Below are 115,343 nucleotides of genomic sequence, written 5' to 3' on the forward strand. Positions count from 1 at the left end.
AGAGACTTACAAGTGTTCGGAACTTATCTCCCAACTACTCGGAATAGGAGAAGACGGGCTCATCAGTTTCGAAGATTTCAACAAGCGTATTCTAAAAGAAGATCAGGGATACGCAACTTTTCCGTCTTTTGACAAAGTACAACAGACTGTAGAAGAAATATACTTGTTTGATACTCCCAAAGGTCATGTATGGATTCGTAGCAAGGCATGCTTCCAGGAAACAGACGAAAATGGTAACACCAAAGTATATGGAATTGCCGAAACCCAAGAGGGAATTCATATAGCATCTGCACACCAGGCTCTACAAAATAGCGAGCGGATCCTTCATAATATATATAAGAATCTTCCGGTAGGCATCGAATTATATGATAAGGACGGTCAAATGGTCGACCTGAATAAAAAAGATATGGAAATGTTCCGTATTTCCAATAAAGAAGATATTTTGGGAGTCAACATTTTCGAGAATCCTATATTGCCGGAAGAGATAAAACAGAAAATAAAAGACAATGAGAACGCAGATTTTACATTCCGGTACGACTTTTCCAAAATCAACAAATATTATCAGCCTAACAGTACAACCGGTTTCATTGACTTAACAACCAAAGTCACCACTCTATACGATCACAATCACGAACCTATCAACTACCTCTTAATTAATGTAGACAAGACCGAAGATACAATTGCTTATAATAAGATTCAGGAATTCGAGAGTTTTTTCGACCTGGTAGGAGATTATGCCAAAGTAGGTTACGCGCACTTCGATGCTTTGAGTCGGGATGGGTATGCTTTGAGAAGCTGGTACAGGAATGTAGGTGAAGAAGAGGGTACCCCATTGCCGGAAATCATCGGCATTCATTCCCATTTCCATCCAGAAGATCGGGCTGTGATGATCGACTTCCTGGATAAAGTGATAAAAGGAGAAAGTTCCAAGCTATCCCGCGATGTCCGGATTCGCAGAGCAGATGGAAATTACACTTGGACACGGGTTAACGTATTAGTAAGGAATTACCAGCCCCAGGACAATATCATCGAAATGCTGTGTATCAACTTTGATATTACCGAACTGAAAGAGACAGAGCGGATGCTGATTGGCGCCAAAGAGAAAGCTGAAGAAGCCGACCGGCTAAAATCTGCTTTTCTTGCGAATATGAGTCATGAGATACGTACCCCGCTCAATGCGATAGTAGGCTTTTCCAGTTTGCTTGAGGAAGCGGAGGATGCAGAAGAAAAACATCTGTATGCAACGATTATTGAAGAAAACAACAAGCTCTTGTTACAACTGATCTCGGATATTCTTGACTTGTCAAAGATTGAGGCAGGGACTTTCGACATTATCCCGGAACAAGTGGATGCACAACAACTTTGCAACGAACTGCTACAATCTATGCAGGTAAGGGCTACAGAGCAAGTAGAGATTCTCTTAGCACCGGAACTGCCCGAGCTTACTTTTACCAGCGACAAAAACAGGTTGTATCAGGTATTGCTGAATTTTGTAACGAATGCTCTGAAATTTACTTCCGAGGGCAGTATTGTTATTGATTACCGAATCAACGGAAATGAAGTCAGATTCTCGGTTCAAGATACGGGAATGGGCATCGAACCGGAAAAGCAGGAAGCTATCTTTACCCGATTCGTGAAATTGAATAATTTTATTGCCGGCACAGGGCTGGGACTCCCTATCTGTCAAAGTATCGTCACACAGTTAGGCGGCAAAATCGGAGTGGAATCAGAACCGGGGAAAGGTTCTTGTTTCTGGTTTACGCATCCGATTAACTAAAATCTAAATTCAAAATAAATATCAGAAAACAATGTTTACCGGTTTCTCTTTAAGAAAATACGATCTGTTATAGTGTTGGGAAGTTCCGATTCATAATGTGTCACCATAATCATCGTCTTATCTTTGCGTCGGCAGAAAGCCTCAATCACTTTCTTTACCCGTCGACGATTATAAGTATCCAAGCCATGAAGCGGTTCATCCAGAATCAGCAGTTCCGGGTCTTTGACGAAAGCTCTTGCCAACAAGGACAAACGTTGTTCTCCACTGGATAGTTGCAGGAATGGTTTATCTTTCAAATCTGCAATGCCAAATATATCCATCCACCACTCACAGATAGCCATCTGTTCCGGTTGAGGACGTTTATACAGACCGATACTGTCATGCAAACCACTGGCTACAATCTCAATAGCGGGCAGATTTTTAAGATAAGCACGGTGCATCTCCGGACTTACGTAACCAATATGTTTCTTGATTTCCCAAATACTTTCTCCCGTCCCTCTTTTCCGTCCGAAGAGACTGATGTCACAGGCATACGATTGCGGATTGTCTGCACAGACAAGGCTCAACAGAGTCGATTTCCCAGCACCGTTCTCACCACTCAACGCCCACTTCTCACCACGACGGACTGTCCAGTCCAGTTCTTTCAGAATAGTTCGGTCGCCATAACGGATACTGACCTTATTAAGTTTTACTACTTCCTCCGAATCGTAATTGTTGCCATCAGATGGCAAATCTATAATCCGTTGCTGCAAATCATCCAAAGAGGTAACCACATCTCTACTGCAGAAAGCTTCCAGATAGGCTTCACGTTCCATTTTAGGAAAGACCTCCATTTTGTCCACAGGAATGACATGAGTGATGAATGAAGGTATATCATCGAGCATGGAAAGTACCAGAATGATCTGTACGGAAGACATTTTTGTCAGACGTTCGAGCAAAGAAAACAACAGTTCACGTGTAGGAGCATCCAGTCCGATAAACGGATTATCCATAATCAACACTCGGGGAGCAGTCAACAGGGTTTTGGTTAGCTGGAATTTACGTAATTCACCGCTGGAAAGGAGAATGATTTTCTTGTCGAGCAACGGTTCGATACGGAAGAGTTCAAACAGTTCGCGTTGTAGTTGCTCGTCTTTGATTTCTCCCAACATCTCACGAACATCGGGAGCTTCATCCTGATCGTGAGCATTCCAACGCTGCTGGTAGTAGTAATTGGCATCGGCAGCTCCGTAGGTATCACGGAAAGCAATGTATTTCACATTATCATAAAGAGTCTGGGTGGCAGAGGGGGAAAAATCATATTGTACGGTTCCTTCACGCAATGGATATTTTCCGATCAGGGTATCTACAAAAAGACTTTTACCGCCACCATTGGGACCTACAATAGCTATGTGTTCATTCGCTCCGATAGTTGCCGTGATGGGTTTGGCTAAACGCACAAGCGGGTTGCGTGCTACGCCCCCCGCCATGCAGAATGTATTTTGGTTCATATTCTTTTATTCTGTTTTATTATTGCCCGCAAAGGTAACAATTTTATCATAAAAGACGCCAAATTGCAAACATATTCTTATTCGTTCCGTAGAAGGAATATCTTTATTTACTTACTAAACCCATAAGGTGGACATTCAAAATTGGTAATATCCAATTTGTATTCCATCATATCTTTCAACTCGTGTATGGGACGTTCCAATTCGTAAGGTATCGATTGTCTGCTGAATTGCTGGAAGTAAAGCAAACAAGCATCCCGCCACCAGACAGCATCCCGTGCCTGAATCTTCAGGCGGTGTTGCACATCACGAAAACGTTCGGAATCAATATACGGTTCCATCCTGTCCCACACTTTTTGAAAGTTTCTCACTTCGTTTACACCACGATCATACGCGTAGCACAGTTCTGCCCAAAGTGTACGTCCGCTCTTCATCTGATGATTCCAAGGGACATGGTGAAACCAAAGGAGCAGATTCTCCGGACAAGTATTCACATTGTCCAGTTGCTCGCATAATGGAGAATGGTATTGTCCGGTAGCATTACTTCCTGTACTGCTGCGGTCGAAACCTATTCCCATGTTGTCGGCACGGTGGTAATAAGGAGGCAGCCAATCCGGGCGAGCATCGGGAATATCACACCAGGGTTCCGGTCCGTAATGATGTCCCCATGCAAAGATATGATGCAAGCCGAGAGGCATCATGTAGTCTACTACTGCTTCTCTCGATTTCTGAAGCACTTGGGAGTTGAGAAGGGAGAGTTGAGCGTCGATCTGCTCTTTTTGAATGACTTCTCCTGCCGGAGTATCGGTTTGCGCACCGGTAACGGGAAGAAAAGTCTGTTTCAACCATTCTTCTCCTATCTGTTCGGAAGAGAGCGAATGTTTCCATGCCAATCGTCCGAAAGCATACCAGTTGGCTTGAGCAAAAGGATGTCCACACCAATTAGTATCATCACCGATGTTTGCCACTCCGGAAATAGCCGTGAGCGGATGAAAGAATAAAGAACCATCTGTCACACGGGCAACGGTAGAGCCTTTGCCTTGCAGATAAGTATCACTGTCTAAACACTCTTTCCACATAGGAGCAAGGAATGCAAGATGATTGGAAAAACCAAGATACTCTTGTGTGATTTGAAATTCGGGCATAACTGCCGTCTTTTTCATGGCTCCGAACAGCGGGCTGAATGGTTCACGGGGTTGGAAATCTATCGGACCGTTCTTGATCTGCACAATAACATTATCCCGAAATTTATCATCCAAAGGTTCAAATTCAAGATAGGCTTGTTTGGCACGGTCGCTGTCGGTAGGAGAATAAACGAAAGCGCGCCACATCACAATGCCATGATAGGACCTCAACACATCGGCAAGCATATTGGCTCCTTCGGCATGAGTCCGTCCGTAGTCACACGGACCGGGCTGCCCTTCGGAATTCGCTTTCACCAGAAAACCTCCGAAATCGGGAATCAGAGAATAAATCTCTTTGGCTTTCTGCTTCCACCAGTTTATCACTTCTTTATTCAACGGATCGGAAGTGGATAAACCGCCTAAAGCTGCGGGAGAAGAGAAATTGATAGAAAGATATATTTTCAAGCCATAAGGGCGGAAAACGTCGGCCAAGACTTTGACTTTCTGCAAATAATCATTAGATAGTATCTTAGGACTTGCATTGACATTGTTTATTACAGTGGCATTAATGCCGATAGAAGCATTGGCACGAGCGTAGGCTTCATAACGGGGGGAGACAACAGACGGAAGTTCGTCCCATTTCCAAAGTGAATGTCCGGCATATCCGCGTTCGATTGTACCATCCAAGTTATCCCAATGATTCAGGATACGAATTCGATAATCAGGTCGTTCGGAGATATTGAGGGATTGCAAAGCTGATTCCGGTAGTTGTCCGGTAGCTTGCAGACGGAGTAAATGATACGTTCCATAAAGTACTCCTTGTTCACCGGAAGAAGCTATCGTTATTTGATTGCCACCTTTGGAGGTCTGAATCGTATATCCCTCATTTCCAAGTGCACGAAGTTCTTTATTGTTCCGGACCTCCAAAGTAACCGGGATTCCTCCCTGCCAGAAGTTCTGTAATTCGGAAACCGCAATACGTAATGTAGGTGATTGTTTCTTGCTGGTAATTTCCGCTTTCGCTCCCGATGCATAACGAAGCCACAAGGCACTTCCATCTTCTGCCCAAATAGAAGAAAAGCAAAAAAACAAAGTGAATGTCAATGCAAATATATTTCTCATAGTACAAAGTATGTTATCACAATTAATTTACAGTATGATAGCATAAGTAAATTAAGCATTCATAGTTAATAATAACCGCCTCTACCTGAAAAATCCCTATTACCTAATATTCTGGTAAAAGTAGGTATGTTTTTCAAATAGAAGCGGTTGTTTTAATGTATCCTATTATTCATCTTTTCCCTCGATAGTAATGATTCGCCCGTCTGCATCATACTGAAGTTCACAGACTTTCAAGCTACGGAGCCAAGTCTTTCCCTCTGATGGTACACAATCGTGATGAAACAGATACCACTTACCTTTAAACTCTACAATAGCATGGTGAGTAGTCCATCCTACCACCGGAGTCAGAATGACTCCCTGATAAGTAAACGGACCATAAGGGTTATCACCTGTTGCATAGCAGAGCAAATGAGTGTCTCCCGTAGAATAGGAAAAATAGTATTTACCATTATATTTATGCATCCACGAAGCTTCGAAGAAACGGCGTTCCGTATCCCCTGCTGTCAATGGCTTACCGTCTTCATCCAGAATTACCACTGCACGGGGTTCTTCGGCAAACTCCATCATGTCTTCACTCAAACGAGCAACACGCGACGGGATTGCCTCCTCCTCTCCTTCCGGCAAAATGGCAGATTCCAAGGCTTTATTATTACGGTAACGTTGAAGTTGTCCACCCCACAATCCACCGAAATATATATAATAGTTACCATCTCCGTCATCCCATACAGCCGGATCGATGCTGTAACTTCCTTTCATCGGATTAGCTTCCGGTATAAAAGGACCATAAGGTTTATCACTCACAGCTACCCCGATACGAAATATATCATTCTGATCTTTCAATGGAAAATACATATAGTACTTACCATCTTTACAAACCACATCACAATCCCATAGTTGACGGCCCGCCCAAGGAATATCCTCTGTGGAAAGCACCACTCCATGATCTTTTATTTCACCGTTCATCACATCATCCATAGAATACACGTGATAATCTTTCATATTGAAATGATCGCCATTATCATTTTCAGCAATACCACTTTCCCAATCGTGCGAGGGATAAATATACAGTTTGCCATCAAATACATGTACGGCAGGGTCAGCCATATAATCACCGGGAACTAAATATCTTTTTTCTGTTTTCATGCTTTTTCGGTTTTTCTGTTAGAAACTTATTTTGTTTTTTCAGCCTCTTTGATAATCAGGTCGACTACCGGCTTCGGCTGATAATTGCGATCAAAAAGTAACGGATAATCCGTGCGGCCTCTCATCGGCCAGTCATTACGCCAAGAGTTCTGATCGGCTACTCCCCAAAGAGTAACCCTGGTGATAAGGTTATGATGTTTCAGGAACAGACGGAAAAAGTCATTCATTCTTTCAGTCCATGCTTTCGATACCTCTTCCGGTAATCCATCCGGATAAGGATTCATCTCTTTCTTATATTCAAAGGAAGCGGAAACTTCTGCACCTACATTGGGATTCGGTGATGGTATCACCGTCAAATCCAGTTCTGTTATCATTATCTTCACTCCTGTTCCGGCAAAGGCCAGCATACTCTTCTCAAATTCACTGATTTTCGGGTAGTCCATGCCGATGTGTCCTTGCATACCTATGGCATCAATACGGATTCCACGTTTTTTCAAATCGTTCACCATTTTCACGACGGCTTCTCTTCTCCCCGGTTGGGCCATTGAGTAGTCATTGTAGTAAAGTTCGGCATCCGGATCGGCCTCGTGTGCATATTGGAAAGCCAATGGGATATATTCTTCCCCCAGAATCTCATAAAACTTTGTCTTGCGATATGCTCCATTATCTTCAATCGCTTCATTTACTACATCCCAGCCTTTGATACGGCCTTTATAGCGTTTCACGATGGTAGTGATATGGTCTTTCATCCGTTTCTTCAGGACTTCCGGAGAAACATTATTCCCGTCCTTATCTACGCAAAACCAAGGAGCCAATTGTGAATGCCAAATCAGGCAGTGACCAATGATAGCCATTTGATTGCTCTCACCAAAACTGACAAATTCATCTGCCTGCGCAAAATTATACTTATTTTCTTTCGGATGAATGACAGAAGACTTCATGCAGTTTTCCGCCACGATGGAATTAAAATTCTTCTTTACAATTTCAACAGCTGCGACATCCTTACCGGAACTTTGATGTGTGTTCACTGACACGCCAATCAAAAACTTGTTTTTCAAAGCCTTTTTCAGCGAATTTCCATCTTTCGCAAAAACTTCTCCATAAGAAAAAGAAAACATCACTGTCAATAACAACAGAATTATTCGTTTGAGTTTCATACGTTATATTTTTGAGTAATAAACATTCTACTATCTTATCTATTCGCCTTTTTTACAGCGCGATTCTATCTCCTCATTTATATTGTCAATCACATTATCTTCCAATTCATATTTAGAAATAATGAACATAGCGACCAAAAGCAACAACGCCGGAATAACGGCTACGAGCCACAGTATTCCCTGTTCGGCAAAAGGTGATTGTGACACTTCATTTGTCTGGTCGAATCCGACAAAAGCCATAACAAGTCCCGGTACAACTCCTCCAAGAGCCATTCCCGCTTTATAGAAAATACCAGTCAAAGCATTGACTATACCCGAAATACGTTTACCATGAGTATATTCGCCATACGAAATTACTTCGGGAACCAAAGCCCACATATACCCTGTCGCAATAATGACTCCCGTCGATTTTATGAACTGCGCCACAAAGACCAACCATATCTGCGTTTTGAGTACCGGAACCACAGAAATAATATACAGCAATGCCATACCCAATATAGCGACTGAAAGGAATACATAAAACATTTGCTTTTTTCCAATGGCACGTTTAATGGCAGGTACCATCGGCATGAAAATGAATGCGGGTATCGAGCCCAAGGCCATGAAATAAGGTAACATCTCCGGTGCACGTACATTATAAATCATATAATATGAACCGGCAGAATTACCAATCGCCATCATTGCAAAAGCAGTAATGAAAAAGAACGCCAAAATACGCAAAGGTTTATTTCTACAAAATTCTACCCATAAGTCGGACACTTTTACTTTAGATGTCTCCTCCTGATCCATAACCACACGCTCCTTCGTCTGGCTAAAGCAGAACATCAATAACGCCAATCCGATAACAGCATAAATAGTCATCGTAATAAACCATGCGTTAGCAGATGCAGTAGTATTGATTTTACCATCGGGAGACAACACCTTCACCAGTATCGGAATACCGTATGCCACAGCCAAACCACCCAAATTGGCAAGAAACATACGCACTGACGTCAACACCGTGATTTCATTCGTATCGCGGGTAAGTGACGCATTCAGTGCTCCATAAGGCACATTAATCAATGTATAACACATGGATAATCCAACGTAAGTGAAATAGGCATAGAACAGTGAACCCGAAAAGCCGTTCCAAAAACAAAGAATAGCAAAACCAGTCAGCGGAATTCCTCCCCAAATAAGATATGAACGGTATTTACCTAGTTTAGGATTGTGTTTATCGACGAAAGCACCCACCAGAGGATCCCAAAGGACATCCACTATCCTGACAATAAGAAACATCACGGCTGCCACTTCCGGCTTAAGTCCATATACATTGGTATAAAAAATCAGCAGATACATACATACGGTCTGGTAAATAAGGTTTTGCGCCAAATCACCGGAACCGAATCCTATACGTTGAAGCCAAGAGAGTTTATAGAAACCTTTCGCTTCATTGGTCTTTATTGTATTCTCCATAAAATAGATAAATTGGTCATTTTCTGTTTTTCGTATTCATTTCTATCAAGATAGCTGCTGCCACTCGTTGCCCTAGCGTCTTTTTATCCAATGGATGAATATCATTCCATTCTCCTAAATCACTATTTTTAATCAGAGTAACATTTTTATTTGTATCGGCTACTTCCGCCTGCGCTTTCCGGAATTCCGCCCAGGCAGTGCGTCCTCCTTTATCTGTGGGTGAAAGGAAATCCGCCAGCTCAATGATATAGAAAGGCATATCCGACTTATTCCATCGTTGTCTCCAATCGCTAATCATAGCTGTCAACAAGTCTTTATACTCATTTCTGCGTGAGACATTCGATTCTCCCTGATACCAGATGACACCAGATACCGTATAGTTCAGCAAAGGAGCAATCATGGCATTATACAGTCCTGTGGGTTTATAATGAAAAGCCGTTTGTCCCGGAGCAGCGGGCATAGGAGCACCGAGACGATATTTCCAACTTCCCTCCAGATTGATCTCCGATTCTCCTTTTTCCGGCTGACCTTTTCCAAAAAGGATTTTATAGGGCTTCTCCTTTACAAATTGAGGACGACCGCCATAACTGAAAAGGCGTATGGTTATTGTATTTTTTCCGGCTTTCAGCAATCCGGCAGGAATGGTATAGATACGGGGAGGATATTGATAAGAGACACTCCCCACAAATGTGCCATTTACATAGACGGAATCCGCATCTACGATACATCCCAAGCGAAGAGTCGCTTTTTCTCCTGCCTGTTGGGCAGACACCTGAAAGTCTTTACGGAACCAGTGGGAACCATTGATGGTATTCAGTCCGTTTGTTGCCCAGCCGGAAGCAAACAAATCTGTTTCTTTCCAATTGCTATCATCATAATCGGCAGCATACCAAGGGGTAGCCTCATGCATTCCTTTGTCTCCCTGATACAATGCCACATTCCAGGCACGACTTTTCTTTCTCTCCTCCTTTTTCATTGATTCCACCAAATCGTCCGATTCATAGATACGCTTTTCATTCAAATAAAATGGAAAAGGCTTCAAACCTTCCTCACTGATCCACGCTTCTATCGGTGAACCTCCGACACTGGAATTTATGATTCCTACCGGAACCTTTGTCTTTTGATAGACATCTTTAGCGAAGAAATAGGCCAAAGCAGAGAAAGGCATCACATTTTCAGGAGTCATCGCTTGCCAGGAAATTCCCGGAATATCTGCCTGCGGAGCATGAAAATTATAGAGCAGAGGTGTTTTTATATAGCGTACCATCGGATAGTTACTGTCCGTAGATATTTCATCGCGAAAACGATCTGTAACCCGCGAAACAGGCAATTCCATATTCGACTGTCCCGAACATACCCAAACATCACCAATAAGAACATCCTTTAATTCGATATCATTAATGGTCATAGTATAAGGTCCGCCAGCTTTCAATACAGGTAAAGTCACTTTCCAGTTACCGTGTGCATCGGCAACAGTCTTATATTTCTTTTTCAGGAAAGTTATATCAACGGTTTCATCAGGATCAGCCGTTCCCCAGATATTGACAGGTTCCCCACGCTGAAGTACCATTCCGTCGGAAACAAGAGTCGGAAGTTTAACCTTTGCTCCGCCCAACAAGGCGAAGCAAAGGAACACAACTACTAACCCTACCTTATAAAACCAATACTTATTCATTCTGTCTTTTCTTTTATATGTCTTTATTTCATGATAATTTAGCAAGAGAAGAAATCCATCGGGATTCCACTTTGCAAACTTAGGAAGTTTCTTCCCACTTACCCAGAAATTCTGATTCAAATCATTACTCGCTTGTTACATCATCGTTTACGTATGTTACAAAAACTTGTTGCAATGTTACATTCAAGCTGAAACCACCGATAAACAAGAGGAAAGGGAAAGTTTTAGAACGAGCGGATTACAGTAGTTATTGTTATTCATTTGATCCACTCCAAGATAATAACAACTACTGTAACCCTCACTCTCCCCTTCTTTAATCGTTATAAAATCATTTATTCCAAATCTCCGGTAAAGTCTCCGCTGACATCTTTACCAGCCAAACCATCGGCCACTCCCTTATAAGCATGTTTACGTGCATAATTAGCATCCCAAAGGTTCGGAGCGTCATTCGGTATCCAATTCACATGTTCTTTTTCATTGTCCGATACTCCCCAGATGGTAATACCATATTGTTTATCCACCGGAATATACTTCTTGTACATATCAATAACATACTGATACATTTCTGCCTGTTGTGCCAGATTTTCAGTAGTAGGCGACGAGGTGTTAACCTTAATATCCAACTCGGATACTTTAATCAACTTGCCGGTAGCACCCAGTTTCTGGAACATTTGAGCAATATTGTCTTTATTGGAATCAATAGCAATATGCATTTGTGTACCAATGCCATCCACTGTGGCCCCTTTGCTTTCGATGTATTCCACATATTTAATCAGACCGTCACACTTATTGAGGTTATATTCCAGATTATAATCATTGATGAATAGTTTATCATCCGGATTTCCATACTGACGGGCAAGTTTGAAAGCTTCTACTGCATAGTCTTTCGGAGTCAGGAAATAATCTTGCCAGTAGAATTCATCAGAAGCCAGATCAGTTTTGCCTTTACCAGTCTTAATGTCTGATGTTTTTCCGTCATCCATTGGTTCATTGACTACGTCCCATGCATGAACATAAGGTTTGCAATGGGTAACCATCTTTGAAATCCAGTCTTCCATAGCATCTCTGATAATCTCGGCTTTTTCTTCGTCGGTCTTCTCAATGATAGTAGGACCGGAAGCACGAGTGACAGCACGTGTCTCCACCACTTTCTCCGACAATACGATATTATCTATATAATAATCACCCGCACTAACTCCGAAATTGATACAGAATCGATTCATATCCTCTTTAGACACTGTAAATTCTTTCTTAAATTCTGTCCAAGTCGTACTCACATTTCCATCTACATAGCATTCACCTGCATAACTCGTTGAGTTCTGAATTTGAATTTGGAAAGTAGTTGAGACACTTGCTTTAATCATAGCAGAGAACTCATAGGTCTTGCCAGCTTCCAAAGGAGTATCAAAGCCATATCCGGCCTGTGCCTTATATGCATTGCCCGCCCCTCCGTCAACAGAACTAGTCAGCTTCATCGAGTATGAACTTCCATATCCTTCACCTTCTTCCGAAATCGTGGCCTTTCCACTACTCCAAGCTCCCCAAGGAGTAATAGCTTTGCTTTCAAAATCTCCGTTAGAAATCAGATTAACCACAGTAGGCTCCGCATCTTTGTCTGTCACAACAATATTATCTACATAATAAGTCACATCCGGCAAATAACCAAATTCAAATGCAATCTGAAATGTAGTACTAACAAAATCATTCACTGTGATCTTCACCTGCTGCCATTGAGACGTTGTCTCAAAAGCTTCCGTCCAACTGCCACCTGTAGCATACCAGTCTTTATATGGATAATTATTTCCTAACCCAGCGAAAGTCAACCGGGCTTTACCAGCTTTATCCGAACGGACAAAAAATGAAATTTCATAATTATGCCCACTTACTGCTGAAATGTCAGGAGTATATAATTGCACAGAATGAGCAGCCGTTACAGAAGATCCTACTGTAAATTTCAATGCTTTGGAAGTAGTTGTCAGTCCTTCCCCTTCCACAATGGACATCGCATCACTTCCATTTTTACGATTCCAGCCATCAAAGGTTCCATCTTCAATGCCTGACAGATCCAACAAATTACTGCCCGCCGGTCCCGGAATAACTTCCGGTGCAATCAGACTATTCAGATAACTCGCATTCTGATTAGTGTGCCAAATCAGACAGTGTCCATAAATGCTTATACCCGCTTCTGTAGTCTTTGTAAACAATTGATCTACCTTATCAAATTTCAAATTCCCTTTAGAATCGACCATAGGACCGTGCTTCATGGCATATCCTATCGTCAGATCATTAAAGTTCTCATTCACAATGATAGTCGTTGTCTCGTCACCAAGATATTCATCCATCCCCACTCCGATACCCAACTTAAAGTTGGGATCGGATAAATATTCTTTCAACGGCTTGTAACGGGAAATCTTTTCAGCCAACTGTAAAGGCAGTTCGGAAGAAGTAACCGCTCCATGTGTAGGGTCTTTATACCACTCCATCTTATTATCGTCACACGATGTCAATATCAGCACCGACAAGGCAACAAACGGAAGCATATTTCTGTATTTCATAATCTTTTCAATTTAAAGTCATTATTATTCTGCATCCTCTTCTTCGTCCGGGAAATCGGAATATTCCGGCTTCGTCAAAGGTACGACACGCCAGTTATCAATATAAATCTTCACGGAAGTTGCTTTGGATAGAAACTCTGTTTCTTTATCCGAGCTCGCACCTGTGATCTTATCCAATGTAATATCAGAGTTCTCAAAATAGAAACCGAAGTTGGCATAAGAAGCAGATGCACGGGTAGCGGCCACATCGGCAAAAGTGGTCCAAGCTCCGCTGGATGCTTTCGATTTGTAGAATTCACTGAACGGAACAGTTACAGTCTGCCAACCGGTTGTCTGGAAAGGAACGATCTTTCCGTCTACAAGCCACGGTACGTAATTATAACAGTCTCTCTCCCATTCTCCACCGTTGAATCCGTTCTGACCACAAATCTTCAGGAATCCGGATTCAGACCAAGGTTCGGGCACATAAATTTCAAACTGAATAGCACATTCGGCAACAGGAGTTTCAGCAGGGACACCCAGCGTCAACCAGTCAGGATCAGTGCCATTACCAGCTGTCCAAACTTCAGCACAACGATTCTTCGCTGCTGCCACCGGCAACTGTCTTTCTAATGGCAAACGACAGTAAGCACCTTGCGACACATTACCTTCACCAATCGAAGCTGATTCCAGTTCGGTTGTTTGAATCATACTTTCAGAATCGCCCCATGCTCCTTGTGCACCCACTCCATCGAAGTTCAACAACAAGCCTTTCTTATAATTGAAATAGGCAGGAGAATAAGCACCACCATTCGAACCTTCTACGAAAATAGAACCGCCCTCTTCAGAAACTCCGGCAGGCATATCCACCATAAAATATTCACCGTCAAGATCAGAAATAATACCTTCTGTCACCACCACATTTCCGGGGAAAACGACTTTTGCTATTTCCGTCAATCCACTTCCATAAACAATGATAGGTTCACCTACATTCGGCATACAGTTGGAGATTTTCGTTATAGACGGTGCAGCAGCACGAATCTGGAAATCATAAACGTATTCACCGCCATCTTTTACCAAACGAATTGTATTACGTACATTCTCGTCTGCTTCTGTAGTCGGAACTTTACTGTTCACACTAACCAGAAAAGATTTATTCGAAACAAATACCGGATTAAAATAACAGTTATATCCATTAATATACACTTTCTTCAATCCGTTGAATCCTTCACCTTCAATTCGGATCAGTTGTCCCAAACGGGCAAAATCAACCAAACGGTCAGGAACATTCGACTTCGCGTCTTCCAGATAGATCCCTGTTATGTTCATCACAGAACTTCCGCCATTATCGTCATCGTCGTCGCACGAAACAAATGAACAAGAGCAGATGAGCAGACTCACCAATAAGCCAAATGCTTTCATACTATTTTTATATATCAAGCTTTTCATTCGTATTCTCGTTTTTAGTTAAACAAATCGGTTATTCTGTCTTCCTTAAATGCATAAGGCATAGGATCCGCTTTCAACAAAGGATTTTGCACAGTCTCCGATTCCGGATAAGGAAGAAGGAATATACTGGAATCGACGTCACCTATGGCACGCTTCGTTTCATCCGAATCCTCGTCTCTCTTCAAAGTCTGTGTATCCGCATCCCATACTACAGGAATAGCAGTACCCCTATCCTGTCCGGTGATATAATTGAGTACTTCCTGTTGTTTATAATAAGCTCTACGTACCAAGTCATACCAATACTGTCCTTCCAGACAAAGTTCCAGTCTACGCTCACGACGAATATCTTCGTAAGTAATCGAATTTTGGGGTTCCAAACCGGCACGCTTGCGCACTTTGTTAAAGTATTCCATTGCATCGGCATCATCTGTTGAAGGATTATTTCCCAATATAGCTTCTGCATAAATCAGATATACTTCTGCCAGACGCAACATGTAAGTATTGATAGGAGTACTTCCGGAAGTGATCTTCGCATTATCTTTGCTAGAACCACAAACATATTTCTTACAATAAATTCCGGAAACAGTACCCGATGCTTTCTTCTCACAAGTATATCCTCCGTTTGCTTTCTGTATTTCAGGATAATGATCGCCATAAGCCATCCAAGTCGGCTGACGCCGTTTATCTCCTTTTTCATACTCCCAAATCACGTCCGGTTGTGCAAAAACATAACCGCCCCATGCACGGTCATTACCGGTAATAGCCGACTCACAAGCAAAATAATCCTGTATCGTATTACATTCCCCATACGTACCATTACTAACCCATTGTAAAGCAAACAGTGTTTCCGAGTTGTTATTTTTATCAATCATAAACAAATCGGCATAATCAGTCATCAGTTCAAAATTTCTGTTTTCTATCACTTTTAAAGCCGCTTTCTTTGCCAAATCCAGATAGTCCTGATTACGGGTCGCACTATTAGGGTTACTACTATAACCGGCATACGTCAGATAAACACGCGACAACATGCCAAAGGCACTGTATTTATTGACACGTCCGGCAGCAGAAGAAACCTCCGGCAAATATTTTGCCGCAAATTCCAAGTCACGCATCGCAAATTCATAGACATCACTTACCGGGCTAGTATTGACAATTGGATTAGCCACCAGTTCATCCGTATCCTCATTTATAATAACATTTCCCCATAACATCGCCAGATAGGAATAAGCAACTCCACGCATGAACCGTGCTTCAGCAATATATGGGTTCTTCACTTCTTCGCTATTGGATGAGTTACCTTTGATCCCGTTAATAATCTTATTAGTTTGCTGTACTATATTGTATAATGAGCCCCAAGCCGAAACTAACGGCCCCGTCAATCCGGTTTCGGTCAAATCGGCAAAAGGATAGATATAATTAGAGGTTGTCGCACAAAGGTTGAATCCGCGTCCATCACCCAGTCCATAATAGAACTTATCGTTAAAGTCGAACCACACCTTATTATACAAAGGAGCTGTTGCTGCCCGGAAATCATCTTCCGTTTGATAAAAGTTATCTCCTGCGATATTGGAGTTATCTTCAGAATCGAGGAAGTCACTGCATCCTGCAAACGCCAAAGCTACAGCCAACATGAAAGAGTATATATATTTACTTGTTTTCATATTTAGTCACTTTAAATGATTAAAAGGTTAAATTCAGACCGAATGTATAAATTCGCGGAGAAGGATAACGATAGTTATCAAAGCCTGTAAGCAAAGCGTCCTGATTGGCAGAACCTATTTCCGGGTCCATCCCTTTGTATTTTGTGAATGTATATACATTCTGCAGGTTACAATAAAGTTTCAGATTCTGAATACCAATCGGTGCCAACCATTTACGCGGGAACGTATAGCCGAAAGAGATAGACTGAATACGCAGGAAAGAACCATCTTCCACAAAGCGGTCACTGAAACGATAATTGGAATCATCTGTCCCTTTGGCAATAGCCATACGGCAAGCATAAGGGTCACCGCCTACAATCTGTATATTCCGATAATCATCCGGACCATTCGGATCAATCAAAGCCAGTTGTGCATAATCCAACGCCGATTTCAGGATATTATTATTGCCCCGTGGATTTTCAAGTTCACGACGCCCCCAGTTTACAACTTCATTTCCCACCGATCCGGTCAGGTTAATGCTCAAGTCGAAGCCTTTATAAGAGAAAGAGTTACCGAAGCCGAAAGTAAAGTCCGGTTCAGGATTACCGATATAAGTACGGTCCTGTTCATTGATAACACCGTCTTTGTTTACATCTTCAAAAATATAATCACCAATCCAGATACTATTCTTGGAAATCGACATACCTTCAGGCAATGCTACCGGCTTAATTGCTCCGGAAGCATCTTTATAGTAAAAGTCAGTAGCCTTTTCAAAGCGGCCAATCACTTTATAACCATAAAACTGTCCGATAGGGTTTCCTACTGATGTACGTGTCAGTACGGTTATTGTTTCGCCTGTCTGATTACTCTTATCTATCAGGCTGGTTGCCGTATCCAGCGATTTTACTTTATTACGGTTCATAGAGAATACCACGTTACTTCTCCATTGAAATCCGCCTTTATCAATATTCACTGTATTTAAAGTCAACTCAAGTCCTTTATTCTCCAAAGAACCCACATTCTTCCAGGGTGCGGAAGTAGAGCCCTGACCTGAAGTTCCCACGTAAGCAGGAAGAGGCACTTGCAACAACAAATCATTTGTTTTCTTATAATAAATATCGGCTATCAATTCAATCCTGTTCTGGAAAAGATTAATATCAAGTCCCAGATTACTTGAATAAGTAGACTCCCATTTCAATTCGGGATTCGGAGTATTGCCAGCCAGCAATCCTGTTCCCCAAACGGTAGCAACAGATGAATAAATGGCTTTATATGCATTATTAGGCACATTCTGATTACCTACAACACCCCATCCTAAACGCAATTTCAGATTATTAATAATATTGTTGTCTTTCAAAAAAGATTCATTGGAAACCTTCCAAGCCAAAGCAGCCGACGGGAACCATCCCCAACGATTATCTTTGTAGAATTTGGAAGAACCGTCGCGACGAAGAGTAAATGTCAACAGATATTTGTCATCGTATGAATAGAACAGACGGCCGAAATAAGATAAAATCGAACTTTCTCCACTATTACCATTATTCTTGGCTGTTGCGGCATCTCCCAATGTCAGGTCGGTTGCGGCATTGGACAAATATCCCATACGGCTTCCCATCAGATATTCCCATTTGCTCTCCTGCATTTCCTGACCAATCATTGCATTCACATTGTGCACTCCAAAAGTTTTCATGTAATTCACGATATTTCTCCAACTCCAGAACTTATTATATGATTTGGAGAAAGTCCCCTGACGGTCCGTATTTTCAATCGCACCAAAAGTATATGAGGGATCAAATTTATAAGTATTAGTTACCCCATAATCGAAAGACAATTCCGTTTTAAACGTCAGTCCGTCAATGATAGTAGCTTCAGCATAGGTGTTTGCCCGAATACCCATTTTCTCATTGCGGTTATCCTTAATCATGGCAAGACCCACCGGATTCGTTTGTACCCATTCGTCCGTATCCGGTCCGTCAAATGTGCCTTCAGCATTACGAACAGCCACACTCGGACTCTGCAATAAAGCAGTTCTAATCAACGACTCGTCAGATACAGTCAATTTCTGACGGGAATTACTAAACGCAAAGTTAATACCCATTTTTAAATAGCTCTTCACCTGGGCATCAAAACTACCTCGTAAGTTCAGACGCCTGAACCCTGAACCAACAGCAATACCATCCTGATTGAGGTAACCTGCTCCCAATGCATAGTTACTTTTATCAGTACCTCCGGTCACAGAAAGATTATGACTGGTCATCATAGCTTTAGAGAACATCTCATCCTGCCAGTCTGTACCCTCACCTAGTAAATCCGGACGAACAAAGTTATTATCCTTGTTCACTATTCCCCAATCATTTCCCGAATAGTCTTTTCCTGAACGAACATTCTTATGCTCCGCATATTCACGCAGATTCAGCATATCCAGTTTTTTAGGCATTTCCTGCCATCCTATATATCCGTCATAAGTTATTTGCGCCTCACCCTTCTGTCCACGTTTGGTAGTAATCATAATCACACCGTTTGCAGCTCGCGCACCATAAATAGCAGTGGCGGAAGCATCCTTTAATACGTCCATAGAGACGATGTCCGAAGGATTGATAGATGCCAGTGCATTATCACTTCCCGAACCTGTGGAACCGTCGATGATAACACCGTCAATGACAAAGATAGGTTCATTGGAGGCATTCAAAGAGTTGATACCACGAATACGGATGGAAGAACTACCACCGGGCATACCGCTATTAGCCTGTACCTGCACACCAGCAGCACGTCCTTGCAGTACCTGGTCAACGGAAGTCACTACAGATTTCTTAATGGCTTCATCGTTGACCGATACAACAGAACCGGTCAGGTCACTACGTTTCATCTGACCATATCCAACTACAACTACTTCGTCTAATACTTTTGCATCTTCTTTGAGGGTAATATCAAACTGCTTTTTCCCGGCTACAGGAATCGTTTGTGTCTGATATCCGATAAAAGAAATCTTCAAGCTACCTTTGGCTGATACATTCAACTTAAAATTACCATCCAAATCGGTAACTATACCATTGGTAGTGCCAGCTTCTACTACACTGGCTCCGATAATCGGTTCGCCCGATGCATCTTTGACCACTCCCGTCACGGAAACAGTCTGTGCCAATACCCATACAGGGAAGAGGCAGAAAAGAATGATAAGACCTAACGGTCGAAAATAATGATTTGTGCTTTCCATAAAATCATTTTTTTAATTAATAATGATAGTGGTTAATCCAAGTTATAGGTTTTTCTCTTCTTATTTATAATAAGGAATAGAGTAAGGAATTCATGTTTCCATAAGCAGTTATTATTTTAAGGTGTCCGACAATTCATTTTTTTGGTTAATGCAAATTTATGGATAATATATCAAGCATAGGTGGAGATTTTGTTTCAAGCAATTGACAGGCGGTTACATACACTTGCATGTACGTTACAAGCTATTGCACACCCGTTACATACCCCTCCCAGAAGCATCCCTAAAGGGTTTGCACGTAACATCAGTAAAAGGAAAAGTAACAAAGCTAATGCTATTTTAATTTAATATAGTATCTTTGTCTATATAAAAAGCACCAATAAACCCTGCTTATATTAATGAGTATGAAAGCACAAATCCTATTCCTTTTTTCCATATACTGTTTCCTGATAGGAAGCACTCCTGTTATGAAAGCACAGACCGGCAAATTCTATTCAACAGACAAAGAACTTTCCAACAGTCTGATCAATGCCGTATATCAGGACCGGAAAGGATTTATCTGGATAGCTACCGAAAACGGACTTAATAAATTCGACGGGACACGTTTCTCGATCTATCGACATAATGCTACGGATAGCACCAGTTTGAAAAACAACTATGTACGGACATTATTCGAAGACAGTCGCGGTAATTTCTGGATCGGATGCATCAATGGCTTACAGCGATATGACCGCGCCACAGACAACTTTCACGAATTATTCATCTCTCGGAAAGACGGACGAAAGAATCCTCATATCACTTCCATTATTGAACGCCGGAACGGAGATCTTTGGATAGCAACTTCCGGACAAGGCGCCATATCCCTAAAAAAGAACAGCAATCCCGCCTCCTTCCATATCGAAACCGAACTGACAGACCGGATAGGTAGTAACTACCTGAATGTCATTTTCGAAGATTCCCGGCAAAATTTATGGATTGCTACAGAAGAAAAAGGACTTTACCGTTATTCTCCGGAAAGTAAAGAGCTTAAAAGCTATAAAGCACCTTATCATATAGCAGGTGATGACGTTTCTGCCATTTGTGAGGATGCACACGGACAAATTTTCGTAGGAACCTTGACAAAAGGTCTTTTCAGACTATCATCCCGACAGGAAGGAAACTTCGAACCTGTCCTCTACCAAAACCGGATGAATTTGAATATCCGGACTCTCATCATTGATACCCGTGGAAAACTTATCATAGGAACAGACGGTGAAGGAGTAAAAGAATATCAGCCTCAACAAGATATTATTGTGGACAGTGAGATTAATGCGGGTCCCTTTGACTTCTCCAAATCCAAGGTTCACTCGTTAATCGAAGATAAAGATCACAATTTATGGCTGGGCATTTTTCAGAAAGGTTTGATACTAGTGCCCGGCATTTCAAATAAGTTCGACTACTACGGCTACAAATCAATACACAACAACACCATTGGTTCCAGCTGTGTTATGGCTATTCATACAGATGAACAAGCTACAATCTGGATAGGTACGGATAACGACGGATTATATGCCATAAACGATCAGGGAAAACAATTACGCCATTACACCCATCAGGCAGGTAATCCCCAATCTGTCCCCGGCACTATCCTATGTCTCTATGAAGATTCCAATCAGGAACTTTGGCTAGGATCTTACTTCGATGGTCTGGCACGGATGAACAAACAAACCGGAACATGTCAAGATGCCACCTCGCTTTTACAAGGAAATCTTAACGCAGGCAAGCCCAAAGTTTCCTGCATCATTGAAGACAAAAACAAGAATCTCTGGGTGGGTACTTATGGTTCGGGCTTATACAAAATCAATTTACCAACTCAACATGTCACCTATTACGAATCTACCCGCAACGAAAACGATGACTGGAGTATCAACCGTCTTCCGAACGATTGGATCAGCTACCTACTGGAAGATAAAGAGGGAATGATATGGATCGGCACTTATAGAGGTCTGGCCGTACTCAATCCTCAAACGGACAATTTTATCAATTATAAAAAGCAAAACAATCTCCTCCCCGGGTATGTCGTTTACAGTTTATTGGAAAGTAGTAATGGAGAGATCTGGGCTGGTACTTCCGAAGGATTGGTCTGCCTGAATAAAGACAGACTAACACCTGTACTTTTCACTACTGCCGATGGACTCCCCAGTGATATTATTTGCGGCCTGGCTGAAGACGAGAAAAAAAATATATGGATCAGTACCCATCAGGGAATCTCCAAACTGAATCCTCCGGAAAAGAAGTTTATCAACTATTATGCAGGCGACGGTCTGCAAGGAAATGAGTTTACACGCACTGCTGTATTTAAAGATAAACGCGGCAAGATATTTTTTGGAGGTACCAATGGAGTAACAGCTTTCTACCCCCAGGATATCACCGAAATCAAAAAAGAAATGAATGTATTGATTACCGGCTTTCACGTTGCTAACCGCCCTGTGAAAAAAGGGGATAAATCCGGCAACAATGTCATCACTGATACTGCTGTCATGGATACCGAGCAATTTACACTGGCATATAATGAAAATACATTCAGCATTGATTTTTCTGTTTTGGAATTCAGCAATCCCGACCGGATTAGTTATCAATATAAGATAAAAGAATTAGGCGATGAATGGATCAGTACGCAACCGGGAACAAACCGGGTGACTTATAGCAGTCTGAAACCGGGGAAATACACTTTCTCCGTACAGGCACGCGACCATAATAATTTCTCTAATATCCGCACAGTTACTATTGCCATCACTCCACCCTGGTACCAGACCTGGTGGGCAAAAGTAATCTGGGGATGCCTCGGAGCATTACTAATTTATGCTCTTACCATGTATATTCTGTCACGTATCCGCCACCGGCAAGAAGTGATGCGACAAAAACACATGGAACAGATTAACGAAGCCAAATTACAATTCTTCATTAATATCTCACATGAAATACGTACCCCGATGACTCTTATCATCAGCCCGTTAGAGAAACTGTTAGCCGAACATTCCGAGAAACAACCGGTTTATCTCATGATTTACCGGAATGCCCAACGTATTCTACGTCTGATCAATCAACTGATGGACATACGAAAACTGGACAAAGGACAAATGCATCTGAAATTCCGGGAAACAGATATCGTAGGATTTATCAATGACTTGATGCAAACATTCAATTATCAAGCGCAAAAAAAGAACATCACATTTACTTTCGAAAAAGAACTGGAAGGTGCTGATTCTCTGAAAGTATGGATTGATCTAAATAACTTTGACAAAGTATTGATGAATGTCCTTTCCAATGCTTTCAAATATACACATGAGGGAGGAAATATCGAAGTGTTATTGAAAACCGGTCACAACGATGCCTACCGGGGTGCTTTGAAAGATTATTTCGAGATAGATATCACCGATAACGGGATCGGTATTGACAAAAACAAAATAGAACAAATATTCGAGCGTTTCTATCAGATTGACAACGACATGACACAATCTAATTTCGGTACAGGAATCGGACTGCATCTTTCACGGTCGTTAGTGGAACTGCACCACGGCATCATCAAAGCAGAAAACCGCGAAGACGGACAAGGAACCCGTTTCGTCATCCGCCTGCCGTTAGGTAGTAATCACTTGAAAGCAGAGGAACTGGAAAATCCTGAAGAAACCGGAAGCGAACCAACAATCTCCCAACTTCCCAAAGATTCCATCTATGAAACGGAAGAAGAAAACAAAACTAACGAGTACAGGAAACCCAAAGCAAAAACACGTTATCGCGTCTTAATCGTAGAAGATGATGAAGAAATACGTCGCTACATACGTAGCGAACTGGATAGTGATTTCCGTATCTACGAATGTACAAATGGACGGGAAGGACTGGAAACCATTTTGAAGGAGAAACCCGATCTCGTCATCAGTGATGTTATGATGCCCGAAATGGATGGAATCACTCTCTGCCGGAAAATAAAACAGAATATCAATATCAATCATATACCTATTATATTATTAACCGCCAAATCGAAAGCCGAAGACCAAATCGAAGGACTTGAAATTGGAGCAGATGCTTATATCGTAAAACCATTCAACACTGAATTATTACGAACTACTATCAGTAATCTGATAGCCAATCGGGAAAGACTGCGCGGCAAACTGGTAGGTGAACAACAAGTAGAAGAAAAAATAACAAAGATAGAAATGAAGTCCAATGATGAGATCTTGATGAGTAAAGTAATGAAAACCATCAATGACCATCTTGCCGACCCTACCCTTAATGTAGAGATGCTAGCAGCCAACGTTGGAATGAGCCGCGTACATATGCACCGCAAATTAAAGGAGTTGACTAATCAGTCAGCACGAGATTTCATTCGTTCTATCAGACTGAAACAAGCTGCCAATCTGCTACGTGAGAAGAATCTAAGCGTTTCGGAAGTTGCATACGCTACAGGCTTCTCCAACCTCTCTCATTTTTCCAATACATTCAGAGACTTTTACGGAATTTCACCGAGTGAATATAAAGAACAACAGATGTAACAAACAGAATTAGACTTGTTACAAACAAGAATCTAAATTAGAAAGAAAGCCGTTATTGATATGACAAATAATGACTAAAGCTACTTATACATAATCAATGCAGACTGTCCGGGAATAATTACTTCCGGTCCGATCTGCGTACCTAATCCACGCACATCTATCACGCCATCTTTGCATACCACTGTATATTTACCAACAGGCACTTCCAAACGCGCAGGAGTCATACGGGAATTAAAAGCCACGATAATATCTTCCCAATTATCTCCATTCGCATGATCCTTCAGGCGGAATGCAATCAGGTTTTGTCCTTCCACCGGAAGAAACTCCAGATGCTTCCGAACCCTTTCCGCATCTCCCATACGGAAAGCGGGATGGGACTTACGCAGATCTATGAGTCGCTTATAATACATGAAAACATCTCCGTTCGTCGTTTTACGTCGCCAATCGATAGCATTGACTGCATCCGGACTCTTATAACTATTATCCACCCCTTGTTTATCGCGCATCACTTCTTCTCCCGCATAGATAAAAGGAATACCTTGCGAAGTGAAGACTACCGTTTGCGCGAGCTTATCAAGCCGGACCAGTTGCTCGGGAGTAGCTCCCGGCATACTTGCTTTCAAGCGATCAACAAGGCACAAACCGTCATGGCAGGAAACGTAGCTAATCATCTGGGTAGGTTGCTCCGCCCACGGTTTCTGACTGTAATTAACAGAATCACACCGTACTTGCGGATGCTCAATAGCACCCACAATACCGAATTTAACACTCATTTCTGCTCCCGGAACTCCGGTAAGGAAAGCCCCTTTCTCCTTTTTCCATACAGGTCCGCAAAGCCCGTCACGCAATTCATCCGAGAATACGGCAATTCCCGGCATGTGGGAAACATTCTCTTTCATTGCCAACGAATCTGCCGGATATTGGGGAGTGTCGGCTGCCCAACCTTCTCCATAAATACAGATGTTAGGATCAACCTTGTTCACTGCTTTTCGGATTTCATTCATGGTCTCAATATCATGTACTCCCATCAAATCAAAACGGAAACCGTCAATATGATATTCTTTTATCCAGTAAAGAACGGACTCTATCATGAACTTGCGCATCATAGGGCGTTCACTTGCCGTCTCATTACCACATCCGGAACCATTTGCCAATGTCCCGTCTTCTTTCTGACGATAAAAATAACCGGGAACAGTACGTTCAAAGTTACTTTCAACGGTATTAAAAGTATGATTGTAAACCATATCCATTATCACCCGGATACCAGCTCTATGTAATGCTTGTACCATCTGTTTAAACTCTTTCACACGAGTGGCAGGTTGATAAGGATCAGTTGAATAAGAGCCATCCGGCACATTATAATTCGCCGGATCATATCCCCAGTTATAGTGGTTTTCTTCCAGTTTTGTTTCATCGATAGAAGCATAGTCAGAGGAAGGAAGAAGATGTACGTGTGTCACTCCCAGTTCTATCAAGTGATCGATACCGGTCAGTAACTTATCCGAATTCATGGTCCCGTGTTCAGTCAATGCGAGGTATTTACCTTTATTCTTAATTCCCGAAGTAGAATCAACCGAGAAGTCACGATGATGCATTTCATAGATAATCATATCAGCAGGAGATTTCAGAGAAGGACGTCTGTCACTCTCCCATCCCTCGGGATTTGTAGTCTTCCAGTCAATAATGGCAGCACGTTTCCCGTTCACTCCGACAGCATGGGCATTGATTCCCGGCGTGTCTCCCTGCCATTTATCATTGATTTTTACATTGAAGGCATAGAATTTGCCAAGCAGGTTCTCATCTACTGAAGTTGTCCAGGTTCCATCTTCTGTGGGCTCCATCTTTACTGTTTCATAAGCATGTCCGCCTTCACCGGCATCATATAGCATCAGGCGTACTTCTTCTGCAGTTGGTGACCAAAGATAAAATCTGGTTGCCAACGGCGTATATTCCATTTCCGTAAGACTTCCCGTACGAACCGGATACAGCTCAAAAGAAGCATATTCCTTTTTCGCAGGGGAGCAGCTCATTACTGTTGTCACTGTAGTCACCCCTAATATTGCTAAATAATTACTTCCCATCTTCATTTAAACCTCCCCTAGATATTTCCTTTATATCTATCCCTATAATCAGTCGCTTTACTTCACCTTATCCGGATTCTTCGCTATAAAATCCTTCCAGCTATTATAACCTTTTTCCATGGTCGGCCGCCCCATTTGCAGGAAATGACAATAGGCTGCCGCCAATCCGTCTGTTGCATCCATAAAAGTAGGCATATCCTCTTTGGGAAAGCGCAACATCCGCTGCAACATATCCGCTACCTGTTCTTTTGATGCCTGCCCGTTTCCGGTGATAGCCATCTTTATCTTCAAAGGAGCATATTCCGTAATCGGAATATCCCGGCTCAACGCCACTGCCATCGCTACCCCCTGTGCACGGCCCAACTTCAACATCGATTGTACATTTTTACCGAAGAAAGGCGCTTCAATAGCCAGCTCATCAGGCAGATAACTTTCAATAATACTCAATACCCGTTCATGAATATGGCGAAGTTTCAGATAGTGGTTGGCAAATTTACGCAAGTCAATAATCCCCATCGCAATCATTTCAGGCTTGGTTCCTTTCACTCTTAGAACACCGTATCCCATGATTGTCGTACCGGGGTCAATCCCCAGGATTATCTTTTCTTTTACCGGTTGAATCACTCTATCACCTCCATCAGGGTCGGAAACCCGATCACTTTATCTTTAAATATTTTTGCCAGTTCGTCATTCAAACGTACTCCCTGTTCCAAATGCCAACGATGCAGTAACCCACTGCTTTCCACCTCCCATTGCAAAGAATACGCACTTCCTTCTTCCCGATGACTTAATATCCGGCAAATGCGGGGTGCCTTCAACGTACCGTGTTTCTGTACTTCAGGGATATAACTTTCTTTTATCCAAATCATGAAATTGTCGTGAACATCCTCGTCCACTTGAAAAGTTGTATTATAAATCAGCATATCTTAATTTCATACTATTATTTACCGCAAACATAGCAATTATTTCAGAATAATGCATTATATTTGCGGCAACAAAAAAGATTCGTTTACAAACGTTATCATATAAGACAAAAAAGGGGCGTTAGCTCATCTGGCTAGAGCGTAACACTGGCAGTGTTAAGGTGATCGGTTCGAGTCCGATACGCTCCACAAACATCGCAGAAGGGTTCTAAAACAGAACTCTTTTTTCTTTTTTTATAACTATTCCATCCCTCTATTCCCTTCAAAAGAAAAACTCATAGAAAAAAACGCCTAAATCTCCCATGTTTCCGGCCTTACAGCTGCATTTCCGACTGAACATCTACACTTTCAAAAAGATATCGAATACCTACAAATAGGTATTTCAATGACGTTTTATCATAAAAACATAAACAAGAAGTATTATATCTTAAGATTTTTATGTTATTTTGCATTGCATAATTCTATTATAAAAATGAATCATTTAACGGATAAAGAATTAGTAAGTCTATTCAGTACGGATAAAGAGAGGGCCTTCAACCTTTTCTTTCAGCGTTACTATATCCGTTTATGTATGTATGCAGTACAGATTACGGATGACTTTTCCGAATCCGAAGATATCGTTCAAAGTTTTTTTATTTCATTTTGGGAAAAGAAGCTCTATAAAACCATTACTGACAATCTGAAAGGATATGCCTATCTCTGTATTCGCAATGCATCACTGAAATTCATTGAAAAACGAGAAAAGATAGACTCCAGCGATATTCTTCTCAACGAAGAAGAATACCTATATATATGTGAAAGCCTTGAAGAGAATGAACGTGAACAAAAAGAAAAGGAGTTGGAAAAAGCTTTAGCAGCATTGCCCGAACAAGAAAAGAAAGCACTCTATGGTGTCGTTATTGAAAACAAAAGCTATAAAGCAGTAGCCAGTGAACTGCATATCAGCGTCAATACATTAAAGACTTATCTTGCCAGAGCGATGAAGAAACTGCGTAAAAACGAGAAATTACTTCTAGTATCTTTATTTTTGATAAACCTATCATAAATCTTCCAAGAAAAAAAGTCTCTCGTTTTTGACACCCATTTTACACAATTCCGGATCATATAATAAAACGAGAGAAAAGATGAATCAAGAAGATCATAATAAAACGGAGAAAAATCTGATTACTTTGCTCAACTGGTACCGGTTGAAACGGGTAAATGAATTTGCGGCACAATGCGATGAAGCACAAGCATGGGAATCAATCCAGCAACGCATCCGCCACCGTAAACGGATACGAATGTACACCTATTGGAGCAGCACTGCCGCTGCCTGCCTGTTAATAGCAGCTTTCAGTTTTTACACACTCACAGAATATGACCAATCTCTATTTGCACACAGAGGGGAACAGAAAGCAACCCTGTTTGTAAATAACGGAGAATCTTACGACCTGCTGTCGCAAGATAAATCCATATTTAATGCAAACGGCATGCAAGTTGCTCAAAATACAGAAAAAGAATTAAGATACGACACTCAAACGAGTATACAAAAGAATGCAGGAAAGCATATTTTAAATGTACCCAGAGGAGGAGAATATAAACTCGTGCTTTCAGACGGTACACGTGTACACGCCAATGCCGAAAGCCGCCTTACTTATCCCGTTTCTTTTACCGGTAATAAAAGAGAAGTCTACCTCACAGGAGAAGCTCTCTTTGAAGTTGCCAAAGACACGCTCCATCCTTTCATTGTACATACCCCGTACGGTATAGTAGAAGTAGTAGGAACACGGTTTAATGTCAATACTTACGAGAAGAATCAAACTACCGTAACCCTGGAAGAAGGAGCCGTAAAAGTATACTGCGAGGAAAAGAAAGGGACAGAACAAAAATCTCTTTCACCCGGTGAACAAGCTGTCATACAATCAAAAACAATTAATACACAAACAGTTCAGGTACAGGAATATACTTCCTGGGCAAACGGTATATACGAATATACCGATACGTCACTGGAAACTATTGTGCAACAACTTTCGCGCTGGTATAACGTCAACATGACCTTTACCGACCCGCAATTGCGTGAACGAAAGTTTGCAGGAGTCATCTTCCGCGACCAACCATTACAAAAAGCAGTAGATATATTATCCAAAGTTTCTAATGTACACTTCAGACAGAAGGGAAATGTTATTGAGATAACAGAGAACCGTCCCCAATATTAAACAGGAAAAAGCGTTGTTCAAATATGAAAAAATATCTTTTAATCCGGATGATGCAAACAGTAGCCATTATCCTGTTTGCCGCCAATGTATCGGCACAAAACCAAAATGTGGTCATATCAGTACGGAATATCCCGGTACGTACCGCACTGACCCAGATTCGGCAAGCTGCTAATGTACATTTTGTCTATGAAGAGAAGAATATTAATAGCCAACAGACTGTAACACTCAATTATCCGCAAGGGACATCATTGAGCACTTTACTCAACAACCTTTGCAAGCAAATAGGACTGACGTACGAAATCAATGAATCCGTTATTCTACTCTATCCTGCTCAAAAGCAAACCACCACTCATGACATCCATATCCTGTTATTGGAAAGGGGAAACAAACAGCCGCTACCAATGGCAACCTGCGTTCTCAATCCGCTAGGAGCTTATGCCGCAACCGACATGGAGGGAAAGGCAGTACTAAAAAACGTCCCCACAGGAAAATACATATTAAATATTTCGTATGTAGGCTTCGAGACTGTGCAACGGGAAATCAACGTTGAACAAAACCTGGATCTGACGATCCGCATGGCTCCCACTTCGTTAGCTTTGAAAGAGGTAGTAGTGGTAGCAAAACAAAATGCGGCCGGAGAATCTACCAGCTCCATTATAGGCAGACAAGCGATAGACCATTTACAGGCTATGAGCCTTGATGATGTGATGCAACTCATACCGGGGCACTTAATGAAAAATACAGATCTGACATCCCGTTCCAATGTACAGCTCCGTACTCTTGTTAACAATAACACCAATGCCTTCGGTTCGAGTATCATAATGGACGGAGTTCCCATGTCCAACAATGGTACACTATCGCAAGGAGGATTTTCAAGTACCGCATTTGTCGGAACAGACTTACGCCAAATTAGTGCGGACGATATTGAATCCGTAGAAATAATCCGTGGTATTCCTTCTGCCGAATACGGTGATTTAACCTCCGGACTTGTAGTTGTTCATTCCAAAATCGGACAAACTCCCTGGCAGATCAAGGGAAAGATAAATCCCGGAACAATGAATTACTCGCTCGGTAAAGGATTGCGTTTAAACAAAGATGCCGGTATCCTGAATTTCAATCTCGACTATGCACAAGCATGGGGAGATCCACGCCAGAAAACAAAGTCATTCGACCGTTACACCTTTAGCTTGGGATACAGCAAAGATTTTTCACGTATCTGGCATACAGACACAAAGGTACGTTACATGATGGGCAAAGACTGGAATGGAAAAGACCCGGATGCCATCGACGACGGCACTTTTCAAAAGAATCGCAACCAGCTGTTCTCATTAAGCCATAATGGCAAACTATCAATTAATAAACCATTCTCACGTACTGTTAATTACACATTAGGTGTCAGCTATACTCAAACAGAGATGGAAAAGAGCGCCATTGTTGCCAATTCGTCCGGGTTGCTACCGATACTTACTGCCACAGAAACAGGGTATTATAATGTGCCTTTCGAGCAAAGCTCCTATCAGGCAAGCGGAGGTTCCCTTAGCCGTCCCGGAAATGTATATGCCAAAGTCAGCAACACGTTCTTCGTAAAATCAAAGAAAACATATCAGAACTTCAAAATGGGAGTGGAATACCACTACGACTGGAATAATGCCCGCGGATATTATAATGATGACGACCGTTACCCATTGCAACCCAACAGTAACGGACGTCCCCGTCCTTTCTCCGATATTCCGAGCATCCATCAGATGGCCGCTTACATAGAAGATAACTTCCGTTGGGATATATCAGAAAACAGATTTCTGAAAATACAGTTAGGCGGACGTTTCACCACTTTACAGCCGTGGGCGGATGAAGCAACCTTTTCTTTCTCTCCTCGTGTAAATGCTTCATTCTCCGTCAACAAATGGCTGAATATCCGTGGAGGATTCGGACTCAACTCAAAAACTCCCGGTTTGGATTATCTCTATCCCGACAAAAAGTACATCGACCGTGTAGCTGCCAACTATATGCCTCAAGACGACAAAGTCGGACAAATATTAATGTACCACACCCAAGTGTACAACGTGCAACGAACTAAAGGATTGAAGAATGCGACCAATCGCAAATGGGAGGCAGGGTTCGACATAAAGTTATCGGACAAGCATAAATTAAGCCTCATCGGTTATCATGATAAAACCGCTAACGGATTCGGATCGGCCACAGAATATTTTACGTATACAGCCAACTATTATTCTGCGGAAAAAGGACTGATTATCACTCCTGGACAAGCCACAAAAATAGATTGGGATAATCCAGAACGCACGGACCTTGTACTCAGTACGACCGGTAAAATAGGAAACACGAATGTCTCTATCAATAAAGGGATAGAAATGGACTTTGACTTCGGCGAGATTCCGGCACTGCACACTTCATTCTATCTGTCAGGAGCATATATGGAATCCAAGACTTACTCTACAGACATCAACAGTAGCAATCCTACCGATCTACCTACTGAATATCAGGTAACCAATACCATTCCATTCAAAATTGTATATCCATCCGGGCTAAACTATAGCACTTACCGCCGCTTTACGAACACTCTGCGGATTGTGACCAATATCCCGGCACTGCGTATGGTAGCTTCGTTCTCAACACAAGCCATCTGGTACAATTATTCCAAGAGCAACAATCCTCCGATGGACCCTATCGGATGGATAGACACAGACCTCTCTTATCATGAAATAACAGCAGATATGCTGGCAGATGAGAACTACAAAATAAAAGGAGTATCATTGAAAAGCCAACGCAAGAATCCTAAAGACAATGTGCCAAGCAAAGCCCCTATTACATGGTTAATGGCGGGACGCCTCACCAAGGAGCTGGGCAATATAGGCGGCATTTCATTCTATGCCAACAACATACTCTTTTACGAACCTTTTCTCAAAAACTCTACCTCCAACACGCTAGTACAGCGTAATACAGGTAATTTCAGTTTTGGTGTCGAATTATTCTTTAATTTATAAATCACAATATGAATAGAACAATTTCTTTTATTACAAAAATGATGTTTGCGGCTGTCACAGTTATCATGGCTGCATGTTCCTCTGACGACAATGCCACACAAGCATTGACCGTACAAGTGAAAGTATCCATGCCCGAAGGATTCAAGTCCGACATTCTATATACAGGGCACACTGTTACAATGGGTAAATACACCGCCATTACAAACGAAAAAGGTATAGCCACTTTCGAAGGAGTGATTCCCGATTTGTATGACATCTCTACTTCCTGCGAAATCACTGCAGAAGAATATGAAGAAATGACAGGCAACGATCCGCAAAATGAAAATTATGTGATTTCCGGCAGTCTATTGAAATATACTGTCGGCTCGTCAACAACCATCGAACTTCAAACAAGTATTTCTGCCAAACAATCAATTGTTATCAGCAAAGTTTACTATGCAGGAACCAAAGACAACAATAATAAAAATTATCTGGCAGGAAAGTACATTGAGTTCTTTAATAACTCGGACCAAACTGTTGATATAGCCGGACTTTATTTCGGACTGGTAGAGTCGGAAAGTACTCCTGCATATACGCTTGGCTCCACACCGGAATATATTTACCTAAAGCAGATTTACCGTTTCCCATCTAATGGAGTCACAGAAGTTGCACCGGGAGCCTCGATAATCGTTGCCAATAGTGCCATTGACCATACAGGAAATAATGAAGTAGATTTATCCAAAGCCGACTTTGAAGCTAAAGATACGCAAGGGAAAACAACCAACAATCCTGCAACCCCGGCTGTAGAACTGATATATACAACATTTCCCACAATCAGTAATATGAATCTGGTACAAGGTGGTCCCTGTTCTGTTGTATTATTCAGTACGGATGAAGATGTAACCTCATGGGAAACTGTATACGTTGACGGTAAAGATAAAGGAAGCAAGTTTGTCAAAACCCCTGTAAAATACATAATGGATGGTGTAGAATGTTTGAAAAACAAAAGTACGGGAGTAGATAAAAATTCCAAACGTCTTTACAACTACATTGATGCAGGCTATCAATACACGGAGGCTACCACCGGATATACCGGAGAAGTAGTCTACCGCAAAACAGCCAAGACAGAAAACGGGCGCACCATTCTTGCTGATACCAATAACAGCAGTAATGATTTTGCCGTATCAGCTGAAATTAAACCGAGGGAATACAAATAATAGAAAACAAAAGAGACTGTGCCCCAAGAACATATAACCTTCCGGTACAGTCTCTCTTCAACTACTTCACGAAATAATTAAACCAATTCAGAAATGATGATGAACCATCGATATATACTCTTTACCGGTCTGATGGTAACTGCACTGTGCATACATGCCCAAGATATCGAATTACAGACAAAAGAAAAATACGAGTACGCCGATGCTACCCAGTTATGGAGACGTACCCTGAATCCTGCCGGGCTCTCTTTGGATACGCTGACCAACCGGGGAATCAGTTATTTCGAATTCTCTCATCAGCAAGGTACACACTATCGGGTTCAGGACGGTGATGAGCAAAACAAATTATTGTTCACTTCGGAACGATACCAAAAAATTGGAAAATATCTCTACGGATACGGGCGTTTTACCTTTGACATGGGACGGCAATTCAACCGTTCATGGAGCGACGTATTGCGTAGCCACCACTCCAATCCTTACTTTTCAGGAAGCTCCATCAAAGGAAAGTACGACTTCCAGAATTTCGACCTCTCGGCAGCATTAGCCACTCTGCCTATCAAAAACTTCACTTTCGGCGCACGGCTGGATTATAAAGTAGGAGATCTTTCCCGACTGAAAGACCCCCGTTCACGCACCAATCTGGCAGACTATCAACTGACTCCTGCCGTCACCTACACGTGGAACAAACACTCGCTGGGTCTTAGCGGTTATTACCATCGCAGAAAAGAAAAAATCCCCAACATCACCACCGTACAAACCGATCCGAACCTCAAATACTACACCTTCACCGGAATGGAAAATGCTGATGGTACCACTGGTGGTTACTCCGGTTTTGAACGTGAATTCGTCAACCATGAATTTGGCGGTGAATTGTCTTATCAATATAAAAACGAACGGATTCAAACACTTACCACCCTTTCATACGCCAAAGGCAACGAAGACGTATGGGGAGACATCAAATATTCACCGGGAAAATATCACACCACCACCTACAACCTGCTTTCTATGAACCGGATCAAATCCGGACGCACAGAACACATCATCGACATTTCCATTAACTATCAGACAGGAAAAGCCGACGAATACCGCCAGGAAAAAATAATAGAAAAAGATCCGGTAACAGGTATCGAATCCTCCTACTGGAACACACTTCTCACGTATGACGAACGTTACACTGTCGATTTACTCAATGCCAATCTGCACTACCGCCTGTTGTGGAGTAATCATCACACCGGAGAAACCACAGCCTACGCAGGTGCACGCGCCTATTTCCAATCGGTAGAAGATCAATACAATCTTCCGTCTTCATCACTTACAGTCCGCCAGGCAACTATCTGCATGGAAGGCGGATATTCATTCCTGCGCAAAAACAACCGTTCATTATGGATAGAAGCAGAAGCCGGATATCACATTTCGCTATCATCGGACCTGTCACTCAACGATCCGTCCACAGAATACGCCCAAAGTGTGCTTTTACCCGACATGACCTATTATGGAGCATCGTATGCGCACGGAAAACTGCAAATACAATATCAAATGCCTGTAACTATAAAGAAACACACCAACGTGTGGTTCGTCAAAGCCACAGGAGCATATCTGAAGACCGACAAGAAAACCGATTCCAAAATGTTCGGAATAAGTCTCGGATTGTACCATTAACCTTCCTCACCCCACAAAAACCAACCTGATAATTTACACCAATCATGATGAGAATTGCCAATAACAAACTTCGGTTGCTACTCCTGCTGCTCTTTCCCACCCTCCTTTGGGGTAACTCTGCCCCCATGTTTCACATCCGGCAAAACACCAAAGGATGTTTTGTAGAAATACCCAAACGGTTGATAAACCGGGATTTTCTGTTAGCAGCCCGTGTGATGACCGTCAGTTCTCCCAATAATAAAGTTAAACTTTATGCAGGCCAGCGACTTTATGATCCGGTATGGATACGTTTGAAATATGACAAAGAACAGTTATATCTGTTACGTCCCGACTCCAAGAACTTATGCGAGGACACAACTCATCTCTCGTATCCAGCCTATGCGCGCAATGCTATCACTCCCATAGCGGAATCCTGGAAAATAGAACAGGAGACAGACAGCTCGATTGTTGTAAACTGGAGCAAATTTCTTAGTGAGCCCATAGAAGGTGTAGACCCTTTTGGAGGGAAAACGTCACCAGGACGCTCCCTGCCCCAACTCAATAAAATACTTCAGGTAGACGTCCACGAAAAGAACCTGGAAGTCAGCGTACAGTATGGTTTTGAAGGAACCACCCAACCTTTCCTCACTACCATACGGAAATCGCTGTTACTACTGCCTGAGCAACCTATGCAACCACGTATACACGATGCCCGGGTAGGATATGACAATATCCCTAAACGGAAATTCTACTTCGATACTCCCTCAATCGCAGCGGAAAACTACATCACCCGCTTCCGGATTGTCCCCTCTCCTAAAGATGTACGCAGTTATTTGCAAGGCAAACAAGTGAAGCCTCAACAACCCATCGTTTTTTATATAGACGATGCCTTCCCTCCTCTTTGGAAAAAAGCCATACGCAAAGGAATACTGGATTGGAACAAAGCATTCGAAGAAATTGGCTTTAAAGAAGTTATGCAAGCAAAGACATACGCCGAAGCCGGACCGGAGTTCGATCCGAACGATATACGTTTCAACTGTTTCCGATATGTAGTCAGCGATTTCCCGAACGCAATGGGGAAACACTGGGTAGACCCGCGTTCAGGAGAAATTCTGCAAGCAGATGTGTTGTTTCACAGTAATGTCATAGCCTTGCTACGCAAATGGTATTTCCTGCAAACATCAGCCTACCATCCTGCGGCACGCACGAAAACACTACCGGATGACATAACGGCACAATTAATCCGTTACGCCGCCGCCCATGAGATAGGTCACTGCCTCGGACTGGAACATAATTTCAAAGCCTCGTATGCCTATAATACAGAAGACCTGCGTCGTCCGGAATTTACAGAACGTTACGGCACCACCCCGTCCATCATGGATTATGCCCGGTTCAATTATGTCGCCCAACCGGGAGACGGCGTCCGTTACGTATTACCTCCCCTGTTGGGAGTGTACGACCGATACGCCATCCGTATCGGATACGCCTATCTCTCCCGCGAGAACACCCGAACTGTAGCCGGATGGATAGATGAAAAACAAAACGACCCCATGTATCATTGCGGACGCATGGCACCGAGCACCATCCCCACTGATCCTACCGTTCAAACCTCCGATCTCGGCAACGACCCTGTCGCATCGGCAACCTACGGAATCCGCAACCTTCAACAAATATTGACGCAATTGCCGGAATGGAACAAAAAACGTCTGACAGATAACCCGTTTGAGGAGATGCCCGCCACCTATACCGATTTGCAGCAAGCCTATTTCGACCATCTGGAACGTGTGATTCCTTTTATTGGTTTCTCCGATGAAGTATCCGGAAAAGCTGTCGAATTTCTTTGGAAAGAACTGCTTGGCGGATACAACTTCCTACGGACGGATGCCGTATGCAAATATGCCGGCAACCCAACCGAAGCCATCATAAAAGCACAAAAGACAATTATTGAAAAGATGTTTGGCAGAATCATTGCCGAACGAATCTCTTCGAACGAAACACCAGCAGGATTTACCTACGCCCATTATCTGGAAGTCTCTGCCAACTATCTTTTTACGGACAAGACACCGGACATATTCACACGACATTTGCAGGAAAGCTATCTCCAGACCTTGCAATCATTGCTAACAGAAGCACGTACCTCCTCTTTCAGTGTACTCTTCTCCCCGACGGTCAGCGAGCATCTTACCCGCATCCGCGAACAGTTAACAACTAATCCTTCTACCTGGAATAATTATTTAAAAAACAAAATACAATGAAGCTAACTACCATTATTTCCGCCTTCTACCTCCTCTGCCTGTTGTGCATACAACCCGTGCATGCCGATGGAGGCTTCTGGCTACCTACTCAAATACAAGGAAAAGTACATCAGGCAATGAAAAAACAGGGATTGCGTCTTAGTGAAAAAGACATTTACGACATCAACCAGTCGTGCTTGTCGAATGCTATCCTTTCATTAAGTTATGACAACAGTACATTTTCTCCCTCTGCCAGTGCCTCTTTCATCTCCGGTGAAGGACTGGTATTGACCAATTTCCACTGTGTCGCACGTTATCTCGAACATATCTCCGATGCAAACCACGATTACGTGAAGCATGGCTGCTGGGCTACCCAACGCAGCGAAGAGACTTATCTTCCGAATTTACAGGTCAATCAATTAATCACTATCAAAGACGTAACGACGGAAATCACACAAGATACCGGGAATCTTACCGATCAGGCACTTACCCAAAAGATCAACGAGAACGGGAATAAAATTGTCAAATCCCAAGCCAAAGGTCGCGGTGTAGAAGGAAAAATCTACTCCTTATTTGGTGGCAGACAATACATCCTGGCTGTCTTCCGCAGCTTCAAGGATGTGCGTATCGTAGCCGCTCCCCCCATCTCGATAGGGAAATTCGGAGGCGACACAGACAACTGGCAATGGCCCCGTTACTCCGCCGATTTCGCCATCTTGCGCGTTTATGCCAACGATAAAAACCAACCGGCAGCCTACAACAAGCAGAACCGCCCCTATCAACCCGACGCTCATTTGTCTATCTCTACCAAAGGAGTGAAACCCGATGATTTTGTGATGGTTGCCGGATATCCTGCACAAACAAGGCAATATGTCCCTTCATTCGCCCTTGAGAAAATTGTATTCAAAGACACGCAAGCAGAAGCAGATATTGCCAAAATCAAGCTCGACTTCTACACACAACGTAAAGAAACGGCTGCCGACTCGCTTTATTCCTACTATAACATTAAGGCCGGAAGCGCTGCTAATGTCTATCTAAAATCAATTGGTGAGATCAGTGGTGTGAAAGAATCCGGCATCATTGCCCGGAAACAGCAGGAGGAACAGGCGATGACAGAATGGATTCTGTCTGATGACACCCGTACGCAACGCTACGGGGCAACATTGCTCGATGATATGAAAGCAAACTACCAGCGTCTTACCCAACTGAACTTCACAGACCAGATGTTTCGCGAAGTCGCACTTTACGGTGCCAACGTCATCCCTTTTGCCGGAAAATTTGAAAAACTGGTGCAAATGGAACAAAGAAAAAGCAAGAATGTAAAGACTGCCATGAAAGGAGAAATCCGCAAACTGAAACCGCTTACCGTAGCATTCTATCGTGATTTCAGACCTGAAGACGACAAATATATCATGAAAAAGATGTTGGCTTATTATCTGGATCACGTAGATTCTATTTTCTACTCCACAGCATTGAAAAAGGTAGAAAAGCATTACCCTCAACATCTTTCTGCCTATATAGACAGCCTGTACGATCATTCCCCCCTGCGTAATCAAGAAAGTATGCTCGCACTTCTGGACAGTGTACCGACACAAGGAACAGCTGCACTGTCACAAGATGGGCTGTATCAGTTGTCACTCGGTTTCTATCTGGTGTATGTAGAAAAAATAAACCGTTTGAAACAAGCGTATCAGAATAAAAACATGAAACTCTACTCTTTGTATCTGCAAGCATACGCTGAAAAGAACAAGGGGACACAAATTGCATTTGACGCCAACCGCACCCTGCGTTATTCTACGGGAAAAGTAAAGGCAGCCGTTCCCAGCGAAGGAGTCATCTATACTCCATTTACAACTGTTGACGGAATGCTCAGCCGCCATCGCCTTTATGCCGGAAACAAGGACTTCAATCTGCCGGCACGTTTCGTCAAACTCATCGAACACCGCCAACCCAGTAACTACTTTAGCCAGAAAGTGACACCCACCTGTTGTTTCCTGACAGATGCACATACCACTTCTGGTAGTTCGGGCAGTCCGGTATTGAATGCCAAAGGAGAAGTGGTGGGTATCAACTTCGACCGTATCTGGCAGGGACTTAGTTCCGACTACGAAACTGCAGGCAATGAGAAAAGCCGTAACATCGCAGTAGATATCCGCTATGTATTATGGACTTTGGAGCAATACTCACATTCCCAATACATATTAAACGAATTGGACATTCACTAACTTAGTAAATTCTATATAAAAATGTTATCTCCCAAAACACTAAAATACTTACGTTTAACGCACCGTTATGTATCTTTCATTTGTGCAGGCATCCTGTTTGTCTATCTCCTTTCCGGCTTCCTGCTCAACCACCGGAAAGAATTTACATTCATGAATCAGAAAAAGGAACGTACGGTGGACTATATATTCCAGCTCCCTGCCAATAAAGACGATTTTACAGAAGCCGATGCACGAAAGATTATCTCCGATCTCTCATGCAATCCCGACCTGTATAACCGTTTCAGCCTCAGTAAAAACAAACTAACCATCTTTGGCAAAGAACAATTGGTAATCAAGTTGGATGCAACCAGCCAGCAAGCATTTATTAAAGAAATGCATCGTCCCGCTTTCCTAACCGCATTGAATAAGCTACATCGCAATCCGGGTTCTTTATGGACAATAACCTCAGATGCATTCCTCTTACTCATGTTTATTTTGCTCATCACCGGGTTACTGATCGTTCCCGGGAAAAAGGGATTGTGGGGTATCGGCGGAATTCTAACGATAATAGGAATTTTAATACCTATATTGATTTACTGGATGATAGCATAATTTCTTATTTTTATTCATCCGTATGCATCTTTCCGTACTATCTTTCCGTATCGCAGAAAACAAAAAAGGACCTTTATTCAAGGTCCTTTTTAATCACTTCGTCCATTTCTTTTATACGTTTCTCACGGTTTTTAATAGGACCGTCTTTCTTGTCATTCTTGAATACGTCATCGGCACGGTCGGCAACCTCGCCGCTCCATTCTTCAAACTGGTCCTTAGCCGGACGACCATTCGGCTCGATATTTTCCTCGGCTATCGAATCATGCCTGTTAATCATATCATCCATAAGTTTTCGTTTTAAAAGTTTATGGCTATAAGACAATACAAACGAAGAAAAGTTTTCTATTTTAATGATTTTTGAAGAAATCAGCCATGTTATTATACTATCAAAGAAACACTCCAGCCCAATCTGTGTCATTCATCCAGATACCTATATAAATTGCAGTTGCCGGCAACGTCCAGTACATTCAGCTCTTTCAAGCGTTTTTCCACTTTCTTTTGTGAAACCAGCCCGAAATTCCGTAACATATCACGCAACTTCCTAAACCCATATTGAGAAGTGATTTGTAGCAGTTCCCGAAGTGTTTTTATATCAGCTTCAGAAATGATCCGCTGCGACCGAATATCGAATTTCAATTCTGTGATAGGAGTATCAAGTAAAGCCTTTGCCGCTTTTATATCTTCGGGAATAAAAATTTCCGGATTCGTTTCTTCCGCCTCTCTCATGAACATATCATTATCAAAGCCATTTTGGCGGGATTTCATTTCATACGCCCGTACTGTTGCTCTAAGGCGGATATTTTCTTCCTTATAAGTCCTAAGGAATCCCGCTTGAGATTTTATTTCCTGTACAAGTCCCTCAAATGCTTTCTGCGCTTGACGATATTTCATGCGTTTCCGGACACTAAAATCCTTAATATTTCCTTGTAAAACGGTATAAAGAAATAGTTGCCGTCTTTCATCATTCCTTATCATTCCGGCAAGCTCCTTTATTATTAACCGGATCAATGGGGTCAACTCTTTCAGTGATTGAAGTAGAAAAAATTCCTCTTCATTTTCCTTCATCTTCTCATCCATCCGGCGTTTGTGTTCTTCTTCGGAAAGACTGAACCGGATATTTCGTTCAAGACAATCCGTCAGACTGTTTTCATCAAGCATTAGATAATCGCCGACTTCTGAATAAATAATCTCTTGCCTTTTACACCAAGTAATAATACGTCTGGTAGATACCTGATACTTGGTTGCCGCTTCTTCAATACCAATCCATTGTTTTGTTGTCATACCTCGTTTTATTTTTAGATGTATGCGTCGCAACCAGATATAAAAAAAGGTGCGAACGATACATGTATTTCCTAGTAGAGGTAGTCGCATACCCATAGATGAAAAATACAGTATGCCCGCACCAGAACTTATATATCGATAGGGATATAAGCTTGGCACGGACATTTGATTTATCATCTATTCGAAAATGCGACTTTCCTACTAATAAATTAAATGTCCTATAAATACAAGTCCGGCTGTCAAAGGTCCGGTCCTTGATTGCAAATATACTTCTTTTTTCTGAAAAGAAAGATAATAAATGACAAGCTTTTTAGTTACAATAGAATTTTATATAAGACAAATAAGTAAACAACTACATGGGGGAATAGTTTCATCGGTGAGAAACAAAAGTTCCATCAGCGTGAAACTATAGTTTCATCAGTAAGAAACTAATAGTTCCAAGCAAGAGAAACTAAAGTTTCAAGGCGATGAAAACTTTAGTTTCGCACCGATGAACAAATAGTTTCAAGCCTTGAAACTATCGGTTACAAGGCAGATCCCACCCCATAAGCACAGGGGTAATAAATAAAATAGCTTATCTGCCTGTGGTTAATACTATTCAGGCAATGAAACTTCATCTGTGATTTTTACTTGATTTGGGTATGCATCTCTACCATACCGTCTTTGCAGTGCGTTTATCTCTTCTTAGCTTTGCAGTGACAGCATTATTGCCGTCACAGTGCTGTCACCATGCTGCTGTCACGCCATTAACTTTTCATAATCAAACAGTTAAGCTACAATCTGTGACAGATGACAGCAAATTTATTTTTTTTATTTATTAGAGAGAGTATAAGTTCAACTTATAAATGCAATATTTCTTTTTTATTAATCGGACTTTAGATGCAAAGTTGCTTATTTATTCCGATAGAGTTGCGGACGGAAAGGAACATAAAGAGTGTAATTACTATCCGCCGGCTTTCCTCCCACCAATGCAGGTGACCATTTCGGCATTCCTTTGACAATGCGGAGAGCCTCCTCTGCAAATTCCGGATGAGTGGAACGTAGAATATGAGGACGAAGGATAACCCCTTCTTTATCAATAGTAAACTCACATAAAGCATAACCCGAAACATTCTTCTCCAAAAGCCCTGACGGATAAACCATTTCACTGGCAATATATTCTTCCGGAGTCATCGCAGAGAAATGAGCAGGTTCCTCCACCTGTCTTCCGGAAAGTGTCTTTGAACGGGGACCCACCGGATAAATTCCGATATACATCGGCCGCTTATAAGCATCCGGCTCTTCCTTGGTGCGCTGTTGCAATGCTTTTAATAAAGCAGCAGCCTCCACTGCCAACGTCTGTTCAGAAATATTTTCCCCTCGGGATAACATATAAGCCGACTGACAAACCAACACGAGACGTTCCATCAACGTTCCCTTTTCCGGCGACCATTTACGTCCCATCTGCTCTTTACCTTTAGCATCCGTAGAAGAGAAAAAATAAACAATTCCATCCAAACCAGCCGTAGAACCGTCCAAATCCTGTACCTGCTCTGTCACCAAACGAAAGATAGCCCCTAAAGACTGATATAAGGAAGCACTAATGGCAACCGATTTAGTATCCACCGTCACCGTCCCCTTCTCTGCCTGCCAATAAGTACGCGATAATGTGTTCGAAACCAGCATATAACGTCCGTTCCTCTTCTCTACCGACATTGCATACTCCGGCGAAAAGGAAGGGATAGCCGCAAAACGCGCATAAGGCTGTTTCTGGAAGCCCGTATTAAGTAAAGAAAACACACTACGATAATATTCGCCTAACTCGCCTGTATAAGTGGAAAAAGGTTTCACCGGCTCCAAATAGTCAATCTGGGCCGCAAGGCGAAAAGAAAAGGTTAAAAGCAGAAGACAGAAAACAATCTTTTTCATAAGTTGCCGGATTTTCGGTACATATCGGCAACAAAGATACAAATTATTTCGATGGTTCGTGATAAAATTATATCTTTGCACGGTTTTTACTAAGAAACTGAATAACAATACATCGAAAATATGATAGCTAAGATTGAACAACTTCTGAAAGAGGTGGAAGCCTTACACGCCTCCAATGCCGAAGAACTCGAAGCTCTCCGCATCAAATACCTAAGTAAGAAGGGAGCCATTAACGACTTAATGGCAGATTTCCGTAATGTAGCTGCCGAACAGAAAAAAGAAGTCGGCATGAGACTGAATGAACTGAAAACAAAAGCGCAGGACAAAATCAACGCGCTGAAAGAAATGTTTGAAAGTCAGGACAACGATTGTGACGGACTGGATTTGACGCGTTCGGCTTATCCTGTAGAACTCGGTACACGCCACCCGCTCACCATTGTAAAGAACGAAATCATTGATATCTTTGCCCGTCTGGGATTCAGCATTGCCGAAGGTCCGGAAATTGAAGATGACTGGCACGTGTTCTCGGCACTGAACTTTGCCGAAGACCATCCGGCACGCGATATGCAGGACACTTTCTTTATCGAAGCTCACCCGGACGTAGTATTGCGTACACATACTTCTTCTGTACAGACTCGTGTGATGGAAACTTCACAGCCTCCTATCCGCATCATCTGTCCGGGACGTGTATATCGTAACGAAGCTATCAGCTATCGCGCACACTGTTTCTTCCATCAGGTAGAAGCGCTGTATGTAGATAAAAACGTATCATTCACCGACTTGAAGCAGGTATTGCTGCTCTTCGCCAAAGAAATGTTCGGTGCTGATACAAAGATCCGTCTGCGTCCGTCTTACTTCCCGTTTACCGAACCAAGTGCGGAAATGGATATCAGCTGTAATATCTGCGGCGGTAAAGGATGTCCGTTCTGTAAACACACCGGCTGGGTAGAAATCCTCGGTTGCGGTATGGTAGACCCGAACGTACTTGAATCAAATGGTATAGACAGCAAAATATACAGCGGTTATGCCCTCGGTATGGGTATCGAGCGTATCACAAACCTGAAATATCAGGTGAAAGACCTCCGTATGTTCTCTGAAAACGATACACGCTTCCTAAAAGAATTCGAAGCGGCATATTAATAATGTGCTAAATTTACCAGTATGCCAATGTTCCCAATGAAACCGTCGGACGGTGATCGGGACATTGGCATATTCATCAACAGACCAATCAGGCCAACGGCGTTGGTTTCCAATCAATGCGAATCGGTCGATTGAACGATCATTCATTATGGCAAAGGATAGACTCATTACTTCCAGTTATTGTTTCATCTTGGCAGCCAACTTCCTGCTATACTTCGGTTTCTGGTTGCTGATTCCTGTTTTGCCGTTCTATTTATCCGAATTCTTCCAGGCTGGAAATTCCACTATCGGCATTGTCCTCTCCTGCTACACGGTGGCAGCTCTCTGTATCCGTCCATTTTCCGGCTATCTGCTCGACACGTTTGCCCGGAAACCTCTTTATCTGTTTGCTTACTTCATCTTTATGATGATGTTCGGCGGATATTTAATTGCCGGTTCCCTTACCTTATTTATTATATTCCGAATCATTCACGGCGTCTCTTTCGGAATGGTCACAGTAGGCGGAAACACGGTAGTAATAGATATTATGCCATCTTCCCGGCGAGGGGAAGGCTTAGGTTATTACGGACTTACCAACAATACAGCCATGTCCATCGGACCGATGTTCGGACTGTTTCTGCATGATGCGGGAGTTTCTTTTGCTACGATATTCTGTTATGCATTCGGTTCCTGTATTTTAGGTTTTCTATGCGCAAGTCTGGTTAAAACGCCCTACAAGCCTCCTGTGAAACGAGAGCCGATCTCGCTCGACCGCTTTATCCTGATGAAAGGACTGCCTGCCGGACTTAGTCTGCTATTACTTTCCATCCCTTACGGAATGACTACCAACTATGTCGCCATGTACGCCCGCCAAATAGGATTGAACACACAAACCGGATTCTTCTTCACCTTTATGGCAATCGGTATGGCCATCTCGCGTATCTTTTCAGGAAAACTGGTGGATCGCGGAAAAATAACGCAAGTAATAGCTGCCGGATTATACCTGGTTGTTTTCAGCTTCTTCCTGCTTTCAACTTGTGTATATCTGATTCAATGGAATGATACAGCCTGTACCCTGCTGTTTTTTGGCATCGCATTATTAATGGGTGTCGGGTTTGGAATTATGTTTCCGGCATTTAACACGCTGTTTGTCAACCTCGCCCCCAACAGTCAGCGGGGAACAGCGACTTCCACCTACCTCACTTCCTGGGATGTAGGAATCGGTATCGGTATGCTGACGGGAGGATATATCGCAGAAATAAGTACATTTGATAAGGCCTATCTTTTCGGAGCCTGCCTGACGGTAGTTTCCGCCCTCTATTTCAGACTAAAAGTGACGCCTCATTACCATAAAAACAAGCTACGATGAGAAAGAAAGAACGTTATGAGAAAGTAATCGCCTGGTTTCAGGACAACATACCTGTAGCCGAAACCGAACTGCATTACAACAATCCGTATGAGTTGCTGATCGCTGTTATTCTTTCTGCACAATGTACGGACAAACGGGTGAATATCATCACTCCTCCTTTGTATAAAGATTTTCCGACTCCGGAAGCATTGGCTGCCACTACGCCGGAAGTGATTTTCGAATATATACGAAGCGTGTCTTATCCCAACAACAAAGCCAAACATCTGGTCGGTATGGCAAAGATGCTGGTGAATGACTTCAATAGCGAGGTGCCGGATAATTTGGAAGATCTGATAAAGTTGCCCGGCGTAGGAAGAAAGACTGCCAATGTGATCCAGTCGGTTGTATTCAAAAAAGCGGCAATGGCGGTAGATACACACGTGTTCCGTGTCAGCCACCGTATCGGACTGGTGCCCGACAGTTGCACCACCCCGTTCAGCGTGGAAAAAGAACTGGTGAAGAATATTCCGGAAAAGCTCATACCGATTGCCCATCACTGGCTCATCCTGCACGGCCGTTACGTTTGTCAGGCACGTACTCCCAAATGTGACACCTGTGGTTTGCAAATGATGTGCAAATATTTCTGTAACACCTATAAAGTTACAAAAGAGGAACCAAAAGCCAAGAATAAATAACGATTTAATAGCAAGGAACCGAAATAAATAGTAACTTTGCGGTCGTTCTAAAAGAAGAATTTTAAAAACACTTTTAAATAAAAATAGAGTATTATGCAGACAATTGACAAATTCAATTTTGCCGGTAAAAAGGCATTTGTTCGCGTGGACTTCAATGTACCCCTGGACGAAAACTTCAACATTACAGATGACACTCGTATGCGTGCAGCTCTTCCTACTTTGAAGAAGATTCTGGCAGACGGCGGAAGCATCATCATTGGCTCTCACCTGGGCCGTCCGAAAGGCGTTGCCGATAAATTCTCTTTGAAACATATCATCAAGCATCTGTCTGAATTGCTGGGCGTTGAGGTTCAGTTCGCTAACGACTGCATGGGCGAAGAAGCTGCTGTAAAAGCTGCTGCTCTGCAACCGGGAGAAGTGCTGTTGCTCGAAAACCTTCGTTTCTACGCTGAAGAAGAAGGCAAACCTAGAGGTTTGGCAGAAGATGCAACTGACGAAGAAAAAGCTGCTGCTAAGAAAGCAGTAAAAGAAAGCCAGAAAGAATTTACCAAGAAATTGGCTTCTTACGCTGACTGCTACGTAAACGACGCATTCGGTACTGCTCACCGTGCACACGCTTCTACAGCATTGATCGCTAAATATTTCGATGTAAACAACAAGATGTTCGGTTACTTGATGGAAAAAGAAGTGAAAGCTGTTGATAAAGTATTGAACGATATCAAACGTCCGTTCACTGCTATCATGGGCGGTTCTAAAGTTTCTTCTAAAATCGAAATCATCGAAAACCTGTTGAGCAAGGTAGACAACCTTATCATCGCCGGTGGTATGACTTATACATTTACTAAAGCAATGGGGGGTAAAATCGGTATCTCTATCTGTGAGGACGACAAACTTGACCTGGCTTTGGATTTGATGAAGAAAGCAAAAGAAAAAGGTGTAAACCTGGTATTGGCTGTTGACGCTAAGATTGCTGACGCATTCTCTAACGATGCAAATACTAAATTCTGTGCTGTTGACGAAATTCCTGACGGATGGGAAGGTCTTGATATCGGTCCTAAGACTGAAGAAATCTTCGCTAACGTTATCAAAGAATCTAAGACTATTCTTTGGAACGGTCCTACAGGCGTATTCGAATTCGACAACTTCACTCACGGCTCACGTGCAGTAGGTGAAGCAATCGTTGAAGCAACTAAGAACGGCGCATTCTCACTTGTTGGTGGTGGCGACTCTGTAGCTTGTGTTAACAAGTTTGGTTTGGCTAGCGGTGTATCTTATGTTTCAACTGGTGGTGGCGCATTGCTCGAAGCAATCGAAGGAAAAGTTCTTCCGGGTATCGCTGCTATTCAAGAATAAGATAATTGTTAAATTCACATAGTTAATTATTAGAAGGGCAGTTCTTTGTGAAAAGAGTTGCCCTTATTTATAAAAACAGAATTCCTCTTATTTATAAAAACGAGGTATGAAAAGACCGATACTATTCTTTTGGTTCATCCTTTTCTTCCTTTACTCTTGTCAGAGAAAGAAAGGAGAGAGCTCTTTTTTACCTCTACCCGAACTGCAACCACTTACCCTGGGCATGATGCCTACACTGGACGGACTTCCTTTTCATATAGCCAAAACGCAAGGCATTTACGACTCATTAGGACTGGATTTGACCATTCTTTCATTCAACTCTGCCAACGACCGGGACGCGGCTTTCCAAACCCGGAAAATGGATGGCATGATTACTGACTATCCCAGTGCGGTAGCATTACAAGCTATTCATCATACTGATTTAGGATTCATCCTGAAGAATGATGGTTATTTCTGCTTCATTGTCTCCAAAGAAAGTAACATCAACCAACTGGAACAGCTCAAGGAAAAGAATATCGCCGTGTCGCGCAACACAGTTATCGAATATGCCACCGACCAGCTATTAAGCAAAGCCGGAATCAAGCATACGGAAATAAACATGCCGGAAATCGGCCAGCTTCCTCTCCGTCTGCAAATGTTGCAGTACAATCAAATTGATGCCTCTTTCCTACCCGACCCTGCCGCATCCATCGCCATGAACAGTAAACATCGTTCATTGGTAAGTACGCAAGAGTTGGGTATCGATTTCACCGCTACCGCTTTTTCACGAAAAGCGCTCAACGAGAAGAGAGAAGAAATCGAGCTACTCATCACAGGATATAACCTGGGAGTAGATTACATAAAAATGCACCCGCAGAAAGAATGGGAGCAAGTATTGATAGAAATAGGTGTACCCGAAAATCTGACAGGACTCGTTGCCCTCCCCGGTTATCAAAAAGCAAAACGCCCCTCCGCTGAAGCGATAGACAAGGCTATACACTGGTTGAAAGAAAACCACCGAATACCTCAAACCTACTCTGAAAAGAATCTGATTGACACTACGTTTATCCCCACAGTATCAACCATAATCAAATAACAACTGACTCATGCGAAAAACACTACTCAATCTCTTCACTTTTGTATTATGTATAACAGGTATACAAAATGCACTTCTTGCACAAGAACAAACACCACTAAATCAGGTTGTCAACACACTGAAAGAACGGATTAGTCTCTCCGGATATGCACAGCTGGGATATACATACGATGATGCAGCGAATCCCGACAATACATTCGACATCAAACGAATTATTTTCATGGCACATGGAAAGATCACCAAACGGTGGACTTGCGACTTTATGTATGACTTCTATAATGGCGGTATGCTACTCGAAGTATATACTGATTATCAGTTTCTTCCCGGACTTACGGCACGTATCGGTGAATTTAAAGTTCCTTATACCATAGAAAACGAATTGTCTCCTACTACAGTAGAACTTATCAATTGCTATTCACAGTCTGTCTGCTATCTGGCAGGAGTAAGCGGTAGCGATAAGTGTTACGGAATGACTTCCGGACGGGATATTGGCATGATGCTTCACGGGAAAGTCTTTCGCGACTTCCTGCAATATAAAGTGGCCGTAATGAACGGGCAGGGATTGAATACCAAAGACAAAAACAGCCAGAAAGATGTGGTCGGCAATTTAATGGTTTATCCTCTGAAATGGTTATCCGTAGGTGGTTCGTTCATCCGCGGAACAGGGCACGCCATAGCCGATTCGGAATATACCGGAATCAAAGCGGGAGAAAACTACGCTAAGAAACGTTGGAGTGCAGGAGGTGTTGTCACTACTCCCACTTTTAATCTGCGCACGGAATATCTTGGCGGAAAAGACCGAAGTGTGAAAAGTGAAGGTTTCTATGCAACAGGAAGCGTACGCTTTGCACGAAATTTCGATTTCATCGCTTCGTACGATTATTTCAACCCGAACAAGAGTGCAGATTTCAAACAAAATAACTATATTGCAGGCGTACAATACTGGTTTTATCCCAGATGTCGATTGCAGGCACAATATACCTTTTGTGATAAAAAAGGAGACGGACAGAAAGATTCCAATCTGATACAGGCACAGGTGCAGGTGAGGTTCTAACTCAAGTATTAAGTGTCAAGTATTAAGTATTAATGCGTAATAGTTGAGAACAGACTATCATTCATTCCCATAGGGTTATGAATGAAATTATAAATAAGGAATATATTCCTTTTGGAACAAATATTAATCTTATTAATAACAGTAACTAAAAAAACATGGAAAGTAAAATCGCCGAAACCAACGCCCGAATAGACGTGGCCGACGTATTAAGAGGATTGGCAGTAATGGGAATCATCCTCTTGCACAGCATTGAACACTTTAATTTCTATTCTTTCCCGGAAGAAGTCCCTTTTGAATGGATGAAATTTACCGATCAAGCAATCTGGAGAGGATTATTCTTCACTTTCAGTAATAAAGCATACGCTGTATTTGCTTTGCTCTTCGGTTTCAGTTTCTATATTCAGGACAATAACCAACAACGGAGAGGGAAAGATTTCCGCCTGCGTTTTTTATGGAGATTATTCATCCTATTCATTATAGGACAATTCAATGCCGCTTTCTTTACCGGCGAAATATTAACCATGTATGCGATTTTAGGAATTATCCTGCCGATATTCTGCCGGATGAGTGACCGTACGGTTGCCATCTTTGCTACTTTATTAATCCTTCAACCTATCGATTGGGCAAAATTGATCTATGCCTTGTGCAATCCTGACTATGTGGCAGGTAAAAGTTTGGCAGGTTATTATTTCAGCATCGCTTTCGACGTACAAAAGCATGGCAACTTCCTTGAAACAGTCCGCATGAATATGTGGGAAGGACAAATGGCTAACATGACTTGGGCATTGGAACATGGACGTATCTTACAAACACCGGGGTTATTCCTATTCGGAATGCTGGTTGGCCGCCGCAAATATTTCCTGTATAGCGAACAGAACGAACGCTTGTGGTTAAAAGCATTAGCAATTTCGCTTCTCTGCTTCTTCCCCATCTACGGATTGAACAATATGTTGCCGGAATTCATCGAACGGAATGCCGTCCTTGTTCCTCTACAGTTGATATTAAGTTCATTCAGCAGCCTTAGCTTCATGGTATTACTGGTGACAGGATTACTGTTGACTTTCTATCGTGTGAAAGACCGCAGTTTCTTTATGCGTTTCACATCTTATGGTAAAATGAGTTTAACGAACTATCTCGGGCAATCCATTTTCGGTTCTCTTTTGTTCTATCATTGGGGATTCGAATTGGGACGATATTTAGGAATCACATATAGCTTCCTTTTTGGCATCCTTTTTGTTCTATTACAAATGGCATTTTGTTCGTGGTGGCTGCGGCACCATAAACATGGTCCTTTTGAGGGTCTCTGGAAACGTTTGACCTGGATTGGAAAAAATAAATAATTAAATAATGATGAACGAAAAAACGATTAATGAACAATACGCATATATACGTGCCTTACTTGAAGAGAAAAGACTCAAGGAAGCTCTGATGCAGTTGGAATCTCTGCTGTGGCAGTGTCCTGACTGGGATCTACGCACTCGCCTGGAACAATTGCAGACTTCCTACAAATATATGCTGGAATACATGAAACAGGGAGCAAATGACCCTGAACGGTGGAATCTGTATCAGAAAATGGTATCAGACACGTGGGGAATTGCCGACCAATCACGTTTGCTCATATTGGATAACGCTTCATCAAGATACTATCATGAAGTACGACGTACTCCCAAATCGCCAGATTTGTCAAACTATGGTCTTAAAACCATATTACACATACTGGAGTCTTTTAATGACGACTTGGCAGTCAGCGGATTACTGTCTGACGAAAAGATGGATGAAGTATTAAAGCGGCATGAGGACACGCTCAAGTTTATGTTTATCAGAACATGGACAAACAGCGCATGGACTCCCGAAGACGAGGAAGATGCAAAAGCCATGCTTGCCTCGGAATTACTTCCGGGAGATGATTTATGTTTGTTTGTCAGTGCCCTCACATTGAGCTTGATGGAATGTTTCGACCTACGAAAAATAATGTGGTTGCTTAATGCTTACGAGCATCCCAACGTCAACGTCAGTCAACGGGCATTGGTTGGTGCGATGATTATTTTCCACATTTACAGAAGCCGCCTTACTTTCTATCCGGAACTGATAAAAAGGGTGGATCTCATGGAAGAAATTCCCTCATTCAGAGAAGATGTCGCACGTATTTACCGACAAATGCTATTATGTCAGGAAACGGAAAAGATTGATAAAAAGATGAGGGAGGAGATTATTCCCGAAATGCTGAAGAATGTTTCCTCCATGAAAAATATGCGGTTCGGCTTTGAAGAAAGCGATGAAGAAAACAACGATATGAATCCGGATTGGGAAGATGCATTCGAGAAATCCGGACTGGGGGATAAATTGCGTGAAATGAACGAATTGCAGCTGGAGGGTGCAGATGTATATATGAGCACTTTTGCGGCTTTGAAGAACTATCCGTTCTTCCGCGAGGTACATAACTGGTTTTATCCATTCAGCAAGCAACAGTCTAATGTGCTCAAGGCAATGAAGCAGGCGGGAAATCAGGGAGGCAGTCTACTGGATTTAATTCTTCAATCGGGATTTTTCAGTAACAGTGATAAGTACTCTCTCTTTTTCACAATCCATCAATTGCCACAGTCACAACAGGATATGATGTTGAGCCAACTGAATGAACAACAGGTTGCAGAATTGGCGGAGAAATCGAATGTTGAGACGATGAAGAAATTCAATGAACGTCCGGGAACGGTCAGCAACCAGTACCTGCACGATTTGTATCGTTTCTTCAAACTTAGTGTGCGCAAGAGTGAATTCAGAGATATTTTTAAAGAGAAGCTCGATCTTCATCATGTCCCTGCACTCGACAATATATTGCACTGGGAAGATGTATTGTTCCCCATTGCCGATTTCTACCTGTCAAAGGAACGTTGGGACGAGGCTATCGAAATTTATGAAGAGTTGGAAACGATTGGCGGATTTGAAGGAGAGAGTGCTGAATATTATCAGAAGTTTGGCTATGCATTGCAAAAAAGAAAGAAATATGCAGAGGCTATCCAGGCTTATCTGAAAGCAGACACGCTGAAACCGGATAATATCTGGAACAATCGCCATCTGGCTATTTGTTATCGGTTGAACAGAAATTACCAGGTAGCAATCACCTATTATAAGAAGGTAGAAGAAGCTGCTCCGGAAGATACCAATGTGACTTTCCATATCGGTAGCTGTCTGGCAGAATTGGGGCAATATGAAGAAGCACTGAATTATTTCTTCAAACTGGATTTCATCGAGAACAACTGTATTAAGGCATGGCGTGGCATCGGATGGTGTTCATTTATCAGCCAGAAACATGAACAGGCGATGAAGTATTATGAAAAAATAATAGAACAGAAGCCTCTGGCTATTGACTATATGAATGCAGGACATGTTGCCTGGGTGATGGGAGATATTCAGAAAGCTGCCGTTTTCTATGGAAAAGCCATTACGGCTAGTGGAAACCGGGAACGATTCCTGGAAATGTTCCATAAAGATGAAGAAGCTCTTCTCACACAAGGAATTCGGGAAGAAGATATTCCTCTGATGTTGGATTTATTATAGGTTTCCACATCTTTCAGTTTGGGATATTCAATAAATGTTCCTGCTTAAAAATACAGAAAAGGCTGCCTCATTTTCGATTTTGAGGCAGCCTTTTTGTATTATTGGACTAAGTATATCTTGTGTATTTCATGTAATCAATAAGTTAATTACACTGATACTGATATATTCAGATATATTCAAGATACTTACTACAGCTTTTTCAACTCTCCGTACAGTTTCTGTATGGGAAGTCCCATAATATTATAAAAACTACCGGAAATTGATTTAACCCCGATATACCCGATCCATTCCTGGACGCCATAAGCTCCTGCCTTATCCATTGGCTGATAACGATCTACATAATACAGGATTTCATCTTCCGACAAGACATCAAACAATACTTCGGAGGAAGCGGTAAAGCTTTTTTGCCATTCGGTAGTAGTCAGGCAAACTCCTGTGAAGACCTGATGAGATTTTCCCGAGAGAGCACGAAGCATTTCAACGGCTCCTTCCCTACCCTCCGGTTTTCCAAGTACTTTCCCATCCAGCCATACTATGGTATCTGCCGTAATCAATAATTCTCCCGGCTTCATCATGGTACGGTAGGCATCTGCCTTTTCACGGGCAATATATTCAGGAATTTCAGCACCCACCAATGTATCCGGGTATGACTCGTCTACATCCGGTAATGTTCTGACTACATAGTCTACTCCCAGTCCCGACATCAGTTCTTTCCGACGGGGAGAATTGGAAGCTAATATAATCTGATATTTCTTTAAGTTATCAAGCATGGTTTTATTTACGATTTGACGATTTACTATTTACGATTGAAAATACTTTTTATTGATGTCACCAGTTGATTTCACCAGCCGAAAGCATCTTCCGCCATCCATAGACCGTGAGCTTTTAGCACCTGCTCCACTACATCACGTCCGCATCCCCGACCACCGTCCGCATAAGAAATATACTTTGCAACGGATTTCACTTCCGGCACAGCATCTTTCGGGCAGCATGGCAGTCCGCACTCACACATCACTTCAATATCCGGCACGTCATCACCCATATATAGAATTTCATCATCGGTCAATCCGTACTTATCGCGAAAAGCACGATAATCGTGTATCTTCACAGCAGAACCCATGTATAAATCCTTCACTCCCAGCCCCTCAAAACGGATACGTACCGCTTCTGTCCGGCCACCGGTGATGATAGCTATGTGAAGTCCTTTTTTCACAGCCAACTGGATGGCATACCCATCTTTGATATTCACGGTACGCATTGGTTCCCCGGAAGGATGCAAAGGTACGGTAGTCGAACTCAATACTCCGTCCACATCAAAAGCTAAAGCTTTGATACGGGATAAATCATAATTGATGGTGCTCATGGATACTTTTGCTCATTAGTTTATATATTTCCTGCAATGCCGGAGAATCTACCAACATGGCAAGATGATTACTCATCACATTCTCATCGTAACGAACAGCGGGTCCGGTCTGTGCATCACGTGGCGCCAGTTCGTGGACTTTACGTGCTGTTTCATCTATCAGCGGAAGCATGACATCGAAAGGCAAGTTGTATTTTTCAAGCAAATCAGCTGCTAATGCATACATGTGATTGGTGAAGTTACAGATAAAAACAGCAGCCAAATGTAGGCTTTTACGTTGCTCGGAAGAAGCCTCGTAGACCTTTTCCGAAAGTGTGGCGGCAACAGCCTTCAACAATTCCACGTCTTCGGGCCTTTTCGCTTCAACAAAGAAAGGCACTTCCTGAAATTTAACTTCACGTTGTTTGCTGAATGTCTGCATCGGATAAAATACTCCGTAACGTTCTGCATGCCCTTCCCAAACGCTCATCGGAATGCTTCCTGCCGTATGCACTAACAAAGACGCTTGCTTTCCTTCTGTTATCTGCGGTAACAAATCTACTAAAGCATCATCTTTCACTGATACGATATACAATTTTGCATCTTTGGAGACTGCCTGTAAATCTGTTGTATATTCAGCTTCTACTTTCTCGGCTAAGGTACGGGCAGATTCCATGGTCCGGCTATATACCTGTACAATGCGGAAACCTTTACGATAAAGAGCTTTCGCCAGATTAGTAGCCAAATTACCTGCACCGATAAACACGATCGGTGTATCTTCTATACTTCTTTTCATTATTCTCTTATCGTTTTGCAAACCAGAATAAAACGATTCCGATGATGAGCAGTGTCAATGGCAACAGATATCCGGATAACGAACCCAATAAGGACATGACCAAACCGATATTCATCACTAGCCAAAGCCCAAGCAACACAAAACCTATTGATTTATCGCGTTTGAAAATAAGGAAACAGATCGAGGCGTACAATAGCATATTGTCCTTATTCATCACCCAGGGTAGCCCAATGGAAGAAAAATGAATCAGCTTATCGATCAGAAAAAGTGCTCCGATTACAATAAAGGTAACAGCAGTAGCCAGATAGGTATCTTTACTATTATTCGCTTTAGCAGCTCCCATGCTTATTTTCCTCCGAACTTATTAATATGAATTTTCTCCCATTGAAGATGTTCTTCATTGAAAGGTTTACGTTCCATCCCTTTATGGCCGATAGCAATGACAGAAAGAATCTGAAGTTGCAAGGGAATATCCAAAATTCCATGGACAAATTCATCGGAAGGCATTCCGGTGGCAGTGAAACGTTCGCGAACCTGCACCCAACAACTTCCCAAGCCAAGATCTTCAGCCTGCAACTGTATCATGATGGAAGCAATGGAAGCGTCTTCAATCCAAACATCGCTGGCCAACGGATCGGCCATTACAACAATCGCCAAAGCTGCGTCGGCAATGAATGAAGAAGCCTGTTCTTTGCAATGAGACAATTCTTTCAATATCTCTTTATCATCAACCACTACAAACTGCCAACTATTACTACGTTTGGAAGAGGGAGACATCAAGGCTGCTTTCATCAATGCAACTACCTGATCTTGTGTCAATTCTTCATCGGTGAACTTCCGCATACTACGACGGTTCTTTATCAATTCACTGAAATTTTCCATATTATTTCCGGTTTCATTTGATTAATGTATGCAAAGATAATGCAAACCGAGCGTAATAGGAAATAAAAGTTTATACTAAATGAAGAATATATTGTATCTTTGCACAGAGAAATAATTTCATTATGAAAAAGCGAATTACACAAGACGATTACGTTAAAGCGAATCGTAAAGCTAGCCGTGAGGCAGAAATTGAGATGTACGGGCACCCTATTTGTCACAAACGAGTGCACCAATCAAAGAAAGTATATAACCGTAGAAAGATAAAGGCAGCCGATAAAAAGCTGCCTTATTTTTTTGTATTCAAGATAGCGTCACTATCCTATAGACATAGCGATACCATACAATAAGGATAGTATCACTATCATGACAGGATAGCGTCACTATATTTAGAGGAATTAAAAAGATAGTTTATCTATACAATCCGTGTTAATTCTCCGGTTGTAGAATCGATAATAAATCCGTAAACTGTCACATCTGAAGGAATCAAAGGATGACGCACGATAAAATCGACTGTTCCCCTCACGGACTTTTCCGTATCTTCGAAGCCATCCAACCAAGCATGAAAATCAACTCCGCAGAAGCGCATCATGTCAATATAATCCGGATTTATCCCCCGTGCCGTCATCTTTTCAAGCATCGTTTCACTATGCATGTGACAAGCTCCACAATCAGAATGAGCAATCACCATTATCTCCTCCACACCCAGTTCAAAGATAGCTACGAGTAAACTCCGGATCACGCTACCGAAAGGATGGGAAATAACGCCACCTGCATTCTTTATCATTTTTACATCGCCATTCTTAATTCCTAATGCGGCTGGAAGCAAAGCAGTCAGTCGGGTGTCCATACAGGAAAGAATAGCTATTTTCTTATCGGGATATTTATTGGTAATATACGATTCGTATCCCTTGTTTTCAACAAATTCCTTGTTGTAAGCTAATATTTCTTCTACCATAGTGTATGTTTTATTTATAGTGCATATTTAGCACAACAAAAGTAAGCAAAATAGCATAAAAAAAGAAGGATATACCACAAGATATATCCTTCTTCAATCAAATTTTAACCAACTATTGTTTCATCAATATCCAAACACATTAATAATTCGGATTTTGATAATCGACACCATTCTCTATAATATCTGTGAATGATTGAGGAATAGGACGAACAGTATGAGTACTATTCAAGAAATACTGACCAATATCCGGATTTGTCTGCTTCAAATAATCTTCTGTAAGTTTACCTGTTCTTTTCAAATCAAACCACCGGGTACTTTCACCAGCCAATTCTCTGGCCCGTTCATCCAATATATACTGAATATCTACTGCACCATTATACTTAGTGGCACCAGCTCGTTCACGTACAACATTAATATATCTGTTTGCATTAGTTCCTCCTGTTAAATAAACATCTGCTTCGGCTGCTAACAAATAGATTTCAGCCATACGCATTGTTATAATAGAAGCGTTACTGCCATAGCGGCCTTTACTCCAGTTGGAAACTACAACATTGGTCGTATTAAACTTGGATAAAGACGGATAAAAATAATAGAAAGGATTCAAAACCGTTTTTCCATCGCTTTGTCTAGTGTAGTTCATTTTGACTTTTCCAGCATCATCATACAAATCTTCCACATCGACAATCATATAAGGTGCTTTCAGTTTATTAGCTTTCAAAGCCGCATAGTTATCTTCTTCCGAACGTATAATACGGATTGCGTCATCACCTACCCCCAACGTTGTATTAGTTGTAATACCATTTCTGTCCATCTCTTTAATTTTATCTTCAGACCAAGTGAAAGCTTTGTTAGCTTTCCACAATGTTTTGAAAGAAGCGGCATAGCGAGGATCAAGTTTATTGTCAGACTGTACGTACAAATCCAACAAACACTTGGATGGCATAAACATTCCTTCCGGGTTGCCTCCCCATTGCTTTATACTTTCTTGTGTCTTTTCAACCGCAGGGAAATAATAAGTATTACAATAGAATTCCATCCAACTCAAATTATTCTGCCAGGCATTGACACTACCATATTGAGAACTGCAAGCTATTGAGAACATAGACTCTTTATTATTCTGATTGTTAGCATCAGCAAAAACGTCATCAAAAGTAGTATACATATAAGTATCTAAATCTGCCCCACCAGCTTCACAATCACGAATTAATTCATCTGCCACATCTTTTGCCGCCTGTAGATAATCAGAACAGCCATATTCTTTAGTAGTCAGATAAGCTTTCACTAAATAAGCTTTAGCAGACTTACGCAATGCACGTCCCTCTTCTTCAGGTCGCGATATGGGCAAATAGGTGGCAGCAAATTCAAGATCTGGAATAATGCAGTTTTTGTAAATTTCCAGAGGCTCCGTTCTGCCCGGAGCCATATCCACTCCTTCATTTTTGGCAGTAATGAGTGTAACTCCACCAAATATCTCCACCAAATTATAATAGTACAGCCCCCTCAAAAAATGTGCTTCGGCAAGAATCTCATTTTTCACCTCTTCAGAATCCCAGTCAATCACCTTATCAGCTTGCGCAAGCGCCAAGTTACATGAGCCGATGCCATCATATCCGGAATTCCAGATACTTTGAGCCATATTCAAGTTCATAGATCCACCTTCTGCATATTTGAAGTAGTTGGCATTTGTATTAGAATTCTGTTTTGCTGTCCACAAGTCTGTACCTGCCTCTGCCAATTCTATATAAATCTGCTTACCATAAAAACTACGCTGTAAACCAAAATAGCAGTTGTTAATAGCCTGTTTGAAGCCATTCTGTGTCGTCATTAACGCTTCAAGAGAAGAGCCACCCGGATTATATTCATCCAAAGAACAAGATACTCCTCCGAGAATCCAAACAGTAACCAACAATATATTATATATTTTTCTATTCTTCATAACTCTCAATTAATTAAAAGGTTACATTTACACCAAATACAAATCTCTTCGTTAATGGGAAATTAGATGCACCGTTACGTTCAGGATCAAGATCTCTCATTAATTTTTCTTTCGCAAAAATAAACGGATCATAAGCCGTTGCATATACACGGAGTTTCTCCATGCAAATCTTAGACAGCCATTTTTTCGGAAGAGAATAACCCAAAGTAATATTTTTCACTTTAATATAAGAGCCATCCATATATCCGAGAGAAGTAAATCCTGTATAATTGCTAACAGCATCGTGAAGACCTGGGCGAGGTAAATAAGCTCCTTGATTTTCAGGAGTCCAATAATCACTTCCGGTGGGCGAGTTATCCCAACTAGTCGTCGGATTATAACGAGTAATAACATCGTTATTGACCATATATCCCCAACGTGCCATGATAAAGAAACTCAAATCAAAATCACGGTAAGTAAAATTATTCTGAAAACCGAGAATCCAGTCCGGTGTTTTCTTACCCAAAATGAAATAATCCGTTTTATTACTGTAAGTGTGAATGCCATTATCATTAAATGAACCATCTGTAGCAAGTTTAATATCGCCAGGCTTACAGTTATATTTTGCCGCTTCTTCCGCCTCGGTTGTCGACCATATTCCTAAATATTTATAATCATAGAAGACACTGATAGCTTCACCTTCGAAAAGTTTTTCATCTTTTACATCTCCATCAGGTAAAGAAACAATCTTTTCTTTATTGGCAGTAAAGGTTACATTGGAAGACCAAGTAAAATTCTTCTTCACAATATTTTGAGTATTCAATGACAACTCAATACCTTTATTATTTGTTTCACCGAGGTTTTGCCATGCTTTCATTGGCGATCCCCATGCTGCTATACCGGAAGTGATCGGCATTGTACGCGCATATAACAGATCTTTTGTATCCGTATTATACCAGTCAAATGTAAAATTAACTCTTCCATTAAACAATCCAAGATCAATACCAATATTCGTATTATAAGACTTTTCCCATCCTACATCAGGGTTACCATAAGTTCCACCATACTGAATATGTCCGGCTGCGCTATTGCCAAAGCCAACTCCTTTAGGATAAGTATAACTTCCTGTGGTAGAAGAATATGCAGCATCTTTACGACCAGAGTTACCCGTCACACCATAACCAGCACGCAATTTAAGGTTAGATAACCAGTTCTGCGTTTTCTCCATAAAAGCTTCGTCACTGATACGCCAGCCGATTGCAGCAGCAGGGAAAGCATCCCATTTGTGTCCCACCGCCAAGTGAGAAACTCCATCCCATCGATTGGAAAAAGTGAATAGGTATTTTCCTTTATAGCTATAATTCAAACGGAAAGCATAAGACATCGACTGCGTCTGTGAAAAACTTGATGCCACCTGGACTTTCTCTGTTCCGGCTCCTAAGTTATGGAATGACTGTGCAGCCAACTCCTGCCCTTGAGCATGACTTTCATTTGCTTCATCCTGATTTTTAGACCATGAAGTAATTCCTGTCACACCGAAATTATGGTCTCTGGCCAAAGTAAAATTATAAGTAATAACATTCTCCCATCTATAGGCATAAGAAGCACTATTGTAGATTTCAGCAAGAGGTGCCTGATAGCCAGAAGTGATATTAGCTATTGATTTTTCCCCAAAGAAAACCCCATTACGAGAATTACTCAATGTTGTGCCGAGCACCGATTTAAAAGTCAACCCTTTCAGTGGAGTCAACTCCAAATAGGCATTACCTGTAAAATAAGTACTACGCGTATTATTTACATACTGATCTTTTGCTTCATCAGCCATCGGATTCACTTTCCCGCCATCCTTGCAGTATTCATAATTGATATTGCCATCAGCGTCATAGGCATCACCCAAAGGTAAAAAAGTCAACGCATTCACAAAAACGCCTTGATTACGACTATTTCCATCCGTATACGTCAGATTGGTATTAAAGCCCACCTTAGCCCAAGAGAATATGGACTGGTCAAGATTTAAACGCATGCTATAACGCTTACGATTGTCATTCTCAATCAACCCTTCTTCGTTATTATAGTTCAAAGAAGCAAATATCTTCGTTTTTTCCGTTCCTCCTGTTATAGATAAATTATAGTTCTGCTGAACACCATTCTTACCCATAACTTCATCTACCCAGTCAATCCATTTGCCAGCTTCATAAGCCTCAAGTACCCCTGGCTTATTAAAGATTGTAGACATAAATTCCGGATACTCTTCATTATTTTTAGTTCTCCATGCTTCTTTCTTCAGATTCACATATTCATCTCCGGTCATACCGTGAGGAAACTTCGCAAATCCACTAACTCCGACATATGCATCAAAGTTCACCGTTGCTTTCCCGGTCTTTCCCTGTTTTGTAGTAATTATAACAACACCATTCGCTCCGGCCGAACCGTAAATAGCCGTCGAAGAAGCATCTTTCAGTACTTCAATAGACTCAATATCAGCCGGGTTTACCTGATTATAACTGCCTTGAATACCATCAATAATAAACAAAGGTGAGTTTGAACCATAGATTGAGCGGGTACCACGCAATTGAATATCCACATCAGCCCCTGCCTTACCCGAAGACTTCATAATATCCAATCCTGCAACTTTCCCCTGAAGTGCTTCCATCGGATTATTCACCGGACTAGCCGTTATATCTCCACTTTTCACAGAAGTAACCGCTCCTGTCAAATCCCGTTTTTTTACCGTACCATAACCAATAACCACTACTTCATCCAAAGCTTGCGTATCCGGAACCATCTTCACATTCAATGGTACATTTCCTGTTATAGTTATAGTTTGATCCTTATATCCTATATAAGAAATTAATAATTCCTTGCTTCCTGCGGGAAGATCAATCGAAAATTTACCGTCAAAATCGGTAATTGTACCAGTACTAGTACCTTTTACAACAATAGATACGCCAATCAAAGGCTCTCCATTTTCATCCAGAACAGTTCCTTTCACAGTTTTTGCTTGTGTGACAATCTGCACCATAGTATTAGAGACTCCATCTTCTGCTTGAACAGAATATGGAATAGGGGAACATAATAACGTTATTCCCAAAATCATGGAAATGCGTCTATGCTGCGCTTTCCACACTTCAACAAATGCATAATCTCTCATTCGTTTTAAGTTAAAGTTAATATTATTTATTTTTCGTTTAGCGTAATGCCATCTGTTTAAAAATCAATTAATAGACGGTAGTTTTTTTCTTTTGTACTCACAAATAGTTTACATTCATGCGAAAACTTCCTTTTTGCTATACCTTTTTTCCAATAAATCCGCAAAGATAAACAGTACTTTACTTCAAGCATCTCCAACAAATTCTTTGTTTTGTTGTTGAATAAAGAATAAAAAGTGTAAATTTGTACCTAGATGCCACTTAAACTAACGACATATTATCAAGGGAAGGATATTCCTGAATTGCCGGGAAAAAATACCTTCCATTCCAAAGAGTTATTTCAGATTTATGAAGCAACTCCTGGATATACTCCTTTATTAATAGTAGCAACGGAAGACGGCAGACCGGTAGCACGCCTGCTAGCCGCTATCCGCAAAGCAAAGAAGTGGCTTCCTTCCTCTTTAGTGAAACATTGTGTAGTATATAGCGAAGGTGAATTTCTGGACGAATCCCTTTCTGCCAATAAAGAGAAAGCAGAAGAAGTCTTTGGGGATATGCTTGAACATCTCACGCAGGAAGCATCGCGCAGCTGTGTCCTGATCGAATTCCGAAACCTGAACAATTCGATGTTCGGTTACCGGGTTTTCAGAGCCAACGATTATTTCCCTGTCAACTGGTTACGGGTACGCAATTCGTTACACAGTATGAAAAAAGTGGAAGACCGGTTCAGTCCGTCACGCATTCGGCAGATCAAAAAAGGACTCAAAAATGGAGCCAGAGTAGAGGAAGCACATACAGTGGAAGAAATACGCGACTTCTCACGGATGCTGCACAAAGTCTATTCCTCCCGCATACGCAGATATTTTCCTGCCAACGATTTCTTCCGCCACATGAACAATATGTTAATCAAAGGAAAACAGGCAAAAATATTCGTTGTAAAATATAAAGAGAAGATCATCGGCGGTTCCGTCTGCATCTATTCGGGAGACGATGCATACCTCTGGTTTTCAGGAGGTATGAGAAAGACGTATGCACTTCAATATCCGGGCGTGTTGGCCGTTTGGAAAGCATTGGAAGATGCGCACCAACGGGGATTCCGCCACATGGAATTTATGGATGTGGGACTTCCATTCCGCAGACACGGCTATCGTGATTTCGTTCTCCGTTTCGGAGGAAAACAAAGTAGTACTCGCCGCTGGTTCCGCGTCAGTTGGAGCTGGTTGAACAAACTTCTAGTCAAATTTTATATCTAAATGTAATCTCAAGATTACAAAATGACTCTTTATGTTCCTTTCCCACCATTTTTTCTGCTTTATTACCCAACAATTAAATGCAGAAATATTTCTTTATTAGGTAAGAATTGTCTTTCTTTGTGCTGTTTTATGCCTTATAAGCACAGATTTAAAACCAAATAAAAAAAGTATAGTTATGAAGATTTCACACATTGAACATCTGGGCATTGCTGTAAAAAGCATTGAAGAAGCCCTTCCTTACTACGAAAATGTATTAGGTCTGAAGTGTTACAACATTGAAACAGTGGAAGATCAGAAAGTAAGAACCGCTTTTTTAAAAGTAGGCGAAACCAAAATCGAACTGTTGGAGCCGACTTGCCCTGAAAGTACCATTGCCAAATTTATTGAAAACAAAGGTGCAGGTGTTCACCACGTTGCATTTGCTGTAGAAGATGGCGTAGCTAATGCTTTGGCAGAAGCAGAAAGCAAAGAAATCCGCCTTATCGACAAAGCTCCCCGCAAAGGTGCTGAAGGTTTAAGTATCGCTTTCCTTCACCCGAAATCAACTCTGGGCGTGTTGACAGAACTCTGCGAACATTAATCATAAACTCTAAAACCAACAAGAACTCATGAGTAATCAACTTGAAAAAATTAAAGAGCTTATTGAACGCCGTGCCGTAGCACGTATCGGAGGCGGTGAAAAAGCAATTGCGAAGCAACACGAAAAAGGGAAATACACAGCACGCGAGCGCCTGGCTATGCTGCTTGACGAGGGTAGCTTCGAAGAAATGGACATGTTCGTTGAGCACAGATGCACGAACTTCGGTATGGATAAGAAACATTATCCGGGCGACGGTGTAGTAACCGGTTGCGGTACAATCGAAGGACGTCTGGTATATGTGTTCGCACAGGACTTCACCGTTTCTGCCGGCTCACTGTCAGAAACAATGTCACTGAAGATTTGTAAAATCATGGATCAGGCAATGAAGATGGGTGCTCCATGCATCGGTATCAACGACTCGGGTGGTGCACGTATCCAGGAAGGTATCAATGCTTTGGCCGGTTATGCAGAAATCTTCCAACGCAATATCCTTGCTTCCGGTGTTATCCCACAGATTTCAGGTATCTTCGGTCCTTGCGCCGGTGGTGCTGTTTATTCTCCGGCTCTAACCGACTTCACGCTGATGATGGAAGGTACTTCTTATATGTTCCTTACCGGACCGAAAGTTGTGAAAACCGTAACAGGTGAAGACGTTAGCCAGGAAAACCTCGGTGGCGCAAGCGTTCACTCCACTAAATCAGGTGTGACTCATTTCACCGCTAAAACAGAAGAAGAAGGTTTCGCCCTGATTCGCAAACTGTTAAGCTATATTCCTCAAAACAACCTTGAAGAAGCTCCTTATGTAGATTGTGTAGATCCAATCGACCGTTTGGAAGACTCTTTGAACGATATTATCCCCGACAGCCCAACTAAACCGTATGATATGTACGAAGTAATCGGCGCTATCGTGGACAACGGTGAATTCCTTGAAATCCAAAAAGATTATGCAAAGAATATCATCATTGGTTTTGCCCGTTTCAACGGACAGTCAGTAGGTATCGTTGCTAACCAGCCTAAATACTTGGCAGGTGTGCTCGACAGCAATGCATCTCGCAAGGGTGCACGTTTCGTACGTTTCTGCGATGCATTCAATATTCCTATCGTATCGTTGGTAGACGTACCGGGATTCCTTCCGGGAACAGGTCAGGAATATAACGGTGTTATCCTTCATGGAGCTAAATTGCTGTATGCTTACGGTGAAGCTACTGTGCCTAAGGTTACGATCACATTGCGTAAATCTTACGGAGGTTCTCACATTGTGATGAGCTGTAAGCAACTTCGCGGTGACATGAACTATGCATGGCCTACTGCCGAAATTGCAGTAATGGGTGGTGCCGGAGCAGTAGAAGTATTGTACGCACGCGAGGCTAAAGATCAGGAAAATCCTGCTCAATTCCTTGCTGAAAAAGAAGCAGAATACACGAAACTGTTTGCCAATCCTTACAATGCAGCTAAATACGGCTACATTGACGATGTGATTGAACCGCGCAACACACGTTTCCGCGTGATCCGCGCTTTGCAGCAGTTGCAGACTAAGAAATTGAGTAATCCGGCTAAGAAGCATGGAAATATTCCGTTGTAATCCAACTTTTCACATTAAAACAAGAACGATTATGAACAAAACCAAAATCGGAATATTCCTTTCTTTGCTATTGCTGATTGGGCTGACTTCTTGTGGAGAGAAAAAGTCTAACAACAAGTTGGTGCTGAATGAAATCCTGATAGACAATCAGAGTAACTTTCAGGACGACTACGGATTGCACAGTGCATGGATTGAAATATTCAATAAATCATTCGGTAGCGCCGATCTGGCAGCTTGCTTGCTGAAAGTAAGCAACCAACCAGGCGATACAGTTACTTATTTTATTCCGAAAGGTGACGTACTGACCTTAGTGAAACCACGTCAACATGCCCTGTTCTGGGCAGACGGCGAGCCTAACCGCGGTACTTTTCACACAAGTTGCAAGTTGAATCCGGAAACAGCCAACTGGATTGGCTTGTACGACTCCGGCAGAAATCTGCTTGACCAGATTGTAGTGCCGGCAGGCGCTCTCGGTCCCGACCAATCATACGCTCGCGTAAGCGACGGAGCGGTAAACTGGGAAGTAAAAGGTGGAAGCAGTGACAAATACGTCACTCCGAGCACCAACAACCAGACTCTTGACAGCAATGCCAAGATGGAAAACTTCGAAGAACATGATGCGGTAGGTATCGGTATGTCTATTTCTGCCATGAGTGTAGTATTTGTCGGATTGATTCTTCTTTATATTTCCTTCAAGGTTGTAGGCAGAGTTGCAGTCAACTTGAGCAAACGTAACGCCATGAAATCCAAAGGCATCGACAAACAAGAAGCGAAAGAGCTGTCACAGGCTCCGGGCGAAGTTTATGCTGCTATTTCTATGGCATTGCACGAAATGCAGGATGAAGTGCACGACGTAGAAGAAACGGTACTGACCATCACTCGTGTAAAACGTAGCTACTCACCGTGGAGTTCGAAGATTTACACCTTGCGTGAAACTCCTCCTAGAAAGTAAGTCACCTTTTAAAACGTAAAACGATGAAAGAATATAAATATAAAATCAACGGTAACTCATATAAAGTAACCATCGGAGATATTGAAGATAATATCGCTCATGTAGAAGTGAACGGTACACATTATAAAGTGGAAATGGAGAAACAGCCTAAAGTGGCTCCGAAACCAGTAACAGTGCGTCCTATGCCTAATGCTCCTACTGCTCCTACTCAAGTAGTGAAACCAGCTGCTCCATCTACCGGAAAATCGGGAGTGAAATCTCCGCTGCCGGGCGTTATCCTCGACATCAAAGTAAATGTAGGCGATACTGTAAAGAAAGGCCAGACTATCATTATATTGGAAGCCATGAAGATGGAAAACAATATCAATGCGGATAAAGACGGTAAGATTACTGCCATCAACGTAAACAAAGGTGACTCTGTTCTTGAAGGTAATGACCTCGTAATTATTGAATAATATGGGAGATTTTATAAACTTTTTAGGAAATAACCTCGCCGACTTCTGGACATATACGGGCTTTGCAAATGCTACTGTAGGGCACATCGTTATGATTCTTGTGGGTTTGGGGTTCATCTATTTGGCAGTAGCCAAAGAGTTCGAACCGATGTTGCTGATTCCTATCGGTTTCGGTATATTGATCGGTAATATACCTTTTAATATGGATGCGGGATTGAAAGTCGGCATCTATGAAGAAGGTTCTGTATTGAATATCCTGTATCAGGGAGTGACCTCCGGCTGGTACCCGCCGCTCATCTTCTTGGGCATCGGAGCCATGACGGACTTCTCGGCACTTATCTCCAACCCGAAATTGATGTTGATCGGTGCAGCTGCACAGTTCGGTATCTTCGGTGCATACATGATCGCATTGGAAATGGGTTTCGACCCGATGCAAGCCGGTGCTATCGGTATCATTGGTGGAGCAGACGGTCCGACAGCCATCTTCCTTTCCTCCAAGCTAGCACCTAACCTAATGGGAGCCATTGCGGTGTCCGCCTACTCCTACATGGCGTTGGTTCCGGTGATACAGCCGCCTATCATGCGTCTGCTCACCACTAAAAGCGAACGCGTCATCCGTATGAAACCGCCGCGTGCAGTTTCTCACACGGAGAAGGTGATTTTCCCGATCATCGGTTTGTTGCTGACTTGCTTCCTGGTTCCTTCCGGTCTGCCTTTGCTGGGTATGCTGTTCTTCGGTAACCTGTTGAAAGAAAGTGGTGTAACCCGTCGTTTGGCTAATACTGCCAGCGGTCCGTTGATTGATACTATCACTATCCTGTTGGGTCTGACAGTAGGTGCTTCTACGCAAGCTTCCGAATTCCTGACGCTCGATTCTATCAAGATTTTCGCCCTCGGTGCATTGTCGTTCATCATTGCAACTGCATCCGGTGTAATTTTCGTTAAGATATTCAATATCTTCTTGAAGAAGGGCAACAAGATCAATCCATTGATCGGTAATGCAGGTGTTTCTGCCGTTCCCGACTCTGCACGTATCTCGCAAATCATTGGTCTGGAATACGATTCGACCAACTATTTGTTGATGCACGCTATGGGTCCGAACGTTGCCGGAGTAATCGGTTCAGCAGTCGCTGCCGGTATCCTCCTTGGATTCTTGATGTAAGAAATACTACAATTATAAGAATAAGCGCGAACATTGCTATAACAGCATTTTGTTCGCGCTTATTTTTGTTTAAATCCATTTCAAATGTATTCCAACTGGAATACTTAAAAGCTTTATCTTCTCTCCTTGCACCTTTCAACATAAGAAAGGCTGCCACCGGTTAACCAGGAGCAGCCTTTCTTTTATTTATGGAATAATCCGAGGATTACTGTGCCAATTTGTTGTCAGAACCGAGCACATTAAGGATTTTGTGCTTGTACAGTTTTTCCATGTTGTCACGAGCCGGACCAAGATACTTACGCGGGTCGAATTCAGCTGGTTTTTCAGCAAAAGTCTTACGGATAGCAGCAGTCATAGCCAAACGTGAGTCAGAGTCGATGTTGATTTTGCAAACAGCAGACTTAGCAGCCTTACGCAACCATTCTTCTGGAATACCGATAGCAGCTTTCAGTGCACCACCGTATTTGTTGATAGTTTCCACTTCTTCTTGAGGAACTGAAGATGATCCGTGAAGAACGATAGGGAATCCCGGAAGTTTTTCCATTACAGCGTCCAATACTTCGAAAGCCAATGGAGGAGGAACCATTACGCCTGTAACCGGGTCGATGTGGCATTGTTCCGGAGTAAACTTGTAAGCACCGTGAGAAGTACCGATTGAGATAGCCAAAGAGTCGCAACCAGTGCGAGTAGCGAAGTCGATTACTTCTTCAGGGTCAGTATATGTGTGGTGGTCAGCAGAAACTTCATCTTCTACACCAGCCAATACGCCAAGTTCACCTTCTACAGTTACGTCGAACTGATGAGCGTATTCAACAACTTTCTTAGTCAATGCAACGTTTTCTTCGTAAGGAAGATGAGAACCGTCGATCATCACTGAAGAGAAACCTGAATCGATACAAGATTTGCAAGTTTCGAATGTATCTCCGTGGTCAAGGTGAAGAACGATTTCCGGATGTGCGCAGCCTAATTCTTTAGCATATTCTACAGCACCCTGTGCCATGTAACGCAACAAAGTAGCGTTAGCATACTGACGAGCACCTTTAGAAACCTGAAGAATCACAGGAGATTTAGTTTCAACAGCAGCCTTGATGATAGCCTGCATCTGTTCCATATTGTTGAAGTTGAATGCTGGGATAGCATATCCACCTTTGATAGCCTTAGCAAACATTTCTTTTGTGTTTACCAATCCTAAATCTTTGTAATTTACCATTTTGTTTAAAGTTTATTGTTAGTGAATAAAAATTCTACGCAAAAGTAAGCATTATCCATCGAATAACGAACATCGGAAAGAAAAATATAGTAGAAAAAGGTTTAAATCAGACACCAAAATTTAGCAGGAATACGAGTGTGACATTAGATTGTAATGTCTACCTTGCAAATAAACGGATAAAAGACAGTAAAGCGTATTTCCGCGTTCGATCCATCATTCATCAATATAAGTTATGCTATTCATATATGAATGATGCGAATCATATTATATAGATATATTATAGGTACAGATTGCCTAAATTTAGAAAGCAGAGTATCTTTATCGAAGTTTTTTCCATAAAACCTTTTTCTATTTCACAGAAAAGCATTATCTTTGCGCTCTGAAAATGACCATTACACTATTTCTTACCAAAATAGTAACAGAATATAAATTAAAAAAACAGATACTGAAATGAAAAAAGGCCTTCATCCAGAATCATACCGTCCGGTAGTATTTAAAGATATGTCAAATGGTGACATGTTTTTGTCTAAGTCAACTGTAGCAACTAAAGAAACCATCGAATTCGAAGGTGAAACTTATCCGTTGCTGAAGATTGAAATCTCAAACACTTCTCACCCGTTCTATACAGGTAAATCTACATTGGTGGATACTGCAGGTCGTGTTGATAAGTTCATGAGCCGTTACGGTGACCGTAAGAAGAAATAATTCGATCTTTCGTGAAAGATGAAAAAAGAGGAGATTCTCGTAGAGAATTTCCTCTTTTTCGTTTTCTATATTCCTTATTCCTTTTCGCATTTGTTTATTCCTCCCCCCCTTCGAAACAAAATGGTTTCAACCGGAATCAGAAAGTTTTTAGGGATATAACCCCAAAAAGAAATAAAAGAAATATCACCAAATCCGACTTATTACCAAATAAAGGGAGTACCTTTACCCGACTAATTAAGTAAAAATGGAAATAACTGATTTAAAACAAATGACAAAGGAGGAAGTTTTTAATTTTATCAGACAACGCCTTTCTTTCAATGATGAATTGCTCGAGCAGTTCAGACATGTAAAAAAAGACGATCTCGCAAAAGAACATCGTAGATTCGAAATGTCCGGAAACGAATCAAAAACAGGCTGGTCCACAGTTTTCAATACTGCTATTCTAAATGAGTTTGCCGATCTTGGTATCTATAACTATACTTCTTACCTTTTTCTCGACTTCCACAATGGTACTCCAACCATTTATCTCAAATACTTTCTTGAGGACGAAAATCTGGAATATACATTTAACGGATATACCACAACAGAAATCATATTTGAAGTTTTAGAACTGACTATCTTCTCCGGAAAGCCGGAAAGAAAACGGAACTAAAACGAAAAAACGCAAAAACATCTTGCACCTTACACTAATCGGGACCATCATACTGATATACAAATCTTTAGTGTAGTGCAAGACACGGTTGCAGATAGTGTAAGATACCTTTATCTTACACTGATTGTCTCGTGACTACTTATCGACTAATTTCCGATTGATGGCAGTTCCATTTTGTTTCAAGGCGCTAAACACTTTGTTTCCCTATAGAAAACACTTTGTTTTTAGGCACGAAACACCTTGTCTACCGCTATGAACAAGTCATTTACTGCACAGGTTTTGCAAATCGCTATATATCTTCTATAAATACACCAAGATTCTTATAGACGAGACAGCGTGTAAGATACCTTTTATCTTACACTATCTGCCACTCTATCTTACACTACACTAAAAAGTTGTATATCAGCATGATGAACCCGATTAGTGTAAGGTGCAAGATGTTTTTTTATTTTCAAACTTTATAGAAAGAGGTTAACGAAGGTTGTGATTTAGTTCAAATGAATTTCCAAACCGTGATTTACAGATTAGTGAAATGGTTTGGATGGGAATTTTACTTTAAAAATGGTAAGATTCCCATTATTTTGTGTTTTGCTAGAGAGATAAGAGGTTGAGTATGAAAAATATTAAGAATAGTGAACATAAATAAACGGGAGTTGTTTTTAGTATATTATTCGCTATTTATCAACGCAAAACCTCTAAACATCAACGTGATATATGAAGAAAATTGGATTCGTCCTGACGGCTGCAATCTTATTGGCAGGCTGCGGACAGAAAAAAGAAGCGACAATGACAACAGCCCGTCCCGTAAAGACCACCATTGTCGAGTCAAGATCGATTATTAGCAAAGATTTCTCGGGAATCGTGGAAGCGGTGGAATATGTGAAGCTGGCTTTCAGGGTCAACGGACAAATCATCCAACTACCTGTCATCGAAGGACAGAAAGTGAAAAAGGGACAACTCATCGCAGCTATCGACCCCAGAGACATCGCGTTGCAATATGCCGCCACAAAATCGGCATACGAAACGGCTTCCGCACAAGTGGAACGTAACAAACGACTCCTCTCCCGGCAAGCTATCTCCGTACAGGAATACGAAATCAGTCTCGCCAACTACCAGAAAGCGAAATCTGAATACGAACTATCCGCCAACAATATGCGCGACACGAAACTGACCGCTCCTTTTGATGGTTCCATCGAAAAGAGATTGGTGGAAAATTATCAGCGTGTCAACTCCGGAGAAGGCATCGTTCAGCTTGTCAACACGCATAATCTACGCATCAAATTCACCATTCCGGATGCTTATCTGTACTTGTTGCGCGCCAAAGACCCGCGTTTCCTTGTTGAATTTGACACCTTCAAAGGACACGTGTTTCAAGCAAAACTAGAAGAATATCTGGATATTTCGACCGATGGCACAGGTATCCCGGTCAGCATCACGATTGACGACCCGTCATTCGACCGTGACCTTTATGCTGTGAAACCCGGTTTCACCTGCGGCATCCGTTTCACGGCAGATGTGGGCCCGTTAGTGCAGAACAGCTGGACAATCATACCGCTTAGCGCCGTATTCGGTGAAAGCGAAGGAAACAAAATGTATGTTTGGGTGGTAGAAGACAACAAAGTCCACAAACGACAAGTAACCGTGAGCACTCCTACCGGAGAAGCACAGACTCTCATCTCCGAAGGTTTGAAACCCGGAGAGAAAATCGTCATTGCAGGCGTACACCAACTAGTGGAAGGAGAATCAATTACAACAGTTGATAAATGATAGCTGATAACACCTATCATTTACAACCTATCATTTATCAACTATCAACTATCATTTATTATGAGTTTAGCTAGATATTCATTAGATAATACGAAAATCATCTATTTCTTTCTTGCCGTATTGCTGATTGGGGGAATCACTTCCTTTGGCAAACTGGGTAAGAAAGAGGATGCTCCTTTCGTGATAAAGTCGGCGGTTATCATGACCCGTTATCCGGGTGCCGAACCGGCTGAAGTGGAGCGGTTGATTACCGAGCCCATCTCTCGCGAGATTCAAAGTATGAGCGGTGTGTACAAGATTAAATCAGAATCTATGTACGGACTTTCAAAAATCACATTCGAGTTGCAACCTTCCTTGTCGGCAAGCTCCATTCCGCAAAAGTGGGACGAGTTGCGACGGAAAGTGCTCAATATACAGCCACAGTTGCCGAGCGGTGCTTCTGCACCAACGGTTTCCGATGATTTCGGTGACGTGTTCGGCATCTATTACGGTCTGACGGCGGACGACGGTTACACATACGAAGAAATGCGCAACTGGGCGGAACGGATCAAGACGCAGGTAGTGACGGCAGACGGAGTGATGAAAGTGGCTTTGTTCGGAACACAGACAGAAGTGGTCAATATTCTTATTTCGACCCATAAGCTCGTAGGTATGGGCATCGACCCCAAACAGCTTGCCAGTCTGCTGCAATCGCAGAATCAGATTATCAATACCGGAGAAATCCGTGCCGGTGAGCAACAGCTCCGAGTGACCGCTAACGGTATGTACACCACCGTAGACGATATCCGCAACCAAGTAATTACCACAAAGGCCGGACAGGTGAAACTCGGTGATATCGCCGTTATTGAAAAAGGTTACATGGACCCTCCATCCAATATTATGCACGTGAACGGCAAACGTGCCATCGGCATCGGTGTCTCCACCGACCCGCAACGGGATGTGGTGCAGACGGGTAAGAATGTGAAAGCCAAGCTAGACGAATTGCTGCCACTGATGCCTGTGGGATTGGAGCTGCAAAGTCTGTATCTGGAAAACGAGATAGCCAATGAGGCTAACAACGGATTTATCATCAATCTGATTGAATCTATTCTGATTGTGATTGTGATTATCATGTTGGTGATGGGGCTGCGTGCAGGTATGCTGATCGGTTCGTCACTGATTTTCTCCATTGGAGGTACATTGCTCATCATGTCTTTCTTCGGTGTCGGACTGAACCGTACTTCGCTGGCGGGATTTATCATCGCTATGGGTATGCTGGTGGACAACGCCATTGTAGTGACGGATAACGCACAGATTGCCATTGCCCGCGGAGTAGACCGGCGGAAAGCACTGATAGACGGTGCAACGGGCCCGCAATGGGGATTGCTCGGGGCTACTTTTATCGCTATCTGTTCGTTCCTCCCGCTCTACCTCGCTCCTTCTGCCGTAGCGGAAATCGTGAAACCGCTTTTTGTGGTACTTGCCATCTCGTTGGGATTGAGCTGGGTACTTGCACTGACGCAGACCACTGTTTTTGGTAATTTCATCCTGAAAGCGAAAGCAAAGGATGGTGCCAAAGACCCGTATGACAAACCGTTTTATCACAAATTCGCTTCTATCCTCCGTACGCTGATTCGCAGGAAAACATTGACACTAGGTTCGATGGTAGTGCTTTTTGTTGCTTCATTGATTATCATGGGGACGATGCCTCAAAACTTCTTCCCTTCTCTGGACAAACCTTATTTCCGGGCGGACGTGTTCTATCCGGACGGGTATAGCATCAATGATGTGGTGAAAGAGATGAAATCGGTGGAAGAGCATCTGGCAAAACAGCCGGAAGTGAAAAAAGTATCAATCACCTTCGGCAGCACGCCGTTGAGGTATTACCTCGCTTCCACTTCCGTAGGGCCGAAACCGAATTTTGCCAATGTGTTGATTGAATTGACAGACAGTAAATATACAAAAGAGTATGAGGAAGATTTCGACGCATATATGAAGGCGAATTATCCAAATGCGATTACGCGTACAAGTCTGTTCAAGCTGTCGCCCGCGGTGGATGCCGCTATCGAAATCGGATTTATAGGACCGGATGTAGACACGCTTGTGGCGCTCACCAATCAGGCATTGGAGATTATGCACCGGAATCCGGATTTAATCAATGTACGCAATTCGTGGGGAAACAAGATTCCTGTGTGGAAACCGATATATAGTCCCGAACGGGCACAGCCATTAGGGGTGTCCCGTCAGGGCATGGCACAGAGTATCCAGATCGGAACTACGGGTATGACGCTCGGAGAATACCGGCAGGGGGATCAGGTGTTGCCTATCTTATTGAAGGACAACACAGTGGATTCGTTCCGCATCAATGATTTGCGCACGCTGCCCGTGTTTGGTACGGGTAATGAGACGACCAGCCTGGAACAGGTGGTATCGGAATTTAATTTCCAGTATCGTTTCTCGAACGTGAAAGATTACAATCGGCAAATGGTGATGATGGCACAGTGCGATCCGCGTCGCGGGGTAAATGCGATTGCTGCTTTCAATGAAGTTTGGCCGCTGGTGCAAAAAGAGATAAAAGTGCCGGAGGGATATACAATGAAGTATTTCGGGGAGCAGGAAAGTCAGGTGGAGTCTAACGAGGCACTGGCGAAAAACTTACCGTTGACGTTCTTCCTGATGTTTGTCACTCTATTATTCTTGTTCAGGACGTATCGTAAACCGACAGTGATTCTGTTGATGTTGCCGCTTATCTTTATCGGTATCGTGTTAGGATTGGTGTTACTCGGCAAGTCGTTCGACTTCTTCTCTATCCTGGGGTTGCTCGGACTGATTGGTATGAATATCAAAAACGCGATTGTGCTTGTGGAGCAGATTGACCTGGAGGCAAAGACGGGCAAAAAGCCGTTGGATGCTGTTGTCAGTGCCACGACCAGCCGTATTATTCCTGTAGCGATGGCGTCGGGTACTACTATTCTGGGTATGTTGCCATTGTTGTTCGATGCGATGTTTGGCGGCATGGCGGCTACCATTATGGGAGGTTTGTTGGTGGCTTCGGCACTGACATTGTTTGTTCTTCCGGTAGCTTATTGTGCTATTCAGAGAATCAAAGGATAATTGCCTACTCTTATATGAAACTTGAATTTATTGTTTAGATTGAATAAAATGAAAACTCAACTTATAACTCTGTCTCTATTGTTCCTCGGCCTCACGGCCGGGGCACAACAGCCTTATCTTAGCCGGGAAGCCTACCGGGATAAGGTGGAAGCTTACAGCCAAATACTGAAGCAACAGAAACTAAAGACGATGGCAAGTACGGAAGCACGGAAAATTGCTCATACCGGTTTCTTACCTAAAATCGATGCTAATGCGGACGGTACGCTCAACATGAGTGACCTTAGTGCATGGAACGAACCATTAGGCGAATACCGCAATCATACTTATCAAGGAGTATTTATCGTTTCGCAACCGTTGTACACAGGAGGCGCGCTCAACGCCCAGCACAAGATTGCCAAAGCAGATGAAAAGCTGAATCAGCTGAACGAAGAGCTTACTATCGACCAAATTCATTATCAGAGTGATGCGGTTTACTGGAATGCTTCTGCCTCACAGGCTATGTTGCAAGCGGCTGATAAGTATCAAAGCATCGTGAAACAGCAGTATGACATCATACAGGATCGTTTCAGCGACGGAATGATTAGCCGTACGGATTTATTAATGATTTCCACCCGGCTGAAAGAAGCGGAATTGCAATATATCAAGGCTCGCCAGAATTATACACTGGCCCTCCAAAAGTTGAACATCTTAATGGGAGAAGAGCCGAACAGCCCGGTAGACAGCCTTTATACGATTGACAAGGCTTCTGCCCCGGTACAGATACTTTCCTTGGAGAATGTACTGCAACGCCGTGCGGATTTTGAAAGTACGGAAGTGAACATCATGAAGAGTGAGGCGCAGCGCAAAGCAGCTCTTAGCCAGTTCAACCCGCAACTGAATATGTATTTCAGTGGCGGATGGGCTACGGCTACACCTAATCTCGGATATGATGTATCTTTCAATCCGGTCGTCGGCATTAATATCAATATCCCGATTTTCCGGTGGGGAGCCCGGTTCAAAACGAACCGCCAGCAAAAAGCGTACATCGGAATACAGAAACTGCAACAGAGTTATGTGACGGACAATATCAACGAGGAACTTTCTGCCGCACTGACCAAACTGACGGAAACGGAATATCAAGTAAAAACTGCTACCGAGACTATGAATCTGGCCAATGAAAATCTCGACCTGGTTTCGTTCTCTTACAATGAGGGAAAAGCGAATATGGTGGATGTGTTGTCGGCACAGCTATCATGGACGCAAGCACACACGAATCTGATTAATGCGTATCTGTCGGAAAAGATGGCGGTAGCAGAATACAGGAAAGTGATTAGCGAATAAAAGAAGAATCTGAAATCTGTATTCATAAAGCAGTATATAATAAGAAATCCGGAGAATGGGCAATATCCATATCTCCGGATTCTTGTATATAAGGTCAGCTATATTGACTACGCAAGGAAGGAAATCAACACACCCGCAGCTACAGCAGAACCGATTACTCCGGAGATGTTGCTCGCCATGCAGTATTGCAATACGTGATTCTTCGGATCGTACTTCAAAGCTATTTCATTGGCTACACGGCTTGCCATTGGAACAGCACTCAAGCCGGTGGCACCGATAAGCGGATTGATTTTCTTCTTAGAGAAGAGATTCACCAATTTCACGAACAAGATACCTCCTGTGATGGAAAGGGCAAATGCCAGGAAACCACCTACTACGATGCCGATAGTTGTCCAGTTCAGGAAGGCTTCTGTGGTCATCGTTGCTCCTACCGACAGTCCGAGGAAGATAGTAGCCGCATTCATGATGCTATTGGAAGCAGCGTCGAACAGGCGGAACGTGTTGGTTCCGATTTCTTTCACCAGGTTACCGAACATCAGCATTCCAATCAATGGCACAGCACTTGGTACGAAGAGAGCCACAACAGTAGTTACCACAATCGGGAAGATAATCTTCAAGACACGGAGGTTCTTGATTTCCGTCTTTGAAGGATACATCTTTTCCTGTTCTTTCATATTGATGCTCAATTCCTTCTTAGTACAGAGCAGTCTCACAACGAGCGGAATAATCACCGGAACGAGTGCCATGTACGAATAAGCGGCAATGGCAATCGGGCCCAGCAAATGTGGCGCCAGTTTGATAGTCGTAAAGATAGCTGTCGGACCATCCGCACCACCGATAATTCCGAGAGAAGCGGCTTCTTTCGGGGTGAATCCCATCAGGATAGCTACCAACAATACGGTAAAGATACCCAGCTGTGCGGCTGCACCGAAAATAGAAAGACGCAGGTTACGCAACATCGGTCCGAAGTCCGTCAACGCACCGACACCCATGAAGATGATCGGAGGTAGGAAACCTGTTTTAATCAGCATATAGTAGATGAAATTCATCAGTCCCAGTTCGTGGGCGATATCATGCAGAGGCATTTCCCAGATGTTTTTCATTACTCCGTTTATCATAATCATGCCATTCTCGTCTGCCTGAATCACACCCATTTCTCCTCCGGGGAAGTTGGCCAACAACACACCGAAAGCGATGGGGACAAGCAGCAACGGCTCGTACTGTTTCTTGATACCCAGATAGAGCAGGACGAACGCGATGGCATACATTATCAGGAACTGCGGATCGGCAATGATATTGCTGAACGCAGTCATGTCATATAAGTTCTCAAATATTTCGTTCATTATCCTATCTTCATTAATACATCATCTTCTGAAACAGTATCTCCCGGATTGGCACAGATAGCAGTCACCGTACCGCCAAACTCTGCACGGATAGCATTATAGGTCTTCATCGCTTCTACATAGCAGATTACGTCTCCTTCTTTCACCGTATCGCCTACTTGCAAGGCGGTTTCTTGTGCATTCTTCACCAAAAAGAACTTGCCTTCCAACGGAGAAAGTACTTCTTTGCCTTCGCCTGCCGGAGCAGCGGAAGCACCCGCTGGAGTAGCAGGAAGCTCGGCATCGCCATAAGCTACGGTGACACGATAAGCCTGTCCGTCTACCTGTACGGTCAGTGTTTTCGGTTTAACATCTTCTTCCGGTGATTTATCTTTTTCGGCACGGCGTTTTGCCACGTCTTCGAGGAAGTCTTCTTTGGCTTTACCACTCTTGTAGGCTTCATATTGAGCCGGGTGCATCGCATATTCGAAGAGTTCTTCGTCGTCCTGTCCTGCTTCCCATTTGTTCTCTTTCATCAGTTTGCGATATTTGTCGAGAGCATCCGGATAGTTGTCCTGTGGATCGCCTTCGAAGAACTTACGGCCTTCACGTTCCGCCTTTTCAATGATTTCCGGAGCAAGTTTGCCCGGCAAACGTCCGGCTTTACCCAGAATCATGTCCCAAATATCATCGGCAATCATTCCCCAACGGTCTTTTCCTTTTTCCATTGCCATCACGTTCATCATGGCAAGGTTCTTCACATATTGACTGAATGGAGTCACCAATGGAGGATAACCGACACGAGGCCATACGTAAGCCACTTCGTCAAACAGTTTGATGAGCAGCTGATCTTGCGTCATAAACGGCAGATTGTGTTTTGCCTTATATTTATTGATGGATTCCAGATTGGATTCGAGGTCGGCCATCAGACTACCCATCATACCGCCGGGAAGTCCGGGAGCAATCAGCAAGGAGTTCATCAGGCGGTTTTTCGGGCTGATATACAGGCCGAGGAAGTCGTCCATAAATTCCTGAATCATGCCACGCACTTTCATGTAGGCTTCCATATTGATTTCGGGCACTTGATATCCGGCATCTTTCAGCATGGCTTGTACGCTAAGCAAATCGGCGTGACCTGTTCCCCATGAAAGTGGTTCCATACCGACATCGATGTAGTCGCAACCTGCTTGGCATACTTCAAGGATACTTGCCATATTGAATCCGGGACCTGCATGACTATGATACTGAACAGGGATTTCGGGATGTGCCGCTTTGATATTGGCTACGATCTTACCTAATGATACCGGACGGCCAATACCTGCCATATCTTTGATACAGATTTCATCTGCACCCAGTTTGATAAGTTCCAGCGCCATATTGGTGTAGTACTCTACCGTATGGATAGGCGAATGAGTGATACAAAGCGAGCATTGTGAAATCATGCCTGCTTCCTTTGCGTATGTGATGGAAGGAGCGATATTACGCACATCGTTCAATCCGCAGAACGTACGAGTAATGTCTGTTCCTTGTGCTTTCTTTACTTTGTAGAATAATTTGCGGACGTCTGCCGGAACGGGGCTCATACGAAGTCCGTTCAGTGCGCGGTCGAGCATGTGGGTCTGAATACCGGCTTCATGGAACGGTTTTGTCCATTCGCGCACGGCTGTATTCGGGTTTTCACCAAACAATAAATTTACCTGTTCAAAACCTCCGCCATTTGTTTCTACGCGGGCGAAACAACCCATTTCAATGATGGCCGGAGCTACCTTTACGAGTTGGTCTACACGAGGTACATATTTTCCGGCTGATTGCCACATATCTCGGAAAACCAAGCTAAACTTTACTTCTCTTTTCATGTCTTTCAGTGATATTCTTTATAGATTTATAATTTTTCTACTTTAGTGATTTTTCCTTTACCCTGTGTCACCACATTCACAGCAGCAGTAATGGCTGCTAAAATGTTTCCCGGAACAGGTGCAGGACCTCGCGGTGCTTCCCGCTTCACAGGAACCACTTCTTCGGGGGCGTACTTGTTGACCAATGCAATCAACAACTTACCTAAATAAATCACAATCAGCAGAATAACAAATACGGTAGCCATTCCGACCACCATCAGCAGGATCGCTGTTTCGATATTTTCCATATAATAAACTATTAGTAATTTAAGTTGTTCGTCTAAAAAGCGTTCGAAAATACCAAATTTTTATTATAAAATAAATTAAGAAAGGAATATAATGTATAAAACTGTCATTTCTCTGATTGATAATCAGAGCATTTATGAGCAGAAACTTATTACAAAAAAAATGTGAGAGAAAGCCCCTCAACTTTCTCTCACACTCTGATAAAACAATTATTAAATAAAAATACTCAATGATAAACCGGTTTAGCCCTCATCTGGTTTCATACCCTCTTCTTAACCTATTAAATTACCAGATAAAAACCGGTCTTGTTAAACCTCTCATGCGCCATCACGGCTTTCATTCTTTTAATTAGCGTAGCAGTCTAGTTGAAAAACCCTTTTAAGCCAACTTGTTTGATCGGGAAAAACAAGCCTTCTAAAGCTCATATAACCCTGGCGAGGGAACCATTTCTGACCTACGTCTCTGGCAGGAATTTTTCATCTGCCCACTGCCTATTGTTTGCTTTGAGCCTTAGTTTGTATTCTTTTCGAAATATTGTTTGTTTTGAGTCTAGTTTGTATTTCCTACAAAGCATTCTATTGTTTGTTCTGAATTTAGCTTGTAATTCCCTACAAGGCTTTCTATTGTTTGTTTTGAGCTCCGGCCTTTATTCCTATAAGGAAGATGACCGGATAATTCCTTCTACAACATTTAATCTTCTAATCAATTCTACCGTTTTTTTCAAACATCATTAAATAGCTCTTATATTAGAAAGAGAAGCATCCATTTGTTTTTTACCAAGAAAAAATGAAGAAAATTTGAAGAAAAACAAAAAAGCCTCTCCTGACTATCCAGAAGAGGCTTTTTTTATTGCAAAATAATTTCTTTCCCTCGAATTTGATAACTGATTCCACACGAGCCGAAGACTTTTTCCAGCGTGGCGTTCAGGTCTTTCGTCAAAACCGTCCCGTTGTAGGTCAGCCCTTCGCACTTCTCGTGCCCGACGACTGTTACCTTAAATATGTGTTCAATATCTGCCACTACATTTATCAGCGGATCGTCTTCATACCCCAACACCTCGGGGAACTCCGATTCTTCTGCCTTTTTCTCTACCGGCACAATCTTGTTCTCATCGCAATGCACGCTTTCCCCGGCAAGCAATGTATGCTTACCTACAGCAGTCTCGACTTTCACACTTCCTTCCTCACAGTTGACGGTCATCTTCTTTCCTTGCTGATCGATGAGGAATTTCGTTCCCAGTACGGTTACGTCGCCGGCTTCTGTACGGACCGTGAATGTCTTGCCTTTGGTTACGTTAAAAGAGGCTTTACCCAATAGTTGCAATTTGCGCTCCCAAAGCCATGTGATATGATTGTAAGTCAGGCGGGAATTTTCCATCACCTGCACAGTACTGCCATCCGGCAATTCATAGTTCATAGCAGTGTTATCAGTCACCACCTTTTCTTCTGCCAGGAGGTAACCGCCTATCCCCAAAAGAAGGACAACTGCCGCTGCCACTCCCCATGAGAAAGAGAAACTTCTCCCCGCACCTTGTTTTCTTCTCCGGCTTAAGGCGATCTTATGGCTCTCCTCACGTTGCAACTTCAGCTTATCACCTATTTCTTTTTTACGAGAAAAGATTTCGCCAACCAGAGGAAGTTTTCCTTCTTCTAAGTATTTATCTAAAGATTCTGTCCACTTTTCCATATCTCACACCTCAATTAAAAATCCACAAATTAGCTGCTACCAACAACAAGAAAGATTTGCTCATACGCTCCCGCAAACTGGAGATAGCCATATGAGTAGTATTGTAAACCGTACGTGAAGTGAGTCCCATCACCTGGGCTATTTCTTCCGGACTCATCTTCTTATAGTACTTAAGATACAATACCTCCCGCTGTTGCTTCGTCAAATTGTTCAGCTCTTTCTGCAAAACTTCCAGCTGTTCTTTTTCTAACTCTGAACGGATAATAGCAGTTTCAATATCGATCTCCAGATCAAACTGATATTCGTTTGTGCCTACTTCATCCAGTGATTTTAATGAGCCACTATTCTCTTTTTTCAGTTCGTTCACTATCATGTGTCTCAACGAGACACATAAGTAAGCGGGTATGGATTGAGGGGCCGCGCAAGTTTCTCTTTTCTCAAAGATGTAAACAAACAACGACTGTATCGCCTCGGTTACCAAAGTCTCATCACCGGCTATCTTCATGCCATATCCATACAGTAAATCTGCATATTGCTCATAAAGCTGCCGGAATGCCTCTTCATCCCCTTGCTGAATTTTATCCCAGGATAGTGTCTTCATTTCTATTCACTCATTTATATGAGATATGTTTTTCCTTTTTTTACCTGATTTTTTAGTTAAAAATCAACGGAATATATTTTAAAACTCACTTGTAAAGTGGAATTTGATGTGTTTAAAGTCCATCTGCGCCATCTGAAGTACATAACCGGAGTCTGCCAGGAACACATCGCGCCCTTCTCTATCCTTTGCCATATACTGGTATTTACGTTTCTTGAAGGCTTCCAGTTCTGCGGGATCATCGCTTTCTACCCAGCAGGCCTTATAAAGACTTACCGGTTCCCAACGACAGGACGCATTGTATTCATTCAACAAACGGTACTGAATGACCTCAAACTGCAACTGTCCCACCGTACCAATAATCTTACGGCCATTGAACTGATTGACAAACAACTGTGCCACACCTTCATCCATCAACTGGTCGATACCTTTCGCCAACTGTTTCTGTTTCATCGGATCGGCATTTTCGATATACTTGAACATCTCCGGTGAGAAGCTCGGTAATCCGCGGAAATGAAGCATTTCACCTTCTGTCAGCGTATCGCCAATCTTAAAGGTACCATTATCCGGCAGACCGATAATATCTCCTGCATAGGCTTCGTCAATCGTTGTTTTACGCTGTGCCATAAATTGGGTGGGCGATGAAAAACGCATGGTCTTTCCATGACGAACGTGCACATAAGGAGCATTGCGGACAAACTTGCCGGAGCAAATCTTACAGAATGCCACACAAGAACGGTGGTTGGGATCAATATTGGCTGTAATCTTAAAGATGAATCCGGTGAATTTCGGTTCATCGGGGTTCACTTCACGCTCTTCTGCCTGTACAGGACGAGGACTGGGAGCTATCTCCACGAAACAGTTCAGCAGCTCTTGCACACCGAAGTTGTTCAACGCTGATCCGAAGAATACCGGTGCACAGTCTCCTGCGAGATAGGATTCCGAATCAAATTCGGGATAAACGCCTTCGATCAGTTCCAGATCACCACGCAGTTTGTCTGCCAATGGCTTGCCAATCTGCTGATCCAGTTCTTCCGTATGAATATCGACTGCCACTTTTTCTGTTACCATCTGTTTGGATGGCTGGTATAAGTCCAGTTTCTGTTCGTAGATGTTGTATACTCCTTTGAAACGTGCTCCCTGCTCTATCGGCCAGGATAAGGGACGAACCTGAATCATCAGTTCTTCTTCGAGTTCATCAAGCAAGTCGAACGGGTCTTTTCCTTCACGGTCCATTTTGTTGACGAAGATAATTACCGGAGTCTTTCTCATGCGGCATACCTCCATCAGTTTACGCGTCTGCGTTTCCACACCTTTCGCACCGTCTACAACGATGATAACGCTGTCCACAGCAGTCAGCGTACGGTATGTGTCTTCGGCAAAGTCCTGGTGACCCGGAGTATCGAGAATGTTGATTTTATAATCTCGATAGTCGAATTCCATCACGGAAGTCGTTACCGAAATACCACGTTGTTTCTCGATTTCCATCCAGTCGGACGTAGCCGTCTTTTTTATCTTATTACTCTTTACAGCACCTGCTACCTGTATCTGACCACCGAAAAGCAATAGCTTTTCCGTCAATGATGTCTTACCGGCATCCGGATGCGCAATAATGGCGAACGTTCGCCGTCTCAAAATTTCTGTATTATCTGCCATAGTTGTTAAATTGAGAATTGAAAATTGAAAATTAAAAAATGATACTCAAAGTGGTTTCTTTTTTATTTCTCAACTCTCAATTTTTAATTTCCAATTTCTCCAGGCATCGTTGGAGACTTTCCTCCCAATGGGGGATTTCGATGCCGAATGTTGTTTTTATTTTTGTTTTATCAAGTACGGAGTATGCCGGACGGTTGGCCTTTGCAGGATATTCAGCTGTATGCAGAGGTTTCACTTTGCAGGAGGTTATTCCCGCCAGGCGATGAATAGCCACTGTGAAATCATACCAGGAACAAACGCCTTCATTGCTGAAATGGTAGATGCCGCGGACTATACCTTTATTAATAATGGTATAGATAGCACGTGCTAGGTCATTGGCATAAGTCGGGGTTCCGATCTGGTCGAAAACAACTCCCAGACTGTCACGCTCTTTTCCAAGACGGATCATTGTCTTCACAAAATTATTGCCGAAGATGGAATAAAGCCATGCAGTACGGATTACGACTGCTTTCTCGCAATAATTCATCACGTCATATTCTCCTTCCAGTTTGGTGGTGCCATATACAGAGTCCGGACAAGGATCGCAATCCTCCGTATACGGAGTGTGTGCAGTACCATCAAAAACATAGTCGGTAGATACCTGTATCATAGCGGCTCCATTGAATTGTGCCGCACTTGCCAATTGTTTCGGTGCTTCGCAATTCAATTGATAGGCTAGTTCCGAATTATCTTCCGCTTTATCTACGGCCGTATAAGCGGCACAGTTCACGACAAGCTCAATCCGCTTCTCTGCGATATAAGCCCAAACGGCTTGCTTGTCACAGATGTTTAGTTCTTCTACATCTGTGAAATAATACGTATGTTGCGGGTTCTCTTTTGCAAGCACCTGCATCTCATTGCCAAGCTGACCGTTGGCACCCGTTACCAAAATTCTCATTTATTCATCCAGTTTTAATTCACCTTTACGGTCTTTATCATAATAGTTTGCCAACATAGAAAGGAAACTAGTGATAGCTTCCACTGCCTTAGCAGTACCTTCACTGATAGGCTTTTTTTGAAGACGAAGCAGGAGTACTCCATACAATGCCTCAAAACAGGTCTCCAATTCGGGCTCTTTCTTACCGTTTTTATTCCGTAATTCTACTATAAACGGCAATGCCTTGAAATAAGCGGCACTGTAAAAAGGAAATTTAGGAGAAGAAGCCAATGCGTTATGCAACTCTGTCAGATTGATAATCACATTCTTATTAATCTGCAAATGGCCTTTTTCCCGTACTCCTTCCTCACTCATCATCGTAATCAGATTGGTATACCATTCTCTCATGGCAGGCTGCTGATCTGCCGGATAACGGGTAATTATATTTGCCTCCATCTCTTCCGGTTCACAATGATTGGCGCGGATCAAGTCTTCCTCTTGCCACATATATATAAGGTACTCGGCAATATTCTTCTCTTTCAGTTGTTGTGCTATCTGATTCATAAGTTATCTCCTAATAAAGTGATTCTCCCAACAAAGTAAAAATCAGTCCGGCAAGGGATACCAGCATTACAATACTTCCTACAACACGATTCAGTATCCAGATACCACGCAAGTTGAATTTAGTGCGCACTTTGTTCACAAAGTAAGTAATCCCCAACCACCAGGTCAATGCCCCTATAGCAATAGCAACATAGCCTGTGATTTCTTCGAACACCAGAACTCCCGGCTGCACAAAAGCAAAACGGGCGAAAAGTCCGATAAACAGGAAGATTATCAAGGGATTGGAGAGAGTGACGAAAAATGCGGTAATAAAGTTATGGAAATAAGAACCTTTGCTGGAGGAAGCCGGACGAATGGACTGCACCGGGTTGCTACGAAAGGTATATATACCAAAAAGGAGTAGCATGATGCTCCCCAATAATTGCAGATAGAAAATATTCTTATTAATATAATCGAACACAAAGCTCATCCCGTAGCCGGTGAGCAAAGCGTATGCTATATCGCTCAAAGAGGCTCCCAGACCTGTTACAAATCCATACCAACGCCCTTTATTCAAAGTCCTCTGGATGCATAATACGCCCACCGGACCGAGGGGTGCGGACACAACAACGCCAATAATAAAGCCTTTCACTAATATATCGAATATTGTCTCTATCTGAATCATGTCGCAAATATCGCACTTTTTTGTGATATGGGGATAGTATATTAACGTTTTTTCCACACAAGAATCACTATATATAGCGATAATAAGTAAAACGTACATCGAAAATAAACATATTAAATAAGGTATAGGAATTTATTCTCTATTTTTTTCCTACCACCAACGAAATTGATTATCTTTGCGCCACAGAAAAAGAGAAGAGTTTCTCCTGCAGGAACTTCAATCGTAAAATCGTAAATCGTAAAATCGTAAATATACAACATGATTCTTTTTTTCAGAACCCCTTCCAAGAGCGTGATTGCCGTAGAGAGCAACCATCAGCTCACCCCTGACGAAAGTAATAAACTCTGCTGGCTTTTTGGCGAAGCCGTGATGGAAAGTGAAGAAAACCTGAAAGGCTGTTTCGTTGGCCCACGCCGCGAAATGATCACTCCCTGGAGTACAAACGCAGTAGAAATCACCCAGAACATGGGGCTCGAAGGCATAAGCCGCATCGAAGAGTACTTCCCTGTTAAGGACGAAAATGCCGATTACGACCCGATGCTCCAACGCATGTACAAAGGACTCGACCAAAACGTATTCACAACAAACCGTCAGCCGGAGCCGATCATCTATATCGAAGATCTCGAAGTGTACAACGAAAAAGAAGGTTTGGCTCTTTCTAAAGAAGAAATGGACTACCTGAAGAAAGTAGAAAAGGACCTCGGACGGAAGCTGACAGACTCTGAAGTATTTGGTTTCGCACAAATCAACTCCGAACACTGCCGCCACAAAATTTTCGGCGGAACGTTTATTATCGACGGCGTAGAACAGGAATCTTCTCTGTTCCAAATGATTAAAAAGACGACACAGGAAAATCCGAATAAAATAATCTCTGCTTATAAAGATAACGTAGCCTTCGCTGAAGGTCCGGTTGTGGAACAGTTTGCTCCGGCAGATCATTCAAAACCTGATTTCTTCCAGGTAAAGGACATCAAAAGTGTTATCTCACTGAAAGCGGAAACTCATAACTTCCCTACTACTGTAGAACCGTTCAATGGTGCTTCTACCGGTACGGGTGGTGAAATCCGCGACCGTATGGGTGGTGGTAAAGGTTCATGGCCGATTGCAGGTACTGCTGTCTATATGACTTCTTACCCGCGCACAGAAGAAGGACGCGAATGGGAAGAGATTCTTCCGGTACGCAAATGGTTATACCAGACTCCGGAACAGATTCTAATCAAAGCATCCAATGGTGCTTCCGATTTCGGTAACAAGTTCGGCCAGCCGCTGATCTGCGGTTCGGTACTGACTTTCGAACATACGGAAAACAAAGAAGTTTATGGTTACGACAAAGTAATCATGCTTGCCGGTGGTGTTGGTTACGGTACACAACGTGACTGCCTGAAAGGCACACCGGAAGCTGGAAACAAAGTGGTAGTAATCGGTGGTGACAACTACCGTATCGGACTGGGTGGCGGTTCCGTATCTTCTGTTGATACCGGTCGTTACAGCAGCGGTATCGAGTTGAACGCCGTGCAACGTGCCAATGCAGAAATGCAGAAACGTGCCAACAACGTCGTACGCGCTCTTTGCGAAGAAGAGGTGAATCCGGTGGTTTCTATTCATGACCACGGTTCTGCCGGACACGTAAACTGCCTGTCCGAACTTGTGGAAGAATGTGGCGGAGTGATTGACATGAGCAAGTTGCCTATCGGTGACAAGACTTTGTCTGCTAAAGAAATCATCGCTAACGAGAGTCAGGAACGTATGGGTCTGTTGATTAAAGAAGAAGCCATTGAACATGTACGTAAGATTGCCGAACGCGAACGCGCTCCGATGTACGTAGTCGGTGAAACAACCGGCGATCATCGCTTCGCTTTCCAACAGGCTGACGGTGTACGTCCGTTCGACCTTGCCGTAGAACAGATGTTCGGTTCTTCTCCCAAGACATATATGATAGACAAAACAGTGGAACGTCATTACGAAATGCCGAAATACGAATTGTCTAAACTACATGAATATCTGACAAATGTATTGCAGCTTGAAGCTGTAGCCTGCAAAGACTGGTTGACAAATAAGGTAGACCGCTCGGTAACAGGTAAAGTGGCTCGTCAGCAATGCCAGGGTGAACTTCAGTTGCCGTTGAGTGACTGTGGTGTCGTAGCACTCGACTACCGTGGCGAAAAAGGTATCGCTACCTCTATCGGACATGCTCCGCAAGCAGCATTAGCAGATCCGGCTGCCGGCTCTATTCTTTCTGTATCCGAAGCGCTGACCAATCTGGTTTGGGCTCCAATGGCAGAAGGTATGGACAGTATTTCACTGTCTGCCAACTGGATGTGGCCTTGCCGCTCTCAAGAAGGTGAAGATGCCCGTCTTTACACAGCTGTCAAAGCATTGAGCGATTTCTGCTGCGCACTGCAGATCAATGTTCCTACCGGAAAAGACTCTCTGTCTATGACACAGAAGTATCCGAACGGTGAGAAAGTGATTTCTCCGGGAACTGTGATTGTTTCTGCCGGTGGTGAAGTTTCCGACGTAAAGAAAGTGGTATCTCCGGTATTGGTTAACAATGAAAAGACTACGCTTTATCATATTGATTTCAGCTTCGATGAACTGAAACTGGGTGGTTCGGCTTTCGCACAATCTCTGGGTAAAGTTGGTGACGAAGTACCTTGCGTACAAGATGCCGAATATTTCCGCGATGCTTTCCTTGCCGTACAGGAACTTATCAACAAAGGCCTGATCCTTGCAGGACACGATATTTCTGCCGGTGGTTTAATTACGACATTGCTCGAAATGTGCTTCTCTAATGTAGAAGGCGGTATGGAAATCAGCCTCGACAAGATGAAGGAACAGGATATCGTTAAGATTCTGTTTGCTGAAAATCCGGGTATCGTTATCCAGATCAGCGACAAGCATAAGGATGAAGTGAAGAAGATTCTGGAAGATGCCGGCGTAGGCTATATGAAGTTGGGTAAACCGACTGACGAACGTCACATTCTAGTATCTAAAGATGGAGCTACTTACCAATTCGGTATCGATTATATGCGAGATGTGTGGTATTCTTCTTCTTACCTGCTCGACCGAAAACAATCTATGAACGGTTGTGCTAAAGCACGTTTCGAGAACTACAAGATGCAGCCTCTTGAATTTGCTTTCATGCCGGAATTCAAAGGTAAGCTTTCTCAATATGGTATCACTCCGGATCGTCGCACTCCAAGCGGTATCCGTGCAGCTATCATCCGTGAGAAAGGTACGAACGGTGAACGCGAAATGGCTTACTCACTCTACCTGGCAGGTTTCGACGTGAAAGACGTGACGATGACCGACCTCATCAGCGGACGCGAGACACTGGAAGATGTAAACATGATCGTTTACTGTGGCGGTTTCTCTAATTCCGATGTATTGGGTTCTGCTAAAGGATGGGCAGGCGCATTCCTGTTCAACCCGAAAGCTAAAGAAGCATTGGATAAATACTATGCACGCGAAGATACATTGTCATTAGGTGTCTGCAACGGTTGCCAGCTGATGATGGAACTCGACCTTATCAACCCGGAACTGAAGAAGAAAGGCAAAATGTTGCATAACAATTCGCACAAGTTCGAATCACGCTTCCTCGGCCTTACTATCCCGACTAACCGCAGTGTGATGTTCGGCTCTTTGAGTGGAAGCAAACTGGGTATCTGGGTAGCTCACGGAGAAGGTAAGTTCTCTTTACCATATGACGAAGATAAATACAATGTGGTAGCGAAGTACAGCTATGACGAATATCCGGGCAACCCGAACGGTTCCGATTATTCTATCGCAGCACTGGCTAGCGCAGACGGACGTCATCTGGCTATCATGCCGCACCTGGAACGTTCAATCTTCCCATGGCAAAACGGTTGTTATCCGGCCGACCGCAAGAACAGCGATCAGGTTACTCCATGGATAGAAGCGTTCGTCAATGCTCGCAAGTGGGTGGAAGCGAAAATGAAATAAATCATTTCTATACTCTACAGAGGCTGGTACTTTCAATAGTATCAGCCTCTTGTTTTATTAAACTTTCCGCTCTACCGAAAGGCGTTTGGCAGATACCAAAACACCGAAAACAAACAGTATATACCAATAGCTATAAAATAGTCTGTTTTCTTCATTTTTGGAGCGCTGTTATCTTTCACCAAAATTTTGTAATATCGGAAAATCTTCTTAATTTTGTCAAACTTTCCCCCTCATAAAAGATTCAATAACCCTTAAAAGTCCTATTTGTATGAAAAAATGGCTTTTTCTAATCTTATTGTTTCCTCTAACTTGTGTCGCGCAGACGTATCGATATCTTGGAGTGGAGGATGGGTTAAGTAACCGGCGGGTATACTGCATTCAAAAAGATAAAACCGGATACATGTGGTTCCTCACGCACGAAGGTATTGATCGATACAATGGAAAAGAGTTTAAGCGATATAAGTTAATGGATGGTGACGTAGAAGTGAACTCTCTGTTAAATTTAAACTGGCTTTATATCGATCAGGAAGGAGTCTTATGGGAAATCGGAAAAAAAGGAAAAGTATTCCGGTATGACCAGATTCACGACTGCTTCAGCCTTGTATATAAATTACCGATGGAAAGTTTCAGCAAACAGCCGGACCCGGTCACTTATGCCTGGCTCGACCAGAACAAACACATCTGGCTGTGTAATAAGGATACCATCTTCCTCTATAACACGGAAACTCAACAAGTCACCCATATAAAGAATGATATAAGTGAAGACATCACAGACATTGAACAGATAGACGAATCGCATTTCTTCATCGGTACGGAAATGGGTATCCATTATGCGAAACTGGAAAATAATGCACTTGAGCTTATCAATTGTGATAAGTTGGAGAGTGTGAAAGCCCAGGTCATCGATTTACATTTCGACAAAAAGATTCGTAAACTATTCATCGGAACTTTCCTGCGGGGAATCATGATTTACGATATGAATACCAAATCTGTTATACGTCCGGAACAGAACCTGAAGGATATTAGTATCACACGATTCAAACCGCTAAATGACAAAGAGTTATTGATAGCTACAGATGGCGGAGGAGTACACAAGATGAATGTGGATACTTATCAAATAGTACCCGATATTGTTGCTGATTACAATAGTAACAATGGTATGAACGGTAACAGTATTAATGATATCTTTGTGGATGATGAAGAACGGATATGGCTGGCTAATTACCCCATCGGAATCACAATACAAAACAACCGCTATACCAGTTACAAATGGATTAAACACTCTATTGGCAATAAACAGTCTTTAATTAATGACCAAGTGAACTCCATTATTGAAGACAGAGACGGAGATTTATGGTTCGCAACGAACAATGGTATCAGTTTTCTCAATTCAAAGACCGGACAATGGCGATCGGTGCTTAGCGCTTTTGAAGAGTCGCAAGGTAATAAAAGTCACATCTTTCTTACTATATGCGAAGTGGCTCCCGGAACTATCTGGGCAGGCGGGTACTCTTCCGGTGCTTATCAGATAGATAAAAAGACATTCAACGTCAGCTATTTCATGCCGCCTTTGTACACTCATACAAACAAGCGGCCGGATAAATATATACGTGATATCCGTACAGATATGCAGGGGTATATCTGGTCAGGAGAATTCTACAACCTCAAGCGTATTAATCTGAAGACGCAGGAAGTACGGTTTTATGATGGATTAAATTCCATTACCGCCATCGTTGAGAAGGATGAAAAAAGTATGTGGATCGGTAGTGCCACCGGCCTATGTCTTTTAGATAAAGAATCCGGTAAATTCGAGCGTATAAAACTTCCGGTAGAATCAAGTTATATCTACTCCCTGCACCAGGCAAAAAATGGATCATTATATATAGGTACCAGCGGATCGGGACTCTTGATTTATGATATTAACAAAAAACTGTTCACTCATTACCACACAGAAAACTGTGCTTTAATATCTAATAATATCTATACTATATTATCGGATGCCGATAGAGACATACTGATGAGTACAGAAAGCGGGCTGACAAGCTTTTACCCCAATGAGAAGAAATTCTATAACTGGACCAAAGATATGGGATTGATGACTACACATTTCAATGCACTGTCGGGTGTTCTCCGGAAAAACAATAAATTTATTTTAGGGAGTTCGGACGGAGCTGTGGAATTTGATAAGGACATGAAATTGCCCAGAGGCTATTCTTCTAAAATGATTTTCAGCGATTTCAAGCTTTTCTATCAGACAATCTATCCGGGCGATGAGAATTCTCCGTTGAAAGCAAGTATCAATGATACAAAGGTATTGAAATTAAAATACAATCAGAATATATTCTCTTTGCAGGTTTCTTCTATCAACTATGACTATCCTTCCAACATTCTTTATTCCTGGAGGCTAGAAGGTTTCTATGATGAATGGAGCAAACCCGGAACGGAGAATACGATTCGTTACACCAATCTTGCTCCGGGCACATATACGCTAAGAGTACGCGCCATCTCCAATGAAGACAAACGCATCATGCTTGAAGAAAGAAGTATGGATATTGTCATAGCCCAGCCTTTCTGGTTGACATTCTGGGCTGTATTGGTTTATACAGCTTTCCTTTGTCTCATTGCAATCGTTCTATTGCGTATCCTGATTTTAAGAAAGCAGCGTAAAGTCTCTGACGAGAAAATACATTTCTTTATCAATACGGCGCATGATATCCGTACTCCATTGACACTTATCAAAGCACCTTTGGAAGAACTACGCGAAAAAGAGGAGTTGAGCAAAGAAGGTATTTCGAACATGAATACGGCATTACGAAACGTAAATGCCCTGTTGCGCCTGACGACCAATCTTATCAACTTTGAGAGAGCGGACGTATATTCTTCCGAGCTATATATTTCAGAGCATGAACTAAACACGTTTATGAATGAAATATTCAATGCATTTCAGCAGTACGCCAACATCAAACACATCAATTTCACTTATGAAAGTAATTTCAGGTATATGAATGTATGGTTTGATAAAGAAAAGATGGAGTCTATTTTTAAGAACATCATTTCGAATGCATTGAAATATACTCCTGAAAATGGGAATGTACAGGTTTTCGTTTCTGAATCAACAGATTCATGGAGTGTGGAAGTCAGAGACACGGGAATCGGAATTCCGGCTAACGAACAAAAGAAGTTGTTCAAGCTCCATTTCCGCGGCAGCAATGCTATTAACTCCAAAGTAACGGGAAGCGGTATCGGTCTGATGCTTGTATGGAAGTTAGTCCGTTTGCATAAAGGAAAGATCAATCTGTCAAGTATCGAAAACCAAGGATCAGTTATCAAAATAACGTTCCCCAAAGATAGCAAGCGTTTCCGGAAAGCACATCTGGCAACTCCGAGCAAACAGCGTATAGAAATCGAAAACGTTCCGTCTTCATCGCCTGAAATTTACGAAAACGCGCAGAAGAAAGAGAACATAAATCATCGTCGTATCTTAATTGTGGAAGATAATGATGAGTTGCGCAACTATCTGTCGCAAACGTTATCCGAAGAATATGTCGTACAGGTTTGTTCCAATGGAAAAGAAGCACTGACGATTATTCCCGAGTACAAACCGGAGCTGGTTATTTCAGACATTATGATGCCGGAAATGCGGGGTGATGAATTATGTCAGGCTATCAAGAACAATATCGAGACTTCCCACATCCCTGTCATCCTGCTGACTGCTTTGAATAATGAGAAAGATATTCTCTCGGGACTTCAGATTGGTGCGGATGAATACGTTGTGAAGCCATTCAACATTGGTATATTGAAAGCAAATGTGGCCAATCTATTGGCTAATCGTGCACTTTTGCGCAGCAAATACGCAAACCTGGATCTGAATGATGAGGAAAATGATGAAGACTGCATTAACTGTTCACAGGATATTGACTGGAAGTTTATTGCAAACGTCAAAAAGAATGTGGAAGACAACATCGACAATCCGGCTCTGACGGTAGATGTGTTATGCAGCCTGATGGGAATGAGTCGCACAAGTTTTTACAATAAATTAAGAGCATTAACCGATCAGGCACCGGGAGATTATATCCGGCTGATTCGTCTGAAACGTGCCGTACAATTACTAAAAGAAGACACACATAGCATAACAGAAATTGCAGAAATGACGGGATTCAGTGATGCCAAGTACTTCCGTGAAGTATTTAAGAAGCATTTTAATGTAAGCCCCAGTCAGTATGGCAAAGAGAAAAAAACAGCTAGTAAGGAAGGAGGAGAAAAGAAAGAATGAACATTTATCTCGAAGCATTTGGAATCTTTTTTAAAATAGGCGCCTTTACCATTGGAGGAGGGTATGCAATGGTGCCACTGATTGAAAATGAAATTGTCACCAAGCGAAAATGGATTGCGCAGGAAGATTTTATAGACCTGTTGGCTATCTCCCAATCCGCTCCGGGAATTCTGGCAGTCAATATTTCTATCTTCATAGGATATAAACTGCGTGGCATCCGGGGAAGTATTATCACAGCATTGGGTACTGTTTTGCCGTCTTTCATTATTATATTAGCTATCGCCCTGTTCTTTCATAGCTTCCAAGACAATCCGATAGTGGAACGTATTTTTAAAGGAATTCGCCCGGCAGTGGTGGCACTCATCGCGGCGCCGACCTTTACCATGGGACGATCCGCAAAAATCAACCGCTACAATCTGTGGATTCCTGTTGTCTCGGCATTATTAATCTGGCTGTTGGGCTTCTCCCCTATCTGGATTATCATTGCTGCCGGTGTAGGAGGGTTCCTGTGGGGAAAACTTAGAAAAGTCAAGAGCTAAGAAAGGAGAGTTACCGTAAAAGCAGTGTAATCCATACCTACTTTTATTATATAAATAAATTATAGTGATATCATCATTAATTATATGATCTACTTACAGTTATTCTATACGTTTTTCAAAATCGGCCTCTTTGGTTTCGGAGGTGGGTACGCCATGCTTTCCATGATTCAAGGTGAAGTGGTTACTCGCTACGGATGGGTGAGTTCACAGGAGTTTACTGATATTGTAGCAATCAGTCAGATGACTCCGGGACCTATCGGCATTAATGCAGCGACCTATGTAGGGTTTACTTCTACCGGAAGTGTTTGGGGCTCCATCATTGCAACTTTTGCAGTGGTCCTCCCCTCTTTTATCTTGATGCTGACCATTAGCAAGTTCTTTTTAAGGTACCAGAAACATCCTGTAGTGGAATCTATCTTCAACGGGCTGCGCCCGGCAGTAGTAGGATTACTCGCTTCCGCTGCACTGGTATTAATGAATGTAGAAAATTTCGGTTCACCTACGGAAGATACTTATTCATTCGTCATCAGTATCATTATATTCCTGATCGCTTTCATTGGAACAAGAAAATACAAAGCCAATCCGATATTAATGATTATCGGCTGCGGCATTGCAGGGTTACTACTTTATTAACAGTGAGCGATTGAACGATATACCATAAACAGTAAACAAAAAAAACGGTGAACAAACTGCACTATCATTTTGCAGAGTGTTCACCGTTTATCGTTTATGCTATGTCTTTATAGTTTCAACTTCTTACTCACAGACTTGGATTCATTATGCAAGCGATCTAAAGCTGTCACTACATAACGGCATTTTGTTTTTCCTGTTTCATAAGGAAGTTTATAGAATGGATTGCGCGTGATAGCTACAATATGAGAAGGATCGTCCAAATTCACCTTTTCTTTACTGTCAAAACGATAGACTACATATTGAACTGCCTTATCCATCTCTGTATCAGCTTTCGGAGCTGTCCAAAAAAGGATATAGCCATCTTCTGTCCACACTTTTTTCATTTTACGTACCTTGCCCGGAGCTTTATCATCCATAAAATCAAAGACTGGAATCAAAGCAGGATATTTATGATATTCACTGATTAAAGCATCGCGATATCTACCCTGGTTCTCAACAACAGCTGCTGCATACCATTGACAGCTACCTCCGATTGTTTGGTAAGCACGTTGCAAAGCCATCTTGCGGGGAAGCTGATTGATAGAAGGATTCTGCGGATCGGCAAACTGAACTGTCTTTGGCACCGACTGACCAATGAACAGCGGCCGGTTTTCCGAATGAGTAGCCCACCATTTCACCAGTGTCTCATAGTCGGCAGCTTTGTGGCCAATCTCCCAGTAAATTTGCGGAATATTATAATCAATCCATCCTTCACGTGCCCAAAGGAGTACATCGGCATAAAGATCATCATAGTTCTGCAAACCATTAGTGTTACTTCCCAACGGATCGCTCTTCTGATTACGATAAATACCGAACGGACTGATACCAAACTTCACCCATGGCTTGATGCCACGAATCGTTTCGTGAAGCTTCTTTATCAACACATTCACATTACTACGACGCCAATCTGCCTTATTGGTGAAACCTCCACCATAACGGGCGAAACTTGCATCATCCGGAAAATCCAATCCATTAACCGGATAAGGATAGAAATAATCATCCATGTGAATAGCATCTACATCATAACGAGACACAATATCGGTCACAATTTTACAGATATGCTCCCGGCTTTCAGGAAGTGCCGGATCGAAATATAACTGATCGCCATAAGTAACAAACCATTCCGGATGCTGGTGATAAATATGCTCCGGTGCCAACTTATTCTTTAATGAGGTCTTCACGCGGTAAGGATTGATCCAGGCATGAAATTCCATATTCCGTTTCTGACATTCTTCAATCATAAACTGCATCGGATCCCACATAGGAGAAGGCGTCTGACCTTGCGTTCCTGTCAGGAAACGGCTCCACGGCTCATGCTGGGAAGCATATAATGCATCCGCTTCAGGGCGTACCTGAAAGATGATTGCGTTAATGCCGGCTTCCTGAAGAGAGTTCAACTGACTAACCAATATTTGTTTCAGTCTCTCTGTGGGAATGCCACGAAACTGACCGTTAACAGCTTGTATCCACGCTCCACGGAATTCACGTTTAGGATATTTATTGCCTGATGGCACCTGCGCCCTCACTCCTACCACCAGAAGAAGAGCTAAAAGTAAAAGATAGTTTTTCAGCTTCATAATATTCTTAAATCGTAATAATGTGACGCAAAGATAATACAAACTCCCGATAAATTCGCTAACTTTGCCGACTACCATAAAAAAGGAGTATTTTATGTCAGAAAACAACTATATTTCGATCAAAGGCGCACGCGTCAACAACCTAAAAAACATCGATGTAGATATTCCCCGCAACAAGCTTGTTGTCATCACCGGATTATCGGGTTCGGGAAAATCATCTCTTGCTTTTGATACGCTCTACGCAGAAGGACAACGCCGCTACGTGGAAAGTCTAAGCAGTTATGCGCGCCAGTTTCTGGGACGAATGAGCAAACCGGAATGCGACTTTATCAAAGGGATTCCTCCCGCCATTGCTATCGAACAGAAAGTGAACAGCCGCAATCCCCGTTCTACCGTGGGCACCTCGACTGAAATTTACGAATATCTACGCCTGTTATATTCACGGGTAGGGAAAACGTATAGCCCCATCAGCGGACAAGAGGTGAAGAAACACTCTACAGAAGACATTGTCAACTGCATGCTCTCATACCCGGAAGGTACAAGATATACGGTACTGACACCTATCCGCCTGCGTGAAGACCGCACCTTGCAACAACAACTGGAAATAGACCTAAAACAAGGGTTCAACCGTATCGAAGTGAACGGTGAAATGAAGCGTATTGATGAATATACGCCTGTGGCAGGTGATGAAGTATATCTACTGGTGGACCGTATGGCGGTTGCCAATAGCAAGGACGCCATCAGCCGACTGACCGATTCTGCCGAAACAGCTATGTATGAAGGTGACGGAACCTGTATGCTGCGTTTTTATCTATCAGACGGAACCACAAAGTTACATACTTTCAGCACTAAATTCGAAGCAGACGGTATCATCTTTGAAGAGCCGAATGACCAGATGTTTTCATTTAACTCTCCTATCGGTGCTTGTCCCGTATGTGAAGGATTCGGTAAAGTGATCGGTATTGATGAGCATTTAGTTGTTCCGGATCGTTCTTTATCCGTATATGAAGGTGCTATCGTATGCTGGCGAGGTGAAAAGATGGGTGAATGGAAAGAAGAACTGATTCACAATGCGGATAAATTCGACTTCCCGATTTTCACTCCCTATTATGAGTTGACAGATGCGCAACGCCGTTTGCTTTGGGAAGGCAATCAATATTTCCATGGCATCAATGATTTCTTCAAGATGCTGGAAGAGAATCAATATAAGATACAATATCGGGTAATGCTGGCACGTTACCGCGGAAAGACACTTTGCCCGAAATGCCACGGCACTCGCCTGAAACCGGAAGCCGGATATGTCCGGGTGGGTGGAAAAAACATTTCCGAACTGGTAGATTTGCCTATCACAGAGCTGAAGGAATTCTTCGATCATTTGGAACTGGACGAGCACGACAGCAACGTATCCCGACGTATCCTGGTTGAAATAAATAGCCGGATTCGTTTTCTAATTGATGTAGGTTTGGGCTATCTGACTTTGAACCGGCTTAGTAATTCTTTATCGGGTGGAGAAAGTCAGCGTATCAATCTGGCAACTTCACTGGGAAGTAGCCTTGTTGGTAGCCTTTATATTCTCGACGAGCCAAGTATCGGACTGCATAGTCGTGATACGGACCGTCTGCTCCATGTGTTGCGTCAACTGCAACAATTAGGCAATACGGTAGTAGTGGTAGAGCACGACGAAGAGATCATCCGTGCTGCAGATTACATTATTGATATAGGTCCTAATGCAGGACGTCTGGGGGGAGAGGTTGTTTACCAAGGCGATATGAAGGATTTGAAGAAAGGAAGTAACAGCTACACGGTACGTTATCTTTTGGGAGAAGATGAAATTCCCGTTCCGGAGCATCGTCGACCGTGGAATAATTATATAGAATTGAAAGGCGCACGTGAGAATAACCTGAAAGGAGTAAACGTACGTATCCCACTTAATGTGATGACAGTCGTTACCGGTGTTTCCGGTTCCGGAAAGAGTACATTGGTGAGAGACATTTTCTTCCGGGCATTGAAACGTGAATTGGATGAATGCAGTGACCGTCCGGGAGAGTTCTCCTCAATCGGAGGAAGTTTGCGCGACCTGCGGAATGTAGAATTTGTAGACCAGAACCCTATTGGTAAATCATCACGTTCTAATCCGGTGACTTACATCAAAGCCTACGACGAAATTCGTAAACTGTGGTCTGAACAACCGCTAGCTAAACAAATGGGGTATACTCCCGGATTCTTCAGTTTCAACAGTGAAGGCGGACGTTGCGAAGAATGTAAGGGGGAAGGAACCATCACCGTAGAAATGCAATTTATGGCAGACTTAGTGTTGGAGTGTGAATCTTGTCACGGAAAACGGTTCAAGTCTGATACACTGGAAGTGAAATTCAACGATAAAAGCATCCACGATGTGTTGGAGATGACCGTCAATCAGGCGGTTGAGTTCTTTAACGAACATGGACAAAAGAAAATTGTGAAGAAGTTACTTCCTTTGCAGGACGTAGGACTGGAATATATTAAATTAGGACAATCGTCTTCCACTCTTTCCGGTGGTGAAAACCAACGTGTCAAACTGGCATTCTATTTGAGCCAGGAGAAAGCCGACCCGACGATGTTTATCTTTGACGAGCCGACTACCGGACTTCATTTCCATGATATTCGCAAACTTCTGGATGCTTTCGACGCACTGATTCGCCGGGGACACAGTATCGTTATCATTGAACATAATATGGATGTCATCAAATGTGCCGATTATGTAATCGATCTCGGACCGGAAGGTGGAGATAAGGGTGGAAACATTGTAGCAGTGGGCACTCCGGAAGAAGTTGCCGCTTGCGGAGCAAGTTATACAGGACAGTTCCTGAAAGAAAAACTGGGATAAGCAGTCACTATTGCTCTGTTGTCCAAGTTATAGAAAAATAACTCATATAGACAAAAATAAGCCCTTGCAGGAATTGAACTTCTGCAAGGGCTTCATATATGGAGAAAATCAATTTCTTTTATAAATAGAAACCGAATCCTATCTTGACACCGAAACGTGACATATCGCCATCATTGAAACGCCATTTATAATAAACAGCAGGTTCAATCGTTACCGTGCGCGAAAGGAAGAAAGCATATCCGCCTTCAATACCCAGTCCCCAGTCAGTCTGATGCTTGCCACCACTCCAACGGAAACGATTCCAGTCGAGTCCTCCACCTAAATAGATACCGGTTTTATTGAAATAGAAACGTACTCCCGTACCTAATGTATACTCGTCTATCGGTTTCGACCAATCGGCTCCGGCATTTACCATCAAGGCAATACCCTCGGCAAAGAATGTACCGACTTGTGCACCAACACCAAATTTTGCTTTATCATTTTTACTATACGAAAAGTCCAATCCCGATAATGAAGGATTAATAATCGTAGTTCCTTTCTCAAATTGCGCCTGTGCAGTGAAAGAGACTGCCAATAAGCAAAGAGCCAAAGCTAATTTCTTCATAAACTTACTTTTTTAAGTGAATAGATTGTTCGTCTTTTTTGCGGCGTTCACGCATTTGCTCCTTTTTCCGAAGCACTAGCCAAAGAAGAAAGACGATGACATAAGAACCTGCCACCGTCAGGATTTTCTCTGTCTGGCTGACTTCCGTATTACGTGGCAACAGATAAGCCGCTGTTACCGAAACATAAATAAGGAATGCAATTGCCACTCCTGTCGATTTTCTTATTTTCTTCATTCTGATAATTTTCTTGTTTTTTGCTTGCTCATCCAGATATAGAACCAAATCACTGCAACGACCACACACGTTATACCAACGCCATAGGAAACTGCGTGTGAAAGTCCCAATCCTTCAGGAGCAATACATATATAAGTAGAACATACACATGTCATAAACAGTGCCGGTATCAAAGTGATGATATAAGTTTTCTTAGATACCGCCAGAAAAACCGTTATAGCCCACAAGGTAAACACAGCCAGCGTCTGATTCGCCCAGGCAAAATAACGCCATATCATATTAAATCCGTTTGCGTCACGCAAGCTATACAAAAGCAGACCGATAGCAAGGACAAACATCGGAATGCAAATATATAAACGACGGCGCATACTTTTTTGTTCCATACCCAGGAAGTCTGCCACAATCAGACGTGCCGAACGAAAAGCCGTATCACCCGAAGTAATCGGAGCGGCAATCACTCCCAAAATGGCAAGTACGCCTCCGACAGCTCCCAGCCACTCCTTCGTTATAGAATCTACAATAACGGAAGCATTGCTTTCTTCCATTCCGTTTTCATGGAAAAAGTAAGTAGCGGCAGCAGCCCAAATAAGAGCAACAATGCCCTCGGTAATCATTGCACCGTAAAACACCGGACGTCCATGCCGTTCCGAGGTCATACAACGTGCCATCAACGGGCTTTGCGTAGCATGAAAACCCGAAATGGCACCACATGCAATACTCACAAACATAATCGGAAAAATAGGAAGCTCACTTGCTTCGGGATTTGTATTTTGCAAACCATCCCAAAGTTCAGGCAAAGCCGGATGGTTAACGTAGAGCATCACCAAAATGCCTACTGCCATAAACAACAAGGCAACCGCAAATATAGGATATATTTTACCTATTATTTTATCAACAGGAAGTAGGGTCGCCAAAATATAATAGAGGAATACAACCACAATCCAAAACGTAGCATCCAAACTTTCCGGAGTGAGTTTTGCCAACAGTCCGGCAGGCCCCGCAACGAAAACCGACCCCACCAGAATCATTAAAATGACAGTGAATCCTCTCATCACCTGCTTGGTAGTCAGTCCCAAATAACGTCCTATTATTTCCGGCAGACTTTCACCTCCATTACGCAAAGAAAGCATTCCGGCAAAATAATCATGCACTGCACCCGCAAAAATACTTCCCAACACAATCCACAAGTATGAAGAGCTACCAAATTTCGCTCCCATGATTGCTCCGAAAATAGGACCTAATCCGGCAATATTAAGAAATTGAATCATGAAAATCTTCCAAGTGGGCAATGGAATATAGTCCACTCCATCAGCCTTTGTAAGAGCCGGTGTTTTACGGTCATCAGGACCAAAGACGCGTTCCATCAGGCGTCCGTACGTAAAATAGCCTACTATCAGTGCCAGCAGGCATAGAGTAAATGTAATCATAGCGTGTCGTTTTTTAGCTTGGCAAATGTAACATAATCTCACGAAACAGCCCAACAATACCGACACTTTTACTAACTTTGCAGGGATTTAAAACAAAAAATAAAGAATATGCGTCGATATATTTTCATTCTTTCACTTTTGTTTCCTTTCCTCTCAATGGTTGCGCAACCCAAACATGAAGTTCGTGCCGCATGGGTCACAGCGGTGTACGGACTGGATTGGCCTCGTACACGTGCAACAACTCCCCAAACAATTCGCAAACAGAAAGAAGAGTTAATAGATATTCTTGATAAGTTGAAGGCTGCCAACTTCAACACTGTCCTATTTCAAACCCGTACACGTGGAGATGTATTATATCCTTCAGCAATCGAACCATTCAATTCAATCTTAACTGGAAAGACAGGAGGAAACCCCGGCTATGATCCACTGGCTTTCGCCGTTGAGGAATGTCATAAACGGGGAATGGAATGTCACGCCTGGATGGTAACTATTCCGCTGGGGAATAAGAAACATGTTGCTTCGCTCGGAAGTCAGTCCGTCACCAAGCGGATGAAAGATATCTGCGTCCCTTACAAAAGTGAATATTTCCTCAACCCAGGGCATCCGGCTACGAAAGAGTATTTGATGAAACTGGTACGGGAAGTCGTAAGCGGTTATGATGTGGACGGAGTACATTTTGACTATCTGCGTTATCCGGAGAATGCTCCCCTTTTCCCCGATAAATATGATTTCCGTCGATATAATAAAGGACGTACGCTGGATCAGTGGCGCCGGGATAATATCTCCGAGATTGTACGTTATATATATAAAGATGTAAAAGCGATGAAGCCTTGGGTAAAGGTAAGTACCTGTCCGGTAGGAAAATACCGGGATACATCACGTTATCCTTCCCGTGGATGGAATGCTTTCTTTACCGTTTATCAGGACCCACAAGGCTGGATAGGAGAAGGGATTATGGACCAGATTTATCCGATGATGTATTTTCAGGGAAACAATTTCTATCCTTTTGCTCTCGACTGGCAGGAACAAAGTAACGGACGACAGGTGGTTCCGGGACTTGGCATTTATTTTCTTCATCCTGATGAGGGTAAATGGACACGTGACGAAATTGATCGTCAGATGAACTTCATCCGCAGTCAGAAAATGGCAGGTGAAGGACATTACCGGGTGAAATATCTTATGGAAAATACACAAGGTATCTACGATGAATTGGCTGAGAATTTCTATGCATATCCAGCTTTACAGCCTCCTATGCCTTGGCTGGACAATGTTCCGCCTACGGCTCCGTCCGAACTAAAGGTTACTGATATCAACAATGGATATACGGAATTAAAGTGGCAGGCTGCTACCGACAATGATTCGCGTAATAATCCGATGTATGTCATTTATGCATCAAATGAATTTCCAGTAGATACTAATCGCCCGGAGAACATTGTTGCACAAGGCGTTCGGGAGACAAGTTATATCTATGCTCCTATCCTACCCTGGAATGCTAAGAAACATTTCGCAGTTACGGCTATTGACCGTTGCGGAAACGAAAGTGCGGCGGTACAGAAGTAAAATAAACATGCCTATACTGGTATGAACTTCCCAGCAAAATAATCTAGTTCTACTTCATTCCAGTTTTCCGGAATGGAGTGATTAACAATAACAAGTAAGGCGAACGATAGTCACATGGCATGTGATTACTTGTTTCATGCAATGAAACTTTTTGTTTCTCGGTGTGGAACCAATGGTTTCACTGCATGAAACTATCAGTTTCACACCGAGAAACCATAACTTCGATATAATATCACAAAAACACGCTTTTTGAGATAAACACCCACGCCCGATAACTACTCTTTTTATGAGCCGGCACCAATGACAAATAGCCTGATTTTATTCTTCCTTGTTCTATTTCCAAAGGATAAGCCTCCTCCATTTCTTTGTGTGCTCTCCAGGCTGTTCCTTCCGTAGGGTAATAACTTATTTGAAAAGCTCCTGTTGAAGTAGGATAGATATAATGGTCATAAATATGACGCGCTACTACTCCCATATTCATCCTCAAGTTGATTTCCACGCAAGGATGAATCCGATAAACAGGAGATTCTGGAAAGCGACAGATCATCATATCCACTCCCAAATAACCATTATAAATGGTTCCGAAACGGAGGGATAATTCTTGTTCAAGGCGGTCGCGCAATTTATAAATTTCTTCGACAGGGATATATTCCGAAAGATTCCGTTCGATGGCTGCATCTGAAATCAGCAGATTACCTTCGTACGCCCCACTTCCACCCGTACGGAATTGAGAGTATCCGGCAAAGCCAAATCGACCATTACCCGAAGAACGAAATTCCATAGCAAAATCTTCCACCTTATTATATAGAGGTTCGCCAATAACACCTCCTTGCTGGTTGCCAATGCGTGAGCACCAACCGGAAATGGAAGGAGTATATACACCTTTGCACCAATTCAACCCTTTTCCGCTACCGGATAAAGGAGCTTTCAGTAAACAAGTATCATGTGATTCTACAAATGACTTCCATTCTTCGGGAAACGTCAGGTAAAAAGACTCTCCACAAAAACAGGCTCCCAGTTGTAGCTGTGGTAATAGTTCCACAGCACAGGAACGATGGGAACAGAAACGCAGTTTATCCAATTGCTCAATAGAAGGAAGCTCGCTTTCTTCCACTCCCAAATCCAACAGTCGTTTTCTTATTGCTATATCCCAGCCCCAAGGACGAATTTCCAAATTCCGCTCCGAAGCAAGTTCAGGTTCTGTCATCAAATCAACCGAAAGTCCTAATAATTCCTGTATCTTCTTCACATAGTCGAGATTATAAGCGGAAGGAGCCAATACAACACTTCCCTCTTCTGCATACCACATCGGCAACAAAGCCAATTCAGATGCCATCTGCCGGGCGGAAGCCGGTGCCATATAGTTTGTTTCACCGCTGGCTAACGCCAAATCATGTTCCGGATTGAATATATAAAGAGCCTTTTTTGTCATTTTAAACGAATTCAAAACTTTATTCTGCAAATATATACAGGAAATAGTCAGGAATGGCTACAATAAACAGAAAGTTCTAATTAAACTCACAATTTTGCCATCTCTACTTTGCAAATCCTAAAAAAAGCAGTATATTTGCCACCCGAAAAACAAAGAACTGAAATGGAATCATTCTATCGCACACACGCCTACCTCGTTGAGCACACCAATGCCCCCGTTCGCCGCGATCTTATGGACGAGATCGATTGGAGCGACCGCCTGATTGGTATCAAAGGGACACGTGGCGTAGGAAAAACCACTTTCCTTCTCCAATACGCCAAAGAAAAATTTGGGAACGACCGCTCCTGCCTGTTCATCAACATGAACAACTTCTACTTCTCTGGCCACAGCATTGTAGACTTTGCTAACGAATTCCAGAAACGTGGTGGAAAAGTATTGTTGATCGACCAAGTGTTCAAACACCCGGAATGGAGCAGAGAGTTGCGCATGTGTTACGACCGTTTTCCTAATTTGAAGATTGTCTTTACCGGCTCATCCGTAATGCGACTGAAAGAGGAAAATCTTGAATTGCGTGATATTGCAAAAAGCTATAACCTGCGCGGATTTTCTTTCCGCGAATACCTGAACTTACAGACAGGCATGAAATTCAGGGCATACAGCCTCGAAGAAATTCTTAGCACTCACGAACAGATTGCCAAAGGAGTACTCTCTAAAGTTCGTCCGCTGGATTACTTCCAGGATTACCTGCATCATGGGTTCTATCCATTCTTCCTCGAGAAGCGTAACTTTTCGGAGAATTTGCTGAAAACGATGAACATGATGGTGGAAGTAGATATCCTGCTCATCAAACAAATTGAACTGAAATATCTTTCAAAGATAAAAAAATTACTATATTTGCTCGCTGTCGACGGACCGAAGGCTCCCAATGTGAGTCAACTGGCAAGCGACATACAGACATCTCGCGCTACGGTGATGAACTATATCAAGTATCTGGCAGATGCGCGACTCATTAATCTGGTTTATCCGGAAGGAGAAGAATTTCCTAAAAAACCTTCCAAGATAATGATGCACAACTCCAACCTGATGTATTCCATCTATCCCGTGAAAGTGGAGGAGCAGGATGTACTCGACACATTCTTTGCAAATTCTTTATGGAAAGACCATAAGGTACATAAAGGAGATAAAAACGTCTCTTTTATGGTGGATGAAGTAATGCCGTTCAAAATTTGCCAGGAAGGAGCAAAGATCAAGAACAATCCGAATGTGACGTACGCGTTGCATAAGGCTGAAATAGGTCGGGGCAACCAGATACCTCTCTGGATGTTCGGCTTTTTATATTAAAAGATTTATTTACTTAAATATTTAATTTAGTTATGACTAAACAGAAGAAATTCATCACTTGTGATGGTAATCAGGCTGCAGCGCATATCTCGTATATGTTCTCTGAAGTAGCAGCTATCTACCCCATCACTCCTTCTTCGACTATGGCTGAGTACGTAGACGAATGGGCTGCCGCAGGACGTAAGAACATCTTCGGCGAAACAGTATTGGTACAGGAAATGCAATCTGAAGGTGGTGCTGCCGGTGCAGTTCACGGTTCTCTTCAGGCTGGTGCGTTGACTACTACTTACACTGCTTCTCAGGGTCTTCTCCTGATGATCCCTAATATGTACAAAATTGCCGGTGAGTTCTTGCCTTGCGTATTCCATGTATCTGCTCGTACATTGGCTTCTCACGCATTGTGTATCTTCGGTGACCACCAAGACGTAATGTCAGCTCGTCAGACTGGCTTTGCGATGTTGGCTGAAGGCTCTGTACAGGAAGTTATGGATTTGGCTGGTGTTGCTCACTTGGCTACCATCAAATCTCGCGTTCCGTTCATGAACTTCTTCGATGGTTTCCGTACATCTCACGAAATCCAGAAGATTGAAATGTTGGAAAATGATGATCTTGCTCCGCTGATCGACCAGGAAGCTTTGGCTGAATTCCGTGCCCGCGCACTGAATCCGATGAATCCGGTTGCTCGTGGTATGGCTGAAAATCCTGACCATTTCTTCCAACATCGTGAATCATGCAACAACTACTATGAAGCAGTTCCTGCTATTGTAGAAGAATACATGAATGAAATTTCTAAGATTACAGGTCGTAAATACGGTTTGTTCGATTACTATGGTGCAGAAGATGCAGAACGCGTAATTATCGCTATGGGTTCTGTAACAGAAGCTGCCCGTGAAGCTATCGACCACTTGGTAGCAAACGGTGAAAAAGTAGGTATGGTTGCCGTACACTTGTATCGTCCGTTCTCTGCTAAACACTTCCTGGCTGCTGTACCTAAGACTGCCAAGACTATCGCAGTTCTTGACCGTACTAAAGAACCGGGTGCTAACGGTGAACCTCTTTATCTTGACGTTAAAGACTGCTTCTACGGCGCAGAAAACGCTCCGGTTATCGTTGGCGGTCGCTACGGTTTGGGTTCTAAGGACACTACTCCTGCTCAAATCATTTCTGTATTCGAAAACTTGGCTATGCCAATGCCGAAGAACCACTTCACTATCGGTATCGTAGACGACGTTACTTTCACTTCTCTTCCTCAGAGAGAAGAAATCGCTTTGGGCGGTGAAGGTATGTTCGAAGCTAAATTCTACGGTTTGGGTGCTGACGGTACTGTAGGTGCTAACAAGAACTCTGTGAAGATTATCGGTGACAACACCGACAAACACTGCCAGGCTTACTTCTCTTACGACTCTAAGAAATCTGGTGGTTTCACTTGTTCTCACTTGCGTTTCGGTGATACTCCGATCCGTTCCACTTATTTGGTTAATACTCCAAACTTCGTAGCTTGCCACGTTCAGGCTTACCTGCACATGTACGATGTAACTCGTGGTTTGCGTAAGAACGGTTCTTTCTTGCTGAACACTATCTGGGAAGGTGAAGAACTGGCTAAGAATCTACCTAACAAGGTTAAGAAGTACTTTGCACAGAACAACATTTCTGTATACTATATCAACGCAACTCAGATTGCCATGGAAATTGGTTTGGGTAACCGTACCAACACTATCCTTCAATCTGCATTCTTCCGTATCACAGGCGTTATTCCTGTAGAACAAGCTGTTGAACAGATGAAGAAATTCATCGTTAAGTCTTACGGCAAGAAGGGTGAAGACGTTGTAAACAAGAACTATGCTGCCGTTGACCGTGGTGGTGAATACAAGACTTTAGCTGTTGATCCTGCTTGGGCTAACCTGCCGGATGATGCAAAAGCTGAAAACAACGATCCTGCATTCATCAACGAAGTAGTTCGTCCGATCAATGCACAAGATGGTGACTTGTTGCCTGTATCTGCATTCAAGGGTATCGAAGACGGTACTTGGTATCAAGGTACTTCTAAATACGAAAAACGTGGTGTAGCCGCATTCGTTCCTGAATGGAATCCAGAAAACTGTATCCAGTGTAACAAGTGTGCATACGTTTGTCCTCACGCTTCTATCCGTCCGTTCGTACTCGATGCTGAAGAGCAGAAGGGTGCTAAGTTCGAACAACTGAAAGCAGTAGGTAAAGTATTCGACGGTATGACATTCCGTATCCAGGTTGATGTTCTCGACTGTCTGGGTTGCGGTAACTGTGCTGACATCTGTCCGGGTAATCCGAAGAAAGGTGGCAAAGCATTGACAATGAAACACCTCGAAAGCCAATTGGCTGAAGCTGACAACTGGACTTACTGTGCTGAAAACGTGAAGACTAAACAACATCTTGTTGATATCAAGTCTAACGTGAAGAACTCACAGTTCGCTACTCCGTTGTTTGAGTTCTCTGGTGCTTGCTCTGGTTGTGGTGAAACTCCGTATGTGAAATTGATTTCTCAATTGTTCGGTGACCGTGAAATGGTTGCTAACGCTACCGGATGTTCTTCTATCTACTCTGGTTCAGTTCCTTCTACTCCGTATACTACAAACGAAAACGGTCATGGTCCTGCTTGGGCTAACTCACTGTTCGAAGACTTCTGTGAATTCGGTCTGGGTATGGAATTGGCTAACGAAAAGATGCGTGCTCGTATCGTGAAGTTATTCAACCAGATTTTGGAAGGTGACAACGCTCCTGCTGAAGCTAAAGAAGTATTGAAGGCATGGATTGAAAACATGCATGATGCTGACAAGACAAAAGAATTGGCTCCTCAAATCGAAGCTATTATCGAACAAGGTATCGCTGCCGGATGTCCTGTTAGCAAAGAGCTGAAAGGTCTGACTCAATATCTTGTAAAACGCAGCCAGTGGATCATTGGTGGTGACGGTGCTTCTTATGATATCGGTTACGGTGGTCTTGACCATGTAATCGCTTCCGGTAAGGACGTTAACATCCTTGTTCTGGATACTGAAGTTTACTCTAACACAGGTGGTCAGTCTTCTAAGGCTACTCCGGTAGGTGCTATTGCTAAGTTCGCTGCTGCTGGTAAGCGCGTACGTAAGAAAGACCTCGGTCTGATGGCTACTACTTACGGTTATGTATATGTTGCACAGATCGCTATGGGTGCTGACCAAGCTCAAACTCTGAAAGCTATCCGTGAAGCTGAAGCATATCCTGGACCATCTTTGATTATCGCTTACGCTCCGTGTATCAACCACGGTCTGAAAGCAGGTATGGGTAAGAGCCAGGAAGAAGAAGAAAAGGCTGTTAAGTGTGGTTACTGGCACTTGTGGCGTTACAACCCTGCTTTGGAAGAAGAGGGTAAGAACCCATTCCAATTGGACAGCAAAGAACCGAACTGGGAAGAATTCCAAGGTTTCTTGAAGGGTGAAGTTCGTTACGCTTCTGTAATGAAACAATATCCTACTGAAGCTGAAGAACTGTTCAAAGCTGCTGAAGAAAACGCAAAATGGCGTTACAACAGCTACAAACGTTTGGCTAGAGAAAACTGGGGTGCTGAATAATAGTAATTATACCCTATAATATAAAGCGGTAATCCATACGGGTTACCGCTTTTTTTATTTCCTTGTTTATGAGCCCTATTAAACATATACAACTTTCCACTTGATTCTTCGTATATAGTTAAAATTCTATTTTCTAATGAGATATGAGCATTTTAACTATTAATCGGATGAAAATAGATTCAAATTTACTTGTAAATATTAACTAGATTCACGACCTTTGCAGCAGAATAAAACAAACGCTCTAAAATATGAAACTAAAAACAGCCATTGTAGCAGTTATCGCGGTTGCCGCCGGATTAACTTCATGTGAGAAGAACTTGTATGACCCCAGTCAAGATAAGACAGAGGTTAAAATCGAAAACCTAAAGATTGGAGATGATTTCGACTGGTTGACAACACGGAATGCTGCATGTAAGGTAGATGCAGATCAGCCTGTCAATGTATCCATCTATCAAGATGAAGCATGTAAAGTGATACTCACTCATACTTCTGTTATCCCTGGCAACAACCTCCAATTACCTTTATCAGTTATCAAAAACAGCCAAAAGCTATATTTAAAGGTTGACGGCGAAAGTCAGGTTTACCCTGTAACATTGAATGAAGACGGTTCATTTGGATGTAGTCTATCTACTAGTCGTACTACCAGAGCAGCTACAAGAGCTGGAGAAGATTTTGAAGATCATGGTACCACAATCTTCTATCCAAACGGAAGTTGGGGAACAGTAATGTTTGAAGATAATTATCCTCAAATCGGTGATTATGATTTTAATGATTTCGTAGCCTCTTATATGGTAGAAATTCAGACTTATCCGGGAACAACATTTATTAAAAGCATTCAATTCTATATGGCTATTCACGCTATCGGAGCCAGTTACAGCTATATTCCACATTTAAGAATTCAATCTTTTGAGAATTCAACTGTGAAATCAATGGAGGTTAACAAAAAAGGAATGTCTAATCTTAATGTCGATAGATTTGCTGATGGTAAGGTCAATGATGACAATACAGGTAAAATAGTATTGGCATTTAATGGTGCTGAAAACAAAAAAGGTCAGGAATTCCTCAATACAGAAAAAGGAAGTCAGTATATTCCTGGAGATAAATTTGATATCACTCTTACATTCGAGGAAGGAAAGGCAGATATTGCATTTATTTATGCAGATAAGTTCGATATATTCCTGGCTGACAAAAACCGCACAAAAGAAATTCATATGCTAGGATATGGTCCAGCATTTGCCAGCGGAAAAGATTATGGTAATACTAACTACTACAAACAAGCCGGTACTAATCTTGTTTGGGGAATCAATGTACCGAGCATTATCGGACATGCTTATGAAAAGAGTAATTTCCTTGATGCATATCCCAACTTTGCCAAATGGGTAGAAGGTGATATGAATGCAAATGAATGGTACAAGAACCAAAACAGCGAATACATCTTTCAAATGAAATAAAATTCAAAGAATCCTATTTATAAATAAGGCTGCCTCAAAATAGAAGATGAGGCAGCCTTACTTATAATTTGTAAATTGAGATAAAAAACATTCTTATTTCAATCCTATTCAAGTTATTTATTTGCTGACTTAGGAATCCAGCTATCAACCAGTTGCCGGTGTTCATCCCTCCATTTACGGGCTATTTCTTCTTCATCCATCCGGGCATCCTTCATAGCTGTCATAAAAGAGCTAAGTTCTTCTGTCGTTAATTTGATATTACCAAAAAACTCAGCGGCAAACGGGTCTTTTTCACTGAAACCTTTCCAGGCAATGGCATGTATTTCTTCTAGATCTCCATATACTTTCTTCGGATCATCCAGGAATTTCAAGTCAAACTGATCGAACATCCAATGTGGTGTCCAACCTGTAATGACAACCCATTCTCCTTTATCCATCGCTTTTTTCAAAGATGCCAACATCGTTGAACTACTTGAAGTCATGAGGGCATATCCGTCAAGCCCATAAGCAGTAATGGCCTTATCCGTAGTCTTCATAATTCCTGCCCCGGCATCAATTCCCACTATTTCGGAAGAGAAACGGTCCTTGTGATCTGCGAGTTCACTGATAGACTGAATCGTAACATATTCAGGTACGACCAGCCCGATGCGAGCTTCTTCATATACTTCACCCAGGAATTCGATGCTATCCCCATATTGGTCCATATAATCTTTCATCGTTATCGGCAGCCAGGCATCCAGAAAGACATCCGACTTTTTCCTAGCCATGGATACAAAAATAGGAGCAAGATCCGCATTTTGCAGTTCAACCTCATATCCATGTTCTTCCAATACCACCTTCGCCAAATGACTCATGGCAATACCTTCCAGCCAATTGGCATAGGCTATTTTTATTTTCTTTTTCTCTAAGTCTGAATGAGCACAGGAAGCTAGCAAAAGCATAGCCGACAGTACTATTCCTACTATTTTATATATTCTCACATGCATTTTTATTCCTTTCCGTTTTAGTTCTTATTTTTTCGTCCTGCCATTCCTTGTGTGATACGGTCTAAAATGATAGCCAAAATAACAACTGCTATACCCCCTTCAAATCCAAGTCCGATTTTCATCTGGGTAATACCTTTCAATACAATTTCTCCCAGACCACCGGCAGCAATCATGGCAGCGATTACAACCATAGAAAGTGACATCATTATTGTCTGGTTTACACCGGTCAGGATGGTGGGCAGTGCCAAAGGAAGCTGTACTTTATACAGTAACTGCCAACGGGTAGCCCCGAACGAGCGGGAAGCTTCCACTACATTTTTAGGAACCTGCCGGATTCCCAACCCGGTAAGGCGGACCACAGGAGGCATGGCAAATATGATTGTCGCAAAAACTCCGGGCACTGTTCCCAATCCGAAGAACAGAACAGCAGGAATCAGATAGACAAAGGCTGGCATTGTCTGCATCAAATCGAGAATAGGACGAAGTATTTTATCTGCACGTGGACTGTTTGCTGTCCATATTCCTAAAGGTACTCCAAAAATCAGAGCCAGACAGGTGGATGATAAAACGAGAGCCAGAGTTTGCATGGTTGCCTCCCAAAATCCCATTCCATAAATCAGTAATAATCCTAATACGGTAAAAATGGAAATACCCCGCCCTGCCTTTACCCATGCGATTGCGGCAAGCGCCAAGATCGTCAAGTAAAATGGAATTCCGAAAAGAATGTGTTGGAAACCTGTAATGAAACTACCGATGCCTGCATTCACGGCATCAAAGAATGTGGAAAAATGTACCATCATCCAATTGATGGCGATTTCTATATATTGTCCTATATTTATCATAAGTCTATTGCGTTTTGAATTATTTCATTTATTTCTTCTTTATCTTTCCCGGTCACTTCTATGATTAAGGATGAAAGTGGAATTGTTCCCAAAAACTCGTGTGTTTCATCTATCACCCATACCGGTGAATTACTCTTTGTCATTAAAGGAAGTATATCCTCGAGCACTGTATCACACAACACTGAATGTACTTCTTTACGCACAACCGCTTCAATGGATTTTTCCTGTTTGCTACGCAGTTTAAGCAAATCGTTCAAATGTACTTCTCCGACCAGTTTATCGTCGGCATCTATTACAGGCAATACAGTTATATTCTTCGCACGCATCTTACGAATCAAAACTTCGGGACCTTCTTTCTTCAGACGGGCTACCAACGGTTTGTCAATCATTAAAGAAGAGGCGGTAATAATTTTACTCCTGTCCACGTTTTCAACAAAACGGGCTACATAATCGTTAGCCGGTTCAGTCAGGATTTCCTCCGAAGTACCTACCTGCACCACTTCTCCGTCTTTCATAATCGCAATACGGTCACCTAGCTTAATCGCTTCACTCAAATCGTGAGTAATAAAGACAATCGTCTTTTTCATCTTTGATTGCAAGGCCAATAGTTCATCCTGCATCTGTACGCGAATCAGAGGATCGAGCGCAGAGAAAGCCTCATCCATTAAAAGTACTTCGGGATTATTGGCCAGAGCACGTGCCAGTCCGACACGCTGTTGCATTCCACCGGAAAGTTCACCTACCATCTGATTCTCATATCCTTTCAGCCCGACAAGCTTCATACTTTCCATGGCTTTCTTTTCACGCTCTTCTTTCTTCACTCCCTGAAGTTCAAGGCCGAACGCAATATTACTCAACACAGAACGGTGAGGCAACAAACCGAAATTCTGGAAAA

The 115,343-nt window shown here is 42.5% G+C and carries 81 protein-coding genes and 1 tRNA gene (2 of these 82 running past the window's edge); 40 read left to right on the plus strand and 42 right to left on the minus strand.

Annotated features, from left to right (window positions below; translation table 11 throughout):
• Positions 1-1,777 carry the 3' portion of a PAS domain-containing sensor histidine kinase gene (locus tag NQ505_RS24065; protein ID WP_004311422.1) on the plus strand. 44 nt of this gene lie to the left of the window's left edge, so the window shows 1,777 of its 1,821 coding nt (coding positions 45-1,821); its start codon lies off the left edge, out of view; it ends in the stop codon at positions 1,775-1,777.
• A 35-nt stretch (positions 1,778-1,812) separates the two neighbouring features.
• On the opposite strand, the gene NQ505_RS24070 is transcribed toward NQ505_RS24065, so the two are convergent.
• From NQ505_RS24070 to NQ505_RS24115, 10 genes are all read right to left on the minus strand, one after another.
• The gene (locus NQ505_RS24070) at positions 1,813-3,267 is read right to left on the minus strand and encodes an ATP-binding cassette domain-containing protein (RefSeq protein ID WP_008999835.1); all 1,455 of its coding nucleotides are present in this window, start codon (positions 3,265-3,267) and stop codon (positions 1,813-1,815) included.
• A 107-nt stretch (positions 3,268-3,374) separates the two neighbouring features.
• Positions 3,375-5,510, minus strand: coding sequence for an alpha-glucuronidase family glycosyl hydrolase (locus tag NQ505_RS24075; RefSeq protein WP_004326485.1), 2,136 nt, complete (start codon positions 5,508-5,510; stop codon positions 3,375-3,377).
• Positions 5,511-5,675: 165 nt separating this feature from the next.
• Complete coding sequence (locus NQ505_RS24080) at positions 5,676-6,653, minus strand: glycoside hydrolase family 43 protein (protein ID WP_004300838.1); 978 nt, start codon at positions 6,651-6,653, stop codon at positions 5,676-5,678.
• A gap of 26 nt (positions 6,654-6,679) precedes the next feature.
• Entirely contained in the window at positions 6,680-7,810 is a 1,131-nt protein-coding gene (locus tag NQ505_RS24085) for an endo-1,4-beta-xylanase (protein ID WP_008999834.1), read from the minus strand.
• Between the two features lie 39 nt (positions 7,811-7,849).
• The gene (locus tag NQ505_RS24090) at positions 7,850-9,265 is read right to left on the minus strand and encodes an MFS transporter (protein WP_004311418.1); all 1,416 of its coding nucleotides are present in this window, start codon (positions 9,263-9,265) and stop codon (positions 7,850-7,852) included.
• A 16-nt stretch (positions 9,266-9,281) separates the two neighbouring features.
• Positions 9,282-10,940, minus strand: a complete 1,659-nt coding sequence (locus tag NQ505_RS24095; RefSeq protein WP_008999833.1) for a sialate O-acetylesterase — start codon at positions 10,938-10,940, stop codon at positions 9,282-9,284.
• Positions 10,941-11,272: 332 nt separating this feature from the next.
• Positions 11,273-13,495 (minus strand): endo-1,4-beta-xylanase, encoded by a 2,223-nt coding sequence (locus NQ505_RS24100; protein ID WP_008999832.1) that lies wholly within the window; start codon positions 13,493-13,495, stop codon positions 11,273-11,275.
• A gap of 24 nt (positions 13,496-13,519) precedes the next feature.
• Positions 13,520-14,923: a glycan-binding surface protein gene (locus NQ505_RS24105; RefSeq protein ID WP_008999831.1), complete on the minus strand. Its 1,404-nt coding sequence runs from the start codon at positions 14,921-14,923 to the stop codon at positions 13,520-13,522.
• A gap of 14 nt (positions 14,924-14,937) precedes the next feature.
• Entirely contained in the window at positions 14,938-16,584 is a 1,647-nt protein-coding gene (locus NQ505_RS24110; RefSeq protein WP_004300844.1) for a RagB/SusD family nutrient uptake outer membrane protein, read from the minus strand.
• A 19-nt stretch (positions 16,585-16,603) separates the two neighbouring features.
• On the minus strand, positions 16,604-19,777 hold the full coding sequence (locus NQ505_RS24115; RefSeq protein WP_008999830.1) for a SusC/RagA family TonB-linked outer membrane protein: 3,174 nt from the start codon (positions 19,775-19,777) through the stop codon (positions 16,604-16,606).
• Between the two features lie 395 nt (positions 19,778-20,172).
• Here NQ505_RS24115 and NQ505_RS24120 point away from each other — a divergent pair, with 395 nt between their 5' ends.
• Positions 20,173-24,306, plus strand: coding sequence for a two-component regulator propeller domain-containing protein (locus NQ505_RS24120; RefSeq protein WP_008999829.1), 4,134 nt, complete (start codon positions 20,173-20,175; stop codon positions 24,304-24,306).
• An 80-nt stretch (positions 24,307-24,386) separates the two neighbouring features.
• Here the strand turns inward: NQ505_RS24120 and pulA are convergent, their stop codons facing one another.
• The 3 genes from pulA to NQ505_RS24135 are packed head-to-tail and all read right to left on the minus strand — an operon-like array spanning position 24,387 to position 27,310.
• Positions 24,387-26,393, minus strand: a complete 2,007-nt coding sequence (gene pulA / locus NQ505_RS24125; protein ID WP_032853679.1) for a type I pullulanase — start codon at positions 26,391-26,393, stop codon at positions 24,387-24,389.
• Positions 26,394-26,444: 51 nt separating this feature from the next.
• A complete protein-coding gene (gene ruvC, locus NQ505_RS24130; protein WP_004300848.1) occupies positions 26,445-27,011 on the minus strand; it encodes a crossover junction endodeoxyribonuclease RuvC in 567 nt (188 codons plus the stop codon).
• On the minus strand, positions 27,008-27,310 hold the full coding sequence (locus tag NQ505_RS24135; protein ID WP_004300849.1) for a DUF4286 family protein: 303 nt from the start codon (positions 27,308-27,310) through the stop codon (positions 27,008-27,010). Before NQ505_RS24135 ends, ruvC begins: the two co-directional genes overlap by 4 nt.
• Before the next feature lie 115 nt (positions 27,311-27,425).
• On the opposite strand from NQ505_RS24135, the gene NQ505_RS24140 reads away from it, so the two are divergent.
• From NQ505_RS24140 to NQ505_RS24180, 9 genes are all read left to right on the plus strand, one after another.
• Positions 27,426-27,499: transfer RNA gene (locus tag NQ505_RS24140), tRNA-Ala, on the plus strand.
• Between the two features lie 283 nt (positions 27,500-27,782).
• Positions 27,783-28,355, plus strand: a complete 573-nt coding sequence (locus tag NQ505_RS24145; RefSeq protein ID WP_004321495.1) for a sigma-70 family RNA polymerase sigma factor — start codon at positions 27,783-27,785, stop codon at positions 28,353-28,355.
• Between the two features lie 79 nt (positions 28,356-28,434).
• Entirely contained in the window at positions 28,435-29,505 is a 1,071-nt protein-coding gene (locus NQ505_RS24150) for a FecR family protein (RefSeq protein WP_008999827.1), read from the plus strand.
• A gap of 23 nt (positions 29,506-29,528) precedes the next feature.
• A complete protein-coding gene (locus NQ505_RS24155; protein ID WP_083852331.1) occupies positions 29,529-32,507 on the plus strand; it encodes a TonB-dependent receptor in 2,979 nt (992 codons plus the stop codon).
• Positions 32,508-32,515: 8 nt separating this feature from the next.
• Complete coding sequence (locus tag NQ505_RS24160; protein WP_004327000.1) at positions 32,516-33,703, plus strand: DUF4876 domain-containing protein; 1,188 nt, start codon at positions 32,516-32,518, stop codon at positions 33,701-33,703.
• A gap of 93 nt (positions 33,704-33,796) precedes the next feature.
• Positions 33,797-35,362, plus strand: coding sequence for a DUF6850 family outer membrane beta-barrel protein (locus NQ505_RS24165; protein ID WP_008999825.1), 1,566 nt, complete (start codon positions 33,797-33,799; stop codon positions 35,360-35,362).
• 44 nt (positions 35,363-35,406) lie between these two features.
• A complete protein-coding gene (locus NQ505_RS24170; protein ID WP_008999824.1) occupies positions 35,407-37,596 on the plus strand; it encodes a zinc-dependent metalloprotease in 2,190 nt (729 codons plus the stop codon).
• Complete coding sequence (locus NQ505_RS24175; RefSeq protein ID WP_008999823.1) at positions 37,593-39,800, plus strand: S46 family peptidase; 2,208 nt, start codon at positions 37,593-37,595, stop codon at positions 39,798-39,800. Before NQ505_RS24170 ends, NQ505_RS24175 begins: the two co-directional genes overlap by 4 nt.
• 21 nt (positions 39,801-39,821) lie before the next feature.
• Positions 39,822-40,391 (plus strand): PepSY-associated TM helix domain-containing protein, encoded by a 570-nt coding sequence (locus NQ505_RS24180; RefSeq protein WP_008999822.1) that lies wholly within the window; start codon positions 39,822-39,824, stop codon positions 40,389-40,391.
• 73 nt (positions 40,392-40,464) lie between these two features.
• Here the strand turns inward: NQ505_RS24180 and NQ505_RS24185 are convergent, their stop codons facing one another.
• From NQ505_RS24185 to NQ505_RS24195, 3 genes are all read right to left on the minus strand, one after another.
• A complete protein-coding gene (locus NQ505_RS24185; RefSeq protein WP_004321504.1) occupies positions 40,465-40,677 on the minus strand; it encodes a hypothetical protein in 213 nt (70 codons plus the stop codon).
• Between the two features lie 128 nt (positions 40,678-40,805).
• Entirely contained in the window at positions 40,806-41,672 is an 867-nt protein-coding gene (locus NQ505_RS24190; RefSeq protein WP_008648861.1) for a hypothetical protein, read from the minus strand.
• A gap of 891 nt (positions 41,673-42,563) precedes the next feature.
• The gene (locus NQ505_RS24195) at positions 42,564-43,580 is read right to left on the minus strand and encodes an energy transducer TonB (protein WP_008999821.1); all 1,017 of its coding nucleotides are present in this window, start codon (positions 43,578-43,580) and stop codon (positions 42,564-42,566) included.
• Between the two features lie 120 nt (positions 43,581-43,700).
• On the opposite strand from NQ505_RS24195, the gene pheS reads away from it, so the two are divergent.
• From pheS to NQ505_RS24235, 8 genes are all read left to right on the plus strand, one after another.
• Positions 43,701-44,720 (plus strand): phenylalanine--tRNA ligase subunit alpha, encoded by a 1,020-nt coding sequence (pheS, locus tag NQ505_RS24200; RefSeq protein ID WP_004300862.1) that lies wholly within the window; start codon positions 43,701-43,703, stop codon positions 44,718-44,720.
• 148 nt (positions 44,721-44,868) lie between these two features.
• Positions 44,869-46,068, plus strand: a complete 1,200-nt coding sequence (locus NQ505_RS24205) for an MFS transporter (RefSeq protein WP_008999820.1) — start codon at positions 44,869-44,871, stop codon at positions 46,066-46,068.
• The gene (gene nth, locus NQ505_RS24210; RefSeq protein WP_004300865.1) at positions 46,065-46,742 is read left to right on the plus strand and encodes an endonuclease III; all 678 of its coding nucleotides are present in this window, start codon (positions 46,065-46,067) and stop codon (positions 46,740-46,742) included. Before NQ505_RS24205 ends, nth begins: the two co-directional genes overlap by 4 nt.
• 93 nt (positions 46,743-46,835) lie before the next feature.
• A complete protein-coding gene (locus tag NQ505_RS24215) occupies positions 46,836-48,095 on the plus strand; it encodes a phosphoglycerate kinase (protein WP_004300866.1) in 1,260 nt (419 codons plus the stop codon).
• 106 nt (positions 48,096-48,201) lie between these two features.
• Positions 48,202-49,170, plus strand: a complete 969-nt coding sequence (locus NQ505_RS24220) for an ABC transporter substrate-binding protein (RefSeq protein ID WP_008999819.1) — start codon at positions 48,202-48,204, stop codon at positions 49,168-49,170.
• A gap of 10 nt (positions 49,171-49,180) precedes the next feature.
• Positions 49,181-50,224, plus strand: coding sequence for a porin (locus NQ505_RS24225; RefSeq protein ID WP_008999818.1), 1,044 nt, complete (start codon positions 49,181-49,183; stop codon positions 50,222-50,224).
• Positions 50,225-50,379: 155 nt separating this feature from the next.
• Positions 50,380-51,564, plus strand: a complete 1,185-nt coding sequence (locus NQ505_RS24230; protein WP_008999817.1) for a DUF418 domain-containing protein — start codon at positions 50,380-50,382, stop codon at positions 51,562-51,564.
• A gap of 7 nt (positions 51,565-51,571) precedes the next feature.
• On the plus strand, positions 51,572-53,779 hold the full coding sequence (locus NQ505_RS24235) for a tetratricopeptide repeat protein (protein WP_008999816.1): 2,208 nt from the start codon (positions 51,572-51,574) through the stop codon (positions 53,777-53,779).
• Between the two features lie 188 nt (positions 53,780-53,967).
• On the opposite strand, the gene NQ505_RS24240 is transcribed toward NQ505_RS24235, so the two are convergent.
• From NQ505_RS24240 to NQ505_RS24260, 5 genes are all read right to left on the minus strand, one after another.
• On the minus strand, positions 53,968-54,549 hold the full coding sequence (locus tag NQ505_RS24240; RefSeq protein ID WP_008999815.1) for a Maf-like protein: 582 nt from the start codon (positions 54,547-54,549) through the stop codon (positions 53,968-53,970).
• Between the two features lie 71 nt (positions 54,550-54,620).
• On the minus strand, positions 54,621-55,142 hold the full coding sequence (locus NQ505_RS24245) for a KdsC family phosphatase (RefSeq protein WP_004304399.1): 522 nt from the start codon (positions 55,140-55,142) through the stop codon (positions 54,621-54,623).
• Complete coding sequence (locus NQ505_RS24250; protein WP_008999814.1) at positions 55,123-55,917, minus strand: Rossmann-like and DUF2520 domain-containing protein; 795 nt, start codon at positions 55,915-55,917, stop codon at positions 55,123-55,125. Before NQ505_RS24250 ends, NQ505_RS24245 begins: the two co-directional genes overlap by 20 nt.
• Positions 55,918-55,924: 7 nt before the next feature.
• On the minus strand, positions 55,925-56,260 hold the full coding sequence (locus tag NQ505_RS24255; protein WP_004300874.1) for a hypothetical protein: 336 nt from the start codon (positions 56,258-56,260) through the stop codon (positions 55,925-55,927).
• A gap of 2 nt (positions 56,261-56,262) precedes the next feature.
• On the minus strand, positions 56,263-56,799 hold the full coding sequence (locus NQ505_RS24260) for a nitroreductase family protein (RefSeq protein ID WP_008999813.1): 537 nt from the start codon (positions 56,797-56,799) through the stop codon (positions 56,263-56,265).
• A 122-nt stretch (positions 56,800-56,921) separates the two neighbouring features.
• On the opposite strand from NQ505_RS24260, the gene NQ505_RS24265 reads away from it, so the two are divergent.
• Positions 56,922-57,146: a hypothetical protein gene (locus NQ505_RS24265; RefSeq protein ID WP_008999812.1), complete on the plus strand. Its 225-nt coding sequence runs from the start codon at positions 56,922-56,924 to the stop codon at positions 57,144-57,146.
• A gap of 65 nt (positions 57,147-57,211) precedes the next feature.
• Here NQ505_RS24265 and NQ505_RS24270 read toward each other — a convergent pair whose 3' ends face one another.
• From NQ505_RS24270 to NQ505_RS24280, 3 genes are all read right to left on the minus strand, one after another.
• Positions 57,212-57,754, minus strand: a complete 543-nt coding sequence (locus tag NQ505_RS24270) for a beta-class carbonic anhydrase (protein WP_008999811.1) — start codon at positions 57,752-57,754, stop codon at positions 57,212-57,214.
• A gap of 139 nt (positions 57,755-57,893) precedes the next feature.
• Positions 57,894-59,690 (minus strand): RagB/SusD family nutrient uptake outer membrane protein, encoded by a 1,797-nt coding sequence (locus NQ505_RS24275; RefSeq protein WP_008999810.1) that lies wholly within the window; start codon positions 59,688-59,690, stop codon positions 57,894-57,896.
• A gap of 13 nt (positions 59,691-59,703) precedes the next feature.
• Positions 59,704-62,820: a SusC/RagA family TonB-linked outer membrane protein gene (locus NQ505_RS24280; RefSeq protein WP_008999809.1), complete on the minus strand. Its 3,117-nt coding sequence runs from the start codon at positions 62,818-62,820 to the stop codon at positions 59,704-59,706.
• A gap of 252 nt (positions 62,821-63,072) precedes the next feature.
• Here NQ505_RS24280 and NQ505_RS24285 point away from each other — a divergent pair, with 252 nt between their 5' ends.
• The 6 genes from NQ505_RS24285 (at position 63,073) to NQ505_RS24310 (ending at position 68,802) form a co-directional block, all read left to right on the plus strand.
• A complete protein-coding gene (locus NQ505_RS24285; RefSeq protein ID WP_008999808.1) occupies positions 63,073-64,071 on the plus strand; it encodes a GNAT family N-acetyltransferase in 999 nt (332 codons plus the stop codon).
• Between the two features lie 175 nt (positions 64,072-64,246).
• Positions 64,247-64,651: a methylmalonyl-CoA epimerase gene (mce, locus tag NQ505_RS24290; RefSeq protein WP_008999807.1), complete on the plus strand. Its 405-nt coding sequence runs from the start codon at positions 64,247-64,249 to the stop codon at positions 64,649-64,651.
• 28 nt (positions 64,652-64,679) lie between these two features.
• Complete coding sequence (locus NQ505_RS24295) at positions 64,680-66,233, plus strand: acyl-CoA carboxylase subunit beta (RefSeq protein WP_008999806.1); 1,554 nt, start codon at positions 64,680-64,682, stop codon at positions 66,231-66,233.
• A 31-nt stretch (positions 66,234-66,264) separates the two neighbouring features.
• Entirely contained in the window at positions 66,265-67,185 is a 921-nt protein-coding gene (locus NQ505_RS24300; protein WP_008999805.1) for an OadG family transporter subunit, read from the plus strand.
• Positions 67,186-67,208: 23 nt separating this feature from the next.
• Positions 67,209-67,640 carry an acetyl-CoA carboxylase biotin carboxyl carrier protein gene (locus NQ505_RS24305; protein WP_008999804.1) on the plus strand — a complete coding sequence of 144 codons (432 nt, stop codon included), beginning with the start codon at positions 67,209-67,211 and terminating at the stop codon, positions 67,638-67,640.
• Position 67,641: 1 nt separating this feature from the next.
• A complete protein-coding gene (locus tag NQ505_RS24310; RefSeq protein WP_008999803.1) occupies positions 67,642-68,802 on the plus strand; it encodes a sodium ion-translocating decarboxylase subunit beta in 1,161 nt (386 codons plus the stop codon).
• Between the two features lie 205 nt (positions 68,803-69,007).
• On the opposite strand, the gene NQ505_RS24315 is transcribed toward NQ505_RS24310, so the two are convergent.
• The gene (locus tag NQ505_RS24315; protein ID WP_008999802.1) at positions 69,008-70,012 is read right to left on the minus strand and encodes a class II fructose-bisphosphate aldolase; all 1,005 of its coding nucleotides are present in this window, start codon (positions 70,010-70,012) and stop codon (positions 69,008-69,010) included.
• Positions 70,013-70,462: 450 nt separating this feature from the next.
• Between NQ505_RS24315 and NQ505_RS24320 the strand changes: the two genes are divergently transcribed.
• From NQ505_RS24320 to NQ505_RS24340, 5 genes are all read left to right on the plus strand, one after another.
• Positions 70,463-70,717, plus strand: coding sequence for a type B 50S ribosomal protein L31 (locus NQ505_RS24320; RefSeq protein WP_005678397.1), 255 nt, complete (start codon positions 70,463-70,465; stop codon positions 70,715-70,717).
• A 244-nt stretch (positions 70,718-70,961) separates the two neighbouring features.
• Positions 70,962-71,369: a hypothetical protein gene (locus tag NQ505_RS24325; protein ID WP_032853677.1), complete on the plus strand. Its 408-nt coding sequence runs from the start codon at positions 70,962-70,964 to the stop codon at positions 71,367-71,369.
• A gap of 714 nt (positions 71,370-72,083) precedes the next feature.
• Positions 72,084-73,136, plus strand: a complete 1,053-nt coding sequence (locus tag NQ505_RS24330; protein WP_008999800.1) for an efflux RND transporter periplasmic adaptor subunit — start codon at positions 72,084-72,086, stop codon at positions 73,134-73,136.
• Positions 73,137-73,196: 60 nt separating this feature from the next.
• The gene (locus NQ505_RS24335; protein WP_008999799.1) at positions 73,197-76,229 is read left to right on the plus strand and encodes an efflux RND transporter permease subunit; all 3,033 of its coding nucleotides are present in this window, start codon (positions 73,197-73,199) and stop codon (positions 76,227-76,229) included.
• Between the two features lie 48 nt (positions 76,230-76,277).
• Complete coding sequence (locus tag NQ505_RS24340; protein WP_032853676.1) at positions 76,278-77,549, plus strand: TolC family protein; 1,272 nt, start codon at positions 76,278-76,280, stop codon at positions 77,547-77,549.
• 107 nt (positions 77,550-77,656) lie between these two features.
• Here NQ505_RS24340 and NQ505_RS24345 read toward each other — a convergent pair whose 3' ends face one another.
• The 9 genes from NQ505_RS24345 to NQ505_RS24385 all read right to left on the minus strand — a co-directional run bounded on the left by NQ505_RS24345 (position 77,657) and on the right by NQ505_RS24385 (position 87,096).
• Positions 77,657-78,892, minus strand: a complete 1,236-nt coding sequence (locus NQ505_RS24345; RefSeq protein WP_008999797.1) for a sodium ion-translocating decarboxylase subunit beta — start codon at positions 78,890-78,892, stop codon at positions 77,657-77,659.
• Positions 78,892-80,727: a biotin/lipoyl-containing protein gene (locus NQ505_RS24350; protein WP_008999796.1), complete on the minus strand. Its 1,836-nt coding sequence runs from the start codon at positions 80,725-80,727 to the stop codon at positions 78,892-78,894. Before NQ505_RS24350 ends, NQ505_RS24345 begins: the two co-directional genes overlap by 1 nt.
• Before the next feature lie 26 nt (positions 80,728-80,753).
• A complete protein-coding gene (locus NQ505_RS24355) occupies positions 80,754-81,014 on the minus strand; it encodes an OadG family protein (protein WP_008999795.1) in 261 nt (86 codons plus the stop codon).
• An 844-nt stretch (positions 81,015-81,858) separates the two neighbouring features.
• Positions 81,859-82,698: a FecR family protein gene (locus tag NQ505_RS24360; protein ID WP_008999794.1), complete on the minus strand. Its 840-nt coding sequence runs from the start codon at positions 82,696-82,698 to the stop codon at positions 81,859-81,861.
• A gap of 10 nt (positions 82,699-82,708) precedes the next feature.
• Positions 82,709-83,299 (minus strand): RNA polymerase sigma factor, encoded by a 591-nt coding sequence (locus NQ505_RS24365; RefSeq protein ID WP_008999793.1) that lies wholly within the window; start codon positions 83,297-83,299, stop codon positions 82,709-82,711.
• A gap of 78 nt (positions 83,300-83,377) precedes the next feature.
• Positions 83,378-84,952 carry a peptide chain release factor 3 gene (locus NQ505_RS24370; RefSeq protein WP_008025990.1) on the minus strand — a complete coding sequence of 525 codons (1,575 nt, stop codon included), beginning with the start codon at positions 84,950-84,952 and terminating at the stop codon, positions 83,378-83,380.
• 76 nt (positions 84,953-85,028) lie between these two features.
• Positions 85,029-85,889: a dTDP-4-dehydrorhamnose reductase gene (gene rfbD, locus NQ505_RS24375; RefSeq protein WP_008999792.1), complete on the minus strand. Its 861-nt coding sequence runs from the start codon at positions 85,887-85,889 to the stop codon at positions 85,029-85,031.
• The gene (locus tag NQ505_RS24380; protein WP_008999791.1) at positions 85,890-86,432 is read right to left on the minus strand and encodes a DUF4924 family protein; all 543 of its coding nucleotides are present in this window, start codon (positions 86,430-86,432) and stop codon (positions 85,890-85,892) included.
• A 10-nt stretch (positions 86,433-86,442) separates the two neighbouring features.
• On the minus strand, positions 86,443-87,096 hold the full coding sequence (locus NQ505_RS24385; RefSeq protein WP_008774798.1) for a LysE family translocator: 654 nt from the start codon (positions 87,094-87,096) through the stop codon (positions 86,443-86,445).
• A 258-nt stretch (positions 87,097-87,354) separates the two neighbouring features.
• On the opposite strand from NQ505_RS24385, the gene purL reads away from it, so the two are divergent.
• The 4 genes from purL (at position 87,355) to NQ505_RS24405 (ending at position 96,504) form a co-directional block, all read left to right on the plus strand.
• A complete protein-coding gene (gene purL, locus NQ505_RS24390; protein WP_008999790.1) occupies positions 87,355-91,059 on the plus strand; it encodes a phosphoribosylformylglycinamidine synthase in 3,705 nt (1,234 codons plus the stop codon).
• 268 nt (positions 91,060-91,327) lie between these two features.
• Positions 91,328-95,332, plus strand: a complete 4,005-nt coding sequence (locus NQ505_RS24395; RefSeq protein ID WP_008999789.1) for a response regulator — start codon at positions 91,328-91,330, stop codon at positions 95,330-95,332.
• Positions 95,329-95,871, plus strand: a complete 543-nt coding sequence (locus tag NQ505_RS24400) for a chromate transporter (RefSeq protein WP_008999788.1) — start codon at positions 95,329-95,331, stop codon at positions 95,869-95,871. Before NQ505_RS24395 ends, NQ505_RS24400 begins: the two co-directional genes overlap by 4 nt.
• 84 nt (positions 95,872-95,955) lie before the next feature.
• Positions 95,956-96,504 (plus strand): chromate transporter, encoded by a 549-nt coding sequence (locus NQ505_RS24405; RefSeq protein WP_008999787.1) that lies wholly within the window; start codon positions 95,956-95,958, stop codon positions 96,502-96,504.
• Positions 96,505-96,611: 107 nt separating this feature from the next.
• On the opposite strand, the gene NQ505_RS24410 is transcribed toward NQ505_RS24405, so the two are convergent.
• Positions 96,612-98,198, minus strand: coding sequence for a glycoside hydrolase family 10 protein (locus NQ505_RS24410; protein WP_008999786.1), 1,587 nt, complete (start codon positions 98,196-98,198; stop codon positions 96,612-96,614).
• 16 nt (positions 98,199-98,214) lie between these two features.
• Between NQ505_RS24410 and uvrA the strand changes: the two genes are divergently transcribed.
• Complete coding sequence (uvrA, locus tag NQ505_RS24415; RefSeq protein WP_008999785.1) at positions 98,215-100,986, plus strand: excinuclease ABC subunit UvrA; 2,772 nt, start codon at positions 98,215-98,217, stop codon at positions 100,984-100,986.
• Between the two features lie 118 nt (positions 100,987-101,104).
• On the opposite strand, the gene NQ505_RS24420 is transcribed toward uvrA, so the two are convergent.
• The 3 genes from NQ505_RS24420 to NQ505_RS24430 are packed head-to-tail and all read right to left on the minus strand — an operon-like array spanning position 101,105 to position 103,252.
• The gene (locus NQ505_RS24420; RefSeq protein WP_008999784.1) at positions 101,105-101,590 is read right to left on the minus strand and encodes an outer membrane beta-barrel protein; all 486 of its coding nucleotides are present in this window, start codon (positions 101,588-101,590) and stop codon (positions 101,105-101,107) included.
• A 4-nt stretch (positions 101,591-101,594) separates the two neighbouring features.
• Positions 101,595-101,825: a hypothetical protein gene (locus tag NQ505_RS24425; RefSeq protein ID WP_008999783.1), complete on the minus strand. Its 231-nt coding sequence runs from the start codon at positions 101,823-101,825 to the stop codon at positions 101,595-101,597.
• A complete protein-coding gene (locus NQ505_RS24430; protein WP_008999782.1) occupies positions 101,822-103,252 on the minus strand; it encodes a carbon starvation protein A in 1,431 nt (476 codons plus the stop codon). Before NQ505_RS24430 ends, NQ505_RS24425 begins: the two co-directional genes overlap by 4 nt.
• 108 nt (positions 103,253-103,360) lie before the next feature.
• Between NQ505_RS24430 and NQ505_RS24435 the strand changes: the two genes are divergently transcribed.
• Positions 103,361-104,812 (plus strand): glycoside hydrolase family 10 protein, encoded by a 1,452-nt coding sequence (locus NQ505_RS24435; RefSeq protein ID WP_008999781.1) that lies wholly within the window; start codon positions 103,361-103,363, stop codon positions 104,810-104,812.
• A 232-nt stretch (positions 104,813-105,044) separates the two neighbouring features.
• On the opposite strand, the gene NQ505_RS24440 is transcribed toward NQ505_RS24435, so the two are convergent.
• Positions 105,045-106,244 carry a hypothetical protein gene (locus NQ505_RS24440; protein ID WP_008999780.1) on the minus strand — a complete coding sequence of 400 codons (1,200 nt, stop codon included), beginning with the start codon at positions 106,242-106,244 and terminating at the stop codon, positions 105,045-105,047.
• 162 nt (positions 106,245-106,406) lie between these two features.
• Here NQ505_RS24440 and NQ505_RS24445 point away from each other — a divergent pair, with 162 nt between their 5' ends.
• The 3 genes from NQ505_RS24445 (at position 106,407) to NQ505_RS24455 (ending at position 112,620) form a co-directional block, all read left to right on the plus strand.
• A complete protein-coding gene (locus NQ505_RS24445) occupies positions 106,407-107,585 on the plus strand; it encodes an ATP-binding protein (RefSeq protein WP_008999779.1) in 1,179 nt (392 codons plus the stop codon).
• Between the two features lie 32 nt (positions 107,586-107,617).
• The gene (gene nifJ, locus NQ505_RS24450) at positions 107,618-111,169 is read left to right on the plus strand and encodes a pyruvate:ferredoxin (flavodoxin) oxidoreductase (RefSeq protein WP_008999778.1); all 3,552 of its coding nucleotides are present in this window, start codon (positions 107,618-107,620) and stop codon (positions 111,167-111,169) included.
• A gap of 248 nt (positions 111,170-111,417) precedes the next feature.
• Positions 111,418-112,620, plus strand: a complete 1,203-nt coding sequence (locus NQ505_RS24455) for an LruC domain-containing protein (RefSeq protein ID WP_008999777.1) — start codon at positions 111,418-111,420, stop codon at positions 112,618-112,620.
• Between the two features lie 113 nt (positions 112,621-112,733).
• Here the strand turns inward: NQ505_RS24455 and NQ505_RS24460 are convergent, their stop codons facing one another.
• The 3 genes in view from NQ505_RS24460 to NQ505_RS24470 are tightly spaced (at most 23 nt apart) and all read right to left on the minus strand, a layout consistent with a single transcriptional unit that may run on beyond the window.
• Positions 112,734-113,600, minus strand: coding sequence for a glycine betaine ABC transporter substrate-binding protein (locus NQ505_RS24460; RefSeq protein WP_032853707.1), 867 nt, complete (start codon positions 113,598-113,600; stop codon positions 112,734-112,736).
• Between the two features lie 23 nt (positions 113,601-113,623).
• Positions 113,624-114,448 (minus strand): ABC transporter permease, encoded by an 825-nt coding sequence (locus NQ505_RS24465; protein WP_008999775.1) that lies wholly within the window; start codon positions 114,446-114,448, stop codon positions 113,624-113,626.
• Positions 114,445-115,343: the 3' portion of a glycine betaine/L-proline ABC transporter ATP-binding protein gene (locus NQ505_RS24470; RefSeq protein ID WP_008651874.1), read on the minus strand. The gene runs 328 nt beyond the window's last position; the window shows 899 of its 1,227 coding nt (coding positions 329-1,227); the start codon falls outside the window, past its right edge; it ends in the stop codon at positions 114,445-114,447. Before NQ505_RS24470 ends, NQ505_RS24465 begins: the two co-directional genes overlap by 4 nt.

The sequence above is a fragment of the Bacteroides sp. D2 genome, from assembly GCF_025147085.1.
GTDB lineage: Bacteria > Bacteroidota > Bacteroidia > Bacteroidales > Bacteroidaceae > Bacteroides.

Bases quoted from the DNA above. Each gene is read 5' to 3' on its own strand.
- NQ505_RS24280 (WP_008999809.1), bottom strand. From the start codon at position 62,820: ATGAGAGATTATGCATTTGTTGAAGTGTGGAAAGCGCAGCATAGACGC.
- NQ505_RS24220 (WP_008999819.1), top strand. From the start codon at position 48,202: ATGAAAAGACCGATACTATTCTTTTGGTTCATCCTTTTCTTCCTTTAC.
- NQ505_RS24465 (WP_008999775.1), bottom strand. From the start codon at position 114,448: ATGATAAATATAGGACAATATATAGAAATCGCCATCAATTGGATGATG.
- NQ505_RS24385 (WP_008774798.1), bottom strand. From the start codon at position 87,096: ATGATTCAGATAGAGACAATATTCGATATATTAGTGAAAGGCTTTATT.
- NQ505_RS24070 (WP_008999835.1), bottom strand. From the start codon at position 3,267: ATGAACCAAAATACATTCTGCATGGCGGGGGGCGTAGCACGCAACCCG.
- mce (WP_008999807.1), top strand. From the start codon at position 64,247: ATGAAGATTTCACACATTGAACATCTGGGCATTGCTGTAAAAAGCATT.
- NQ505_RS24325 (WP_032853677.1), top strand. From the start codon at position 70,962: ATGGAAATAACTGATTTAAAACAAATGACAAAGGAGGAAGTTTTTAAT.
- NQ505_RS24300 (WP_008999805.1), top strand. From the start codon at position 66,265: ATGAACAAAACCAAAATCGGAATATTCCTTTCTTTGCTATTGCTGATT.
- NQ505_RS24420 (WP_008999784.1), bottom strand. From the start codon at position 101,590: ATGAAGAAATTAGCTTTGGCTCTTTGCTTATTGGCAGTCTCTTTCACT.
- NQ505_RS24115 (WP_008999830.1), bottom strand. From the start codon at position 19,777: ATGGAAAGCACAAATCATTATTTTCGACCGTTAGGTCTTATCATTCTT.
- NQ505_RS24135 (WP_004300849.1), bottom strand. From the start codon at position 27,310: ATGCTGATTTATAATACAACTTTTCAAGTGGACGAGGATGTTCACGAC.
- NQ505_RS24310 (WP_008999803.1), top strand. From the start codon at position 67,642: ATGGGAGATTTTATAAACTTTTTAGGAAATAACCTCGCCGACTTCTGG.
- NQ505_RS24255 (WP_004300874.1), bottom strand. From the start codon at position 56,260: ATGGGAGCTGCTAAAGCGAATAATAGTAAAGATACCTATCTGGCTACT.
- NQ505_RS24145 (WP_004321495.1), top strand. From the start codon at position 27,783: ATGAATCATTTAACGGATAAAGAATTAGTAAGTCTATTCAGTACGGAT.
- NQ505_RS24085 (WP_008999834.1), bottom strand. From the start codon at position 7,810: ATGAAACTCAAACGAATAATTCTGTTGTTATTGACAGTGATGTTTTCT.
- NQ505_RS24315 (WP_008999802.1), bottom strand. From the start codon at position 70,012: ATGGTAAATTACAAAGATTTAGGATTGGTAAACACAAAAGAAATGTTT.
- NQ505_RS24225 (WP_008999818.1), top strand. From the start codon at position 49,181: ATGCGAAAAACACTACTCAATCTCTTCACTTTTGTATTATGTATAACA.
- NQ505_RS24175 (WP_008999823.1), top strand. From the start codon at position 37,593: ATGAAGCTAACTACCATTATTTCCGCCTTCTACCTCCTCTGCCTGTTG.
- NQ505_RS24435 (WP_008999781.1), top strand. From the start codon at position 103,361: ATGCGTCGATATATTTTCATTCTTTCACTTTTGTTTCCTTTCCTCTCA.
- NQ505_RS24235 (WP_008999816.1), top strand. From the start codon at position 51,572: ATGATGAACGAAAAAACGATTAATGAACAATACGCATATATACGTGCC.
- pheS (WP_004300862.1), top strand. From the start codon at position 43,701: ATGATAGCTAAGATTGAACAACTTCTGAAAGAGGTGGAAGCCTTACAC.
- NQ505_RS24095 (WP_008999833.1), bottom strand. From the start codon at position 10,940: ATGAATAAGTATTGGTTTTATAAGGTAGGGTTAGTAGTTGTGTTCCTT.
- NQ505_RS24080 (WP_004300838.1), bottom strand. From the start codon at position 6,653: ATGAAAACAGAAAAAAGATATTTAGTTCCCGGTGATTATATGGCTGAC.
- uvrA (WP_008999785.1), top strand. From the start codon at position 98,215: ATGTCAGAAAACAACTATATTTCGATCAAAGGCGCACGCGTCAACAAC.
- NQ505_RS24445 (WP_008999779.1), top strand. From the start codon at position 106,407: ATGGAATCATTCTATCGCACACACGCCTACCTCGTTGAGCACACCAAT.
- NQ505_RS24155 (WP_083852331.1), top strand. From the start codon at position 29,529: ATGAAAAAATATCTTTTAATCCGGATGATGCAAACAGTAGCCATTATC.
- NQ505_RS24320 (WP_005678397.1), top strand. From the start codon at position 70,463: ATGAAAAAAGGCCTTCATCCAGAATCATACCGTCCGGTAGTATTTAAA.
- NQ505_RS24170 (WP_008999824.1), top strand. From the start codon at position 35,407: ATGATGAGAATTGCCAATAACAAACTTCGGTTGCTACTCCTGCTGCTC.
- NQ505_RS24355 (WP_008999795.1), bottom strand. From the start codon at position 81,014: ATGGAAAATATCGAAACAGCGATCCTGCTGATGGTGGTCGGAATGGCT.
- NQ505_RS24395 (WP_008999789.1), top strand. From the start codon at position 91,328: ATGAAAAAATGGCTTTTTCTAATCTTATTGTTTCCTCTAACTTGTGTC.
- NQ505_RS24245 (WP_004304399.1), bottom strand. From the start codon at position 55,142: ATGAGCACCATCAATTATGATTTATCCCGTATCAAAGCTTTAGCTTTT.
- NQ505_RS24350 (WP_008999796.1), bottom strand. From the start codon at position 80,727: ATGAAAAGAGAAGTAAAGTTTAGCTTGGTTTTCCGAGATATGTGGCAA.
- NQ505_RS24340 (WP_032853676.1), top strand. From the start codon at position 76,278: ATGAAAACTCAACTTATAACTCTGTCTCTATTGTTCCTCGGCCTCACG.
- nifJ (WP_008999778.1), top strand. From the start codon at position 107,618: ATGACTAAACAGAAGAAATTCATCACTTGTGATGGTAATCAGGCTGCA.
- NQ505_RS24410 (WP_008999786.1), bottom strand. From the start codon at position 98,198: ATGGTAGTCGGCAAAGTTAGCGAATTTATCGGGAGTTTGTATTATCTT.
- NQ505_RS24295 (WP_008999806.1), top strand. From the start codon at position 64,680: ATGAGTAATCAACTTGAAAAAATTAAAGAGCTTATTGAACGCCGTGCC.
- NQ505_RS24100 (WP_008999832.1), bottom strand. From the start codon at position 13,495: ATGAAATACAGAAATATGCTTCCGTTTGTTGCCTTGTCGGTGCTGATA.
- NQ505_RS24190 (WP_008648861.1), bottom strand. From the start codon at position 41,672: ATGACAACAAAACAATGGATTGGTATTGAAGAAGCGGCAACCAAGTAT.
- NQ505_RS24370 (WP_008025990.1), bottom strand. From the start codon at position 84,952: ATGGCAGATAATACAGAAATTTTGAGACGGCGAACGTTCGCCATTATT.
- NQ505_RS24160 (WP_004327000.1), top strand. From the start codon at position 32,516: ATGAATAGAACAATTTCTTTTATTACAAAAATGATGTTTGCGGCTGTC.
- NQ505_RS24110 (WP_004300844.1), bottom strand. From the start codon at position 16,584: ATGAAAACAAGTAAATATATATACTCTTTCATGTTGGCTGTAGCTTTG.
- pulA (WP_032853679.1), bottom strand. From the start codon at position 26,393: ATGAAGATGGGAAGTAATTATTTAGCAATATTAGGGGTGACTACAGTG.
- NQ505_RS24380 (WP_008999791.1), bottom strand. From the start codon at position 86,432: ATGAATCAGATAGCACAACAACTGAAAGAGAAGAATATTGCCGAGTAC.
- NQ505_RS24365 (WP_008999793.1), bottom strand. From the start codon at position 83,299: ATGAAGACACTATCCTGGGATAAAATTCAGCAAGGGGATGAAGAGGCA.
- NQ505_RS24180 (WP_008999822.1), top strand. From the start codon at position 39,822: ATGTTATCTCCCAAAACACTAAAATACTTACGTTTAACGCACCGTTAT.
- NQ505_RS24205 (WP_008999820.1), top strand. From the start codon at position 44,869: ATGGCAAAGGATAGACTCATTACTTCCAGTTATTGTTTCATCTTGGCA.
- NQ505_RS24260 (WP_008999813.1), bottom strand. From the start codon at position 56,799: ATGGAAAATTTCAGTGAATTGATAAAGAACCGTCGTAGTATGCGGAAG.
- NQ505_RS24185 (WP_004321504.1), bottom strand. From the start codon at position 40,677: ATGGATGATATGATTAACAGGCATGATTCGATAGCCGAGGAAAATATC.
- NQ505_RS24075 (WP_004326485.1), bottom strand. From the start codon at position 5,510: ATGAGAAATATATTTGCATTGACATTCACTTTGTTTTTTTGCTTTTCT.
- NQ505_RS24305 (WP_008999804.1), top strand. From the start codon at position 67,209: ATGAAAGAATATAAATATAAAATCAACGGTAACTCATATAAAGTAACC.
- NQ505_RS24400 (WP_008999788.1), top strand. From the start codon at position 95,329: ATGAACATTTATCTCGAAGCATTTGGAATCTTTTTTAAAATAGGCGCC.
- NQ505_RS24425 (WP_008999783.1), bottom strand. From the start codon at position 101,825: ATGAAGAAAATAAGAAAATCGACAGGAGTGGCAATTGCATTCCTTATT.
- NQ505_RS24270 (WP_008999811.1), bottom strand. From the start codon at position 57,754: ATGGTAGAAGAAATATTAGCTTACAACAAGGAATTTGTTGAAAACAAG.
- NQ505_RS24195 (WP_008999821.1), bottom strand. From the start codon at position 43,580: ATGAAAAAGATTGTTTTCTGTCTTCTGCTTTTAACCTTTTCTTTTCGC.
- nth (WP_004300865.1), top strand. From the start codon at position 46,065: ATGAGAAAGAAAGAACGTTATGAGAAAGTAATCGCCTGGTTTCAGGAC.
- NQ505_RS24440 (WP_008999780.1), bottom strand. From the start codon at position 106,244: ATGACAAAAAAGGCTCTTTATATATTCAATCCGGAACATGATTTGGCG.
- purL (WP_008999790.1), top strand. From the start codon at position 87,355: ATGATTCTTTTTTTCAGAACCCCTTCCAAGAGCGTGATTGCCGTAGAG.
- NQ505_RS24265 (WP_008999812.1), top strand. From the start codon at position 56,922: ATGAAAAAGCGAATTACACAAGACGATTACGTTAAAGCGAATCGTAAA.
- NQ505_RS24345 (WP_008999797.1), bottom strand. From the start codon at position 78,892: ATGAACGAAATATTTGAGAACTTATATGACATGACTGCGTTCAGCAAT.
- NQ505_RS24105 (WP_008999831.1), bottom strand. From the start codon at position 14,923: ATGAAAAGCTTGATATATAAAAATAGTATGAAAGCATTTGGCTTATTG.
- NQ505_RS24405 (WP_008999787.1), top strand. From the start codon at position 95,956: ATGATCTACTTACAGTTATTCTATACGTTTTTCAAAATCGGCCTCTTT.
- NQ505_RS24430 (WP_008999782.1), bottom strand. From the start codon at position 103,252: ATGATTACATTTACTCTATGCCTGCTGGCACTGATAGTAGGCTATTTT.
- NQ505_RS24360 (WP_008999794.1), bottom strand. From the start codon at position 82,698: ATGGAAAAGTGGACAGAATCTTTAGATAAATACTTAGAAGAAGGAAAA.
- NQ505_RS24335 (WP_008999799.1), top strand. From the start codon at position 73,197: ATGAGTTTAGCTAGATATTCATTAGATAATACGAAAATCATCTATTTC.
- NQ505_RS24240 (WP_008999815.1), bottom strand. From the start codon at position 54,549: ATGCTTGATAACTTAAAGAAATATCAGATTATATTAGCTTCCAATTCT.
- NQ505_RS24285 (WP_008999808.1), top strand. From the start codon at position 63,073: ATGCCACTTAAACTAACGACATATTATCAAGGGAAGGATATTCCTGAA.
- NQ505_RS24455 (WP_008999777.1), top strand. From the start codon at position 111,418: ATGAAACTAAAAACAGCCATTGTAGCAGTTATCGCGGTTGCCGCCGGA.
- NQ505_RS24330 (WP_008999800.1), top strand. From the start codon at position 72,084: ATGAAGAAAATTGGATTCGTCCTGACGGCTGCAATCTTATTGGCAGGC.
- NQ505_RS24090 (WP_004311418.1), bottom strand. From the start codon at position 9,265: ATGGAGAATACAATAAAGACCAATGAAGCGAAAGGTTTCTATAAACTC.
- NQ505_RS24230 (WP_008999817.1), top strand. From the start codon at position 50,380: ATGGAAAGTAAAATCGCCGAAACCAACGCCCGAATAGACGTGGCCGAC.
- NQ505_RS24250 (WP_008999814.1), bottom strand. From the start codon at position 55,917: ATGAAAAGAAGTATAGAAGATACACCGATCGTGTTTATCGGTGCAGGT.
- NQ505_RS24275 (WP_008999810.1), bottom strand. From the start codon at position 59,690: ATGAAGAATAGAAAAATATATAATATATTGTTGGTTACTGTTTGGATT.
- NQ505_RS24120 (WP_008999829.1), top strand. From the start codon at position 20,173: ATGAGTATGAAAGCACAAATCCTATTCCTTTTTTCCATATACTGTTTC.
- NQ505_RS24165 (WP_008999825.1), top strand. From the start codon at position 33,797: ATGATGATGAACCATCGATATATACTCTTTACCGGTCTGATGGTAACT.
- NQ505_RS24150 (WP_008999827.1), top strand. From the start codon at position 28,435: ATGAATCAAGAAGATCATAATAAAACGGAGAAAAATCTGATTACTTTG.
- NQ505_RS24215 (WP_004300866.1), top strand. From the start codon at position 46,836: ATGCAGACAATTGACAAATTCAATTTTGCCGGTAAAAAGGCATTTGTT.
- rfbD (WP_008999792.1), bottom strand. From the start codon at position 85,889: ATGAGAATTTTGGTAACGGGTGCCAACGGTCAGCTTGGCAATGAGATG.